The sequence below is a fragment of the candidate division WOR-3 bacterium genome (assembly GCA_029858255.1).
Lineage (GTDB): Bacteria > Hydrothermota > Tepidihabitantia > SM23-42 > SM23-42 > SM23-42.
This window is the reverse complement of record JAOUFJ010000002.1, coordinates 1-115,343: the sequence shown is the minus strand read 5'-3', so window position 1 is coordinate 115,343 and position 115,343 is coordinate 1. Positions and strand designations below refer to the sequence as shown.

Annotated in this window: 112 protein-coding genes, 2 tRNA genes and 4 pseudogenes (1 of these 118 running past the window's edge); 46 read left to right on the top strand and 72 right to left on the bottom strand. The window is 47.4% G+C overall.

What is annotated here, in order from left to right; all coding sequences use genetic code 11:
* The 4 genes from OEV79_01740 to rtcA form a co-directional block, all read left to right on the top strand.
* Window positions 1–2,539, top strand: the 3' portion of a protein-coding gene (locus OEV79_01740; GenBank protein ID MDH4210155.1) for a PQQ-binding-like beta-propeller repeat protein. The gene continues 353 nt to the left of window position 1, outside the view; 2,539 of the gene's 2,892 nt are visible here — the last part of the coding sequence; the start codon falls outside the window, past its left edge; its stop codon occupies window positions 2,537–2,539.
* 171 nt (window positions 2,540–2,710) lie between these two features.
* The gene (locus OEV79_01735) at window positions 2,711–4,246 is read left to right on the top strand and encodes an ATP-dependent DNA ligase (GenBank protein MDH4210154.1); all 1,536 of its coding nucleotides are present in this window, start codon (window positions 2,711–2,713) and stop codon (window positions 4,244–4,246) included.
* Window positions 4,247–4,292: 46 nt separating this feature from the next.
* A complete protein-coding gene (locus OEV79_01730; protein ID MDH4210153.1) occupies window positions 4,293–4,823 on the top strand; it encodes a DUF2284 domain-containing protein in 531 nt (176 codons plus the stop codon).
* Window positions 4,824–4,829: 6 nt separating this feature from the next.
* Entirely contained in the window at window positions 4,830–5,849 is a 1,020-nt protein-coding gene (gene rtcA / locus OEV79_01725; GenBank protein MDH4210152.1) for an RNA 3'-terminal phosphate cyclase, read from the top strand.
* Window positions 5,850–5,928: 79 nt separating this feature from the next.
* Here rtcA and OEV79_01720 read toward each other — a convergent pair whose 3' ends face one another.
* A complete protein-coding gene (locus tag OEV79_01720) occupies window positions 5,929–7,146 on the bottom strand; it encodes a hypothetical protein (GenBank protein ID MDH4210151.1) in 1,218 nt (405 codons plus the stop codon).
* 203 nt (window positions 7,147–7,349) lie between these two features.
* Between OEV79_01720 and OEV79_01715 the strand changes: the two genes are divergently transcribed.
* Entirely contained in the window at window positions 7,350–8,162 is an 813-nt protein-coding gene (locus tag OEV79_01715; protein MDH4210150.1) for a class I SAM-dependent methyltransferase, read from the top strand.
* A gap of 1 nt (window position 8,163) precedes the next feature.
* A complete protein-coding gene (locus OEV79_01710; GenBank protein MDH4210149.1) occupies window positions 8,164–8,718 on the top strand; it encodes a methylated-DNA--[protein]-cysteine S-methyltransferase in 555 nt (184 codons plus the stop codon).
* A gap of 33 nt (window positions 8,719–8,751) precedes the next feature.
* Here OEV79_01710 and OEV79_01705 read toward each other — a convergent pair whose 3' ends face one another.
* The 4 genes from OEV79_01705 to OEV79_01690 all read right to left on the bottom strand — a co-directional run bounded on the left by OEV79_01705 (window position 8,752) and on the right by OEV79_01690 (window position 11,266).
* Complete coding sequence (locus OEV79_01705) at window positions 8,752–9,264, bottom strand: DUF6125 family protein (protein MDH4210148.1); 513 nt, start codon at window positions 9,262–9,264, stop codon at window positions 8,752–8,754.
* Complete coding sequence (locus OEV79_01700) at window positions 9,248–10,123, bottom strand: radical SAM protein (GenBank protein MDH4210147.1); 876 nt, start codon at window positions 10,121–10,123, stop codon at window positions 9,248–9,250. Before OEV79_01700 ends, OEV79_01705 begins: the two co-directional genes overlap by 17 nt.
* Window positions 10,124–10,215: 92 nt before the next feature.
* Window positions 10,216–11,076: an aspartate 1-decarboxylase gene (locus tag OEV79_01695; GenBank protein ID MDH4210146.1), complete on the bottom strand. Its 861-nt coding sequence runs from the start codon at window positions 11,074–11,076 to the stop codon at window positions 10,216–10,218.
* Window positions 11,063–11,266 (bottom strand): DUF1858 domain-containing protein, encoded by a 204-nt coding sequence (locus tag OEV79_01690; GenBank protein MDH4210145.1) that lies wholly within the window; start codon window positions 11,264–11,266, stop codon window positions 11,063–11,065. The genes OEV79_01695 and OEV79_01690 overlap by 14 nt, the downstream gene beginning before the upstream one ends.
* 137 nt (window positions 11,267–11,403) lie before the next feature.
* Between OEV79_01690 and OEV79_01685 the strand changes: the two genes are divergently transcribed.
* Window positions 11,404–11,820, top strand: a complete 417-nt coding sequence (locus OEV79_01685) for a formylmethanofuran dehydrogenase subunit E family protein (GenBank protein MDH4210144.1) — start codon at window positions 11,404–11,406, stop codon at window positions 11,818–11,820.
* A 43-nt stretch (window positions 11,821–11,863) separates the two neighbouring features.
* Entirely contained in the window at window positions 11,864–12,865 is a 1,002-nt protein-coding gene (locus OEV79_01680; GenBank protein ID MDH4210143.1) for a D-glycerate dehydrogenase, read from the top strand.
* A 40-nt stretch (window positions 12,866–12,905) separates the two neighbouring features.
* On the opposite strand, the gene OEV79_01675 is transcribed toward OEV79_01680, so the two are convergent.
* The 44 genes and pseudogenes from OEV79_01675 to OEV79_01460 all read right to left on the bottom strand — a co-directional run bounded on the left by OEV79_01675 (window position 12,906) and on the right by OEV79_01460 (window position 46,081).
* Window positions 12,906–13,547: a metallophosphoesterase family protein gene (locus OEV79_01675; GenBank protein MDH4210142.1), complete on the bottom strand. Its 642-nt coding sequence runs from the start codon at window positions 13,545–13,547 to the stop codon at window positions 12,906–12,908.
* A 22-nt stretch (window positions 13,548–13,569) separates the two neighbouring features.
* Window positions 13,570–13,995, bottom strand: coding sequence for an iron-sulfur cluster assembly scaffold protein (locus tag OEV79_01670; GenBank protein MDH4210141.1), 426 nt, complete (start codon window positions 13,993–13,995; stop codon window positions 13,570–13,572).
* Window positions 13,996–14,014: 19 nt separating this feature from the next.
* Window positions 14,015–15,226, bottom strand: a complete 1,212-nt coding sequence (locus tag OEV79_01665) for a glycosyltransferase (protein ID MDH4210140.1) — start codon at window positions 15,224–15,226, stop codon at window positions 14,015–14,017.
* 221 nt (window positions 15,227–15,447) lie between these two features.
* Window positions 15,448–17,628: a bifunctional alpha,alpha-trehalose-phosphate synthase (UDP-forming)/trehalose-phosphatase gene (locus OEV79_01660; protein ID MDH4210139.1), complete on the bottom strand. Its 2,181-nt coding sequence runs from the start codon at window positions 17,626–17,628 to the stop codon at window positions 15,448–15,450.
* Between the two features lie 157 nt (window positions 17,629–17,785).
* Window positions 17,786–18,595 carry an Mrp/NBP35 family ATP-binding protein gene (locus OEV79_01655; GenBank protein ID MDH4210138.1) on the bottom strand — a complete coding sequence of 270 codons (810 nt, stop codon included), beginning with the start codon at window positions 18,593–18,595 and terminating at the stop codon, window positions 17,786–17,788.
* A 30-nt stretch (window positions 18,596–18,625) separates the two neighbouring features.
* Window positions 18,626–19,288 carry a thioredoxin family protein gene (locus OEV79_01650; GenBank protein MDH4210137.1) on the bottom strand — a complete coding sequence of 221 codons (663 nt, stop codon included), beginning with the start codon at window positions 19,286–19,288 and terminating at the stop codon, window positions 18,626–18,628.
* A 42-nt stretch (window positions 19,289–19,330) separates the two neighbouring features.
* Window positions 19,331–21,439 carry a thioredoxin domain-containing protein gene (locus OEV79_01645; protein ID MDH4210136.1) on the bottom strand — a complete coding sequence of 703 codons (2,109 nt, stop codon included), beginning with the start codon at window positions 21,437–21,439 and terminating at the stop codon, window positions 19,331–19,333.
* On the bottom strand, window positions 21,417–21,998 hold the full coding sequence (locus OEV79_01640; GenBank protein MDH4210135.1) for a nitroreductase family protein: 582 nt from the start codon (window positions 21,996–21,998) through the stop codon (window positions 21,417–21,419). The genes OEV79_01645 and OEV79_01640 overlap by 23 nt, the downstream gene beginning before the upstream one ends.
* 11 nt (window positions 21,999–22,009) lie before the next feature.
* Complete coding sequence (locus tag OEV79_01635) at window positions 22,010–22,495, bottom strand: ferritin family protein (protein ID MDH4210134.1); 486 nt, start codon at window positions 22,493–22,495, stop codon at window positions 22,010–22,012.
* Between the two features lie 12 nt (window positions 22,496–22,507).
* Window positions 22,508–22,960: a peroxiredoxin gene (locus OEV79_01630; protein MDH4210133.1), complete on the bottom strand. Its 453-nt coding sequence runs from the start codon at window positions 22,958–22,960 to the stop codon at window positions 22,508–22,510.
* A gap of 69 nt (window positions 22,961–23,029) precedes the next feature.
* Window positions 23,030–23,437, bottom strand: a complete 408-nt coding sequence (locus OEV79_01625) for a VOC family protein (GenBank protein ID MDH4210132.1) — start codon at window positions 23,435–23,437, stop codon at window positions 23,030–23,032.
* A 29-nt stretch (window positions 23,438–23,466) separates the two neighbouring features.
* A complete protein-coding gene (locus OEV79_01620; protein MDH4210131.1) occupies window positions 23,467–23,862 on the bottom strand; it encodes a class II SORL domain-containing protein in 396 nt (131 codons plus the stop codon).
* Window positions 23,863–23,913: 51 nt separating this feature from the next.
* Window positions 23,914–24,036 (bottom strand): desulfoferrodoxin FeS4 iron-binding domain-containing protein, encoded by a 123-nt coding sequence (locus tag OEV79_01615; GenBank protein ID MDH4210130.1) that lies wholly within the window; start codon window positions 24,034–24,036, stop codon window positions 23,914–23,916.
* A gap of 60 nt (window positions 24,037–24,096) precedes the next feature.
* The gene (locus OEV79_01610) at window positions 24,097–24,615 is read right to left on the bottom strand and encodes a ferredoxin:glutaredoxin reductase (GenBank protein ID MDH4210129.1); all 519 of its coding nucleotides are present in this window, start codon (window positions 24,613–24,615) and stop codon (window positions 24,097–24,099) included.
* A complete protein-coding gene (locus OEV79_01605; protein ID MDH4210128.1) occupies window positions 24,605–24,892 on the bottom strand; it encodes a glutaredoxin family protein in 288 nt (95 codons plus the stop codon). Before OEV79_01605 ends, OEV79_01610 begins: the two co-directional genes overlap by 11 nt.
* A gap of 21 nt (window positions 24,893–24,913) precedes the next feature.
* Window positions 24,914–25,072 carry a YHS domain-containing protein gene (locus tag OEV79_01600; GenBank protein ID MDH4210127.1) on the bottom strand — a complete coding sequence of 53 codons (159 nt, stop codon included), beginning with the start codon at window positions 25,070–25,072 and terminating at the stop codon, window positions 24,914–24,916.
* A gap of 83 nt (window positions 25,073–25,155) precedes the next feature.
* Window positions 25,156–27,603, bottom strand: coding sequence for a heavy metal translocating P-type ATPase (locus OEV79_01595; GenBank protein ID MDH4210126.1), 2,448 nt, complete (start codon window positions 27,601–27,603; stop codon window positions 25,156–25,158).
* A gap of 433 nt (window positions 27,604–28,036) precedes the next feature.
* Window positions 28,037–28,414: pseudogene (locus OEV79_01590) on the bottom strand (iron-sulfur cluster assembly scaffold protein).
* Window position 28,415: 1 nt separating this feature from the next.
* Window positions 28,416–29,579 (bottom strand): cysteine desulfurase, encoded by a 1,164-nt coding sequence (locus OEV79_01585; GenBank protein MDH4210125.1) that lies wholly within the window; start codon window positions 29,577–29,579, stop codon window positions 28,416–28,418.
* Between the two features lie 16 nt (window positions 29,580–29,595).
* Window positions 29,596–29,958, bottom strand: coding sequence for a DsrE family protein (locus OEV79_01580; GenBank protein MDH4210124.1), 363 nt, complete (start codon window positions 29,956–29,958; stop codon window positions 29,596–29,598).
* Window positions 29,959–29,966: 8 nt separating this feature from the next.
* The gene (locus OEV79_01575) at window positions 29,967–30,209 is read right to left on the bottom strand and encodes a sulfurtransferase TusA family protein (GenBank protein MDH4210123.1); all 243 of its coding nucleotides are present in this window, start codon (window positions 30,207–30,209) and stop codon (window positions 29,967–29,969) included.
* A gap of 27 nt (window positions 30,210–30,236) precedes the next feature.
* The gene (locus tag OEV79_01570; protein ID MDH4210122.1) at window positions 30,237–30,743 is read right to left on the bottom strand and encodes a ferritin family protein; all 507 of its coding nucleotides are present in this window, start codon (window positions 30,741–30,743) and stop codon (window positions 30,237–30,239) included.
* Window positions 30,744–30,901: 158 nt separating this feature from the next.
* On the bottom strand, window positions 30,902–31,834 hold the full coding sequence (locus tag OEV79_01565; GenBank protein MDH4210121.1) for an AEC family transporter: 933 nt from the start codon (window positions 31,832–31,834) through the stop codon (window positions 30,902–30,904).
* Between the two features lie 55 nt (window positions 31,835–31,889).
* Window positions 31,890–32,417, bottom strand: coding sequence for a ferritin family protein (locus OEV79_01560; protein ID MDH4210120.1), 528 nt, complete (start codon window positions 32,415–32,417; stop codon window positions 31,890–31,892).
* A gap of 178 nt (window positions 32,418–32,595) precedes the next feature.
* Entirely contained in the window at window positions 32,596–33,015 is a 420-nt protein-coding gene (locus tag OEV79_01555; protein MDH4210119.1) for a ferritin-like domain-containing protein, read from the bottom strand.
* 85 nt (window positions 33,016–33,100) lie between these two features.
* Complete coding sequence (locus tag OEV79_01550; GenBank protein ID MDH4210118.1) at window positions 33,101–33,595, bottom strand: ferritin family protein; 495 nt, start codon at window positions 33,593–33,595, stop codon at window positions 33,101–33,103.
* 103 nt (window positions 33,596–33,698) lie between these two features.
* A complete protein-coding gene (locus OEV79_01545; GenBank protein ID MDH4210117.1) occupies window positions 33,699–34,271 on the bottom strand; it encodes a 2-oxoacid:acceptor oxidoreductase family protein in 573 nt (190 codons plus the stop codon).
* Window positions 34,268–35,071, bottom strand: coding sequence for a thiamine pyrophosphate-dependent enzyme (locus tag OEV79_01540; protein ID MDH4210116.1), 804 nt, complete (start codon window positions 35,069–35,071; stop codon window positions 34,268–34,270). Before OEV79_01540 ends, OEV79_01545 begins: the two co-directional genes overlap by 4 nt.
* Complete coding sequence (locus OEV79_01535) at window positions 35,068–36,186, bottom strand: 2-oxoacid:acceptor oxidoreductase subunit alpha (GenBank protein MDH4210115.1); 1,119 nt, start codon at window positions 36,184–36,186, stop codon at window positions 35,068–35,070. Before OEV79_01535 ends, OEV79_01540 begins: the two co-directional genes overlap by 4 nt.
* Window positions 36,179–36,418 (bottom strand): ferredoxin family protein, encoded by a 240-nt coding sequence (locus tag OEV79_01530; GenBank protein ID MDH4210114.1) that lies wholly within the window; start codon window positions 36,416–36,418, stop codon window positions 36,179–36,181. Before OEV79_01530 ends, OEV79_01535 begins: the two co-directional genes overlap by 8 nt.
* On the bottom strand, window positions 36,418–37,602 hold the full coding sequence (locus OEV79_01525) for an FprA family A-type flavoprotein (protein ID MDH4210113.1): 1,185 nt from the start codon (window positions 37,600–37,602) through the stop codon (window positions 36,418–36,420). The genes OEV79_01530 and OEV79_01525 overlap by 1 nt, the downstream gene beginning before the upstream one ends.
* Window positions 37,602–37,763, bottom strand: a complete 162-nt coding sequence (locus OEV79_01520; protein MDH4210112.1) for a rubredoxin — start codon at window positions 37,761–37,763, stop codon at window positions 37,602–37,604. Before OEV79_01520 ends, OEV79_01525 begins: the two co-directional genes overlap by 1 nt.
* 108 nt (window positions 37,764–37,871) lie before the next feature.
* Window positions 37,872–38,300 (bottom strand): annotated as a pseudogene (locus OEV79_01515) (flavin reductase family protein).
* Between the two features lie 62 nt (window positions 38,301–38,362).
* Window positions 38,363–38,587 (bottom strand): NifU family protein, encoded by a 225-nt coding sequence (locus OEV79_01510; GenBank protein MDH4210111.1) that lies wholly within the window; start codon window positions 38,585–38,587, stop codon window positions 38,363–38,365.
* A gap of 33 nt (window positions 38,588–38,620) precedes the next feature.
* Window positions 38,621–39,067 carry a transcriptional repressor gene (locus OEV79_01505; GenBank protein ID MDH4210110.1) on the bottom strand — a complete coding sequence of 149 codons (447 nt, stop codon included), beginning with the start codon at window positions 39,065–39,067 and terminating at the stop codon, window positions 38,621–38,623.
* A 59-nt stretch (window positions 39,068–39,126) separates the two neighbouring features.
* A complete protein-coding gene (locus tag OEV79_01500; protein MDH4210109.1) occupies window positions 39,127–40,851 on the bottom strand; it encodes a ferrous iron transporter B in 1,725 nt (574 codons plus the stop codon).
* Window positions 40,852–41,082 (bottom strand): ferrous iron transport protein A, encoded by a 231-nt coding sequence (locus OEV79_01495; protein ID MDH4210108.1) that lies wholly within the window; start codon window positions 41,080–41,082, stop codon window positions 40,852–40,854.
* A gap of 1 nt (window position 41,083) precedes the next feature.
* Window positions 41,084–41,536 carry a transcriptional repressor gene (locus OEV79_01490; GenBank protein ID MDH4210107.1) on the bottom strand — a complete coding sequence of 151 codons (453 nt, stop codon included), beginning with the start codon at window positions 41,534–41,536 and terminating at the stop codon, window positions 41,084–41,086.
* A 119-nt stretch (window positions 41,537–41,655) separates the two neighbouring features.
* The gene (locus OEV79_01485; protein ID MDH4210106.1) at window positions 41,656–42,117 is read right to left on the bottom strand and encodes a hypothetical protein; all 462 of its coding nucleotides are present in this window, start codon (window positions 42,115–42,117) and stop codon (window positions 41,656–41,658) included.
* 12 nt (window positions 42,118–42,129) lie between these two features.
* A complete protein-coding gene (locus OEV79_01480) occupies window positions 42,130–43,242 on the bottom strand; it encodes an FAD-binding oxidoreductase (protein MDH4210105.1) in 1,113 nt (370 codons plus the stop codon).
* 27 nt (window positions 43,243–43,269) lie between these two features.
* The gene (locus tag OEV79_01475; protein MDH4210104.1) at window positions 43,270–43,875 is read right to left on the bottom strand and encodes an NADH:ubiquinone reductase (Na(+)-transporting) subunit E; all 606 of its coding nucleotides are present in this window, start codon (window positions 43,873–43,875) and stop codon (window positions 43,270–43,272) included.
* Complete coding sequence (locus OEV79_01470) at window positions 43,872–44,510, bottom strand: NADH:ubiquinone reductase (Na(+)-transporting) subunit D (protein MDH4210103.1); 639 nt, start codon at window positions 44,508–44,510, stop codon at window positions 43,872–43,874. The genes OEV79_01475 and OEV79_01470 overlap by 4 nt, the downstream gene beginning before the upstream one ends.
* Complete coding sequence (locus OEV79_01465) at window positions 44,507–45,127, bottom strand: FMN-binding protein (protein ID MDH4210102.1); 621 nt, start codon at window positions 45,125–45,127, stop codon at window positions 44,507–44,509. The genes OEV79_01470 and OEV79_01465 overlap by 4 nt, the downstream gene beginning before the upstream one ends.
* The gene (locus OEV79_01460) at window positions 45,128–46,081 is read right to left on the bottom strand and encodes an RnfABCDGE type electron transport complex subunit D (GenBank protein MDH4210101.1); all 954 of its coding nucleotides are present in this window, start codon (window positions 46,079–46,081) and stop codon (window positions 45,128–45,130) included.
* Window positions 46,082–46,253: 172 nt separating this feature from the next.
* Between OEV79_01460 and glmS the strand changes: the two genes are divergently transcribed.
* The 5 genes from glmS to OEV79_01435 all read left to right on the top strand — a co-directional run bounded on the left by glmS (window position 46,254) and on the right by OEV79_01435 (window position 51,200).
* Complete coding sequence (gene glmS, locus OEV79_01455; protein MDH4210100.1) at window positions 46,254–48,080, top strand: glutamine--fructose-6-phosphate transaminase (isomerizing); 1,827 nt, start codon at window positions 46,254–46,256, stop codon at window positions 48,078–48,080.
* A 6-nt stretch (window positions 48,081–48,086) separates the two neighbouring features.
* A complete protein-coding gene (locus OEV79_01450; GenBank protein MDH4210099.1) occupies window positions 48,087–48,722 on the top strand; it encodes an endonuclease V in 636 nt (211 codons plus the stop codon).
* A 73-nt stretch (window positions 48,723–48,795) separates the two neighbouring features.
* Complete coding sequence (locus OEV79_01445; protein MDH4210098.1) at window positions 48,796–49,806, top strand: DUF4921 family protein; 1,011 nt, start codon at window positions 48,796–48,798, stop codon at window positions 49,804–49,806.
* On the top strand, window positions 49,803–50,495 hold the full coding sequence (locus OEV79_01440) for an HAD-IA family hydrolase (protein MDH4210097.1): 693 nt from the start codon (window positions 49,803–49,805) through the stop codon (window positions 50,493–50,495). Before OEV79_01445 ends, OEV79_01440 begins: the two co-directional genes overlap by 4 nt.
* 129 nt (window positions 50,496–50,624) lie before the next feature.
* Window positions 50,625–51,200: a DUF3108 domain-containing protein gene (locus OEV79_01435; protein MDH4210096.1), complete on the top strand. Its 576-nt coding sequence runs from the start codon at window positions 50,625–50,627 to the stop codon at window positions 51,198–51,200.
* Window positions 51,201–51,321: 121 nt separating this feature from the next.
* Here OEV79_01435 and OEV79_01430 read toward each other — a convergent pair whose 3' ends face one another.
* The 6 genes from OEV79_01430 to OEV79_01405 all read right to left on the bottom strand — a co-directional run bounded on the left by OEV79_01430 (window position 51,322) and on the right by OEV79_01405 (window position 55,540).
* Window positions 51,322–51,666 (bottom strand): C4-type zinc ribbon domain-containing protein, encoded by a 345-nt coding sequence (locus OEV79_01430; protein ID MDH4210095.1) that lies wholly within the window; start codon window positions 51,664–51,666, stop codon window positions 51,322–51,324.
* A gap of 2 nt (window positions 51,667–51,668) precedes the next feature.
* Window positions 51,669–52,136: a PTS sugar transporter subunit IIA gene (locus tag OEV79_01425; protein ID MDH4210094.1), complete on the bottom strand. Its 468-nt coding sequence runs from the start codon at window positions 52,134–52,136 to the stop codon at window positions 51,669–51,671.
* 99 nt (window positions 52,137–52,235) lie between these two features.
* On the bottom strand, window positions 52,236–53,807 hold the full coding sequence (argS, locus tag OEV79_01420; protein MDH4210093.1) for an arginine--tRNA ligase: 1,572 nt from the start codon (window positions 53,805–53,807) through the stop codon (window positions 52,236–52,238).
* Entirely contained in the window at window positions 53,800–54,138 is a 339-nt protein-coding gene (gene rsfS / locus OEV79_01415; protein ID MDH4210092.1) for a ribosome silencing factor, read from the bottom strand. Before rsfS ends, argS begins: the two co-directional genes overlap by 8 nt.
* A 10-nt stretch (window positions 54,139–54,148) precedes the next feature.
* Window positions 54,149–54,571 (bottom strand): LytR C-terminal domain-containing protein, encoded by a 423-nt coding sequence (locus OEV79_01410; protein ID MDH4210091.1) that lies wholly within the window; start codon window positions 54,569–54,571, stop codon window positions 54,149–54,151.
* A 15-nt stretch (window positions 54,572–54,586) separates the two neighbouring features.
* Complete coding sequence (locus OEV79_01405; GenBank protein MDH4210090.1) at window positions 54,587–55,540, bottom strand: NTP transferase domain-containing protein; 954 nt, start codon at window positions 55,538–55,540, stop codon at window positions 54,587–54,589.
* Window positions 55,541–55,848: 308 nt separating this feature from the next.
* Between OEV79_01405 and OEV79_01400 the strand changes: the two genes are divergently transcribed.
* The 6 genes and pseudogenes from OEV79_01400 (at window position 55,849) to OEV79_01375 (ending at window position 61,169) form a co-directional block, all read left to right on the top strand.
* A complete protein-coding gene (locus OEV79_01400; protein ID MDH4210089.1) occupies window positions 55,849–56,919 on the top strand; it encodes a hypothetical protein in 1,071 nt (356 codons plus the stop codon).
* A gap of 13 nt (window positions 56,920–56,932) precedes the next feature.
* Window positions 56,933–57,868, top strand: a complete 936-nt coding sequence (locus OEV79_01395; GenBank protein MDH4210088.1) for a hypothetical protein — start codon at window positions 56,933–56,935, stop codon at window positions 57,866–57,868.
* Window positions 57,869–57,922: 54 nt separating this feature from the next.
* The gene (locus tag OEV79_01390) at window positions 57,923–59,197 is read left to right on the top strand and encodes a sigma-54 dependent transcriptional regulator (GenBank protein ID MDH4210087.1); all 1,275 of its coding nucleotides are present in this window, start codon (window positions 57,923–57,925) and stop codon (window positions 59,195–59,197) included.
* A 374-nt stretch (window positions 59,198–59,571) separates the two neighbouring features.
* A pseudogene (locus OEV79_01385) lies at window positions 59,572–59,682 on the top strand (prepilin-type N-terminal cleavage/methylation domain-containing protein).
* Between the two features lie 493 nt (window positions 59,683–60,175).
* A pseudogene (locus tag OEV79_01380) lies at window positions 60,176–60,259 on the top strand (prepilin-type N-terminal cleavage/methylation domain-containing protein).
* Between the two features lie 469 nt (window positions 60,260–60,728).
* Window positions 60,729–61,169, top strand: coding sequence for a hypothetical protein (locus tag OEV79_01375; GenBank protein ID MDH4210086.1), 441 nt, complete (start codon window positions 60,729–60,731; stop codon window positions 61,167–61,169).
* Between the two features lie 28 nt (window positions 61,170–61,197).
* Here the strand turns inward: OEV79_01375 and OEV79_01370 are convergent, their stop codons facing one another.
* The 3 genes from OEV79_01370 to OEV79_01360 are packed head-to-tail and all read right to left on the bottom strand — an operon-like array spanning window position 61,198 to window position 63,641.
* Entirely contained in the window at window positions 61,198–62,025 is an 828-nt protein-coding gene (locus OEV79_01370) for a hypothetical protein (protein ID MDH4210085.1), read from the bottom strand.
* Window positions 62,026–62,062: 37 nt separating this feature from the next.
* Entirely contained in the window at window positions 62,063–62,830 is a 768-nt protein-coding gene (locus OEV79_01365) for an ABC transporter permease (GenBank protein MDH4210084.1), read from the bottom strand.
* A gap of 43 nt (window positions 62,831–62,873) precedes the next feature.
* Window positions 62,874–63,641: an ABC transporter ATP-binding protein gene (locus tag OEV79_01360; GenBank protein ID MDH4210083.1), complete on the bottom strand. Its 768-nt coding sequence runs from the start codon at window positions 63,639–63,641 to the stop codon at window positions 62,874–62,876.
* 101 nt (window positions 63,642–63,742) lie between these two features.
* Here OEV79_01360 and OEV79_01355 point away from each other — a divergent pair, with 101 nt between their 5' ends.
* From OEV79_01355 to OEV79_01325, 7 genes are all read left to right on the top strand, one after another.
* Complete coding sequence (locus OEV79_01355) at window positions 63,743–65,698, top strand: peptidyl-prolyl cis-trans isomerase (protein MDH4210082.1); 1,956 nt, start codon at window positions 63,743–63,745, stop codon at window positions 65,696–65,698.
* A gap of 8 nt (window positions 65,699–65,706) precedes the next feature.
* A complete protein-coding gene (galT, locus tag OEV79_01350) occupies window positions 65,707–66,708 on the top strand; it encodes a galactose-1-phosphate uridylyltransferase (GenBank protein MDH4210081.1) in 1,002 nt (333 codons plus the stop codon).
* A gap of 50 nt (window positions 66,709–66,758) precedes the next feature.
* Entirely contained in the window at window positions 66,759–68,135 is a 1,377-nt protein-coding gene (glgA, locus tag OEV79_01345; GenBank protein ID MDH4210080.1) for a glycogen synthase GlgA, read from the top strand.
* 51 nt (window positions 68,136–68,186) lie between these two features.
* Window positions 68,187–68,360, top strand: a complete 174-nt coding sequence (locus OEV79_01340) for a rubredoxin (protein ID MDH4210079.1) — start codon at window positions 68,187–68,189, stop codon at window positions 68,358–68,360.
* Between the two features lie 91 nt (window positions 68,361–68,451).
* Window positions 68,452–68,802: a hypothetical protein gene (locus OEV79_01335; GenBank protein ID MDH4210078.1), complete on the top strand. Its 351-nt coding sequence runs from the start codon at window positions 68,452–68,454 to the stop codon at window positions 68,800–68,802.
* 167 nt (window positions 68,803–68,969) lie between these two features.
* The gene (locus OEV79_01330; GenBank protein MDH4210077.1) at window positions 68,970–69,521 is read left to right on the top strand and encodes a hypothetical protein; all 552 of its coding nucleotides are present in this window, start codon (window positions 68,970–68,972) and stop codon (window positions 69,519–69,521) included.
* A gap of 30 nt (window positions 69,522–69,551) precedes the next feature.
* On the top strand, window positions 69,552–70,004 hold the full coding sequence (locus tag OEV79_01325; protein MDH4210076.1) for a hypothetical protein: 453 nt from the start codon (window positions 69,552–69,554) through the stop codon (window positions 70,002–70,004).
* Window positions 70,005–70,023: 19 nt separating this feature from the next.
* Here OEV79_01325 and OEV79_01320 read toward each other — a convergent pair whose 3' ends face one another.
* The 9 genes from OEV79_01320 to lolA form a co-directional block, all read right to left on the bottom strand.
* Window positions 70,024–70,968, bottom strand: a complete 945-nt coding sequence (locus tag OEV79_01320; protein ID MDH4210075.1) for an OmpH family outer membrane protein — start codon at window positions 70,966–70,968, stop codon at window positions 70,024–70,026.
* A 130-nt stretch (window positions 70,969–71,098) separates the two neighbouring features.
* Complete coding sequence (gene bamA, locus OEV79_01315) at window positions 71,099–73,294, bottom strand: outer membrane protein assembly factor BamA (protein MDH4210074.1); 2,196 nt, start codon at window positions 73,292–73,294, stop codon at window positions 71,099–71,101.
* Window positions 73,294–75,693 carry an ATP-dependent Clp protease ATP-binding subunit gene (locus OEV79_01310; GenBank protein ID MDH4210073.1) on the bottom strand — a complete coding sequence of 800 codons (2,400 nt, stop codon included), beginning with the start codon at window positions 75,691–75,693 and terminating at the stop codon, window positions 73,294–73,296. The genes bamA and OEV79_01310 overlap by 1 nt, the downstream gene beginning before the upstream one ends.
* Before the next feature lie 129 nt (window positions 75,694–75,822).
* Complete coding sequence (locus OEV79_01305; GenBank protein MDH4210072.1) at window positions 75,823–77,073, bottom strand: tryptophanase; 1,251 nt, start codon at window positions 77,071–77,073, stop codon at window positions 75,823–75,825.
* The gene (locus OEV79_01300) at window positions 77,074–78,696 is read right to left on the bottom strand and encodes a tetratricopeptide repeat protein (protein ID MDH4210071.1); all 1,623 of its coding nucleotides are present in this window, start codon (window positions 78,694–78,696) and stop codon (window positions 77,074–77,076) included.
* The gene (locus OEV79_01295) at window positions 78,666–79,460 is read right to left on the bottom strand and encodes a hypothetical protein (protein ID MDH4210070.1); all 795 of its coding nucleotides are present in this window, start codon (window positions 79,458–79,460) and stop codon (window positions 78,666–78,668) included. The genes OEV79_01300 and OEV79_01295 overlap by 31 nt, the downstream gene beginning before the upstream one ends.
* 1 nt (window position 79,461) lies before the next feature.
* On the bottom strand, window positions 79,462–80,727 hold the full coding sequence (rimO, locus tag OEV79_01290; protein ID MDH4210069.1) for a 30S ribosomal protein S12 methylthiotransferase RimO: 1,266 nt from the start codon (window positions 80,725–80,727) through the stop codon (window positions 79,462–79,464).
* 10 nt (window positions 80,728–80,737) lie between these two features.
* Window positions 80,738–81,139, bottom strand: coding sequence for a PaaI family thioesterase (locus OEV79_01285; protein MDH4210068.1), 402 nt, complete (start codon window positions 81,137–81,139; stop codon window positions 80,738–80,740).
* The gene (gene lolA / locus OEV79_01280; protein ID MDH4210067.1) at window positions 81,129–81,743 is read right to left on the bottom strand and encodes an outer membrane lipoprotein chaperone LolA; all 615 of its coding nucleotides are present in this window, start codon (window positions 81,741–81,743) and stop codon (window positions 81,129–81,131) included. The genes OEV79_01285 and lolA overlap by 11 nt, the downstream gene beginning before the upstream one ends.
* Before the next feature lie 209 nt (window positions 81,744–81,952).
* Between lolA and OEV79_01275 the strand changes: the two genes are divergently transcribed.
* Window positions 81,953–83,509 carry a hypothetical protein gene (locus tag OEV79_01275; GenBank protein ID MDH4210066.1) on the top strand — a complete coding sequence of 519 codons (1,557 nt, stop codon included), beginning with the start codon at window positions 81,953–81,955 and terminating at the stop codon, window positions 83,507–83,509.
* A 260-nt stretch (window positions 83,510–83,769) separates the two neighbouring features.
* Here the strand turns inward: OEV79_01275 and OEV79_01270 are convergent, their stop codons facing one another.
* Both OEV79_01270 and OEV79_01265 read right to left on the bottom strand, forming a co-directional pair.
* The gene (locus OEV79_01270; GenBank protein MDH4210065.1) at window positions 83,770–84,441 is read right to left on the bottom strand and encodes a hypothetical protein; all 672 of its coding nucleotides are present in this window, start codon (window positions 84,439–84,441) and stop codon (window positions 83,770–83,772) included.
* A gap of 48 nt (window positions 84,442–84,489) precedes the next feature.
* The gene (locus tag OEV79_01265; GenBank protein MDH4210064.1) at window positions 84,490–85,809 is read right to left on the bottom strand and encodes an NCS2 family permease; all 1,320 of its coding nucleotides are present in this window, start codon (window positions 85,807–85,809) and stop codon (window positions 84,490–84,492) included.
* A 201-nt stretch (window positions 85,810–86,010) separates the two neighbouring features.
* Between OEV79_01265 and OEV79_01260 the strand changes: the two genes are divergently transcribed.
* The 17 genes from OEV79_01260 (at window position 86,011) to OEV79_01180 (ending at window position 109,597) form a co-directional block, all read left to right on the top strand.
* Window positions 86,011–86,082: transfer RNA gene (locus tag OEV79_01260), tRNA-Gly, on the top strand.
* A gap of 156 nt (window positions 86,083–86,238) precedes the next feature.
* Window positions 86,239–86,676, top strand: coding sequence for a D-aminoacyl-tRNA deacylase (dtd, locus tag OEV79_01255; protein ID MDH4210063.1), 438 nt, complete (start codon window positions 86,239–86,241; stop codon window positions 86,674–86,676).
* Window positions 86,676–87,551, top strand: coding sequence for a YicC family protein (locus OEV79_01250; protein ID MDH4210062.1), 876 nt, complete (start codon window positions 86,676–86,678; stop codon window positions 87,549–87,551). Before dtd ends, OEV79_01250 begins: the two co-directional genes overlap by 1 nt.
* Window positions 87,544–88,128: a guanylate kinase gene (gene gmk, locus OEV79_01245; protein MDH4210061.1), complete on the top strand. Its 585-nt coding sequence runs from the start codon at window positions 87,544–87,546 to the stop codon at window positions 88,126–88,128. Before OEV79_01250 ends, gmk begins: the two co-directional genes overlap by 8 nt.
* Before the next feature lie 38 nt (window positions 88,129–88,166).
* Window positions 88,167–88,239: transfer RNA gene (locus tag OEV79_01240), tRNA-Ala, on the top strand.
* Between the two features lie 11 nt (window positions 88,240–88,250).
* Complete coding sequence (locus OEV79_01235) at window positions 88,251–88,793, top strand: arginine decarboxylase, pyruvoyl-dependent (protein ID MDH4210060.1); 543 nt, start codon at window positions 88,251–88,253, stop codon at window positions 88,791–88,793.
* Window positions 88,793–89,881, top strand: coding sequence for a hypothetical protein (locus OEV79_01230; protein MDH4210059.1), 1,089 nt, complete (start codon window positions 88,793–88,795; stop codon window positions 89,879–89,881). Before OEV79_01235 ends, OEV79_01230 begins: the two co-directional genes overlap by 1 nt.
* A gap of 120 nt (window positions 89,882–90,001) precedes the next feature.
* On the top strand, window positions 90,002–91,396 hold the full coding sequence (locus OEV79_01225) for a 5'-nucleotidase C-terminal domain-containing protein (protein MDH4210058.1): 1,395 nt from the start codon (window positions 90,002–90,004) through the stop codon (window positions 91,394–91,396).
* A 41-nt stretch (window positions 91,397–91,437) separates the two neighbouring features.
* Complete coding sequence (locus OEV79_01220) at window positions 91,438–92,682, top strand: endonuclease/exonuclease/phosphatase family protein (protein ID MDH4210057.1); 1,245 nt, start codon at window positions 91,438–91,440, stop codon at window positions 92,680–92,682.
* Window positions 92,679–93,506: a hypothetical protein gene (locus OEV79_01215; protein ID MDH4210056.1), complete on the top strand. Its 828-nt coding sequence runs from the start codon at window positions 92,679–92,681 to the stop codon at window positions 93,504–93,506. The genes OEV79_01220 and OEV79_01215 overlap by 4 nt, the downstream gene beginning before the upstream one ends.
* 69 nt (window positions 93,507–93,575) lie before the next feature.
* Complete coding sequence (locus OEV79_01210) at window positions 93,576–94,436, top strand: DMT family transporter (GenBank protein ID MDH4210055.1); 861 nt, start codon at window positions 93,576–93,578, stop codon at window positions 94,434–94,436.
* Between the two features lie 28 nt (window positions 94,437–94,464).
* Window positions 94,465–95,979 carry a DASS family sodium-coupled anion symporter gene (locus OEV79_01205; GenBank protein MDH4210054.1) on the top strand — a complete coding sequence of 505 codons (1,515 nt, stop codon included), beginning with the start codon at window positions 94,465–94,467 and terminating at the stop codon, window positions 95,977–95,979.
* Window positions 95,980–96,258: 279 nt separating this feature from the next.
* Window positions 96,259–100,164, top strand: a complete 3,906-nt coding sequence (locus OEV79_01200) for an FG-GAP-like repeat-containing protein (protein MDH4210053.1) — start codon at window positions 96,259–96,261, stop codon at window positions 100,162–100,164.
* A gap of 284 nt (window positions 100,165–100,448) precedes the next feature.
* Window positions 100,449–106,175 (top strand): MG2 domain-containing protein, encoded by a 5,727-nt coding sequence (locus OEV79_01195; protein ID MDH4210052.1) that lies wholly within the window; start codon window positions 100,449–100,451, stop codon window positions 106,173–106,175.
* 5 nt (window positions 106,176–106,180) lie between these two features.
* Window positions 106,181–108,415, top strand: coding sequence for a penicillin-binding protein 1C (gene pbpC, locus OEV79_01190; GenBank protein MDH4210051.1), 2,235 nt, complete (start codon window positions 106,181–106,183; stop codon window positions 108,413–108,415).
* 98 nt (window positions 108,416–108,513) lie between these two features.
* Complete coding sequence (locus OEV79_01185) at window positions 108,514–109,038, top strand: 2'-5' RNA ligase family protein (protein MDH4210050.1); 525 nt, start codon at window positions 108,514–108,516, stop codon at window positions 109,036–109,038.
* A gap of 10 nt (window positions 109,039–109,048) precedes the next feature.
* A complete protein-coding gene (locus OEV79_01180) occupies window positions 109,049–109,597 on the top strand; it encodes a macro domain-containing protein (protein ID MDH4210049.1) in 549 nt (182 codons plus the stop codon).
* 64 nt (window positions 109,598–109,661) lie between these two features.
* Here OEV79_01180 and OEV79_01175 read toward each other — a convergent pair whose 3' ends face one another.
* The 3 genes from OEV79_01175 to OEV79_01165 are packed head-to-tail and all read right to left on the bottom strand — an operon-like array spanning window position 109,662 to window position 113,340.
* On the bottom strand, window positions 109,662–110,912 hold the full coding sequence (locus OEV79_01175) for a PAS domain S-box protein (GenBank protein ID MDH4210048.1): 1,251 nt from the start codon (window positions 110,910–110,912) through the stop codon (window positions 109,662–109,664).
* Window positions 110,913–111,614, bottom strand: a complete 702-nt coding sequence (locus tag OEV79_01170) for a TrkA family potassium uptake protein (GenBank protein MDH4210047.1) — start codon at window positions 111,612–111,614, stop codon at window positions 110,913–110,915. It abuts the gene before it with no gap.
* Between the two features lie 10 nt (window positions 111,615–111,624).
* Window positions 111,625–113,340 (bottom strand): TrkH family potassium uptake protein, encoded by a 1,716-nt coding sequence (locus tag OEV79_01165; protein ID MDH4210046.1) that lies wholly within the window; start codon window positions 113,338–113,340, stop codon window positions 111,625–111,627.
* 104 nt (window positions 113,341–113,444) lie between these two features.
* On the opposite strand from OEV79_01165, the gene corA reads away from it, so the two are divergent.
* Together corA and OEV79_01155 are read left to right on the top strand one after the other, a co-directional pair.
* Entirely contained in the window at window positions 113,445–114,509 is a 1,065-nt protein-coding gene (gene corA, locus OEV79_01160; GenBank protein MDH4210045.1) for a magnesium/cobalt transporter CorA, read from the top strand.
* 221 nt (window positions 114,510–114,730) lie between these two features.
* A complete protein-coding gene (locus tag OEV79_01155) occupies window positions 114,731–115,102 on the top strand; it encodes an endonuclease domain-containing protein (GenBank protein ID MDH4210044.1) in 372 nt (123 codons plus the stop codon).
* Window positions 115,103–115,343 lie beyond the last annotated feature (241 nt).

Here is a 115,343-nt window from a genome sequence, read left to right as displayed (position 1 = left end):
TGGCCTCGCAAATGACGGGATTGATCTATGGCACTGCGTATACTACAACCCGAACGGACGCGCGTACAAGATACAGAAAACAAACGGCGCGGTCCTGGACAGCATGAACATATACGAACTGCCGCAGCCATGGGGTGCAACATGGGACGGTCAATATCTCTGGGTATGTAATGATGGTAATTATGGTGGCTCGCACAGCATATACAAGATTGATGTAGTATTGAAGCAGATCGTCGATTCTCTGGCTTCGCCCGGCAACCGTCCGTGGGGTCTCGCCTGGGATGGCATGTACCTTTGGGTCGTTGCCGAAGGCAGTTCACCGACCGGTCACGTAGCATACCAGATAGACCTTCAAGGTGGTGGTACGCCGGACATAGAGGTGATACCAGCCAGTTACAACTACGGCAATGTTCCCTTTGATACATCGTTCTCATTCTGGCTGAACATAGCAAATGTCGGTGATGATACACTAACGATAGATACCATCTACACATTGAACCCATTGTTCTATACTACACCGCTGTCTTTCCCTATCGACATACCAGAGGGCGCGGCTACGAATATTTCCGTGTCATTTGGTCCAGACACTTTTTCATACTATTCTTCCACCCTGTTGATCGTTAGCAATGATCCGGTCAATGAAACAACCTATGTTCCGCTGTCAGGACACGGCGTCTATCCTGATCCGTACCTGTCACCCCAGTCATCGAGTTACAATTTCGGAAGCGTTCGCATTGACTGCGTAAAAGACTGGGAATTGAGCATCGCCAACCTGGGATATCCGTCGCTGGTTATTGACAGCGTGACCTTTGATACTGAGTTGTTTTTTCCAGGCACCATGACATTTCCGGTTTCCCTTTCATGTTTTGACACAACGTCCTTTCAGATAATCACGCGACCCTCTGGTTTAGGTCCATACAGTGGATATGCATTCGTGCACTCCAATGCTCCTTCGAGCCCTTATCCGATTGAACTGAGTGCCAGCGGGGACAGTCTTGAGCTGCCCGGTGGCACTCTGCTCTGGGTGTACGATTTCCCCGATAATGTAGTATGCGTTGCCGGCATTGCCGACATCAACGTTGACGGCGTGAACGATGTCGCTTGTGAGGCCTACGATGCCGGTGCGCCGATCGACAAACACCTGAACACATACTGGGGTAATAGTTCGGGCCACGGCGTATTGCAGTGGAACTTCAGCGGTGTTTATACAAGCGGCGGATGGGGTGATGATTGTCTGGCAATGGGCGACGACTACAATGGCGATGGCATGCCGGATATCCTGCTGGGTACTGCGTGGGGTGATAGAACCGTGTATGTCGTTGATGCGGTTACCGGTGATATCATCTGGTATTATGACAGCCACTCCTATGACGGTGAGGGCGGCTGGGTATATTCGGTAAAACCAATGCCTGATATCAATGGCGATGATATCGGCGAAGTGCTTGCCGGTATCGGCGGTAACTCGTTAGCATCTGGAGGACCCCGCAGCATGTATTGTTTCTCCGGTGCAAATGGTCAGATCATCTGGCAGCTGCGCATCGCAGATGCCGTCGGGTCGGTCAACTGGATACCTGATGTCAACAACGATAATGTCCCTGATGCGGTTTGCGGTGCCTGGGGTAATGGCTATGACGAAAAGGTCTACTGCGTGAGCGGTGCTTCGAGCGGCATGGTGTACGCACCGCTTTGGTCATACGACTGCGGCGGCGATATCCAATCTGTGATTGCGATTCCTGACCAGAACGGTGACAATAAGCAAGATGTGATCGCCGGTACGTGGAGTGATTCAGTATTCTGCCTGAGTGGGGCGAACGGCTCACGAATATGGGCTACATATGTCTATGGTTGGGTCACGAAGGTAGCGGAGATCCCTGATCTGATCGCGTCTGACATACCCGGGATCGGCGTGGCGCACGTTGGTACCTCATTCCAGGTGCTTAATGGTTCGAACGGAGCAGTACACTGGTCATATCCCATTGGCAGCAATGTGTGGAGTGTAGATGCCATTGAAGACCTCGATGATGACGGCAAGTGTGATGTCATAACCGGAAATCAGAATCCCGGTATTGTCTACTGTTTCAGTGGTCTCGATGGGAGCATTATCTGGTCATACAACGAAGGCAGGTTGATCTATTCGATACGTGCGGTCGATGACATAAGTTTTGACGGGTATGAGGATGTGCTGGTCGGAACGCAAGGTTTGAACAACGACGGACATTTCCTGGCGCTGTGTGGTGGTGTGCCTGGTGTCGGCATTGCCGGCCGTATAGACCGTGAGCCACTGGGCGTGATGGTATTCCCCCGGATCAGCCGCACATCCTTCAATATCGTCTTTGGAAGGGCGGCGATCGAGGATATAAGCATATACGATGTCGCCGGAAGGCTGGTCAAGCACTATCAGGATATCGGTGATGACACTGAGCGTATCGTCTGGCACGCACGAGACGAAAATGGACGTAGCGTTGCACAGGGTATTTACTTTGTTAGGTTGACCGGCAAAGATTTCGACCGTACTGAAAAACTTGTCGTTGTTAGATGATGCTCTATGACCCGGGCACAGAAATAGACGAGAATAGGAGAGAAATTGTAGTCAGACTGCGAACAAAATGCCCCAAGGTGGCCGAGCCCTGCCGGTTCGGCGATATCACGGATGCCTGTTGCTGTCTACATAATCCATGTCGGAATCTTACCGGTAAAATGGGATATTTAAATGTTGTTTAAAGCGATAGTTGAATATTCAGAAAGAGTGAGACAGACTTCCTCAAGGAACAGCAAAATCAGTATCATTGAAGAATTCCTCAGCAAATTGTCTGTTGATGAGGCGCTGATCGGCGTAAACTACATTGCTGGCAGAATAAGGCAGGGCAAGCTCAATATAGCATGGAAAGGTATAACTGAGCTTTCCAACACGGTTTTTCGGCGTTCACGTTCACCCAGTCTCGTTCAGGTCGACAGGTACTTGGAACTGGTTTGCTCAGCAAGGGGGCGAAAAAAGATTGAAGCCTTGACGCCGCTTTTCACAAAACTGGGCAAGGATGAGAGAAAATACCTCGTATTGCTCATGGTTGGAGAGGTACAGCAGGGTGCAGGTGAAGGTGTGGTAAAACATGCCATAGCCCGCTTCTTTGGACTATCCGATGAAGAGATTGAGAGGGCATATCTTCAAAAACCCGACATCGCAGAACTGTTCTTTCTGCTGCGGAGTCAAGGGAAGGAGGCGATAGATAGTCTGGGTATAAGCATTTTCAGTCCGGTTAAGCCAATGCTTGCCCAGATGGCAAATTCCCTTGATGATGTCTTCGATGAAAATGAAGAATTTGCACTGGAGCACAAGCTGGATGGAATTAGAATACAGACACACCGTGATGGAGATAAGGTCAAGATATTCTCCCGGCATCTCAAGGACATCACAGATCACTTTCCAGAGTTAGTCCAGAATGCGCGACAATTACCGGTCACCAAGTTTATCCTTGATGGTGAGGCGATCGGCATCGATAAGAAGGGGAGACCGGTTCGATTCCAGGTTCTTGCGCGCCGTACCACGAGGAAAAAGAATATCATTGAGATGCAACGTGAGGTGCCGGTCTTGCCGCAGTATTTCGATGCACTCTATGTAGGTGATGAGGATTTGACAGGGAAGACTTACGCGGAGCGCGTAGAAATCCTCAATGATGTAGTTCGTAGAAAGCGTAATCTCGCGGCTCGGCTGATACCTGTCAGTAAGAACAAAGCCAGAACTTTCTATGACCAGTCATTAGAACTGGGTAATGAGGGAGTAGTTGTCAAATTACTCGGTTCTGAGTATCGCCCTGGTAAACGTGGAAAATTCTGGTTCAAACTCAAGGGTACACATACGGTTGATTGTGTGATATTGGCGGCCGAGTGGGGCCACGGACGAAGACACGGTTTTCTGTCAAACCTGCATCTCGGCGTCCTCGATGAAACAAAAACAAAATATTTGATGGTCGGTAAAACTTTTAAGGGGCTGACCGATAAAATGCTACAATGGATGACTGTTAACCTTCCCAGATACAAAGTGCACGAAGACGAATGGACCGTGTACGTCAGACCGGTTGTAGTCGTCGAGATAGTATTCAATGAAGTGCAGAAGAGCCCTAAATATGAATCGGGTGTTGCCCTCAGATTCGCCCGTGTGAAGAAGCTTCGGGAAGACAAGACCGCTCAAGAGATAAACACGATAATCGATCTTGAAAGCATTTCAGCAGTTTCATCGAAGGGCCCGTAACATATTGTACTGCATGCATTTGCATTAAAGGTATAGGAGGATCATTATGGCAGAATTTCAAAGATACCTGGAAAAAGCGATATCCGCGGGTATGACAAAAGCAAAGATGATCAGTACAAGAAAAATTACAGTGGCGAATTGGGTTAGAATCAAGTGCCAGTATGGATGCGGTGGTTACAGCAAGCGGCTGACCTGTCCACCATATTCACCATCGCCTGAATACACGCGTGAAATGATAAGTGAATACTCTACAGCATTATTGATGCAGATGGAAGACATTTCCCCTGATAGGGAAACGAAGCTGAGCCGGAAGTTGAAAAGCATCGTTGCTGAACTCGAACGTGAATTTTTCCTCCATGGGTACTACAAAGCATTTGGCATGACCTCGGGACCCTGCCGGCTCTGTCGAACATGTGATACCAGGAAGCCATGCAAATATCCTTATGAGGCGAGACCGGCCATGGAAGCATGCGGTATTGATGTGTATCAGACCGTAAGGAATAACGGTCTGAAGCTCGAAGTTGTGCAAAGAGAAGATTCGTGCTGCACTTATAATGGATTGATCCTGGTTGAATGAACTGTCATGATCGAGATCGACGGTAGCTACCTCGAAGGAGGTGGCCAGATCCTGAGAACTGCGGTTGCGGTATCGGCGATAACCAGTAAACCTGTACATATCTTCAATATCAGAAAAGGCAGGGATAAGCCTGGTTTGAGACCCCAACACCTTCACGGTATCGCTGCTGCCGGTCAGATATGTGACGCCAGGATCAATGGGCTGAGTATGAACTCAACCGACATCGTTTTTGTTCCGGGAAAAATCAAGGGAGGAGAATATGTCATCGATACCAAAACCGCGGGGTCGGTCACCTTGATACTGCAGACATTAGTTCCCCTCGGGACCTATGCCGACTGTCCACTTGAACTCACACTAAGAGGCGGAACAGCGGTGCCGTTTAGCCCGACGATCACATATTTCTTACATGTATTCTGTTCAATACTACGGAATCACAGTGTCTCAATAGAAGTTGAAGTTAGACGCCACGGGTTCTACCCGAAGGGCGGCGGCGAAGTATTTGTGAGGATAATTCCATCGGATATTGGGGTTTTTAAATTGAGAGATCGGGGTTCGGTGAAACAAGTCAGTGCTTGGATAACCGCTTCTAATCATCTGAAGACGGCGAAGGTTGCGGAAAGAATTCAGAATGGATTTTCCGGGGTGTTCAGAGATCCCGACATCACGTTTTCGTATATCGATGCATCCTCTCCCGGTTGTTTCATAACCGCGTGCGCACGTTATGATAATGGTCTACTTGGTGCAGATGCAATCGGCAGAAGGGGGAAACCTGCTGAGGAAGTGGGCATGGACGCCGCCAATGTATTGAAAGCAGCTGTTGCAGCAGAAGCGTGCGTTGACCAGTGGATGGTCGACCAAATGGTACCGTTCGTGGCTCTGGCGACACACCGGTCAGGCATGCCATGCGAAATAAGCATTCCGTCATTGACGAATCATGCGCAAACGAACATCTGGGTTGTCGAAAAATTCCTGGGTGTTATCTTCAGTGTGGAAAATGATATATTGAAATGTACGAAAAGTTCATGAAGAGTAATTAACGGATAACGACGAATCTTTTGTGGTAATTAACGTCCCTACAATTAACTCGCATCAGATAGACGCCGGTCTATAAATAATTCGTTCCGATCGTGAAGACATTATCGCAATAGCATTTCAAATATTGTGGTTTCCCTGTTATTCTTCCTTGAACGTCGTAGATTGTAATATTCAGAATATCTCGATTACATGCAGGTATAGTAACTCTGATTTCCTTTGAACAAGGATTAGGGGAGATATCGATAGCTTTCGCTTTTGCTTCCGCTATGAATTCAACTGTTTCGTTGATCCCAGGATAGTTGAATCTTTCAAAATATACATCATGATCATCGGGGAACAAGATAGCATGTGCCCAGACCAGAAAGATGTCGTCCGATTCAGCAAAAAAATGAGGTTGTGTGTTGTTCGTTGCATCGTATGTAACCTGCTCTTCTATGTCCCAGTTGACCGCATCATATGATAGGCGGCGGTAGAGATTGTAGGCAGGCGGCATATGCGTGGCGTAGTAGATCATATAAGCACCGTCTGCCGTTTCATTTGGAAAAGGATCGTGGGAATTGCCGCTAAAGGTCAATCTGAGTTCGGATGTCCAGTTTATCCGATCAAGAGAGGTACGTACGAACACTTCATATCCGGTCGCGGTATTACGGTGGTAGGCATAGAGGTACGTGCTATTTGAGTGTTTCATAACACGGGGGCGGTAACCACCGGGACCGACCAGAGTCCGGATCGTATCCCAGGTTTCACCGTAGGGTTTGTGCGCGATATAGGCGCCGCCCGGGCCTCGATAGCTCATTGTCAGGGAGCTGTCAGGTTCGATAATAACGGTCGGATCATAATGCATGTCGTATGGTTCCCAGCCAAGGTCGACTTGTCCGTCGCGGTTCCATGCGATGCCGTCTAATGAGTGGGCGGTGTAAATGCCATAGGTTATGTTCTCATTTGACGCGTACCATAACCGGAATGTGTCGCCGGGGAGTTGCAGAAAGCTAAGGGTCGCCTGATCTTGTGGACTTTCGATTATCGGGGTCGGTGTTTCCCAGGAAATGCCATTATCACTTGAGAATGTTACATAAAGGTCGCCTGACTGCCAGTCCGGGTTCCGGCAGAAGACCACCATCAACCTGCTGTCGATTGTTCTTATTATCCATGATTCATAATCGTTTGCAGGACCGCCCGATACAACAACAGGGTCACCCGGGGAAGAAATTACCCACAAAACCGTAATGAGAGGAATGTAATGTGCGGTCGTACGTATGATTGAAACGCAGTCCCGATTCTTCACCATGACGATATTATATGGAAATCATTGGTTTAGGGCAACAGAAAATTTTGCGCATGGCTTTATTCATAAGTGACGTGTGTTGACACACGACATTTTTGGACTATAACAATACTCATAATGTTCCTAAAGAAAGAGAATCATGATGATCGATATATCCACAATTGTACATATGCACATATATCGTTGCGTTAATAATGGGGGTATTCATGGGTGAGGCACTCTTTGACAGGATCGCCAGATTATATGATCATGAACAGAAGGAGTTCACGAATGACATACCATTCTATGTAGAATACGCGAAGGAGTGCAGGGGAGAGGTGTTAGAGCTTGGCTGCGGCACGGGAAGGGTTTTGATCCCGATCGCAAGAGAAGGCATTAAAGTGACCGGGCTTGATGTTTCTCAAAAGATGTTGAGCATAGCAAGCAAGAAGATCCAATGTGATGAGACGGCAAAAATCCATGCAACATTAACCCAGGGTGATATGAAATCTTTCAATTTAAACAAGAAATTCTCTCTAATCTATATCGCATTCCGTTCTTTTCAGTGTCTGCTGACCAAGAACGATCAGATTTCCTGTTTGAAATGTGTCCGCGACCATCTGTCAGACAGCGGATTGTTCATTCTGGATCTGTTTGCACCGCGACATGATTTTCTGGCGCAGGCAAAAAGAAGTGTTGATCTTGGAAGATTTTATGATGAGGAGAAACAATTATATGTGACACGTCGGGCAGAGGATACGTACGATCTGGCAAAACAAACCCTCCATGAAGATCGATACTATGAATGGACAGATAAGCTTGGCAAATCTCATCGTCAGGTATGGACTTTTGAGTTAGGATATCTCTTCAGATACGAAGCCGAACTTCTTCTCGAAAAATGCGGTTTTTCTGTTGAGAAAGTCCTCGGTGGTTTCGATGGTTCACCGTATGATTACATCTCTGGCGAGCAGATATTCATTTTAAAAAAGACAAAGAAAAATAGCAGCGATCAGGATCGGTCGTGTATCGCAGAGAATTAGAATGATAAGAACATATAGTTTCCACTTTTCAGTACTCACCACCAGTTTCGGTAAAGTGGTAGTTGTGTGGCGCTCTGTCGATAACAAGATAGTGAGGATATATTTGCCCGGACAATATCATATGTTCAGGTCTTCGGTGTTTCGTCGCTCTGGAGTCGAGCACTCGCCACACAGTGCGGCTGCGAAGCCGTGCAGTGATATTGCATCGTTTTTATGCGGCCGAGAAATCAAGTTCAATTTGGATCCCGTTGATTGGTCGATGACATCCGGTTTTCAGCGGCGCGTTTTGCTGCTGGAAAACAAGATCCCACGCGGGATGGTGAGTACATATGGCAGAATAGCGAGGAAACTTGGTCTACCACGCGCGGCAAGAGCCGTAGGCAATGCACTTGCCAGAAATCCCTTTCCCCTCATCATCCCTTGCCACCGGGCTGTGAGGTTTGACGGATCACTGGGAGGCTACGCCGGCGGCGTCAGAATGAAAAAGATGCTCCTGGAATTGGAGGGGGTCGAGTTTGACCGGCACGGTCGTGTAATCACCAAAAAATTCTGGTGAGCCGACTGCGCAGCCACTGATGGTATCGAAATTCTATTTAATTCTGAATTCCCAGCAGCAATAATATTCGTCGGGATGCGGGTCAGGAGGACAGCTCAAACACCGTGTTTCGATCCGGGGATCTATAGTCTTGGCGAAAAAAGTATATTCAAGAATACCTACTGACTTACACGGAAAATCCGGCAGGTTCTTTCTCTTGCGCGCATCCTGGACGCGGCAGCTCTCCATTCTGAATATGCAGTGTTTGTCTGACGATTCGACAACAATTTGTTTGTTGAGGTAGGCGTACAATCTGAACTTAAGGGACTGGATGAGGGCTGGGATTCCGCCGCCCGGCTGCATATTGAGTCTTTTCATTATGCGCTGGGCTTCGATCCGGGTGAACTTTTCCCATGCCTTGCCGTCGAGTTCGATCGCAGCATCCATGCCGAATTTCTGTTCCACTGTCTGAAACCACAAACCGTCATGGGCGAGCCAGTTCTTAGCTGCGTCGGTCAATAACTCAAAGAGTTCATCCTTGTTCATGTCTTTAGGTTCGATCATCATTCCCCCTTAGCGTGTAAAATTCTTTTCCGTTATGCCTTGAAATATTGATTCTTCCCTTCCGTGAGAGCAAATGAAGGTATTTCAGTATCTCATTTTTGTGAAGGCTCGTTGCTCTAACCAGATCCGCCACAGTGACCGGTCTACGGGAGATTATCGCTGTAATCATTTCCAGCGCATTGCCATCTCGTCCGTCTTTTGTCTTTGCAGCGAAATCAACGATGATCTCGCACTTCTCACCCAGAATTTTTTTCAGTTCCTGCATCGTTTCCATTGGGACTGGCTGCGCGTGTGCTTCGCTCGGTGGACGCACAACTGTATTCAGGTGTATCTTATCAGGGTTAATTCTATCGATCACGTCCTTTAGTTTCCTGATCTGCTCCGGACTGTCATTCATGCCGTGAACGAGCATCACTTCGAGCCATATTTGTCCTTTGTACATTTTCCTGAAGCTGATGTATCCTTCAATAACCCGTGCGAGATCAATTGTCGCGTGGCTACGGTGTATTTTTCGAAAGACAGCCTCATCTGCCGTAGATAATGTGGGTATCACCAGGTCCGCGTTCTTCAGATCGCTTCTTACCTCAGAGATGTGTAGTAGTGAACCGTTGGTGAGCACGGCTATCGGAGTTTTCGTCAGCTTCTTTAGCTCATTGATCATATAGCCGATATCTTTGTGGAGCGTCGGCTCACCAGACCCTGAGAAGGTCAAGAAATCGCTCTGCATATTTCTTTTCAAGACCTCTTTGATTTCACGAAGGACCTCTTGCGTAGGCGTATATTCTTTGCGTAACACGGTTGTGTTTGTCGTTTTGCCGAGCTGACAATATACACAATCAAAGCTACAATGCTTGTGTGGCATGATATCGATGCCGAGAGAGAAACCCAATCTTCTCGAGGGTACGGGACCGTATGTGTATCCGGATGTCTTTTGTTTCTGGGATTGTTGATGCACTATCGGCGTTTTATTCTGTTCTTGGAATCGAGCGTAACCACTTTTGCTTTGAATACTCTTGCGCTGTCGTAGGTCATGCTAGCGTATGATAATATACAGAGTCTTTGTCCAACCTCACCTTTTTTCGATGCTGGTCCGTACAGCACGATCCTTCCAGAGCCAGCCTTCTCTTCGATGGTATAGGTTTCCAGCCTTTTTCCGTTGTCATAATTAAGTACGTGAACTTTTTCACCTGGCAGGATGTTTACTTCCTTCATGACGGCACTGTCAATCCCCATGCTTCCCTTGTAGAATAGCTTTGTGTGGGTTATGGTTGCTTCAGTAATTTTGGATTTGAGTACATTGACATTCATCCCGTTCGACCGGTTCCTGTGCAGACCGTCGCGGATGATCGCCCGGTGACTGTCAAATGGTATTCTGGGTATCTTGCTCAAGGGGAAGAATTTGGCGTCCACAGTATCAGTACGCGCCCTGGGTTTGCCGGTCTGATACTTAACATCGTATGCGATCAGCAGTACATTTCCATACATCTTTGTTGGCTCTGTGTACACACCGATGAGGTGAGATAGAGTGCCATTGATCCCGGTTTCTTCTTTAAGTTCTCTGATCACGGTCTGCTGCGGTAACTCATCTGCTTCGACAAAACCAGAAGGAAGAGCCCACTTACCCTTACCTGGTTGCACGCCGCGCTTTATCAAGAGTACTTCTTTACCTTCACGGAGAACAAATGCCACGGCACTTGGTAGGGGATTTGCATAGTATATCCAACCGCAGGTTAAGCACACTGGGCGGTCCAGACCGTCAATTTTCTTTGCTAATAGAATACTTCCACACAATGGACAAAATTTATGATTTTTCATCAATTTCTGCCTTAACCTCATTTAATTTATCAATGCTGATACTATGGTTGCTGCCTAATTCCGCTATCGTGCCCCAGAACGGTTCACCGCAGACCAGACAGGGGAGACCGAAATCGATGAATATCCTCGACAGAGCAGGATATTTCATCAGTATTTGTTCGACATGGGTATCGGCATTGATTTTCTCCATGACGCCATTATTATATACAGAAAGAGTTGGAAATCAATGGTGGTCGTATGTGATTTCACACAACGTTATCTCAAAATCGATTGTGTTGATTGACACTGTGTGCTGTGTGGCTATAATGGATGTGCATGGGGTGTTCTATGAGATTCAAGAAGCTGAGGAACCTTAGTTATCAGGATACTGTGCGTTTTCATGGTCATGATGGGCCATTTTTGGCATTGGGATATCGATTGGGCAGGTACTTGGTCAAAACAATGAAGCCCCGCGGCATCATGGATCTGACGATTACCGTGAAGACAAAGGTTATGAAACCGTATACATGCCTGCTTGACGGTCTGCAGTGTTCTACTTTTGCCACTATGGGAAAAGGTAACCTGTTTGTGGCGAGTCATGCAGGTGATGATATTTTAGTGGAGATCAAGAAAGGTAAACTGGCACGTCAGTATAGAATGACCAGAAAAGCATGGGATATCTGTATTCACGCTGAGGATCTACCGAGAGCAGCTCGTCAGATACGGCGAATGCCTATCGCTGAGCTATGGTCAAAGGACATCTAACGTCGCCGGTGTTAGGGTGGTCGCTGGATGAGTGAGGAGCGTTATGCACCATAAGCCCAAGGTATTGCTGACGCGCAGACTACCCGCAAGCGGAATGAATCTACTAAGTCAACACTTCGATCTGAATGTCAATCCACTCGACGAACCCATGCCTCATAGCCGTATTGCCGAAAGCATATCGGATAAGGAAGGATTGGCATGTTTGTTGACCGATGATATTGATTTGGAGATAATCCAGAAAGCGTCCAATCTCAAGATCATCGCCAACTATGCTGTAGGTTACAACAATATAGACCTTGCAGCGGTCAACAAGAGGAAAATACCGGTCACAAACACGCCTGACGTGCTCACAGAAGCGACGGCTGATCTGACAATAGGGCTGCTCATCTCGGTCGCCCGCCGCATCGTTGAAGGCGATAATTACGTCAGGGCAGGAAGATTCAGGGGCTGGGCGCCTGAACTCCTTCTCGGTTCAGATGTTTATGGAAAGACATTGGGTATTGTCGGGATGGGGAGAATAGGCCAGGCTGTCGCGAGGCGCGCGCACGGTTTCGGAATGGCGGTTCTGTACTATGACAAGAAACGGCTCCCAGAAGATGTAGAGAAACGAATCGACATACAGTATCGTGAAGCAATACAACTCCTGAGTGAGTCTGATTTTGTTTCGATCCATGCACCGTTGAGCGATGATACTCGCCATTTTATCTCGGGTGCAGAATTGAATGCAATGAAGAGGACGGCGTATCTGATCAATGTTGCGCGCGGAGCCATTGTCGATGAAGAGGCATTGGTTGAAGCGCTCAGGAATGGGGACATCGCCGGTTGTGCCCTCGATGTTTATGAGAATGAACCGGTCGTAACGCCGGAACTCCTGCAGATGCCCAACGCTGTCTTGGTGCCACACATAGGGTCGGCTTCACTCGAAGCGAGGACAAAGATGGCCCTTATGGTCGTTGAGAATCTTGTTGCCGTATTGATCGATAATAAACGCCCACCCAACGTCGTCAATCCCGAGATCTACACTAATAGTCTTTTTCGGAAGTAACAGAAGTTGCTGTATTGTCTGGTAATCGAATTCTGCCCTTTCAGTAGAGCTGGTAGCGGATCGTATTGTCTATGTCTATCACCACGTAGTGCTTGGGGAACGGACCGGGGTTGATGATAAGCGTTCTTCCTATGTGGTCAAAACCGCGTGCTTCATGTATATGACCGCAGAGCACGATATCAGGCTGCGAAGTTTCTATGTATTCTCTAACTGCTTTACTTCCAACATGAATGCCCAAGAGCATTTTGTCGACTTTACTCTTAAACGGAGGCGAGTGGCTGATCAACATGCGAAACCGGATGCCTGGTGATTCTGATATACCGGTTAGGATCTCTTTCATTTCCTCGTCACTATACTCCTGCGGCGTGTGGAATGGTGTCTTGTTGCTGCCGCCTATTCCCATGAATTGCACGTCGCCTATCGTCATGGATGTCCCGTGTAGGTTCATGTGTCTGGCCGAGAGAAGTTCGACAGCGCTGGACTGGTCGCAGTTTCCGTGTACCGCAATAATTTTGCCGTTGATCGACGCAATCGTCTCGATTACCGATTCTGCTTCTTTGCAGCCACCAAAGTTCGTAGTATCACCTGCGATTGCTATGAGGTCGGCACTTCGCATTTGTTCGATTACTTCTTTGCCGTATGCCGTTCGTCCGTGGATGTCAGTCAGTCCGATGATCTTCATTCTGGCATTCTTCGTGAATCTACTACTTCTCCATCCTGTAGAACCTCTTCCAGGGTGTCTTGCGTGTCTGAACACAGTCATCGATCGCCCTTCTAAGAGTATTCGCCGCAAGCAAAGCGCAGTGCGTATTTCCCTCTGGCAGGCCGCCGCAGTAGTCCAGGATCATATTCTGGTCGATCTGCCGGGCAATGGTCAGTGGTTTGCCGGTTGCCATTTCGGCGACCATGCTTCCACAAGCGACCGTTGCGCCACAACCATCTGTGTCAAAAGTGCATTTCGCGATAAGGTTGTTTTTGACATTCAATGATATCTCCATTGTGTCGCCGCACGTTCCGGTTATTTTCGCGTAACCATCACTATGGCGCATGATTCCCCAGTGGCGGGGGTTGCGCATGTGATCGGCTACTACGGGAGAATAGCCTTGTGCTGAAAATTCCTGGTCCTTCATGATGGAATGTAATTAGCGTCTAACCTATTAAATCACCGAGCAGATCGAGGTAATCAGCGAGTAGCCGTGTGATGAGGAATTTTTCTTTTGCCACTTCGCCTGCTTTTTTGCCCAGAGATCTCGCCAGTGAAGGTTCTTGCAGAACTTCTACGATTCTCGCGGCAAAGCCTTCTTTATCGTCGGCTTCAAGAAGGAATCCGTCATCACCGTCTTTGATCTGCAGCATTATGCCGCCGACCCGGGAGGCGATCACAGGTTTTTCTTTCAACATCGCTTCGGTCACGGTCAGTCCGAAGCCTTCGCGTAAAGATTTCTGCACTATGACGTCAGATTTTCTCTGCAATGCATTCACCAGAATATTGTTCTCGCTTGTTATCATGATTATATCCCGGTCTTTGACAAAGTTATTCGCTTTGCGTTTTGTGCGTTCGTAGTATTGTTGCGATTCCGGGTCGTCGAGTGCGCTACTGCCGCAAAGAACGAGCCGGCAGTCTACTTTTTCCTTTACCATTCTGAAGACATCGATCAATCCTTCCTGATCTTTGAACTTGTCAAATCTGGATATTTGAGTGATTATCGGTTTGTCTGTAGGAATATTGAACTTTTTCAGATACTTTGCAATGACTTTCTCGGGAATCGGCATGTTCTTTGGTGACAGCGGGTCTATGGCAGGGTGTATGACGCGCTGTTCGACCGGCGTATCCTTCAACCTGTAGGTATCACTTGAGATTATGATGACATCGTACTTCAGAATGAAATTTTTCAGAAATCCCCATAATTCCTGATTCGGGTTCGAGAGATCGATATGAATCCTCCATACCCAGGGCTGTTTCCGCGGGTAGAACTGAATCAAGGGTAAGGGCTGCGGGTCATGTATGATCACGCAATTCTGGGAGATATGTGAATAGGTCGAGAAGTCCTCATTCGCTTGTACATATAGTTTCTTTTTGATCTCACTGAGATTGATCGAATTTCCCTGGAGAGCATTGTGGAATTTCTTCGTTATATCGAAGAAATCTGGTGTTCCGCGAAGCATTCTCCAACCAGCAGCGATTCCTATGTCATTCATTAATGGAACGAGTCCGCTCAGAATCTCGGCAACACCGCCGCCGTAGTAGGTCGAATTCACATGGACCACGGTTTTGCCATAGATTTTTCTCGCTTTGTGATATAACTTGCCTATTGCTTCGTCACCGACAATAGTGCGGTAATCATTTAGGCTTCTTTTCATAGTCCCTTTCTAATATAGCATCTCATTATGCTATGTCCTCATTCTAGGAGTCAATACCGCATATTATACACACTGGATTGTCTTTTTCAAGTCATATAGAATGGTTTTTTAAGGGCGAGTATGAAAATATTCACTCAAGCTGTTGGTGTGGCAGCATTTGTGAAAAAAAAGTGGCATTTTTGTTTCAACGACAATGATGCAGACGGATGCTTCCCCGGAATTTAACACTTGGCTAATTCTTTCAAGAGATCGCGCGCATCCTTTTGTGAAGGTATTGTGTATCTTGCCTTTGTGTAACCGATACCGACTTTAATGGAGTATGCTGATTCAGGCACCGCCTCAAAGGTGTCTTCATCGGTCCAGTCATCACCGATTGCCAAAATGAAATCATAATGTTGCTTGCCCAGCCATCTCTGTGCGGCAATGCCTTTGTTGACGCCGCTGTTCTTTACTTCGATGACTTTGCTCCCCTCAAGTATACTCAGATTGATTGGAGTGACGATATCGATCAATCTTTCTTTTAGATCGCTCGCCCTGCGTTCCCCCAATCTTTCGTCTGTTTTTCGGTGATGCCAGACAAGGGAGAATTCCTTTTCTTCGATGCGGGCACCAGGCGTGCGGTCGACATATAGTTCCAGTATTGGCCTTATCTGTTCTTTCCAGTCGTTTTTCAAGTGTTTTATCATTCGCCATTTGTTTGATCTTTCCTTGAACCACGCGCCATGTTCAGCGATCATCCCGAGATTCAAATTGCCGAACCAGTTATCGAGCGTCTGGCGATCTCTTCCGCTTACGATGACTACCGTGTTCTTCGGGTTAGCCGCAAGTTTTCTGATGATGTTGGTGATTTCTCTGTCGGGGGCTGCTCTGGAGGGCTCTGATACGAATGGAACAAGAGTCCCATCGTAGTCGAGCAGTAGCAATCTATTCCGTCTCGACCGGCAGTCCTTGATCATTTTTCTTGAAATTTCAAGGTCCAGGTTTTTTGATATCATTTCGGATTGTTTCTGTTTTGTTCGTAAGAGCACATCGATGAAATCATGCGCCCAGCGTTCAACATTGTAGCGTTTGAGACGTTTTTGCATGACATCATTTCTTCGTACCTGTTCTTTCTCAGGCATCTGGAGTGCCGTTCTAATTGCTGCGCCGATCTCTTCCTTGTTGTTTGGATTGACGATTATCGCTTCGCCCAGAACTTTTGAGGCTCCTGCCATCTCGCTCAGAATCAGAACGCCTTTTTTGTCTTTTTTTGTCGCCAGATATTCTTTCGCGATGAGATTCATGCCATCTCGTATAGGCGTTACCAGAGCGACATCACCGACACTGTATAACGGTACCAGATTCTTGAATGGCAGAAAGCGATACAGATACCATATCGGCAGCCAGCCAATGGTTCCGTATTTTCCATTTATCCTGCTGATGAGTTCGTCTACTTCACGTTTTAGTAGTGCATATTGCTCAACGCCCGTACGGGACGGTACGGCGACGAGGATCAGAGAGACCTTTTCTCGGTATTTCGGGTTCGTATCGAGGAAATGGTCAAAAGCCTCGAGCCTTTGTGCTATTCCTTTTGTATAATCTAACCGGTCGATGGAAATGATGATTTTCCTATCGCCGACGCGCCTTCTTATTTTCTTTATTTCACGCTGGACAGTGGCATCATCCTCAGCCTGATTAAATGCATCAAAGTCTATCCCCATGGGAAATGCATCGACCTTCACGATACGGTTATCAATGTTTATCTGGGCTTTACTATGTTCGTATCCCAACAGCCGTCTTGTGGTCTGAATGAAATGGTGAGCGTAATCATACGTGTGGAACCCTATAAGGTCGGAACCTAATATGCCCCGTACGATCTCCTTGCGAGGCGGGAGAATGCGGAAAACTTCCGAAGATGGAAAAGGTATGTGCAGAAAGAATCCAATTGTTGCATGGGGCATTTTCTTCCTTATGAGTTGTGGTAATAACATCAGGTGATAGTCGTGGACCCAGATGATATCGTCAGGTCCTGCAATTTTTAATATCTCACTACAGAACATTTGATTTACTTTCAGATAAGAATTCCAGTTCTTCCTGTTGTAAATAGAGTATTGCGTGAAATAATGGAACAGCGGCCAGATTGTTCGGTTGCAGAAACCGTAGTAATAGTTCTCCATATCGTTCTGCTTTATGAAAACAGGATGGCAATTGTCTTTCCTCAGCCTGCGAGTTATCTGCTTTTTCTCTCGTTCAACGCGCTCAAGAGCAATGCCGGGCCATCCTATCCAGATGTTCTCGTATGATCGTGAGAGCGAGCTCAATCCGGTCGCAAGCCCACCAACGCTAGGGTTGAATCTCAGCTGACGTTCTCTTTTCGTAACAGTAACAGGGAGCCGATTCGATATTACAAGGATTTTTTTCATAGTGGTTTTGAGTGTATACACTCGCTTTTCCTATTATAAATGATATTTCTCTTTTGTCAAGAAATCAGGCATTTAACTCCACCGAAGAATTTACTGCGCAATAACATATATCTTATCTTTTAAAGTGTCTACGAGCGTTGTGTGGCAAAAAAGGGGACTATTTAGCTGCCGTAATAATTTTGTCTATGATCCTACCAAATGCCTCTGCTGCCGCCGAATCGGGTCTGTAAGTGATAAATGGTTTTCCCTCATCAGCAAGTGATACAATGCCCGGGTCCATCGGTATTTTACCCAGAAACGGCACACCAAGGTCTCGGGCTGTTCTTTCTCCTCCTCCGCTTCCGAATATGTCAATTCTCTTACCGCAGTGCGGACAATCCAATCCGCTCATGTTTTCAATAATGCCGAATGTCCGGAGTTTGAGCACACGCGCGAAATTTACAGCTTTCCGCGAATCCATCAATGATACTTCCTGCGGTGTTGTTACAATGATTGCACCGGTCGCGGGGATGAGCTGCGCCACTGATAGTGGTTCATCGCCGGTTCCGGGCGGTGAGTCAATTATCAGCCAATCGAGTTCGCCCCATACCACATCACCGAGAAACTGCTGTATCAGTTTCATTTTGAGGGGTCCGCGCCATATGACGGGATTATCGAAGTTATGCAGGAAGAATGATATAGACACCAGAGACAGGTTACTGGTAATTTTCAGCGGAACTATTCTATTTTCTTCGGAAGGTTGAAGTTTCTTTCCCTCTGCGCCAAGCATTTTTGCGAGATTAGGACCGTGGATATCGATGTCTATCAGTCCAACCCTGAGTTTTCTCTCGCTAAGTGCCAGACCAAGGTTCGCCGCTACGGTGCTTTTACCGACACCGCCCTTTCCCGAGAAAACCAGCAATCGATTCTTGATTTTCTGAAGGTTCTCTGCGATTCTTATTTCGCTGTCTACTTTGTCTGACTGCATGTCATCTCTCTCCGTTTCTGCAGCACGTTGTTATTTCTGAGATTCCAGTGCCTTTGCGAGAAATCTTTCTTCCGGCAAAGCACCCTCGAATTGTATAGTTTCGTTTACCACTGTTTTAGGTACCGCGAAAACGTTATACCGTTGGGCGAGTTGTGGAAATTCTTGCGTATTTATTACATCTGCTTTCACCATTTCGCTCTCGTATGCAAGCTCGTGTGCAAGGCTTGCAGCAGAAGCACAATACGGACACGTTAGAGTAACGAAGACCTGCAGATGCACCGGCTTGGTTATTGCCTTGAGCTTGCTTCGTGTAGCATCGGATAGTTCGGTGATCGCCGTGGAAACCATTTTTATCGCACTGAGCAATGTTGGGAATTCATACCCCGCCGGCATGCCGTAGATCCTGATACCCGAGTCTTTTTCACCCTTCACAACCGTTGCCGGTATTTTGTCAATGCCATACTCCTCCACCTTGTTCTTATCATTCACGAAGTCAAAGACTTCGACACTTATCTTTTCGGATAATCCTGCGACTTCATCCATCAAAAGACGGTTATCCTTGCAGTTTTCGCATTCAAGCCCGGGAGCATACGATAGAGAATCCTGCGTAAAGACAACGAGTTTTACCGGATTCACCAAATCCTTGAACATATTTTTAACTTGATCTTTAATGTTCTCGTCAAGTAAAGACATATAACCTCCTCACAATTTTAGACAGCTCGCATAGTATATGGTTTATCCGCTGGCATCTTCGGTACGAGGTTCAATGATCCGCGCTAATTCCTTTATGTCGGTCGCGGGTTTATCACATTTGTAGCCCTGGCATACATAGGCAGTTGTTCTGCCATCCACCGGTCTCAACCCCTTTGTAAACCCCTTCATATATGACGTTTCGGCTTCCTCGCCGGCAGGTAGCATCAGGGTAGTGGAATCGACCCTCCTTGAATTATGAATGACGCGAAGCATCTCCATTGTAGCATCGCTTTCTTTGTCGCCGTAGATCACTATGTTCGGTGCGGGGGAGAGCAGCTGTTTGAAAGCAGCCAGCATGTATATGTGGCTTAGTGGCTGATTCTGGATCTGGTTTCCGAAAGAATCGAATATCGTTGATGCTTTATCCTCCAAGTCATGTTGCCCGGTGATTCTGCCCAGTCGTATTAGATTGAATGCCATGATAGAATTACCGGAAGGGATCGCACCATCGTAGGCTTTCTTACTACGGACAGGAAGTTCGTTATCCGCAGGCGTTGAGAAGAATGCGCCATGTTCCTCATCCCCAAATATTGCGCAGGACTTTTCGCTGAGTTCCAGGGCTGTTTTCAGATAGCGCGGTTCAAATGTTGACTGGTATAATTCGGTCAGTCCCCAGATCAAGAAGGCGTAGTCATCGAGGAACCCCGTGACGGCAACTTCTCCATCGATGTACCGGTGAAACAAGTGACCATCAGATGAGCGCATGTTGGCGAGAATGAAATCGGCTGCCCTCATTGCCGCGTGCTTGAATTTCGCATCACCAAAGAGGCGTGCCGCTTTTGAGAGGGCTGCGATCATAAGACCGTTCCAATCACACAGTACTTTTGTATCCATCTGAGGGCGTATTCTTTCTGTTCTGTAGGCGAACATCTTTTCGCGTGCAGCATGCAAGCGCTCATTGAATGCCTTGATCGAGATACCGAATTCCCTGGCCAGGGTTTCATCGGTGTGACTCCTGTAAAGCAGATTATGCCCGTTACGGGCGCGTGATACCTCATCTTCGTAGTTGCCGTCATTTTCTATGTTGAATGTTCTTACGATGAGATCATACTCTGGGGGATCAAGAATCTTACGGATCTCGGGTTCGGTCCATATGTAGTATTTTCCTTCCTGACCTTCGCTATCTGCATCTTCAGCGCTGTAGAACACGCCTTCCTGGGATTGCATGTCGCGCAGTACATACGTAATAATTTCATGAACGGTATCGCGATATAAAACATTTCTTGTGATCTGGAAAGCCTCATTGTAGACAATGATCAGAAGCGCCTGGTCATAAAGCATCTTCTCGAAATGAGGCAAGCGCCAGTGCGAATCTGTCGAATAACGGTGAAAACCGAATCCGATCTGGTCGTAGATGCCTCCCATTCTCATTGATTTGAGTGTGTGCTCAACCATCTTGAGGGATTCGGCATCGGCAGTTTCTATGAAGTAGCGCAGCAGGAACAACACATTTTGCGGTGTGGGGAATTTCGGTGCATTTCCAAACCCACCCGCCGATGGGTCGTATGTGCTGCGAAGTTTATGGTATGTCTCCTTGATTATTCCAGGATTCATTTCCCTGCCGGTACTATTCACCGTCAACTGTCTTAAGTGCTCGGATATTACCTCGGTCGATTTGACAATATCGCTCCGTTGATTTCGCCATGCTGTACCGATCCCTGGTATGAGTTGCATTAATCCTGTACGGCCGTACTTGCTCTCCTTTGGTATGTATGTAGTGGCAAAAAAGGGTTTTCTTTCCGGGGTCATGATTACTGTTAACGGCCAGCCACCGGTGCCGGTCATGACTTGACAGACCGTCATGTAGTAGTCATCGATATCGGGTCTTTCTTCACGATCCACTTTTATAGAGACGAAAGTCTCGTTCATCAAACGTGCGACGTCATCATCTTCGAACGACTCTCGCTCCATGACATGACACCAATGACATGTTGAATAACCGATGGATAGAAAAACGGGTTTGTTTTCTGCACGCGCTTTGTCGAAGGCTTCTTTACCCCAGGGGTACCAATCCACGGGGTTGTTGGCATGTTGTTGAAGGTACGGACTTTTTTCGCTGAGCAGGCGGCTACGTGATATTTTCTTGCGCACTCTGTTCCTTGTAGCGATTCAGATGGATGAATTTTTCCACAGGCATTCTTTCGGGTCGCTCTCTTTCGGCAGTTATTTGTTTATCAGAAAGCAAAGGACTGATCGATTTAGAGTGCTTGCCGACGATAACGAGCGTGATTACTTCCATGCTTTCCGGGATGTTGAGTATTTCCCTTGTTTTCTTTGGGCTGAACCCGGCAATCGGATGGGCAACGAGTCCTAATTCGGTCGCGCGCAGTATTATAGCAGCTGTAGCCATTCCCGTATCGAAGAGGTAGTACTTCCGGTCCCTGATCACACAATCGAGTTCTGGTTTACTGAAGACCGCAATGATCATTGAAGCCGCCCGTGCCCATTCATTACCGCTTGAGAGTGCCTCGTGTACTTGTTTAAGTACCGTCCTGTCGTAAACAAATACATACCGCCAGGGTTGATTATTGAAGCATGAGCAGAAAAGCCGCGCGCTCTGGGCTAAATCCTCAATCAACTGACTGGTTATTTCGGTATGCTCCAGCGAGCGGTAAGCCCTTCTTTCTTTTATTGCGTCTTTGACATTCACATTAACACCGTTCAGTCACCCCAGATTATTTTTCCTTTATTGGACATGCTATAGAACTGGTCTTCGAGTATCAACTGATGTTTTCGTTCCTCCTCAGCCATATTAGTGAAAATGCTTTTTGATTCGTTGTCTTCGGAGATCTTGGCTATCTCGAGGTATTTTGCTTGAGCTTTCTTCTCGGCTTCGATACCAATGGTCAATACCTTGATTACTTCGTCTTTGTTCGGCTCGAACTGGCCTTCGACTTCGGACTTCACGGAAATATCTTTGGATGGAACGATTTCCGTGAGTGTCACACCGGTATTGCGGGATTCGATTATTTTCTTTATGCGATCATAATGACCTTGCTCGAATTCAGCCAGTTCCTTGAAGAGATTCTTACCTGCATTGCTCTGCGCTTTCTCGGCCGCATCCATGTAGAATTTCTTTGCTTCTGCTTCTGCATTCATTGCATCGGTTAAAAGACTGTCTAGCTTTGCTTTTGTTTCGTTACTCATATTTTCTCCTTTCTATTTGCTCAGGAAACTATTTATCTCTTCGATATCGGGCAGCTGGGATATCTCGTAGACCTTAACAAAAACGACATTCTGGTCCTCGTCAATGATGATGTTTGCCCGCTCAGAAAATCCTTCTTTTTCACGAAAGATGCCGTAGGTCTTTGCCACGGCACCATGGGGCCAGAAGTCTGACAAAAGCCGGGTTTTTTCAATGCCCAGTTTTCTTGTCCAGGCGTGCTTCGATGGGACCGTGTCAACGCTGAGGCCAAGTGCAATCGTGCCGAGTTTTTCAAACGTATGGAAGTTCGCTTCCAGCGATTTCATCTGCTCGGCGCATATTTTTGTCCAGGCAAGCGGATGAAATGAGAGAAGTACCTTCTTGCCCTTCAATGATGATAGTTTTACCTCATTCTTATTGTGATCCTTCAAAACAAAATCAGGTGCTGCTTCGCCGACCTTAACCATTAGTATCCTCCTTTCCTGTGATGACAGTGGCAAACAATAGCCGATTCTGGTGAGTCTTCCGACTCGGTCTTATTCACGACATTCCCGGAGTTCGATTCTATTACCATCAGGGTCAGCCAGGAAATAGACAATGCGTCCGTTTCTTTTTATTTCAATTATGGGAACATTCCCTTTTCGCAGCGTCTCGAGCAGGATATCTCGCTCAGTCACGCAGTATCCCCAATGGTTGATGCCGACCCGATGTGCCATCTGTTCCTGCAACCGGAGTGATAGAGGTTCAAAAATCTCTATCATGAAGCCATCTTTGTGCAGTTTAACGAACCGGCAATCCGCTGCGATCCCAAAGATATCGGCAACAATCGATTCAGAGAGAATAGTTTCACTGCCGAGTTCGAAACCAAGTGCCTGGATGTAGAACTCCTGCATCTTCTGGGCATTAGCAGTGAATAATCCGATATGGTCGCAGATTGGCTTCACGTTCCTTGTAGCAGATGCATTGTTTCGGTCTAATCAACCTTCAATTCGCGCGAATCTGTCCAGAGTCCGTGGATATTGCAGTTAGAGATGGCGAAAATACTGCCTGATTTATCGGTCTTGAAGGTGACGATAGCCGCAGGGTGGGTGTAGACCGTGCTGGTATTGGGTCCTTCAGTCGACGCACCGTGCGCGCCGAACTCGAAACGCCCAAGATTATACGGGAACTTACTTCCTTCTGGATGGAAGTAAACGTCGATCCAGGCAATGTGATGTTCGGTTGTATTGGGATGCGCAATTTCCTTTCCAACGGTTACTTTCACTACCACATCCTTTCCCTTACTCGCCTTTTCAGGCACCTCAATAACGGGAACATGTTTTTCTTTCTTCCAGTCTGCAGACTGGAATATGTTAGAAATATCGTTCATTGTATACCCCTTTCTTTGATATTATATGGATTATTCAATAGCCATCAACTTTTACATCAACCTCATTGGTTCGCCGCAGCAGACCAGCTCGCCGCCACCAGCTTCTTTTACCTCGACGACGTTACCGCAGATCTCGCATTTGTAAACCTCGCCGATTTTCTGCACATTAGACATTGTTCTCTCCTTTTATTTTCTACGCATCATGGTATTTACGGTTCAAAACGTCTTATCCTGTTAAGCGTTCTCTATGAATTTCTCAAACCGGTCTTTCTTCGCTTTGCATATGGGACAGACTTCAGGAGGATTGTCTCGGGCGCACAGGTAACCGCAGACCCGGCAGCGCCAGACGGGGAGAGGAAGTTTCGACACGGATGTCGACCCAACCGAGGCTGGTTTCTGACGTTGATCCACGGGCGGCCGACGTTCCGGTATCTTGGTCAACTGTTTTTCCCCGTCCACGATCGATTCTGAGACATACAATCCGCAGTAGCATGCGTCATATTCTACGACATCCGGATCTCTGTAGTCGCACGGGCAGATGATGTCGATGTCTTCCTGTTTTATACCTGAAGCCAGCCGGCAGGGACATGAAGGATAGCCGTATCTTTCTTCATTGATGAGGAGTCCTTCTACGAGATCTTTCGTGAATTCAGTGTCTGGGTTGAGATGGTATCCGCCTTGTTCAGCCTCGTCGTACAATTTTTTATACAGCCTATCGATCTTGTCCTGATCAGGCTTTCGATTATTCCCCATTACCGAGCACCTCTTTTATTTTTTCTGGATCATAACCAATGATGCTCTGCTTATCATCAATTACGATCGTCGGATATGAACCGCTTGGGTTCCACCTGAGAACCACGCTGTTGATCTCGCCCTTGTCTTCTGCACTGGCTAGGTCGACATCAACGAAATGATAATCAATACCAAGTTCGTTGAGCAGTCGTTTTGTCTTTTTGCACCATACGCAGGTACTCAGCGCATAGAGAATAATCTTACCTTTCTTTCTGCCTTCGATATGCTTAATGTCCATTAACGTTCCTTGAAGATGTGGCTAATTTGTGCATTCGTCTTCGGCATATTGCGCTGGATTTTCGTCGAACTTCTTCTTGCATCCTGGTGCACAGAAGTAATAGGTCTTGCCTTTGTATTCACTCTTATATTGTGCGGTATCTTCGTTGACATTCATCTTGCATATTGGATCAATCGCCATTTTTTACCTCCTTTTATCAGCCAAGGGCTGATTGGTATTATCTTGCACATAGAATCTTAAGACATTTACACATGGAATTCTTTTCATTTTGCAGCAGCATTGCTGGAGCCTTTCATCTTCACTCTCTTTGCCGTGGGTAAATATCTTTTCAACAGCAGTGAAAGGGTGACAACCGTTACCGAGCTCATGGCCATCGCGAATCCGGCGAGCTCCGGTCTGAAGGCTATTTTGAACAAAGGGTAGAGCACCCCGGCAGCGACTGGAATTAGGGCGGTATTGTACGCAAATGCCCAGAAAAGATTCTGTTTTATGCGAGACATAACTTTTCTGCCAAGTTGTATTGCCGCTGCAGCGTCTATGATCTCTCCCTGCATAAGAATTATGTCGCCGCTTTCTATGGCGATATCGGTTCCAGTGCCGATTGCAATACCTACATCGGCTTGGGCCAATGCCGGGGCGTCGTTTATGCCATCGCCTACAAAGGAGACCAGTTTGCCTTCTGTCTGTATGCGCTTAACCTCAGCCGCTTTTTCTGCAGGTAGTACTCCCGCCAGTACTCTATCGATGCCTATTTTGTGTGCTATCGCATTGGCAGCCCGTTCGTTATCTCCGGTGACCATTATTAACTCAAGACCCAGTTTGCGCAGTTGGTCAATTGCGGCAGATGTTTCTTCCTTGATCGTGTCAGCAACTCCCACAAGGCCCAATAAAAATGAATCCTGGGCGACATAAATGAGGCTCTTGCCATTTTCTTCAAGCGAAGTTATCGTGTCATCGATCTTGTTGTCGTATCTTACCCCATTTTCATCCATGAAGACCCGATTTCCGGCGAGTGTTACCTTGCCATCGAGGATTCCTTTGACCCCCTTGCCTTCGATCGTGTCAAAGTCTTTGACACTTTCTATCTGGGTGTTTTTGCTGGTCGCGTATCTAACAACTGCTTCTGCAAGTGGATGCCCCGAATTCTTCTCAAGACTCGCCGTAATGCCCAGAAGTCTTTCCTCTGTAGTTTCCAGGGCGATCAGGTCGGTGACTTCTGGCCGACCTTTGGTCAAAGTTCCCGTTTTGTCAAAGATCATTGTGGTGATCTTTTCTGATAACTCCAGTGCCTCTCCATTTCTTATCAAAATACCCAGTTCTGCACCGCGGCCTATGCCAACGGTTACGGCAGTTGGTGTAGCCAGGCCCAACGCGCATGGACAGGCGATCACCAGTACCGATATCAATCTGGTCAGTGCGAAAAGCAGCGTATATCCAGCAAAGAAATACCACACTATGAAAGAAAGCAAGGCGATCGCCAATACAGAGGGTATGAAATAGCTCACCACTCGATCGGCGATTCTCTGGACCGGCGGTTTCGCACCCTGTGCAGTCTCGACCAGGTTTATTATTTGGGCAAGAACCGTGTCCTTGCCGACGCGAGTTGCTTTTATCCTGAGAACGCCATTCTTGTTTATCGTACCCCCGACGACATTGGAGTGCTCTTTCTTCAATGCTGGTATAGGCTCACCAGTTATCATGGATTCGTCAACATAGCTGGATCCTTGCGTGACAATGCCGTCGACCGGGATTCGTTCACCGGGTTTCACGATGACTTCGTTGTCGATTACCACATCCTCGATCGGTATTGTTGTTTCTATACCCATTTTGATGACAGTTGCTTTCTTTGGCTGCAATCCAACCAATTTCTTGATCGCTTCAGAAGTCTTGCCTTTGGCACGCGCTTCAAGATATCTGCCAAAGGTCAAAAAAGAAGAGAGCATCAGAGCCGTCTCGTAGAACAGGAAGTCCCTCGATAGAATCAATTCGAATGTGCCGAGCAGGCTCGAAATGTATGCCACTCCTATCCCCATAGAGTACATAACATCCATATTCAGATTGCGATTACGCAAAGCGCGGTATGCCGCTTTGAAGATGGGTAGGCTGACATAGATGAATGGTGGTGTTGATACTACGAGCATCAAATACGCCATGGGGAAGGGGGTCCTTATGTGTAGATACATGATGATCATCAGCGGTATGCTTACGGCAAAACCGATGATGAACCTGTTGCGTTTTCCTCTTAGATCCTTTTTCCGGGCCATCTGCTCCAGCTCAGCAGTGTCTTCACCCTCCAGTCCCAGGTATTGATATCCGGCGTCTTCGATCGCCTTTCTCAAATCCGGGATGCTGGTCATGGTTGGATTGAACGAAACGTATGCTTTCTCCGCACCCAGATTCACGTTGACACTTGCGGTTCCATTCGTTTTTCTGAGTGCATTTTCGATTGTGGCTACGCAGGTTGCGCATGTCATGCCACCGATCTTCAGGACCGCATTCTCGGTTTGGATACCATAGCCGGCTTCAGTTATTGCTCGTTCGAGCTCAGGGGCTGTGACCTTTTTATCATCATAATCGACAAGCGCAGTCTCCGTAAGGAGGTTCACTTGCACGTTTTCGACGCCAGTCCGTTTTAGGAGAGCGGTCTTAATCGTCTCGGCGCAGGTTGCGCAGGTCATTCCTGATATCTTAAAGCGGGTCGATTTCCTCATCTTTTTCGCTCACTGCATAGAAGCGGCCCTTCGCATTTCAATCGAGAGTAATGACGCTGTCGACGAATAGCTCATATTCCTCATCTTCGTTAAGATCATGGATGATGACTTTTTCGACCGTGTTCAGACCGCTTATCTCCAATATTTCGGATTCGTACAGAATTCTGACCGGCGATGCCTTCAATCTATCTGCAGCTCCACCGGTTGAAAGCTGCTTGCTTTTCGTTACGAAGATGACGCGCGGTGTTTGGTTGGTCAGTTCGAGAGCGATTTCCATCGAGCGCTCCCCTTTGTCCAGGACCATGGTTCGTTTGTTGGCGAAATCTGAATAATTGGCAACTTCGGTAAAAACTCCTTTGTCGATGAAATGCTTCAGCCCGGTTATTTCTTTTGACCTCGTAGAATCAGCACGATGTTCTGCAATTGGCTGTTCTTGTTTCTTCTGATATTTCGTGAGGGCGTCCTTCAGCGCATCTGCGGCGAGATTGGAACAATGCATTTTGATGGGTGGAAGGCCGTCGAGCTCATTGGCGACATCCTGTCTGGTTATCCTGGTCGCCTCGTCGATCGTCTTACCCTTGGCCAGTTCAGTTATCATGCTTGCTGTAGCGATGGCTGAGCCGCAGCCAAATGTTTTGAATTTAATGTCTTCGATCCGGTCGTCTTTTACCTTGACGTAAAATTCCATCAAATCCCCGCACACTGGATTTCCGACCCGTCCGACGGTGACATCATCCCCCTCAAGCGTGCCCACATTACGGGGATTCTTGAAATGTTCGAGTACCTTGTCGCTGTATTGCGTGGATTTCAATCTATACCTCCTCTTTATAAAGCGGTGACAATTTTCGAAGACGCTTTACGATTTCTGGGAGAACATCCAACACCGTGTCAACATCGCTCTCCTCGTTGAATCTGCCGAAAGTAATTTCCAGAGACCCATGTGCCTCTTCATGCAGTAATCCGAGGGCGATCAGAGTATGTGATGGCTCGAGCGTCTTTGAACTACAGGCAGAACCGGTGGATACCGCGATGTTCTTATCCTTGAAAGAAAGAAGTAGTGATTCACCTTCGATACCATCGAACCTGAAATGCGCATTGTTCGGCAGTCTGTTGATTGGATGGCCGTTCAGGTAGCATCTCGGTATTGATGTAAGCACTTCTTTGATCATTCTATCCCGAAATCGCTGGAAGCGTTCGGTTTCTTCCGGCATCTCCTTCTGGATTATTTCGACAGCTCTCTTCATTCCGGCAATCGCGGGTATATTCTCGGTGCCTGAGCGCAGACCCCGTTCTTGCCCGCCTCCAATAGTAAGCGGATTGATGCGTATGCCGTTCCGCAAGTACATCACGCCCAGACCCCTCGGACCGTAAACATCATTTGACGATAGCGTCATGAGATCTATTTTGTCCCTTGCTACGTCTATAGGTATCAATCCTTCGGCAGCGACCGCGTCGGTATGGAGGGCAATCTTTTTTTCACGGCAGAACGTGCCAATCGTTGCAATGTCCTGTACGGTGCCGATCTCATTGTTGGCATACCCGACCGATATGAGGATCGTTTTGTCGGTAATACGTTCGGCGAGTTTATCAATCTTTACTATACCGAATTGATCCACCGGAATTTTCGAAATCACGAAACCATTTTTCTCAAGGTACTTGGCAATGTTATGTATTGATATGTGTTCGATCTCCGCGATCACTATATGGTTGCCTTTGTTCTTATTCCTTAAAGCGTAGCCGATAATTGCGAGATTGTTGGATTCTGTCGCTCCAGACGTGAAGATTATTTCATCTTTCTGTGCGCCGACAAAAGCGCTTATCGTTTCACGTGATGATTCGAGTATTTCAGTGGCGACATCACCCACCTGGTGTAGGGAAGAGGGATTTCCGAATTTATAATATAAATAAGGAAGCATGGCGTCGATGACGCGTCGGTCAACCGGTTTCGCTGATTGGTAATCAAGATAGACATCCATTTCTGCTGTGCTCCTTCTAAAACCACATTGTTGCTGAGGCATCGAGCGCAAGGTCATTCAGGGTTCCAGCACCAACTATTTTGACTCCTTTGATCAATCCAATTTTTTCCCAGCCGAGCATCTGTCTTGATGCCTCACAAACATAGATCTCGATCCCCATACTCATGGTTTTTTCGATCATTTCCAGCAGACTGGGGAATTTACCGATCTTGATGGCCGATGCACTTTCAGGTTTCAGTACTCTTAACGCCTGTCCTAAGTAGTAAACTTTGGCTTCAATATCCATCGCTTTTGCTGTCTGTGCCAGGATCAGTGGAGAATATTGCCTTTCTGGATCATCGCTTGTTTGGACATACAAAATGGAATTATTCTTGTTCATTCTACCTCCTACTTGGTCTTTCTGATCAGAAAACGAAGCGAGTCGCTTTTCTTTTCGAAGAGCACTATCTCATGACCGGTGCGTTTGGCAAATCTCTTTATGTCTTCTTCGGCTGCAGGGTCATCTGCCAGGACCTCAAGCACTTCACCTACTTTTATCGCATCGATCCCTTCACGCGTTTGGAGCAACGGTTGCGGGCAATACAATCCAATGCAATCAAGAGTTTTTGCTGTGTCGATCTCGGTGTTCATTTTTCACATCCGGTATATGTTCCTACGTCAATACAGAGGCGAGAAGCGCTGCTCGCTCCAGTAATCTTCCTTTATAAGGTCAAGCTGTCTGGTTATTGCATTGAGGTGTACCTCTTCCCATTTCTGGAGCTGGTCGTACATTTCTTTTGCGGTGGGGTCATTACTCTGTTCTTTCATCTTCCGGTAGAAATCAATGGAGTTTGCTTCAAGCTGGGCACCGATACTCAATGCAGTTACTTCAAAATGCTTTCCCTGAACCCTGTCCTTCAGGTCATCCGTGAATATCGGACTTTCTCCTTCAAAAATAGAGATATTGCCGAGATCTACGCTCGTCCACTTACTCTCATCGACCAGTGATTTATATTGCTGCTGGATCGCGTTGAAGTGTTTCAGTTCGTCATCTGCAAGCATTTGAAATGCCTTCTTACCTTTTTCGTCCTCAGTCTTCTCCGCGGCCATTTTATAGAACTCAATGCCATTCAATTCTGTTTGAAGGGCAGTCAACAGCCCTTGGATCGCTTTGGATTGTTCCATATGCTACTCCTTTCTTCTTCATCTACATATTAGACAACCCAGATAAATGAAGATTTACTTTGCGAAACATCCCCCGAGCAGTCTCGTGGATGCATATCGTGTGACCATCACCACCAGAGGCGATTTTCGTATCTTATTAAACGTATTGGCCTCAGCCATCATGGATGGCCTAGAACGAGTAGCCAGAGATTCAGGTAGATTCCTGCTGCTATCGATGTAATGAGGATCAGGGAAGCGAATGTTTCCTTATTGAAATCATAGCGCTCGCTTAAGACTATCATTGAGAGTGCAAGAGGCATCGCATGCATCAGCACGATCACTGATCGGTGCGGTTCTGAGAGATCGAAGAAGCCAACGGTGAGGAATGCTATGGCCGGCAGGAAAATAACCTTAAGTAAACTGAGCTTGAGCGCTTGCGCCAGGTTCGCGTATTTTCTTCCATATAAAAACGCTCCGAGCAGGAATATGGCAATAGTTGCTGTCGTGCTGCCGAGCATGTGCAGGGGAGTAAGGACAAGAGATGGTATCTTGATACGAAGTAAAGCCATTGCGAGGCCGAGGACGATCGCAATTATGAGCGGATTCTTCGATAGTTTCTTCGTCACCGTGAGAAACCCTTGCCATATAGTTGTTCTCTCCAGTCGGTAGTATTCCAGCAGAGTGATCGAGATTGTAACGCTGACTATCGCGATCGACACAAGAGAGAGTGTTGCCAGTTTCTCGGCTTCCCGGGTTGGAAAGGCAAACATCACGAAAGGTATGCCGAAGAATCCCCAGCTTCCGAATATCGTGCTTAGCGTTAGCACATAAGTAGTATTTCTTGAGAACGAAAATACCCTTGATATGATGAAGTAGAAGACGAATACGATCAGCACCGGAGTGACGCCGGCCGCCATGAATCTCAGAGTCTTTGCATCGAACTGTGTTTCGGCGATATTGACGAGTAGTAGTGCAGGAAGAGCGAAGTAGTAAACGTACGCACTCAGTACACGGGTGTCACCGGCCTTGAGGATCCCGATCTTGCGCGAGGCGGCACCGACTCCTATGAGCATCAGGATCGGGACCATGGTCCGGAGGGCTGTGCTCAACATTTCCAATCACCTGATGTCTACGGGGAACACCTGCATTTGAGCGTGGTGTGGAGTATCAGTATTTCGAGTCCATTCGGAATTCCGCTACGTCGAACCAGTAACCAGAATTCGAGAGGTAATCATACTGGGCTTGCAGCAGATCATAATGGAGTCTCTCTTCGTCAGCTATCTTATTGAATATTTCACGGGCCTTTTCGTCTGTCGTCTTCTGCGCGGCGTGACAGAAGAAATCGATGGCGTTTCTTTCAAGGTCCATGGCGATGCTGATCGCTTCGAGTTCACTTGCACGACTCTCTTTGCCTGTGCTCTCAACCTTCTTCGCCAGTGCGTCGATCATCGGTGCATCCTTCTTGGATTTCAAATCACCGAGATGTTTCTTCCAGTCTTCGCCGACCATCTTTGTGAATATATCACTGAACACTTTGAGGTGCTGAGCTTCATCACTCGCGAGTTTCAGGAACATTTTCTTACCGAGTTCATTGTGTGTCTTATCCGCTACTTGTTCAAAGAAACTCTGGCCGTTCAATTCCAATTTTATGGACTCTTTTATTACTTCAATTATTTCACCGGTTATTTCTGTCATTTAAAACCTCTTTTCAGCTTTCTATGATTGCATACCATCAGCCGCACACGAGAGGGAAGGCCGAACCTCCCCCTCGTGACTACACCTGAAGATCTATGCCGGTCCTCCTGTAGTGTCTGCGAAATACTGATTTTGTTCTTCCAGACAGCATCCACTTGACCGACATCGTGGGTAGTTTCTATATTTCTTCGAGCAAACCAGAGAATGTATCGTGATGCTCTTCCTCGTCTGCAAGTATCTTTTCGAACATCCTCTTGGTCACATCATCACCTTCGTCCTTGGCCATCTTTATTAAGTCCTTGTACATCTTTATTGCACCTTCTTCGTCTTTCTTGTCGTGCTCGATCATCTCTTTCAGACTTCCTCCGACAAAGATGGGTTCGGGTTGAGTAGTTGGGGTACCACCGAGGTAGGTCAGACGTTCTGCTATTTCCTCGGCGTGTTTCATTTCGGTGATACCGATACTTTTCAATTCATCCTTTACGGCAAAGCCCTTTAGACCCTTCCACATGACATGCTGCCACATGTATTGTATCGTGACCTGAAGTTCTCGTGCAATTGCTTTGTTCAACATATCAAGCATTTCTTTCGAAGCCATGTCTACCTCCTATTATTGTTATTTTGCTTATATTGACACTGATAGCTTGATAACCTTGTGCTCCTGAGGGTATTTACTTTCACCCTCACTCCTTGCTGACGCACGAAGCCGCGATATCGTCGCTGCATTTAGTCAGCTTCATGAAATGTTTTCTCTCTTCTTCAATAATCTTGTCGATTTCACTTCGCCTGTTCTTCGGCACCAGGTTCTTTACTTCCTGATAGTAGAGTATTGAGTCGAGCTCGCGGTCGATAGCGAATTTCAGGGCTGAAGGAGCATCATTGATCTTTTTCATCTCTTCTTCCATGCGTTGGGGTGTGAATATTATATTATCTGCGTAGGCCCTCAGGTATGAAAAATATTCGCCGGGGTAACTCTCAAAAGGTTCGTATTCTTCGATCTTTGAGACCATACCTTGATATGTTTTCTTGTGTTTAACTTCATCGTCTGCGAGCGCGGAAAATAATGATCTTATCTCTGTATTTTCTATTCTGCTTGCCATCTCGCGGTAGAATTTCTCTCCGCCTTCTTCGATTCTTATTGCGAATTGAAATACTTCACTTGGTTCAAATACACTCATCAAATACCTCCTTTATTATCTCCTTCTGCCGTTGCTATTATCATCCAAAATGGGCTGTTTGTCAACTGACACCTGGTCTGCAAAATCAGTGATGCGCCGCGATTCATCCTTGCCCTTTCTTCCTGGTCATTTCAATCCCCAGCGCATAACCCCTCTGCATTGCATCCATATTGAGCGCTTCGCTGCCTTTTGGCACTGCTTCAATTATTGCTTTTTCCAGCGCTTCCCACGAAATGATCTTGGTCAGACCGCACCACGCACCAAGCATAATGATGTTTGCCACTACCGGCTTGCCCAGTTCCCGGGCAATCGAATGCGCTGGTATTTCATAATATTCACTCTTGGGCCGGCTCTTTACGAGATCGCGGTCGAGTATTACTATGGTTTTTGGCCCGGTGTCGTTCAATTGTTGTTGGAATGCCTGTTCCGAGAGCACGATGAAATAGTCGGGAATTTTCACATACGGATAGGTGATCTGCTTGTCAGATATCCTGACGTCGGACTTCGAGACAGTGCCGCGTACCTCGGGGCCATAGGACTGCGTCTGAATTGCGAATTTTCTGTCCTTCTGAGTCGCGTGTCTGTCCTCATATAGCACCGCGGCATTAGCCAGGATAATGCCGGAAAGCACTGCACCCTGACCGCCAGAGCCAGCAACTCGTATGCTGACAATCATTTTACCACTCCTAATGCTTTCATATACGATTCGCGATTACGCTCGACGAACTCACCGATCGTGATCTTGCCCATGAGATTGAGATCAAGATGGTCTTCACTCAGGGCACTGGCTTTAGTTCTCTGTACGGAATTGCTCTTGAGCCAGTCGAATACTTTACGCGCACTATTGAGTTCGTTACGACGCCCGAACTGGGTGGGACATTGTGATGCAATCTCAACAAATGACAGACCGTCCTTCAGAAGAGCCTTCTTTATTGATTTCGTCATTTGTTTCACATTGAATGTGGTCCACCTTGCTACATAATTGGCTCCTGCCGCCACCGCGACCTCAGAGAGATCGAACGGGTATTCCCGGTTGCCGTAGGGTGTCGTCGAAGTGACAAAGTCGCGCGGTGTCGTTGTTGATGCCTGTCCGCCGGTCATTCCATAGATGTAGTTATTAATGCATATCACGGTCAATTCGATATTCCTGCGGCAGGCGTTTATGAAGTGGTTCCCTCCGATCGCACCGAGATCGCCGTCGCCAGTGAAGACTACCACCTTCAACTCGGGATTGGCGACTTTTATGCCACCGGCAAAGGCAAGCGGGCGGCCATGGGTTGTATGCAAGGAATCTGCCCTGATATATCCCGGGATCCGACCCGAGCATCCAATCCCCGCGACAAATACGGTTTTGTTCTGATCGATCCCTGATTCGTCAAAGGCATGGAAAAAGACGTTCATCACCGTCCCGACACCACACCCAGGACAGAACATGTGCGGCCAGCGGTCTTGTCTATAGAAATCGAAGAAATTCATGCCAGCTGCTCCAGTATTTCCTCAGGTGTATGAACGTCACCGCCCAATTTGGTGGACAGATCCACTCTTTCGCACGCCGATTGCCGGGCAATCCTATCTACCTCCCAATACAGTTGTCCCATATTCATTTCCAAGACCAATATCTGCTTCGCGTAACGGGCACTTTCCTTCAGTTTCTCCTCGGGAAATGGCCAGATCGTTATCGGGCGGAAAAGGCCGACGTCCGGTCTTTCACCGATGACCTCATACACTGAATTGCTGGGCGAACCGTATGCAACGACCAGTTTTTCAGCCCGGGGATTGATGATCTCTGCCCTGCAGATATCAGCCCGATGCAATCTAATCTTGTTCACGAGCCGCTTTACCAGTGCTTCATGCACTCTTGGGTCAGTTGTCTTTGGATAGCCAGATATATCGTGGGTCAAGCCGGTAATGTGGACTCTATGCCCCTGGCCGAATTTCGGGAAATTCGGGACAAGGCTTTCGTCATACGCAAATGCGTTGTAGCTCACCGGTTTTGTATGATATTTGCGTTCGATTATCTTTACACTTTTTGGGACGACGAAGGTACCGCGCATGTGACCGATGTCGGCGTCCGATAGCACGATCGCCGGCACCCGGTACTTTTCTGAAAGGTTGAACGCCTCGATGGTCAAGTCGAACATCTCCTGCACAGAGTTGGGTGCAAGGGCGATTATTTCATAATCGCCGTGTGAACCCCATCTCGCCTGCATGATATCACCCTGCGCTGCGCGAGTGGGTTGTCCTGTGCTCGGCCCGCCCCTCTGGACGTCGATGATGACGATCGGTGTCTCGGTCATGCAGGCATAACCCAGGTTCTCTTGCATCAGGGAGAACCCAGGGCCGCTTGTTGCCGTCATTACTTTTGTTCCAGTCCACGAAGCACCGATTATCGCCGCGATGGCGGCAATTTCGTCCTCCAACTGCAGGAATACGCCACCTGCTTCCCTGAGGCGTTTGGACATGCGCTCGGCAATCTCCGTTGCCGGCGTAATGGGGTAACCGGCGAAGAACTTACATCCGGCGTGGATCGCTCCCTCGACGCTCGCTTCGTCGCCTTGCATGAAGTGTGTGCCGGGCTCTAATTTAATCATATCCCCACGTTATGGCTTGGTCCGGACAGACATAGATACACAACTCGCATTTCTTCTTCTCGGCCGGGCCACGGTCACTATCTACGCATTTTTCAGGATCCTCTAAACGCGGAACGATGTAGCCGCGTGAGGATGCCGTTTCGCCTTCTGAATAGACTCGCACCGGGCATATTGCGATACAGATATTGCATCCTTTGCAATATTTCTCATCGATCTTCGGCTGCACTGGCATCAGGTAATTCCAATACTCTTGTGTCGCTCAAAGATTGCGCTTGCTAATTTGTCTAACGAGCCGAAATCACTGGTTGTCGGGTAGCCCTTGACGATTACAGGTTCGAGCAACTCCACTTTGAGATTACCGAGCATACCGGTTATCTGCTCCAGCATCTTACCACCCCAGCCAAATGATCCAATAACCGATGCATATCTGGCCTTGGGTCGCAGAGCATTTGTCAGATACGCTGCGTACGCGGCTGCAGGATGCGGACCGGCCAGCACGGTTGGGGTCGCAATGACGATCGTGGCTGCGTCAACGAGAGCGACCGCCAGTTCACCGATGTCAGTCTTCGTTAGATTGAAAGGTTTAACCGTTATCCGTTTCTTTATCAGAGCATCGATGAGATGCTCGACCATTTTTTTCGTACTTCCGTGCATTGACACGTATGGTAGTATCACTTCGTTCTTTACTTTATCCGATGTCCAGTCCCGGTATGCGTCGATTATTAAATCGGTATCCTTATGTACTGGCCCGTGGCTCGGAGCGATGATTTCTATTGAGTACTCTTCGAGTTTCTTGAGGTGTTTCTGGATTACATTTCTGAACGGCATCATGATCTCGGCATAGTAGCGCTTTGCGGATTCATATACCCGTGGAAGGTCGGTTGGATAGAGTTCGCTGGAAGCAAGATGGGCTCCGAAGAGATCGCACGGAAACAGAATTTTCTCTTCTTGCAGGTAAGTCAGCATCGTTTCGGGCCAGTGCACCCATGGTGCGATGATGAATTCCAGGGTTCTGTCACCGAGTGAAATTTTGTCTTTGTCGTTGACCGTGATGAATTTCTCTTCGGGGAGGAGGAGGAGCTCCATGAGCATTGTTTTACATTTCTGATTAGTGATGACCTTTGCTTCTGGAAATGTTTCCATGACTTCTGGTATGCCGCCTGAGTGGTCCTGCTCGGCATGATTCGCTATTATGTAGTGGAGTTTTCCGACGCCGAGGTCCTTCAAATTCGCGATGAGCTCGTTTTGTTTTTCAGGATCAACAGAATCGATGAGCGCGTTCTTTTCACTGCCTTTGATCACGTATGAATTGTAGGTCGTGCCATCGGGGAGAGGGATCAGTTCGTCGAATAGCCTGCGGTCCCAATGATTCGAGCCGACATAGAATATGCCACTTTTAATCTCACGTGCCGCCATCAATTCATCCTTTCGAACTGATCCTTTCCTACCCCGCAGACAGGACATACCCAGTCCTCGGGGATCTCTTCAAATCTAGTTCCTGGCTTTATTCCGGAATCGGGATCGCCTTTCTCCGGATCGTAGATATAACCGCAAACCGTGCATTTGTATTTGTCCATCCTTGTTACCTCCGCTTTGTGAGTTTCACTCTTGCTGCCGACATAGGTCGGTGCTGTTTTCGGCGATTTGCCACCTTTTACATTGTGATAGTAATCATAGGTCAGGCCTTCGCCGTCGGTCAGGTTCTCCGCGTCGATCAACTTACCAACAAAAAGGACATGGGTTCCCAGATCCATGTTATCGATCACTTCACATTCAAGATAGCCTGTCGCGTGTTCAGTAACGATAGGATTTCCGCGTTCGCTCGTGATGTGGGCGGTCTCTTTGAACTTATCGAAATCACGTCCGCAACGGAATCCAAACCGACCGATGAACTGCATGGGTGTATCTTTTTCAAGAATCGACACGCTAAAGTGTCTGCTGGTCTCGATATACTCGTGAGTGAGGTTCTTTTTGTTTATGCATACAGCTATCGTAGGGGGATCGGATGTTGTTTGGAATACCGCATTTGCTATCTGCCCGTTGAATTTGTTACCGACACCTGAGCTGACCACATACAGCCCGTACCCCAACCTATGTAGTGTATCAAGGTTCATTGAAATTCTATGCACCTTCTTCGATAATTCCTGTTCACGTTAATCGGCAAATGAGTGAACAGCTAAAATACCTGTTCGACTGATTTGACTTCCGGTATCCTGTCTTTCAGGGTTTTTTCAATTGCCATTTTAAGTGTTAGGGTACTCATCGGGCAGGTACCACAAGCACCAGTTAGCCTTACCTTGACAACACCTTGTTCAGTAACATCGACCAACTCAACGTTGCCGCCGTCGGCCTCTAAGCTGGGTCGAATCTCACCCAGCACTTTCTCGACTTTCTCTTTCATGTTTTTTCCTCCTTACTCAATTTAGACATGTTGTTAAATCTTTTGTTTACGTCCCTTTCTCAAACACTTCTTGCACAAACCTTTGAAATAACCGTGTATCTCTTCAATTTTGTGCCCGTCAACAACCTTTCGTTCGGCTATTGGGCAAGCGATATCAATATCGGTGATGGAACCGCAATTTCTGCAGAGAAAATGGTGATGCGGCGTGGTAATGAAACCGTACCGGATCTCGGTGCCGGTTATTGTTATGGCAGAGACGATACCCGCCTTAAGAAAAGAATTGAGTGTATTGTATACAGTCGTCATAGAGAGCATCGGCATCTTGTCCGTAAGGGCGGTATAGATCTTTTCGGCGGTCAGGTGACTTTTTTTGCTTTTGTTGAGATGGTCTATTATCATCAGTCGCTGGTATGTTGGTTTTAATCCTCTGTCCGTCAGGAGTTTTCTCATTTCTTTGCTGTTTGGAATAATTCCAATCATGTAATAGTTATAATCAGAAAATGCGCCTTGTCAAGCCTGAGTTTATGCTGGTTCGGCAGTTACAGGATCAGATTGAGCAGGCTGCCTACCAGGAAGGCCGATGTTATCATTATTGATGCTGCTTTGATCATGTCGATGACACCGAGTTCCCTGACAAACACGGCAAACGTGGCGATGCATGGAAAACTCATGGTGAGGACCACACAGGCGACAATAAGCTGCTTCACGTTGAGTCCGAGCGGGGCCAGCATGCCAACTGCCAGATCCTTCCTGAAGAAGCCGATCAGTAGAGCACCGACGGCTTCGAAGGGCAGGCCGAACGCGCGTGCGGTGAATGGCCCTATGATATTGCCAAGGAATGAAATGATCCCGAAGGCGTAGAGTAAGTTCACGAAGAAAACACCCACCAGAACAAAAGGAACTGCTTCATGCAAGAACCAGTATATCCTCATCCATACTTTCTTCATAAGAGTTGGAAGATGGGGGAGACGATATGCAGGAATTTCTGTGAATATCTCCGGACTTTCTCCCTTGACCAGCAGCTTGAAGAGATTGCCTGTGATAAGCCAAACCGCAAAAAGTGTCACGAGAACGGGCAGCAGGCCTCGTAAACCGTGCTTGCCGAGTAGTCCAAAAACCATTGCGGTCTGCGCCATGCAGGGTATTGAAATAGACATCAGGGTGGCGGCGATGAACCTCTCGCGCTTTGTTTCCAGAATGCGAGTAGCCATGACACCAGGTACGTTGCAGCCGCATGCCAGGAGCATCGGTACGATTGCCATGCCGTGCAAGCCGATCACGTGCAAGACATTGTCTAGAAGGACCGCCAGCCTCGGCAAATAACCTGAATCCTCGAGTACACTGAGTACGAGATAGAAGGCGAAGATATAAGGGAGGACTGCGCCAAAGGGGACGTAGAGACCTGTCGTCAGGATCCCGAAAGACTGGCCGAAGTCAATGCTGCCATCGATGAGCTGGCCGATGATGATCTTATGGATGAGACTCCCTGATACGAGCATATCTGAGAGTCGCATCATGAGCGGTCGCCATATATTGTTGAAAATAGGATCTGTGAGCAGTGATATCAGTCCCTCGCCGATCAACCGGATGATGAAGAACAATGCTGCGATGACGAGAATGGCGATAGGAATACCGGTCCAGGGGTGGATTGTAAGGTCGCCGAGGCGTTCACCTATGGTATGGTGTTTGTGCTTTATGGTTTGGACCTTGTCGACTATTCTGCCGACTTCATGCCATCTTTCATCGTCCACGTAGTTGTATTCTCCGCGTTTTGCCTGGCCGAGACGGGAGACGAGTTCTTTGATGCCCTCGCCGGTGACGGCTACGGTCGGAATAACCGGGATACCGAGCACCTTCTCCAGATTTTCGGCGTCTATGGAGATACCGATATGCTTTGCTTCATCCCAGAGGTTTAAGGCGATCAAAACCGGGATCTCTTTTTTCATGAGTTGGAGGGTGAGGTTAAGGTTTCTCTCAAGGTTGGTTGCGTCCACAACATTGATCACGATGCTGTCCTTGGCAGCGATCGCTCTATCAAGAATGGCGACGGCCACTTTTTCGGCCGGAGAATTCGGTTCAAGACTGTATGTGCCTGGTGCATCGACAACTTCGATCTTATTCACGCCCGAACCGATGCAGCCCTGGCAGAATTCCACGGTGGTTCCGGGATAATTTGAAGCGATGACTCTGACACCGGTCAGCCTCGAGAATATCACGCTCTTGCCGACATTTGGATTACCCATTAGCAGAACTCTCTTTATCATCTAAACCTCAACGAAGATCCGACTTGCCATGCCAAAACCGATGGCGACCTGAGTAGCGCCGACGGTTATAATTACTGGCCCGCGCATGATCTGTCCGCTTATCTTGGTGATTTTAACGCCGGGACGGATACCCATCGCGTTGAACCGTGCACATAACCCACGGCCGCCCTGGATCTCGATTACCTTGCCTTTTGTGCCAGATTCCATGCTGGTCAGGGGAATGGGTGGCATCCTATCGTCTCCTTCGTTTCTTCTTACATTCCCGGCAGATGCCATACAATTCTAACCGGTGAGCGGATACGTCGAATCCGTATTTCTGTGCCACATCGTGCTGCAGTTTCTCAATCTTGCTATTCTCGAATTCGATGATCTTCCCGCACTCCTGGCAGATCAAGTGGTCGTGATGTTCTGATTTGTCGATGGGTTCATACCTCGATACGGAATTACCGAACATCGATTCACCGGCGAGCCCCCATCGCGTGAGCAACTTAATCGCCCGGTAAACTGTTGAATAGCTTATTCCGCTCTTCTGTTTCTTGATCTCGTTGTATAGCTCTTCGACCGTAAAATGCCGGCCTGCGTTGACGAAATAATCGACAACAAAGGTACGCTTATCGGAACTTTTCAGCCCGTACTTTGTCCTGTGCCTTATAAAAGTCTGTAAGGTTTCTGCCCGTTTGTTCATACACCCTCCTCATAAATGAAATTGCAATTCATTTTCATTATTCATTATAATCATTGAGAACGACTTGTCAAGCGTTAGTTTTTGTGAATGCGTAACCTTCTGTATCTGGAGTTTTGTTGTTACGGGGTTGTGAAGATCATCTTTATCAGCGCTGTCGGTTCGATCCTGAAAGGCGAACCCTTGCCTTCGAAGAATCCATGCTCTTTTATGAGATGGATGTTCAGCTCAGACCAGCGCAGGCTGGTTCCGGTTTCAGAATTATTAACCGTCGTTATCCTCTTCAGGCATCGCACGTGATGGGGCCACGGACATGGCACCACGCCCCGGTTGTCATCTACCATCACCCGCAGGTTCTGGCCGATCACCACCCACACACCAAGGCCCTCCGCACCTGTGTTGGTGATTTGCTGCATGCGGGTGGATATTTCCTCCATCGTTTTACCCGTCCTTGCCACTTGAGCCGCATCTTCATCGATGATCTCCCAGAGGTTTCTCCTGTCCGTTCCCATGAAACCGCTGGAAGAGAATTTGGAGGACTTCAACATATTTTCGAGTTTTTTCTCTTGGGGTGATTTCTTCATAGCCGCCTCCTATTACGAGAACTTGTCAAAATAGATCTTTTCCTCAGGAATGCCGCAGTCGGTCAACATCTTGACAGACGATTCGATCATACCGGGACTGCCGCACAAGTAGCCCTCATATTGATTTGCATCTTGTTGTTTCTTTAGATACTCCGATGCCACGGTCGTTACCCTACCCGTCTCGCCCTGCCATTTTGCATCGGGTTCTGGTTGTGACACGACAGGAATGAATTTGAAAGCCCCTATCCTGGATTCGAATGCCTTCATTTCATCCGCCAGAAAAAGGTCTTTCGTGCTTCGTACTCCGAAAAAGAAGACTGACTTTCGGGTGTTCTCAGTATTTTGCATGTGATGCAGGATACACTTGATCGGTGCAATTCCCGAGCCACCGGCTATGAAAATTATCGGTGCATTAGTATCACGCAAATAGAAGTGGCCGTACGGTCCGTTTATTCTAACCGGCTCGCCCTTTTTGAGATAGTCGAATAGATATGTAGTACATATCCCATCCGGGACATGACGCACGATCAATTCGATAGACTTCTTATCTGAAGGGTCAGATGAGATGGAATACGCACGGTAGACTTCTTCGGAACTTTTTTCATACTCGGGGGAGAGGAGTTGAACGTATTGGCCGGGGATATATTTCATTTGTTCCCCGTCGGGAAAAGTCAGTCTGAATTGCTTGATGTCATAGGTATAATCGATGATTTCATCACAAGTGCACAGATACTCCTTGATGGTCAGGAGTTCCTGTGGTATTTCGATTTTCAGATCGCTTCTCATCTTGACCTGACATGATAACCTGATGCCTTCTTTGCGTTCTTTATCATCCATGTATGGTTCTTCGGTCGGCAGCAGAGGTCCCGCTCCCTCAATGACCTTCACCTTGCAATAACCACAGGTACCCCTTCCTCCGCACGCCGAAGGTATGAATATCTTCTGCAGGCTAAGGTTCTCCAGCAAAGTACCTCCACCCCTGATCGTGAACCGCTTCTCACCTTTGTTTATGTCTACTTGCACATCGCCATAGTTGGTTATCACCCGTTCCGCAAAGACCAGGACGCCGGCTAGCAGCCCACCTACCGCACTGACTATTGCTATGGGGATAACAAAAACACCCAAGTGACTATATCCTCCGTGATTCAACTATCATCTTCCGGAGAGTACACCGGTGAAGCCGATGAAAGCCAGAGCCATGATACCGGCGATGACCAGGGTAATCCCCGGTCCCTGCAGGCCTTTTGGTATACGTGCATTGTTAAGCTTCTCCCGTATCCCTGCCATGGCGACAATTGCCAGCATCCATCCTCCGCCACTTCCGAAGCCAAACGCGATCGCCTCGGCCAGGCTGTATTCCCGGATGACCATGAAGAGAGAGGCTCCGAGGATCGCACAATTGACAGTGATCAGCGGTAGAAATATACCGAGGTTCTGGTACAGCACTGGCGAGTAGCGCTCGATAGCCATCTCAATGAATTGAACGAATGCTGCGATTATTACTATGAAGAGGATGAAACGAAAATACTCGATAGCATACGGCTCGAGTATGTATCGATACGCAAGCCAATCAAGAGCTATCGTGAACGTCATGACAAAGACCACTGCAAGTCCTAAACCCACGGCCGTTTTGACCTGCCGTGAAACGGAAAGGAACGAGCACATACCGAGGAACCTGGCGAGGAGAATATTATCGGTGAAGACTGCCGTGAAGAGGACGATCGCCAGATGTATCATGCTATTGCTGGAGCCGGTCATTTCTTTGCCTCTGTGCTTTTCTGGTCTTTTTCTTTTTGAATCGTTCTCGCTATCCAGACGATCACTGCCAATGTGAAGAATGCGCCCGGTGGCATCACCATTATTATCCAGCGGTCCCACATTGAAGATGAGAGAAAGGGCATCGGTATACCAAGGAGTGAACCCATCCCGAGGAGTTCGCGAACCACGGCGACACAGATCAATATCAGTGAATAGCCGACACCTGAGGACAAACCGTCGATGAATGAAAGCACAGGTGGATTCGCATTGGCGAAGGCTTCGGCTCTTCCCATTATGATACAGTTAGTTATGATGAGGCCGACATAAGGACCCAGGTTCCTGCTCATGTCCGGCCAGTAAGCCTTGAGTGCTTGATCGAACAGAATTACGTAGAAGGCGATGATCAAGACTTCGACCATCATTCTGATGATACGTGGCGTGTATTTGCGCATTACCGATACGGTGAAACCCGAAAGGGCAGTTGTGAAAATTACGGCCGCTCCCATAACCATTGTGTTCAGTACGAGATTCGTTACAGCGAGGGCACTGCATATGCCGAGGATCTGCCGGAAGACCGGATTCTCTCCCCAGATTGCTGTCAGCACGACGTCTCTTGTTCGTTTGGCCGCAATCATTTTTGCTCCGCCATTCGTGCGCGCCACTGGCTGATATTTTCATTCATGAATTTCGCCAGTCTATTGCTTGTCTGGGTTGCGCCGGTTATTGCATGTACAGAACTCTCATCGAGCGGTTCGGTTGGACCACGAATCTGGAGCGGCGTGCCTGTTTGTGATATTCTTTTGCCCACGAATTGCTCGCGGAATGAGGTTTTTGTGATCTCTCCGCCGAGTCCCGGCGTTTCGTTCTGCTCATAGAATGCGATACCGCTTATGGTCATCGCGTCGGGCTCGAAGCCGATCACCCCTTTGATCGGCGCCCAGAAGCCGGGGCCTTCCAGAGGCAGGGCGTAGCCTTTGATTGAATCTCCTTTTACATACCTGAACGCCCCTGCACTAGTTTCATCGGCCTCGCGGATACTGGATAGATAGATCTGATGTATTTGCCATGGCGCCGTTGTACCCGCGATTTCGACCGGCAAGGACTGTATCACCGCTCGCTCAAAGGCGATCGCTTCGTTTTCCTTGACCCTTTTACGTGTGATCGTACCAAATATGATCAAAACGGTGCTCAATATCAGGGTAAGCATGAACATGTAGATCACTGGAAACCACGCTTTGTCCTTCAGATTCATTTAGCGCTGTCCGGTCAGTTCCTTGCTCTTTATGCTGTGAGTTCGATTCTTGAAGGCATAATCCAGAATCGGTGCGAACATATTTGCGATGAGCAGGGAGAACATGAATCCGCCATTGAAGACCGAGAAATTTCTGATAATGGCTGTAGTGCCCGCGATAACCACGGAATATACTATGCGCGCTCTCTTCGTTTTTGGTGCGCTAATTGGATCGGTTGCCATAAAGAAAGCGCCAAAGAGAAAACCGCCACCGAGCAGTGCCGGTAAAATACCCGGAGACGCTTTCACATTCAGTAGTAAGAGTATGCCGTTTGCCAGAACGTATGTGATGATCACCGTAAGGATGATCCATCGATTCGCCGTTTTCGTAATGAAAACATAGAGGCCACCGACGCTTATTGCTATGGCACTGGTCACGCCCATGGTACCTGACAATCTACCCAGCAGCAGAGCGGTCAGGGCTGGTGATACTGCTTCTCCTGTTTTGACCAGGGCCATCGGGGTCGCGGCCGTGATGGCATTAGGGTTAAGCGCCGTACTCCAGGTGCCCAGCGCGCCCCAGATGCCCTGTGCAGCCGGTGCCCACGTCGCGGTGAGTGCGACGGGAAAGCATATGTATAAGAACGCACGGCCAACCATCGCCGGATTGAAGACGTTGAAGCCAAAACCACCGAACACCATCTTTCCGAACATTATTGCGAACACCATACCGAAGATCAGTATATGCCATGGTATCGTTGGCGGCATGATGAGCGCGTATATGATAGCAGAAACGAATACGGCTTCTGTGACGGGTTCGTTGTGCCGGCGTGTGAAAACGTATTCCGTGGCGAAACCAATAAAACATGATGTGAGTACAATAAAAAGGGACCGCCAGCCAAAGAAATATATCGATGCCATTATGCAGGGTACCATGGCAAGCATCATTCGCCGCATGACCGGCTGTTTTCTCAAGATGCGAGTACTATTCTCCTTCATATATGGCCGAGTTTTTTATATTCGTGTAATTTACCCCGTTGAATATGGACAAGGATAACCAGTGTTCATAGAAAGTCAAGGTCCTTTACATTCACGTTATTTTCCAGCCTTCTATTGACAAAACACCAGCCGTATATACAATTGCACGATGTGTGGGATCATTGGCTATGTCGGAAGTCGTGATGTCCCGAGCGTATTGCTGGGAGGTTTGTGGCGACTCGAATACCGGGGATATGACTCGAGTGGCATTGCGGTGATAAGTAATGGCGAGTTAATAGTCAGAAAGGTACCAGGCAAACTTAGTGAACTCGAAGAGTTGATCAAGCGCAAGCCGGTCCACGGTACAATCGGTGTCGGGCATACAAGGTGGGCGACACATGGATTGCCACAGGAAAACAATACCCATCCGTTACTGGATTGCAATGAGGAGATGGCTCTTGTGGTCAATGGCATCATCGAAAATTATGTTGCGTTAAAAGATGAACTTGAGGAGAAGGGGCATATTTTTCGGTCATTGACCGATTCTGAGGTAATCGTCCATCTCATTGAAGAAAATCTGAAAAGAGGTTTGGTGGAAGCTGTCAGGCTCACTGTTCGGAGATTGAGCGGTAATTTCGCCTTTGCAGTCATCAGCGTTGGCGAGCAAAACAGACTGGTGTGTGCGCGGCATGACGCACCGTTGATTTGTTGCTACAACACAAAAGAGGCCGCAGTAGCTTCTGATATATCAGGAGTAGTGAGTATTTTTGACGAGGTAATCTATATTCCCAACGATAGCATAGTTGTGTTGGGTAGAGGCAAGTGTAACATAACGAATTTTCAAGGGAAGGAAATAAGAATTCTTCCTCATAAGGTGTCTATTGAGGTGGGGGATATCGACAAGGGGCACTTCCCTCATTTCATGTTTAAGGAAATATTCGAACAGCCAAAAGTATTGTACAACATCGTGACAGAAAGGATTGTGGACAGCCGGATATATCCTGGCAAGGATCTGGGTCTATCAGAAGATGAATTGAAAAAGATATCCAGAATTGTCATCCAGGCATGCGGCACGTCCTGGCACGCCGGTCTTGTCGGCAAATATCTGATCGAAAAATTCGCACGGATCCATACCGAAGTAGATATATCCAGCGAATTTCGGTACCGCGATGCAGTGCTGGATAGCGATACTCTCGTGATGGCAATCAGTCAATCCGGAGAGACAGCTGATACAATTGCCGGTCTGCGCGAAGCAAAGGTAAAATTTCTCAAGGTATTATCTCTGGTCAATGTTGTGCAATCGAGTATTCATCGCGAGTCGGACGGGATCATCGAAATTATGGCTGGTCCGGAGATCGGTGTTGCATCAACCAAAGCTTATACAGCGGAGATAGTGAATCTGTATTTTCTAGCTCTTTATCTGGGCCTGTTGAGAGGATTCGTCAGCAAAACAGACTTGGCCGGACACTTCGCGGCATTGAAGAAGGTACCGGCACAGGTTGAGCAGATCCTCCAACTCGACAGTCAAATAAAGGAGATCGCTGAGATCTTCTGCAATTCACGTGATTTCTTGTTTCTCGGTCGTGGTTTAAACTACGCGACTGCGCTTGAGGGTGCGCTCAAGCTAAAAGAGATCAGCTACATAAATGCGACAGGGTATGCTGCAGGTGAGATGAAGCACGGCCCGATCGCTTTGATAGACAGCAAGATGCCCATTGTTTGCATCAACCCGCGTTCGAGCGTCTATGATAAGATGTTGAATAACATCCAGGAAGCCATTACGCGCAAGGGCATTCCGATATGTATCGTGACCAGAGGTGATCGACGTACCCGAGGAGTCAGTAAGCATACGATACTGATCCCGGAATGTCTCGAGTATGTCTCGCCCATACTTTCCGTAGTACCACTACAGTTGCTTGCCTACCATATTGCAACACTGAAAGGACTTGATGTCGACCGGCCAAGGAATCTCGCAAAGAGCGTGACGGTTGAGTAAGTCCCGTTGAGAATTGCCCTACTGACGCAGAAACAGATTCAGCTCGCCGGTCGGGTAAGAATAACCCCATTGAAGAAAAATATTGCATCAGTCGCGGGCGCGGATGTTGCCTGCAGACGGGGGTATCTCTATTGTTCGATATGTGTCCTTTCTTTCCCAGAACTCAACCTGCAAGAAGAAAGACATGCGAGCATGCGTGAGAAGATGCCCTACGTGCCCGGTTTTCTTTCCTACCGCGAACTTCCAGTCATAGTCATGGCATACCATAGGTTGAAGATCAAGCCGCAACTGATCATGGTCGATGGTCAGGGGATCGCTCATCCAAGGGGACTCGGCTTGGCATCACATGCTGGTGTTGTGTTAGGTTTGCCGACGATTGGCTGCGCGAAGTCGCATCTATTTGGTAGTTACAGTATGCCTGGCAGAGTACGCGGTTCGTACGAGTACTTGGAAAAAGATGGTAGGAATATCGGACTGGTCATCAGGACGCGCAGCAATGTAAAACCGTTGTTCGTGTCGCCGGGTCATCTTGTGAATCTACGCGATTGTCGTCGGATGGTGCTGGCGACGACAGAGTACAGAATACCTGAGCCGCTCAGATTCGCCCACCGAAGAGCTGGACACTGGGCAAAATCTGGTTAGTATTAATATGTGACTGGATTGAAGTATAGCATATGCGATATTCTGCAGCAGGTTACTGAAAAGGAGGGAGTAGATGTCTGAGGTCAGAAGAGATATCGTCACTGATACGTGGGTCATAATCGACACGGAAAATGATCGAATCCCCGAGTTGCCGCCGAGAGATTCAGTGGTGTCTGGCGATTGTCCGTTTTGTGAAGGTAATGAAACCCGCACTCCGAACGAGATATATGCGGTACGCGCAAAAGGCGCTCCAAATAGCCCTGGATGGCAGCTGCGTGTCATTCCTAACATCAATCCTATACTCCGCGTCGAAGGTGAACTCGAGAAGCACGGCGTTGGGGTATATGACATGGTGACTGGTATAGGAGCCAACGAGGTCATTGTGGAGACACCCAAGCACGTGACGAATTTCTTTGAGCTTGGCGAAGAGCAGATATCGCTTGTCATGAATACTTACCGACAAAGGATAGATGATTTACACAAAGACAAACGAATGCGGTATATCCTTGTTTTCAAGAACCACGGTTCGCTCGCGGGAGCTTCGACAATGGTTCATACTCATTCCGATTTGATCGCCTTGCCGGCAACCCCGGTCCGGGTCAAACAGAAGTTAAGCGGAGCGCAGGAGTACTACAGCTACAAAGAACGGTGTTTGTTCTGTGACATAATCCAGCAGGAAATCGAAATGGGTGATCGTCTTATATCCCAGAGCGAGTACTTTGTCGTAATCGCTCCATACGCTTCGAGGTTTCCGTTCGAGATTCTGATCATACCGAAACGTCATGCATTCACGTACAAACTTATCGACGAGAACGAAATCATGGATCTGTCCCGGGTGCTGAAAAAAGTGTGCAAGACGATGTACGATGCTTTGAATGATCCTCCGTTCAATCTCATTCTATGTGATAGCCCGAACCTTTTGCCCAGGACAAACTACTGGACAACGATCAAGTCTGACTATCACTGGCACATTGAGATCACACCGAGGATGTATCGTACTACTGGCTTTGAACTTGGAACAGGATTCTACATAAACCATATTGCACCAGAGAAAGCCGCAGGAATGTTCAGGGAGAGACTTTGATAAAGGCGATAATATTCGATCTCGATAACACGCTTGTTGACTTCATGGTGATGAAGGACAGGGCAATTGAAGGTGCTGCGCTCGCAATGATCGATGCTGGATTGAAGATGTCCAAAAAAGACGCGGTAGCGAAAATTTATGAAATTTATGAAGAAGAAGGCATCGAAGACCAGAGGGTATTCGATAAATTCCTCACCCGTGAGCTCGGTATGATTGATTACCGGATCCACGCTGCCGGGATAATTGGTTATCGTCGGGCACGTGAGGCTGCTCTTGTGCTCTATCCACACGTTCAATTAGTGCTGATGGAACTGATGAAACGGGGGATCAAACTTGCAGTCTTGAGTGATGCACCGCGCCTGCAAGCGTGGTTGAGGTTGTGTCAATTGAACCTCCATAATATCTTCGACATCGTCATCACTTTCGAAGACACCAACAAAAGGAAACCCGCACCTGAACCTTTCAGACTGGCTCTGCAAAAGTTACAGGTTGAACCTGAACAGGCGATCATGGTTGGTGATTGGGCGGAGCGTGATATCTACGGAGCCAAATTACTGAGAATGAGGACAGTCTTTGCACGCTATGGTGATAGGTTCGGGACGGAGAACTCGGGCGCCGACTACGAGGTCGAGGATATCATTCATCTCCTTGATATCGTCGATCAAGTATCGCGCGAGAGTACAAAGTAGAACGTAGAATATGACCATAGATGGCTATATTGTAGTAAGGTCAGTAATGGTTTTGAGCATAGAAGGAGTTGATTTTCATTGGTTGTAGCGCTCATTGTTTTCCTCCAAATCCTTCCAGGACATGAATCGATGATATACGAAACAAATGATAACGGAAAGATCGGCAGCATCAATGTAGTTTCAAATCTTGATAGCACTGGCTATAATATCGTATACACTTCAGACAGGGTTATCGAAATCCGGTTAGACACACATGATCTCAGTACTCTATACGCCAAAAAGACCGTCAAAGGCAAGACGGAGTTACTCATTACAAAAAACGGCGGTTTCGATGTTCACTTCAAGGGGCGTCGATTCCGGTATCAAGACAGCAGACCTGTATATGACCGCCACACACTGGATTTTGCCCTGCGCGGTTTCGTTTATGAGCCCGGGGTTCAACACCGTTTTCGGCTGCACATACCAGAATTTATGATTGTCAATGCTGACCTTGACGTTGAGGGTGACACGATCGTCCAAACGCCGGTAGGAACTTTTGAGTGTTGGGTAATCAAAATGAAGCCGCGGATATTTTTTATGAACCGTAAGTTCTATTTTTTTATTGAGCAGGATTATCCTCACCGGTTCGTGAAGTACACTGATTCTTCGGGCGCTAACTCAATAGTGCTCAGAGACTACGGAAATACGCCTGCGTCGAACAACTGAGTAAAGATAACCTTATAGACAAAGGAAAAAATATCTGTTACTACACGTATTATGAAACTACGACAATGACAATTGAATCTGGACCCGAGGAGTTACCCCTGCGACAAAAAAGATCGCCTCTTCATTCTTTCTTTCGCCAGTACAATATTCTACCGCAATTCGGGCACGTGACGATCTCCTGAGTACGCGCTGACAACTGGGTTGGCAGTTTTTGAAAGCATCCCAGACAAAATTCACTTTCCACAGGTGCGATTGCCTGGTGATATCTTTTCTTTAGAATTTCGTAGGCTTGCGCGATCTCTTTGGGCAGTTTCTTGAGTAAATCATTTCGCTTCTGGATCAATACAAGACTTGCCTCCTCCTCGAGCTGAAAACCTATTTTCTTGTAACTAGGTTCCTCCATGTCAGCAATCAAATTGTCCAGATCGAATAGCAGTTTCAAATGCATTTCAATGATGTCTGGCATTTCTATTTCCTTTTTGTGAGATTCTTTTCGACGTCATTGATCAAAGTTATGAATTCCTCCGGTGTTTCTGCTTTTTGGATCAGGTTCTTCTTAGTTATCTCCTTTGCGATCTGTACGATCTTCCCGAGCGTTATCAGGTACTGATTGCCGGGATCCTGGGGGGGAGCGATGATCAAGAATACCAGAGAAACCGGTTTTTTATCGATGGAATTGAAATTGATGGGCTTATTTGTTCGACCGATCGCGATTTCAAGTTTTTCTACAGCCAGTGAACGACAATGAGGTATGGCGATACCTTTGCCAATGCCGGTTGAACCCAATTCTTCTCTTTTCAAGAGTGTAGAAACAATAAGCTCTGCATCATTTCCTTTTTTGATTGTGTATACAAGATCCTTTATGACGTCATCTTTTTTTCCAGGTTTTAGAGATAGGTTGACCCTATCCTTTGACAGCAAACTTGCAAGGTTCATGAAACCTCCTTTGTATTGATGTAGGCTCGAAAGGGCAGTAAGCGGTCGCCTCCATGGCCATTTCTAAGCCTTCTCTCGTCTTTTTAAGCCCTCTGGTCATCACATCTCCTCGGGGCATGATACTCCGAGTAGTTCTAGTCCCTCTTTTATTGTCAGCGCTGTTTTATTGATGAGATAAAGTCTCGCCTGGGTGAGTGTTGTGTTATCGGTCACAACACGGTGTTTCTGGTAAAACGAATGAAAATCACGGGCGAGTTCGATCAGATAGTAGGCAATCATGTATGGTTCCAGGTTGCGAACGGCATCACTGAGGACCTCTGTGTATTTCAATATATCTTTGATGAGTTCAAATTCCTCGTTCTCCTTCAACAGAGATGCCTCCACTCTGTCCGGCAGCTCGATGCCCTTCTGCGCTGCGAACCTGACGATGCTTCGGATTCTCGCATGCGCATACTGCACGTAGTAAACTGGATTTTCATCCGATTGCTTCATGGCAAGGTCGATATCGAAATCGAGGTGTTGCGAGGACGATCGCATCAGGAAGAAAAAGCGGACCACATCTCTGGTTATCTTCTGGAGCAGGTCGCTGAGCGAGGCAAAAGTCCCTGCACGCTTTGACATGGTCACCGATTTACCATGCTCCTTTATTTTTACCTCCTGGACGATCAAAATTCGAAGCATTCCAGGATTGAATCCGAGTGCCTGTATGCCGCCTAATATTCCCTTTATTCGTCCATGATGATCAGGCCCCCAGATATTGATGAGTTGATCATAATTACGCTCCAGCTTGTTGAGGTGATAGGCGATATCGGGCAGCAAGTAGGTGTTACGTCGATCAGATGTGACGATTACCCTATCCTTGTCATCTCCAAAGGCCGTTGTTCTGAAGAATAGCGCCTCGTCCTCCGTGTAAGTCAGGTTTTTTTCATTGAGAACCTTTAAGGCTTTATCAATATAATCCGACTTGTACAAATCAGACTCGAGTGTCCAGACGTCGAATTCCACTCCGAAATCACGCATTACCTTTTGGTGATCCTTAACAAAGTAATCAATACAATACTTCTTGATATCTTCGTAGCTTTCAAGACCCCGGGCAATGACTTCCTCTGCAACTTTTCGTAGGTATTCACCATGGTAGCCATTATCCGGTATGTGGGCGTCGCCGCCCGAGAGTTCAATCCGGCGCTGAATGACGCTTTCGGCAAGAAGATCGGTCTGTTTCCCCACATCATTGACATAATACTCGGCATATGCGCGGAAACCCGTTTTTCTCAGCATTCTCACAAGAGAATCACCTACGGCTGCTGCCCGCGCGCTCACAACGTTTATGGGTCCGGTCGGATTCGCGCTTACATACTCAACCAAAACCTTTTTGCCTTCACCGATATTGAGCTCCATGTCCTTTGATATTTGTTCATGCAGGTATTTTTCGTCGAGAGTGAAGTTGATAAATGCGGGATGATGGACGGTAATTTCTTTTATGATAGGGTTTTGTATTTTGCTGGCGATGCTGTTGGCAACATCCATTGGGTTTGCTCCTTCACGCGAGGCGATCTTGAACGCGAGATTTGTATAATAGTCGCCATCTTTGCCTCTTGGAACATAGTCGATGATGATTTCCTCACCGGGGAATTCTTCTTTGAGTATTTTTCTGAGGTCTTCCCTAATCACTTTTGTATTCCACGACCGGTGCATCACCCCACAATCGCTCCAACCCGTAGAACTCTCGTGCGTCCTTTGAAAAAACGTGGACTATGACGTCTATGAAATCGAGGAGTACCCACGAGGCTGCTTCCAGTCCTTCTGCATGCTGGGGTGATTCGGATTTCATGATGTGTTCGGCGATCGTCTTGACGTGCACATCGGAAAGCCCAGTTGAAATGACGAAGTAATCAGTGATAGGGGAGAGGTCGCGCAAATCGAAAACAACGATGTCCTCACCCTTTTTCTGATCGATCATATTGGCAAGTTTCTTGACTAGTGACGCACTTTCACTTTTCACTCGATTTCTCCTAAAATTTCTCAGAGACGTCGGCAAAATACTCTGAATAATCACGACCGAGAATCAGGCTTACATCCAGATGTAGCGCAGGGTCGATATCTTTACCGATATATTTGCATTTTATCCGTTTGGCAAAATATTTCGCGTTGCTGTAATCATCCACGCTGCGTTCGATCACAACTGTCTGCTCGAAATCAGACTGTGTGGCATTACCGATCTTGACTACATTGAACCCCTTTCTTCTGAGTACGTTGGCAACCTTGATTGCTAACCGGTTCTCACCGCACCCGTTAAGAACTTCGACGCGCATACTACTGTTCTTCTTGCGTATCGCCTCAGGGTTTTCGCGGGTATACATGAATATTATCGATATCAGAAATGCGGCGAGCGTGATCACGAGTATGTAGAGCAGAGCCTTGCCGGATGAACTCATATCTACGTGTTCATGCTATACATTTGTAGAGCAGACCACCTTGCCGTCTTTTATCCAGACAAAGGGTCCGATGGTATCACCATCGCTGATCGTTGTGTTGCCTTCGATCAAGCTGTATGGCCTTATTTGAACCCCGTCACCGATCTTGACGGACAGGTCGATGTTCGTTGTCACTGGGTCTTCGATGCAAACACCGCGTCTCATCAAAAGGTCGAACCATCTACTCTTCACCAGTGCGCGGACCCGCGCGAGTTGTTCCTGTGTGTTTATGCCAGTTATTTCCTCTTCGCGATCTATCATATAGCCGGATACTGATTTCCCCGTTTTTACCATACTATGAATCGCATCGGTCAGGTAGTACTCTCCTTGCTTGTTATCGGTCGTGACTTCATTGAGGGCGGACATGATCGGCTTCGTCTTGCCGTAGTAGACACCGGCATTTATTTCATTGATCCTTTGCTGTTCAGGGTTGGCGTCGGTCTGTTCGATGATTTCCTTAACATGACCATCCTGATCGCGGATTATCCTGCCATATCCGAAGGGATCTTTTATTTGACAGGTAAGAACCGTCACACACGCATTTTGATTATTGTGGTATTCTATCAGATCGAGGATTGTTCTCTTTTGGAGCAAGGGTACATCACCGCACAGTATGAGTACATTGTCATGCTCCGTCTTCTCGAGCCCTTTGGCCGCGGCGTCACCTGTGCCGAGCGGCTCTTCTTGGATAGCATAGCAGACACTGCCGCCAAGCGATTCGAAGAAATCACCGGAGCAGTCACTGACAACCAGGATAGTCTGCGCGCTGCCGATGCCGCGTGCCAGCTCTAAAACGAATGAAATTATGGGTCTGCCCAATATCCGGTGTAGTATTTTTGGAGTTTTCGATTTCATGCGCTTGCCGACACCTGCAGCTAGGATGATTGTGCTCAATTTCTCTTGTAATATGGGCATTTTTGCGGTCGCCACAACTAAATATAATCAAATATGTTAGTCTGTCAAGTGCATCCTTAAAAATAGCCTTACGAATACATGCCCTATGACGACTCGCGGACTCACTGCGGTTCATGGAGCCCAATGCTCGTGTCTGAGCATGAGTAGCCCCGGTCGGAGCAGCATCTTCACATTCGGTGAATGGTCAGAGAAGAAATGAACTTTCATGTGCACATCCATTCTGCACGACCCTCACGAGAAGATCGCGATGTGAGTCCTGCTACGACGAGCAAGATATCTATTTCTAACTTGACTTATTGAAAAATATGATTATGATTAGCTTAATGAAACAGTGCATTCTGATTATATCGCTGATTTTCCTGGCGTGCAATGAGCTGCCAGTTGGAGAAGACGAACTACGTCAACGAGGGGAATTCACCCCTCAATTTCTTGAACTCAATCTGTTCTCAACGTTCACCGAATACAAGAATATTAATACCGGCAGCGCGGTTAACCTGGTGTTTGGCAAGAACGCGGAATACGAATCCCGTGCCATGCTCGTTTTTGACTTCCCGGATTCTACTTATCTGGGGCTCGATGAGATAAGAATGATTCTCAACATAAGGAATTCATTCAATAATGATACGGTTCCTTTCAGCCTGCACTTGATGGACGTTGAATTCAGTGAGTACGAAGCTGACTGGACGAGGAGAAATTTGGATGTACCCTGGACGACGCCGGGCGGTGATTTCAACAGCGATTCGATCCGGTACGGAATCGCACAGGGCGATTCTGTTATTCTCTACTTCAATTATATTGAGTTGGAGCAGATACAGGCGGCCAAGGGAATAATGATCGTACCGCGTGATACTGGTTTCTGCTATATCTCCTCACGTGAAGGGGAGAACCCGGCCAGGATAATACTCGAGAAGAATGACGTTATGATACCGGCATTCGTCGAAGTTGATTGTCATATCATAAACGGACCAGAACCGACTTTGTTTGATGACTGGATCGGTTCGGGATGGGTATATCGTGATTTTGTGAAGTTCAATTACGATACGCTGCTCGATAGCACGATGGCCGTCTATGCTGAACTTTCATTCAGGTGCGCTGAATATTTCAGCCACCGCGATACGATCGAGATCGGAGTACGCCAATTGCTTGAACCCTTTTCAACATTCGATACGCCGACCGGTCCTCTCATTGCTCTGAAGAGGATTGGAGTCGGTGATACGATGGTGACGATAGATATCGCAAAACACGCTGAACACCTGATCGAGCATCCTGACTCTAACTACGGTTTCTTTATCGGTATCACACCAGAGAGCTATGACATTTCACGGGTTAAGATAGTACGGGGTTCGCATCGTCTGAACATCGGGTATATCGAGCCGCCCGATCCCCGATATTAGTCAACAGAGCGTAATGAGTATCATCATCGCTTTTCTGATTAACGCCTCGATTTTCTCAATAGGTGGTATCGGAGAAGACCTCGGTATCTTTAACGATCCATTCATGCAAGGAAGCCATCTGGCCCGGCTCGGTTTTACCGTAAGTCCCGAATACATGCTATTGAATGAATCGGGAGATCTCCGCGGGGTATTCTGGACGAATCCAATAAAATTGTCCCTTGCCGTGCCGTTGACACACGGGTTCGGCGTAATGGTCGGCAACCGCGAGCGTTTCAATCAATGCTTTGACGTTTACCTCGAGGATAGTTCTCTACAAATACATGCCCTTGGAGAAGGGGGTGTAGAGGAAGTGTACGCTGGATTGAGCAAACGATTGGGAGCCTTCGAACTTGCGACAACCGGATCCTTTCTCTTCGGTAACGCCTGGGAAATATGGACCCACAGCATCGGCTCGTACAGTCTCGTCGATACATTCTCCTACAGGTACCGGGGAAGGATATTTTCTTTTGGGCTAAAGCATGACTTGTTCTCTGTCGCTTATGAGTCCTTTGGCCGGGTGCGAATGGTATACCTGCCTGAGGAGACGACGATGATTGATCTTCCCGAGCGACTTTCGGTCGGGATATATCCAAAAATTGCAGGATGGCCGCTTGGCATCATCTATGAACACTCTTTCTGGAGTGATACTACGTTTGACTCGCCGAACCGGTTGAAGATATTTATGAATCGTGGTAATATTGGTCTGATGTATTACTTCAATCCCTGGTACTTTAATGATGTTACTGAACACGGAGTGGCGCTTGAGTTCGGCGTACCCCTGCGTAATATAGGAAGCGTGAGTATATTGATGGATTTCGCAATGAGAAGTAGAGATGGATTAAGGGAGTTGTTGATAAAACCGCAATTGACTTTTGTGCTGAATGAATTGTTCGCACTCAGAAGAAAATAGGATTGACTCTTCCGTCATTGCTTGTAAACTGCTACACACGGACGTGGATAATCCATGAAAAATAAGATTCTCCTGCTTGATGATGAGGCCAGTCTTATCAAATGGCTGGGATACGCTCTCGAGCAGAAGGGCTATCAGGTATTCGCGACGACTGATCCAAAAGATGCAATGGCCGAGGTAAAGAACCAGCATTACGATTTGATCATCAGCGACATAAAGATGCCGGAGATCGACGGGTTTGAATTCCTGAGAAAGGTGCGGGGTATACATCCTGACGTGCCATTCATATTCATCACGGCATATGGTTCAATGGATTCGGCAATCAACGCCTTGCGTGACCGGGCAAGTGATTACATATTAAAACCCTTTTCCATAGACGAGCTGGCAGTTCGAATCAGGGCAAATCTGAGCGGGTATCTGAAAGGGCCGACAAAGATAATCGGGACGAGCAAACAGATGCGTAGCACCCTGGCAATGCTCGATAAGATCGCGGCAACCGATACCACGGTCTTGTTGCTCGGTGAATCGGGTACGGGCAAAGAGTTGTTCGCCCGCGAAATACACAACCGTTCAAAGCGCGCGAAGTCCAATTTCGTTACTGTTTCATGCGCGGCAATGCCTGATACCTTGCTCGAGAGTGAGCTTTTTGGCTATAAACGTGGCGCATTCACAGGTGCTACGACCGACAAGGAAGGACTTTTCAGGACGGCAGACAAGGGAACTTTCTTTCTCGATGAGATCGGTGATGCTTCGCCGACAATTCAAGTCAAGATACTCAGGCTGCTGGAGGAACGGGAAATTGTTCCGCTGGGTGCGACAAAACCAATCAAGGTCGATGTTAGGCTCATAGCTGCTACTAACAAAAATCTCAGCGAGGAATTGAGAAAGGGCAGTTTCAGAGAAGATTTATACTATCGTTTGAATGTAATCCCGCTCGTGCTGCCGCCCTTAAGAGAACGCCACGACGACATACCGTTACTCGCCCGACACTTTCTTAAGGAGATATGTACGCGTGAAAACATCGGTGAACGTGTGTTACGGGTAGATTCACTAAAAATACTGAACAACTACAATTGGCCTGGCAACGTGAGAGAATTGCGCCACGTGATTGAAAGAGCCGCAATTTTGAGCGATTCTCACTACTTAGAACCCCAGCATCTCGGCCTGCCGCGGCCTAGAGGGAAGAGCCTGAATCAAATCCAGTCCGAGGAGATCACACGGGTAGTGAAGGAATGTAACGGCAATATGAGCGAGGCAGCAAGGATACTGGGGGTGTCCCGTGCGACCCTGTACCGTAGATTCAAGAATACCAAAAAGAGGAAGAAATAACGCCTCAGTGCAGATCGATGGATTTCAGAGGTATATTATTTCCGAGACTTAAGTGTTTAACAATGAGACACATTGCTATTGTTGAGACAGTACAGTAATTTTTTTGCCCCGCGATTTCATGGGTTTCTTTCATATAGACGTGGCACAGATATTGCTATATAATAAGGTAAATTGGTCTTTAAAAATCTATCAGTTTCTCCAATAAGATGGGTGTGGCTTTCTGGTGATGGAATGAGGCGTAAGCCTTAATACTCGTGCTGTCTGTGTCCTAAAGCCTCTTGGTTAAGTAAACCGGGTTTTGTTATCGACCTTTCAATATTCGGGGGCACATTATTCCACTCTACTAGTACCATTCTTTGCTGAGGAGGCAAAAAATGAAGAATAAAGGATTTACCCTGATCGAGCTCATGGTGGTTGTCGTTATCATTGGTATCTTGGCGGCGATCGCAATACCGAACTTCATCAGCATGCAGAAGCGTGCCAAGGAAGCATCGGTAAAGAACAACATGCATACTCTGCAGCTTGCTGCTGAGGACTTCTCGACGCTGACTGAAGGAATCTATGCAGCTGATTGTGCAGAAGGGGTTGGAACTATCACCGGTGTCGTTGCAGATCTTCGTAGCATAGCTGGAGCAGCTACTTGGAACTGGCCACCGGCGCCGGCCAATGTTTTGTTGCCGACAAGCTTCAAGAATCCGGTTGCGACTGCTAACCGTGAGGGTGACATAGGACCGGCAGCGTATGCTGCGGCAGCTGATGCAGGTGTGGTGTTCTATGAGTCATTTGACGCGAGTGCCACAACGCCCGCACCGGCAGGGACGGCAGTCCGATATATCATCACTGGTAATGGTGTTGATGCGGTCATGGCTCTTACGCTACAATCTGGTCAATAATCGCGTGAAAAATCGCATGAACAATGGGTATTGGGGGGCAAGCGAATTGCCCCCCAATATTTTTTATCGAAGACGGAGAGGGTGCATGCATAGAGGCTTTACTTTGATCGAACTCATGGTCGTCGTCGTTGTCATCGCGATTCTGGCGGCGATCGCAATCCCAAATTATGTCGGTTTGAGAAACCGGGCTTATGAAGCAAGCGTGAAGGCGAACATGCATTCGGCGCACGCGGCCGTCGAAGAATTCAATACCCTGGCTGGCGGGGTCTACCCTGGTGATTTAGATACAAAGGTGAGTGAGGCAAATCCGTCTATTCTTCCTGGAGTTGTCGGTAACATGTCCCTTGCAGGAGGGGTACGTTTGCCGCCATTTCCTCCAGATGCATTGCTAAAACCGCATCCAGGTTTCAAGAATCCTTTTAACATAACTTTCACGGTAATCGAGAATCTTTTGGTTGCTGCTCCACCTGTTCCACCCGGGCCCCCTGGCGGACCACAAGGTTGTGTCTACTATTCAGCATACCAGGCTGACAACACTACGCCAAGCAGCAATGGCTCAGCAGCCTTTTCATATATTCTAACTGCCTTTGGTGCGAAAGCCCCGCTTTTGTTGGTTCTTCCATAACCCGAAAGGAACCATGAAATTACAGAGAAGAAACTATATCGTGCACAAGAAATTTCAATTCAGGATGCTGGGTTTGATGCTTTTTCTTGTCTTTGTCATAACACTGCTTATTACGCTGATAAACCACTATTTCTTCCTTTCTTCGATCGTTGATTTCATAGAAAATTATGGACGGGCACCAACCGGCAGTGAACTGATAGTCGCATCCACGAGACCACTGCTCATAATCCTGCCCGTCGCTTTTCTCTTTCTTGCGGTTGTGTGCATATTCGTATCGCATCGGATTGCCGGTCCGCTATACCGTCTGAAGATGTTCATGGAAAAGGTACAGAACGGTGACTATACAGTGACCCTGAGATTTCGCAAAGGTGATGCAATTCATGACGTTGCTGACAGCTTCAATCAGATGGTAGAAGGTATCAGGGAGAATTTCGGTCAGAAAAGCAAGACCTAGCCAGAAGTCTTAGAATAGCTCCGGTTTTTCAATTATCCCGATCCCATGTGGAACGGGCTTTTCCGTCTCTTATATAGTAGCTCTCACCATGTGGTTCTTCGGGTATTGCCTCGACGAGCCCTGACGTTACCAGGTCAGTTATCACGGCAGGCGGATAGCCTATTGCATCAGCATATTCCCCGATTTTACGATTAAGGAAATCAATGTCTATCTGCATCTTAATCTTCTTTATGTAGATCGCCGCGATCTCCTTTTCCTCGGGATTCTCGGTATTATTATAGAGGTCCATCCAGAGTGCCAGCGAAGTCTTTAGGTCACCGAGCTTGAGGTAAGTAATGAACGCATACCACCGTTTTGCCATATCAGGCGCGTCGGGTTTTGTAGAAGCAACGCGGAAATAGGTCTGAGCCACCCGGTATTCCTTCAGAAAAATATAGTTGATGAACCCATAAGTAAAAGGGATCCTCCATTCATCAGGGTTTGAGTACATGCCCTTTTTTAGTAGCGCTTCTGCCTGGTCTGGTCTCTGTGCATCATGGGTGAGCATGAGCGCGCCGAGCGTGTACGAATAGAGGAATCTCGGATCGAGTGTTGTCAATATATCGAGTATATGGTACATCAGTTCAAACCTCGCGTCTGTCATTCGGTGCTCACCGTAGTACTGAATGAATCGCAGCCATACGATGTCGGCGAGCGGAGCATGATATCCGACCGACAGCGTACGTAAAGCATAGCCTGAAGGGAAATACATCAATTCGCCGATCAACTCATGAGGGGTTTTTCTCATGTCTATTCGGTAAGCAAGACTGAGGAGCACGACCAGAATCAGGCATGCGATGGCGATCTTCTTGGTCATTCTATTTCCCTGTGCATCGGGAAGGAGTCAAAGTTGACTACTTGAATTCACGGCGTTCAAAGATCAATGTCGTGACATAGAGAAGAAATACTGTATAGATCACGCCGTAGCATACGGAAAAGATAACCTGATCCGCCGGCAGGGGTATGTTATAGGCAAGGTCGGTGCGAAAATTGAAGTTGCTGAGGTTGGGCAGAAGGTAGTAGAACCCATAAGCGACGTGTTTGAGGGCTTCAACCTTGGTACTTTCCGCGAACAACTTCAAGTCGGGCATGGCATGTCCTGTAACGAAAAATATCACACCCATTATCGAAGTCAGTGTACTCGAAGAAAACGACGAGAATAGCAGAAGGATACCGAGTATCACCGAAACCTCGATGAGTTCAAACGGAAAAACAATGAGCAATGAAGGCTCAAATACACCTTCTTGGACGAAAATGATCAATTGATGTATCAATAGCATGGCAAGTACGAGCAGGGCAATGAGCGCGCCCAGACCCAGGAACTTGCCCAGCACAACTTCACCCCTGCGTACCGGTTTTGCCAGCACAGTGTAGATCGTGCGTTTTTCTATATCTCGGTGGATGAGCGCAGAGCCGATGATTATTGTAGTCAGTACGCCAAAGAGTGAAGTCACGGCGAGACCGAAATCACGCATTATCTTAGGCGCTTCGCCAAGGGCGAAAGGTTCTAGAAAAACCGAAACTACGATAAGCAATAGAGCAAAAATGCCCAGCAAGGACAGAATTCTCTGCCGTAGGCCTTCCTTGAAAGTGTTTTCGAATATCGCTATTACTCTATGCATTTTCTTTCAGCTGCGGATGAACATTGACTTATGCTTAAATTCATCATCGAGTCGTTCCTCTTTTCTCAGCCGTCGCCTTTACCTGATCGACAAACCAGTCCTCAAGAGTGATCTTGTCAGCCTGGAGGCCCTTCTTGAGTAGTGTCGACATATCACCGATCTCTTTTATCCTACCCTGTATGACTATGCCAATGCGGTCGCAGACCGCTTCAGCGTCGGGTAGAATATGAGACGAGAAAAAGATGGTTGTACCCTTGCTCTTTTCCTCCAGTATCAAATCCTTTATCTCCTTGCGTCCAATCGGATCAAGCCCGGTTAGCGGTTCGTCAAGAATGAGCAGATCAGGTGATCCGATCATTGCCTGGGCTATGCCGATCCGTTGCAGCATGCCTCTTGAATAAGACCTCAGCTGGACGTGCATCGCGTCTTTCAATCCTACACGCTCAAGGAGCGTAAATGTCCTTTCTTTATACTTCTCGAGATTGCTCAGAACCGCGTGGATCTTGAGGAATTCATAGCCGGTCAGATGTTCGTAAAAGTACGGAGATTCGGGCAGGAAGCCGATGCGCTGTTTTGCTGATAGTGAATGGGGTGTCATACCGAATATGCTAACGCAGCCAGAGTCTGGTCTGATCAGTCCGGTGATGATCTTTATGGTCGTTGTTTTGCCTGCGCCGTTGGGTCCAAGAAAACCGAATACTTCACCTTCACGAATTTGCAGTGAAATGCCCTCAAGCACCTGTTTCTTTTTCTGCCAGAAATGGTTCTTGAAACTGCGTTTGATATCCTTGAGTTCTATGACGGCTTGCATTGCATTAAATATACACATAATCCGCGATTTGTAAAGTGAATTTTAGCCGCTTGACAGTGGTTGATATTTATGTAAAATAGACACTCAAGAAAGGAGGCCAGATGCTCATGCTATTCATACTTTTCTTCGCGCTACCGCAGGAATATGTTAACCTGGTAATGAATGAGGATTATGAAGCAGCACTGCAATATTGCGAGGAAAGGATACAGAAAAACAAAGATCCCTATCAGTGGAAGCTCGAGATGGGTGATATTTACTACAGCAAATTATTGGATTTTCAAAAAGCTGCAGAAATATATCAAGACGTCGTTGATAACTACAAGCACAAGGACGGTTGGGCCTATTACCGTTTGGCGCAGGTTCTCGAGATACTGGAAGATTATCTGAACTCAGCGAGGATGTATGAAATTGTAGCGACGCGTTTCCGCAAAGCCCCACTCGATTCTTTTTCATTGAATGGCGTTGAACGTTGTTTCAAGAAGAATTATCAGGATTACGTCGCGGTCATAGATGGATACAATATAACACGTCTGGAATTGGATGAGAAAACTGGACGCGGCGGTCAGTTTGCGCGTCCCGATGAGAAGGTAGTACTCGAGCAGATGATAACGGAGCGCCTGATATTCGCCAGCGCGGTTGAGAACAAGATAACGGACACAGAATTCTTCAAGAATAGTTTTAATAATCGAAACAGAACCATCCTCCTGGACGAGGTGCGTGCCTATGAAGTGATCAGCAAGGCAAATCCGACCGATAAACAGATGAAAAAATACTATGAAGAGAATAAAGACAAGTACGTCGTCAGCGAACAAGTCATGGGGCGGGAGATTGTCGTCGAATCGGATAGTCTTGCGCAGGTCCTTCTTGATTCTCTTATCAAGGATAATGCAAGCTTCGACACGCTTGCCAAGCTGTATTCAACCGAAACGAGTGCCCGTAACGGTGGCAACATGGGTATCGTTTACCCCGGCCGGAAACACGCGAGTATTGATTCCGTAATCTTCAATACCGAAGTCAATACACTGACAAAAATCGTTCCCTTCGACGAGAAGTTTGGTATATACTACATTACATCTCACAAACCTGAGCATTACCGTGACTTTGAAGAAGTCAAAAAGCAGATCGAAGCGCAGGTCAGGACGCAAAATATCGAAAGGGAAGAGGAAGCTTTCACCAAGAGATTGAAGAAAAAGGCAAAAATAGCCACATTTAACGATTCGATCATCGCGGTCCTGAAGGACACGACCGAACAAAGCAGAGGAGTCACAATAGCTGAAATAAACGGCAGAAGGATAACCTGGGATGACGCCACGCAGAGGAATGAAAACATGTCGCCTCGATTTGCCAGGTTAGACCTTTCCCGTCCGGATAAGGTTGAAGAATTGCTCGGTATCATCTTTGATGAGGATCTGAGAATGGAATTGGCCTGGCGTAACAAGTATTTTCTGCACGATGGGTACTTTACACAACTCAAAGACGCTATGAAGACCGCAATGGATCAGGGCTTATATCAGAAGGTCGTGCTCGATGCAATCGTTATCGATTCTGCCGAGGTAGAAAGAAATTACAGTGAAAACATCGAAGAGTTCAAGATGCCCGAATCTGCTCGCGTCCACGAGATAATACTGGATTCAAAAGAAGTTGCCGAAAAAGTGCATGAAGAGGTCATTGCTAACCCAGAATCCTTTGATTCGCTTGCCGCTGAGTATTCAACCGCAGTATCGAGCGTGCGCGGCGGTGAGACCGGACTCATACGCCGGGGCATGATGGGTGAGGATTACGACAAAATTCTCTTCTCCTTGAAGATAGGTGAGATCAGCAAAGTGTTCAGCGTCAAGGCAGATACATGGACTATCATAAAGATGGTCGAGCACATTTCTGAACACTACCGAAGCCTTGACGACGTGAGAAATATCATCGAATCGCGTATGAAGCGCCAGCAACAGGGTGAACTCGCCGCTGGTTTTCTCGATAAGATAAGAGAAGAGGCCGATATCCAAATCCTGTTGCCCGAACCAGAGGAAGCCCCGGAGCCACAGACAGAAAGCGAAGAGTAAAGAGGTTAATGCCAGAACTACGGAAAGATCCTGTCTTAGGTCGCTGGGTAATAATTTCCACCGAGCGCGCGAAGCGCCCAAAAGATTTCAAATTTTCCCCCGAATCTAAGAAAATAACACCGAAGGAATGTCCTTTTTGTCCTGGTAATGAGTCAGCGACACCGCCTGAAATATACGCCATCCGTACGGATAACTCGGCCCCTAATGCACCTGGCTGGAAACTGCGTGTTATACCCAACAAATTCCCTGCACTGAGGATCGAAGGAGAGATCGACAGACGGGGCGAGGGGATTTACGACCGTATGAATGGCATCGGAGCTCATGAGGTCATCATCGAAACACCTGTACATGAGCAGGATCTGGCTGACATGGATTTGAATGGATTCGGCGATGTCGTGTATGCCTATCAGCAGCGAATACTTGACCTTAAAAGAGACGAGCGTCTCCGCTATGTGATGGTATTCAAGAACTTTGGCGCTGCAGCAGGTGCCTCGCTCGAGCATAGTCACTCGCAGTTGATCGCGACTCCAGTTGTCCCCAAGAGAGTCATGGAAGAGATGGACGGCGCAAAAAGGTATTATGAATACCGCGAGCGCTGTATCTTCTGTGACATCGTGGTTCAGGAAACAAAGGCGAGAAAGCGTTTGATCAGTGAAAACAACTCGTTCATTCTCGTATGTCCCTTTGCCCCGCGATTTCCCTTTGAATGCTGGATACTTCCGCGAAACCATCGCTCCAATTTCGAAGATGCCACAACTGGAGAATTGAAGGACTTGGCCGCTATTCTAAAGGATTGCCTAATGCGCCTGAAGAAAGCGCTCAATACGCCACCTTATAACTATATCATCCATACTGTGCCAATAACCATGGGTGGTATTGATTTCTATCATTACCACCTGGAGATCATTCCGGTTCTCACGCATATTGCGGGTTTCGAATGGGGGACAGGTTTCTATATTAACCCAACCGGTCCAGAGGATTCAGCGGCGTATCTCAAGAACATCATTTGACCGGGGACCGCTGTTGGAGGTATCTCTGAGCGTTCAAAACAAAATATAAAATGAAGGTCGTTTTCATAGCATCTGAGGCGGTACCTTTTGCCAAGACCGGCGGTCTGGCCGACGTCGCGGGCGCATTACCACGTTCACTCGTCAATTCAGGCATCGACACTCAGATCATCCTGCCACGCTACAAAGGCATCGGAGGAAAGAAGGAATGGTCGGCGCATTTGAAAATGGCCGTTGACCACCGTGTGGATTATTACCGGCAGGATAACTATATATTTATTGACAACAGAGATTTCTACGCACGAGATGGGCTGTACGGTGACTCCAGCGGTGATTTTCCCGACAATTGCGAACGATTCACTTTCTTCTGCAGAGCAGCTCTAAAGGTGCTGGAAAGGGAATCCTATGACATAGTTCATTGCCATGACTGGCAATCGGGTTTGGTGCCGCTATATATGAAATCTAAGCGGTTGAAAGCCCGTAGCGTTTTCACCATCCACAATCTCGGCTATCAGGGGAAATTTTCCAAGGATAAGTTCCCGATACTGGGAATCGAGAAAAAATACTTCTCGCCGGGAGGCTTGGAATTCTACGGTGATGTGAATTTCCTCAAAGCGGGTATTGTATATGCTGATGCTGTCACGACTGTCTCACCAAATTATGCCAGAGAAATACAAACCCCCGAACTGGGTTTTGGTTTGGACGGGGTACTGAGGACACGTGCCAACGATCTCCACGGGATCCTTAACGGAATTGACTACGAACAATGGAATCCCAGTTCGGATAAACTTCTGTATGAGCAATACGTTGATTTCGACGGTAAACAGCGCAACAAATCGCGGCTTTGCTCCGATCATGGCCTAGACACAAACAGACCACTCATCGGCGTTGTATCACGGATCGCTGGCCAGAAGGGATTTGACATCCTGCTCTGTGCCCTGGATGAGATAATCAAGATGGGCTACAATATGATCATTCTCGGTTTTGGTGAGGAATCATATCATCACAAACTACTTAAACTCCAGGACGTCTATCATGGTCGCTTGTGTGTGAACATCAAGTTTGATAATAAACTGGCGCATCGAATATATGCTGGGAGTGACTTTTTCCTCATGCCGTCCAAATACGAACCGTGTGGATTGGGCCAGCTGATCAGTTTGAGATACGGTACCGTGCCCATCGTTCGCAGTACCGGTGGGCTTGCTGATACTGTACATGAATTCGACAGTGAGAACTTGTCTGGAAATGGATTTCTTTTCACCGAATATAGTGGCAGAGCGCTTGCCAGTGCTGCGGAGACTGCCCGTGATGTTTTCAGACAAGCCGAGAAGTACAGGAGCCTGTCCGAGAGTTGCATGAAATATGACTTCTCCTGGGAAGAGTCGGCAAAGAAATATGCTCAGTTGTATGCCGGATTGCTGAGCTCTTGACAGCTTGGACTTATTCTGTAGAATTTGCAGGTTCAAAAAGGGAGGTTTATGATAGTCAAATGGCAATGCACGGTATGTGGATACATCTATGATCCTGAATTTGGTGATCCTGACAACGGCGTTCAAGCCGGTACATCATTTGAGGATCTGCCGGATGAGTGGGTGTGTCCTGAATGCGGTGCCGAGAAGGACCAGTTTGAGCCCTATACCGAGGAAGAAGAGTAGCTAAGAGCCAACCCGCGTCTGTACAACGATTAAGGTTAGTCAACTGCCGTTGGTTTTCTAAACCGCTGTCATAATTCAAGCGTCCAATAAAGTGAGTGACCAAGACGATGAGATTCTGGTTCGAATATCTAAGAGAGGCGAAGAACAGGTGTTCGACCCGATCGTTGAGAAGTACCCGATCCCGGTATATAGGACATGTTATAAATATACAAGGAATGAAGCAGATGCGCGCGACATCAATCAGGAGGTTCTTATCAAGGTCTATAGAAACCTCATTAAATTCAATGAACGGGCTAGGTTGTTCACATGGATCTACAGGATCACGGTTAACACGTGCATTTCGTTTAAAAGAGGCGAGCGGTTTGCATTGCCTCTGTCGAGAGCATCAGGTACCTGCAGACGCGCTGCGAGAGCGAACACAAATGAAGGTAGCCATAGATAGAGCGCTCGAAAGGTTGCCTGAAAGACAGCGGATGACTTTCATTCTTCGCCACTACGAGGGATACACTTTCGGAGGAATAGGGAGATCATGGAAATTAGCAAGGGTGCTGCAAAGGCTAATCATCACCACGCAGTGCGGAAATTACGGGCATACTTAAAGGACTGGCTATGAGAGATTGTGGTCGGACGCGCGAACAGATGGTCGAGCTCCTCGAAGAACAGCTGGGTTCGAGAGAGCGTGAAGAGTTGTTTAATCATCTTTCGCGTTGTGTGGAATGCACGCGGGAATATGAAAAAATCAAACGGCAATATGGTTTGATGAATTCAGATAACGTTACGCTGCATCCTGCTGAAGTATTTGAGGGAATGAAAACGAACGTCCGTCACACGGTATGGCTGTCGCGGCCAAGATCCAGGCTGCCACGGCTCCTGCCGGAAATCCTGATACCTGTTCTTGCCGCCGCCGCGCTACTGCTGATAATCTTATGGCCCCGTAACGGCACTGTTGAATTCAATATACCTGTTGCCGAACTCATTGAAGATGAAGATATTGCTGGCCTTGTCGTCGCCGGTACCGTGGACAGACAGATGGTGAAAGAACTCACTCTAATAGAGGATCATCTGTTGCCTGATTATGAAGAAGCAATCGATGAATTGACCCGCGAAGAGGAGGAAGCACTTATTATCGCGTTACATAGAAAGTATCGGTCCGGCACATAGCATGTGTACCGGCATATTATAGGAGGCAGTATGAAGGCGTTCATCGTTTTTTCCCTGATTCTCGTGGCATTTTCGCACGGTCAGGAAAGCGATTCCAGAGATCCCCGGGAAATAATCGAAAAAGTTAGGATTTATCGTCTGACAAAGGAACTCGATTTAAGCACTGAACAGGCGATCGAATTTTTTCCCAAGTTGAATGAATTGCACAAGATCGACAACGAATTTCGCGAGCAGCGGCGGGAAATACTTCTTCACCTCAAGGAGCTGCTCGGAACCGGCGCTTCTGATAATGAAATAACGGAATCACTGGGTGCTTACGAGAAGATTCTCAGGGACAGAGTAGAGCGCCAGATCGATAAAATGAGGGAGATCCGGACTATGCTTACACCCAGCCAGCAGGCGAAGTATCTGATATTCCAGGATGAATTCGAACGCGAGATCAGGGAGATGATAAAAGAGGTCAAGAGACTACAGCCCAGATGATGGTTCTTGAATCGTTAAATCACTGTTGAATCTTATCGAGCAGCGCCCTCAGATCATTGTTGAGCGCCTCGTAGAGTTTCACCAATTCGGTCACGCTGCTTGTTCTCCGGGATATCTCCGTCTTTTCTTTTACGTTCTTTATCATGACCGTATATTCGATCTTGGCACTTACCTTTGACACCCTTCCCGTAATAATATAGTCACACAGCATCGATGTTCCGAGCTCATAAGCCTGATTATCGTCTATAATGTTCACTCCCAATCCTCGTTTCACTATCTCCATGTTGATCGTGGTTTTATCGACAATTGTATACCGGCCGCTGAAAATCCTGATCGTACGGTACAATTCATCCTGGCATACTTGACTGAGCCCCGCATTTATCGCCTCAGGATTCTCTTCACGGAACGGAAAAATGACGATGACCTTCTTCATCTCACCGGTTGGCAGCGTTGTCGGTCCGTATTCAAGGTTTAACTCGTTGATGACCATATCGGTGATGTCTAGTTCACTCAGTGCATAATAGACACCCTCAGAGAGCTCGAGGATGATTTCAAATCCCTCCTGCTCGGCGATTTTTGTGATCGCGTTGTTGATCTTTTCAAGTAGTGGAGCCATCACCTCATCATTCTTTTGTTCGACCTTTCCACGTGTACCGAATATGTTCTGAAGGAACTGATTGTAAGATTCTGTCAATGCTTCGATTTCATCAATTTTTCTCAGTCTCGCCTCTTCGGACAGGAGGAGCTCCTGCGTCGCTAATTCAGATTTCAGCTCATCGATCTTTCTTTTCAATATCGAGGCCGAATCCCGGAACGTAAAAACATATTGATTGAACTCAGCCGTTGCTGCTGCTGTCGCCTGGTACTCATTCATAACGCGTTCAGCATTAACGAGACCAATCTTGACCTCCCTTGCGACCGTGATACTCAGCAAGAAAAGTATCGGGAAAAGCAATTTCTTCATCTGTCCTCCAGATTGAATAATCTTTCCATACCATCCACAGAAAGGACACCACGCCTTACTTTTTTGCCATGCTCTCCTGGATGATAGTGCATTGCCGCGCGTCGAGTGTATATGATACCGTATTTCAATACTAGAACATGCCAAACGGGTTTATCTGGAAATGCGGTTCAAAACCCGGATTTTCCCGGTCGAAACCGTAGCCGAGATCAAAACCCATGACTCCGATCATCGGAACTTCAACTCTGATACCCGCACCCGCACCACGGTAAAGGTTATGAAGATTCATGTCACGGTAAGAAGTAAAAGTGTTTCCGGCATCGAAGAAGAGAACGAATGCCATCCCTTGGGACAATTTGAGCTTCAATTCCAGGTTGTTTACTAAGACAGCACTACCGCCGACAACCCTTCCATCCTCGATGGGTGACAGCGAGCGGTCGGGATAGCCACGCACTCCATCGGTGCCAATTCCACCTGCGTAGAAGCGTTTGTAGATCGGAACTTCATCAGAGCTAGTTACAACGCCAGCACTGATACGTGTCATTAGTGATATTTTCCAGATGAGCGGGAAGTAAGCTCTGGCATCAATCGTATATCGATTGTAATCTATATTTGCATATAGAATCTTCTTGGCGAATTCGGCACCGAGCGAAATATACGAACCGCTGGATGCATTGAATATGTAATCGCGCGAGTCCCTGCTGATCGAGAAAGAATTAGCGATCGTCCACTTGGGTATGGTATCATCATACAGACTGTATCCTGTCGAAGGTGGAGTGTAGGACCTGGCGATATCAAGTATCTGCGTTCTCTCAGTTCTGAAACCGTAACTGAATCTGGTATAATCGAGGTAAAATGGTAGTGATACGCGGGTGGCAAACCCAATGTCTCTTTTTGTGTAGTATTCGTACAACCTATTCACGTAGTATACGTCCATGCCCGCAGAGGTTCTTGTGTCGAACAACCACGGTTCGGTAAAACCTACCTGGATATTTGTCAATCTTCCGCCCAGTTCGAATTTTGTGTATAGGCGCTGCCCGCGACCGAAGAGATTCGGATGGGAGAATTCGACGTAGCCTGTTGCCTTATCCTGCGGAGAGTAGGCAATTCCGGCGCCTACGGTAGCCAGGCCTTCTTTTTCCTTCACATCGTATATTATGTCGATGTTACCTTCACTGTCGGGGTTACCTGGCATTATCTGTATGTCTTCGAAGAATCCGAGATTGAATATTTCGCGCTGACTTCTGATGACATCCGACCTTCGATATCGCTGGCCGGGCATTGTGATGATCTCCCTCCGGATGACTTTTTCACGGGTCCGATTATTACCAGTAATGGTGACCAGTTTGACGTTTGCCGGTGAGGATTCGGTGATCCCGTAATCGATGTCTATTATACTGTCGCGAACGTTCTCAAGCGGTACTATGGAGCAATAGATGTACCCCTCATCTGCAAAGAGGGTGTACATATTCTGAATGCTCTCTTCAGCAAAGCCGAGGTTATATACGTCACCGCTATGAAGCTTCATTGCACGTTCCAGCACGGTCTCCGAGAATAATGTGTTTCCTTCAAAGGTTATTTCACCCACATAGTATTTCTGATTTTCTTCAACGCCAATAGTAATGATGAATCTATTGTTCTTCACTTCGACGATGGGTTCGTGCACTACCACGTCGAGGAATCCGTTTTCTTTGTAGAGTGCCGCTATTTTGTCGATATCCTCGTCTAGTTTTTCCTTGATGAGCCTGCCCGATTTCAAAAACCCGGCTTCTCTTGTCGACATCTTACCTTTGATTTTCTTGTCCATGATCGCCGTGTTACCTTCGATTATTATCTTTCCGATCCGCGGTTCAATGCCTTCACTTATGGCGAAGAACAATTTCGCTTTGTTCAGGGAATCGACGGACAGACTTTCGCTGACCTGTGTTTCATGGAAATTTTTTTCCTTGTAGAGCTCGAGAATCTTGCTGTGGGCATCAAAGATTGTCTTGTCATTGAGTATCTGACCGGCGCGGAGCTCTATCTTTTTGATCAAATCACCGTCCTTTATTTTCTTATTGCCAGTGAATTGAGGAACACCCTTCAAATAAGGTGCTTCATCAACGATGATTCTCACGAATATTCCATCACCCACGATGGACGTGTCCACCGCGATGAAATTGAAGAGCCGCAGTTTTGAGAGGTTTTCAATAGCTTCGCGTATTTGTACATCTTCGAACGTACTGCCGACCTCGATGCCACTCGACTCGATTATCAATTGATGATCCGACCACTTGGCCTCGACATCGATGTCGGCTACTGTGTAACTCAAGAGGAAGAAGAAAAACATCATTTCTGCGTGAACTCGATCTTTTCTCCCGACCTCACGAGTTTAATACGTTTACCCTCTTTGATGTTTCCTTTGAGGATCTCTTCTGAAAGCGGGTCTTCGATTAATTTTCTAATGATTCTTTTCAGCGGACGGGCGCCGAATTCAGCGTCGAATCCCGTTTCAACGAGCAGTTCCTTGCTTGTTTCATCCAGTTCCAATCTCATATTCTTCTCACGGAGTCTCTCTTCCACTTCCTGTATGAGAATTTCAATGATTTGCTTCATATCGTCCTTACTCAGTTTCTTAAAGACAATTATTTCGTCGATACGGTTGAGGAACTCCGGCGAGAAAAGCTTCCTGACCTCTTCCATGAGCCGAATCTTCATTTTCTCGTATGAAACCGCATCATCGACTTTCATGAAGCCGATGCCATCGCTCCTCTTGATCTCAGCAGTGCCGATATTTGAGGTCATGATAACAACCGTGTTTTTGAAATCAACGCGCCGGCCATACGAATCCGTCAATTGGCCATCCTCCAGTATCTGGAGCAGAATGTTGAAGACATCCGGATGTGCCTTTTCGATTTCGTCAAAAAGGACTACCGAATACGGCTTTCTTCTCACTTTCTCTGTCAGCTGGCCGCCTTCTTCGTAACCAACGTATCCTGGGGGTGCGCCAATTAGACGCGAAACATTGAATTTTTCCATGAATTCGGACATATCGAGACTTATCAACGAATTGATATCACCAAAAAGGAATTCGGCTAACCTTCTGGCAAGTTCAGTCTTGCCCACGCCGGTTGGCCCCAGAAAGATGAATGAGCCGATAGGTCTTCTGGGATCCTTGACCCCTGCTCGACTGCGTCTGACAGCCTTTGCTATTGCCGAAATTGCCTCGTTCTGGCTGACGATCTTCTTTTTCAGCTCTTCTTCCATTTTGAGTAGTCTCTTGGATTCCCCTTCTTCGATCCTTGAGACTGGAATACCTGTCCAGCGCGAGACTATGAAGGCAACATCCTCCTCGTTCACGGTAGGCCGAATAGTGGCGGTGGTCTTGTTTTGCTGCTGTAATGCATCGGTCAGTTTTCTCTGTTCATCACGCAGATGGGCAGCTTGTTCAAATTTCTGCTCGGCTACCAGTTTCTCCTTCCTGACCTTTATCTCATTAATTTTCATTTCCAGCGCGGCGGTTTCGTCATTCTTCACTATCTTCGATAGTTTCACCTTGGCACCTGACTCATCGATGACGTCGATTGCTTTATCGGGCAGGAATCTATCAGTGATGTACCGATTGGATAGACGAGCAGCGGCATCCAACGCTTCATCCGTATATGTTATCTGGTGATGGTCCTCATACTTCTTTCGCAATCCCTGTAGAATATTGATCGTTTCCTGAACCGTTGGCGGGTTTACCATTATGGGTTGAAAACGGCGCTCCAGGGCCCCATTTTTCTCGATGTAGCGGCGGTAATCCTCCAGGGTAGTTGCGCCAACACACTGGATTTCTCCCCTTGCCAATGCTGGTTTCAGTATGCTCGATGCATCGATGGCGCCCTCGGCAGCTCCGGCTCCGACGATGGTGTGCAGTTCATCTATGAAGAGTATGACATCCTTGTTACGCGTCACCTCGTTGATGACTGCCTTCAGCCGCTCTTCGAACTGCCCCCGGTATTTCGTGCCGGCAACGACCGACGCCATATCCAATGCGACCACCCTTTTATTCTTCAAGGAATCCGGGACATTGCTCGCGATGATATCCTGGGCAAGACCTTCGGCGATTGCGGTTTTACCGACACCGGCCTCACCGACGAGGACGGGATTATTCTTCTTGCGTCGGGATAATACCTGGATGACCCTCTCGATCTCATTCTCGCGACCGATGATCGGATCCAGTTTCTCTTCACGCGCAAGCTGGGTCAGGTCTCGGGAGAAAAGGTCGAGTGCTGAACCCCTCTGCTTGCCGCGTGCTTTGCTGGTCATGACGCCTTCAGGTCTCAAGAGCTGGATGATCTCGTTCTTGACAGTCTCGTAGTCGACCCCAACAGATTCAAGCACCTGCGCGCCAAGACTCTCTGGCGTTCTGATAATACCAAGCAGTAGGTGTTCGGTGCCGACATAGGAATGGCCGAAATTCTTTGCTTCTTCCATCGCGTAGTTAAGGCATACTCTCGATTCGTTACTGAAAGGAACATCTATCTTGCCACCGGGCCCGGTACGGATGGAACTCTCGATATTCTTTCGCAACTCGTTGAGTTCGATGCCTAAATTTATTAAAACCATGGCACCAACACCTTCGCCTTCTTTTATCATGGCCAGCAAGAGGTGCTCGGTGCCAATAAAGTTGTTTTTGAATTTCAATGCTTCGTCATGAGCAAGGTGTAATATTTTCCTCACCCGCTCGGTGAATCTCTCCTGCAATGCATCCTCCTTATTAAGCCCATTTTATTCAAAATTGAGTATTTGTCAACTATTAAGACAATTCTCAAGATTAGTCTGTTTACTACTCTATGTGATGTCTTCGTATCACAGTATATACGCCAAGCTGATTTATACAGTGACGTAACGTGCGAAGAAATTGAAGAATTCACTGGGTCTGTGTACGAGCTTCAACCTCGGGACACCTGATGAATATGCTGTGGCTATACATTCACCAACGTATCTGAGGTGCTCGCGCGTATAGACCCGGCGTGGAACAGCAACCCGCACACAATCATCGAAGACTCCCACACGGATTCCGGAATCGATATAGATCTGGGCGGCAAGCGCAAATGCAAAATGGGTCTGGTTTTTCTTTTTCATAATAACAACGGCATGACCACCCACCGGTTCGAAAATATCCACGCGATTTTCTTTAAGCAGCCGGCCAAGAAATTTGATGTTTTCGATATGTACCCTTAGAAAGTGTTCATCTGTAGAATCTACCAGACCCCCGGTCATCGCGGCAAGATCACGCGCAGCCAAACCGCCCGACGTGGGGAATGCTTCCTGACGGATGATCTCGTATTTGAGGCGATCATAGAGTCTTCCGTCCCTCAGTCCAATGAAACCGCCGATATTCACAAGCCCGTCCTTTTTGCTGCTGAGGTAGGCGATGTCTGCATATCCGAACATCTTTCGGCAGATTGCATTGATGCTTCCGTATGCCTCTCCGTGTTGCTTGATCAGGAAGGCATTATCGGCATACCTGCTGGCATCCAACACCACAGCGATACCGTGGTGCCGTGCTATCTTCTTTGCAGCGGCAATGTTTTCCATTGATACGGGTTGTCCTCCGAGTATATTGCTCGTGACCGTCAGGATAACGATTTTCACCTTCTTGCGTTGCCCCATCGATTTCTGCATTTCAGTTAGATCGATATTGCCGCGGAAGGGTCTCTCTCTGGACGGCAGGTCAATTGCATGACACTTGAGCGATTCTATATTACTGCGTGTCGTTTCGAAATGTGTATTGGCGAGGACTGTATCGCCTCTATTCAGCAGCAAGCCGAATAATATTCTCTCGGCGCTCCGTCCCTGGTGTACCGGTTGGATGTAAGGGAATCCAGTGAGAGATTTTGCTGCATCTAAGAACTGCTCGAAAGATGTCTGTCCGGCGAAATCCTCTCTTGCTTCGATCATTCTTGCCCACTGCTCAGCGGTCATCGCTCCTGTTCCCGAATCCGATATCAGGTCGATGGTGACGTATTTTGCGGGTATCAGAAAAGGATTAAACCCGGCTTTCTCAAGAACCTTTTTCCTTGTTTTCCGGGTTGTTCTGGGGAGTGGCTCAACGACCTTTATGCGGTAAGGCTCCCACATTTATTTCACCGAATCGATCTTGCTCTGCAACGCTTTGCTCTCCGGTTCTATTTCTAACGCTCGTCTGTAGGCATCGAGCGCCGCGCTGCGGCGCTTCAGTTCCAGGTTTACGTCTCCCAGGTGTTCTAAGATCACAGCATCTTCTACTATTTCACTGGCGCGTTCCAGCTCGCGCAGTGCTTCTTCGAACCTTCCCATTTTGTAGAACACCCAGCCCCGTGAGTCCATGTAATAACCGTTATTGACGTCTATTTCCAGCGCCCTGTCTATTAGTCGAAGCGCGTATTCGAGGCTGTCACTGCGTTCGGCATAGGTGTATCCTACATAATTCAGCGCTACGGCATTCAGGGTGTCTATTTCGAGTATCCTCTGGAAAGTATTGAATGTTTCTGTTTCCCTGCCGAACGATGATGTGATACTCGCCAAGGATTGCAGGGCGGCAATGTTTTCCGGATTTTTCTCCACCGCCTTACTGTAATAATAGTAAGCTTCCGTAGCTTTCTCTTGGGTTTCCATGACAGCTCCGAGTAAATAGTAGATTTGTGCAAGATCGCCACCGCGATATGCTGCCTCGGTGAAGGCATATTCGGCAAGATCGTAATCCTCCTTTTCAATGGCGACGAACCCCAGATAAACCCAGAGTTCAATGAAATCAGGATTGACCTTTAACGCGGATTCGATCTCCTTACGGGATCTGTCATATTCTCCTTGTTCCATATATATACGTGCCAGATAGAATGCCGAATAGGTATCCGAAGGGTCATATCTGAGAACAATAGAGAATTCATTGAGTGCCCTGATGAACATCTCCACCTTGTAATATGCGAAACCCAGGCTCCGCCTTACGTGAGTATTGCTTGGTTCAAGGGTCAGTATCTCATTGGCGCTTGTTATTACTCTATCATATCTATCCACTTCAGTGTACAGATCGATGAGCCGCTGCGCCACATTTGAAATGAAAGTATCGGCATTTACGTTCTCATAATAAAATATCGCCGAATCAGTGATGCCGAGCATATCGAACCCCGTTCCAATACCAATGGTCGTATTGAAATCCGTCGTATCGAGCAGATAAGCCTTCCGGTAATAGTCCACTGCCAGAAGATGATCATTCATGCGGCCAGCGAGATTGGCGAGTCTGAGAAATATCTCGGCCGTCTTTATTTCATCAGGCATCCGCTCAAGGGCTGACATGGCTTCCGAGAGTTTTCTGTTAGCTTCGAACAATGCGGAAACCGCCAGATACAACTCTTGATTGCCCGGCGCGAATTCCAGGGCATGAATGTAGTATTCGATAGCCTTGTCCAGTTTCCGTTCACCGACATATCCCAGGGCTATCAGCTGGTGCAGACGTAAGTTTTCTGGGTCCATCTCCAATGCTCTATCCAGGTACGAAATACCTTCATCAAAACGCTGTATCTGGTAAAGGGCACTGGCGAGTGAAATGTTGATCTCGACTGACGTGGGTTCAAGTTCATGTGCCTTCTCATAATATTGTATTGCTTCCTCAACACGGCCTTCGAGCTCCAATTGATTTGCGATGCTGAACATTTCGTATGCACCGTCGCTATTATACAAAAATAGCGTGAGCGCTAGAATTCTGTATAAATGGACAGCAGCCATAGTTTGTCAGGTTTTTTTATGGGATCGTCAACGTAGGCAAAATAATCGAGGGAGAGTCCAAAGCGTTTTGCTGATCTCTTGTAATACGTTTTTAGTCCGAGGACATGTCGGTGGTAAAGCGATGTGTCTCCTACTATGATCGAAAGGTCCGGTGTAAAATCCAGCCCGAAATTGTTATTTGAGTAGAGATTGTACATTGCCATCAGAATGATATCATAATTGTAGTCAGCGCCGGCATTGATATCCCATCCATGGAAATCCCAATGGGGATAATAGCCGATATCTACTGACCACAGCAATTTTTTCACGGTCATGAGGCGTGTCGTGTAATGAAAATCACCGGAAGCAAAACGCAACCTGAACCGGTTGAATACCGGGGTCCCTTCCACTGCATAGTCGATATCATGAATGCAATCATGCACGAAATAGCCTGTTATGACAAAGTTTTGAAGAAAATAGTCCAATCCACCCACGATATAGTAGTGGCCGTACCTGGGGTCTATTGAAACACCTCCGGTTTGCTCGGCCATATCAAGATCGTCACGGTAATAAACGTACGTCGAGAAGGAACCGTGTCGGAGTGTATTCACATATATTTCAAATGAAGAGTCAAAATTGAACCTGGTCGTATCGCTATTCAGATATTTTCCAAAAAAGCCACGACCGTGGAAATCAAGCGGAACCTCCAGAGAACGACAAAGATTGTAGGGGAGAAGCATATAGAGAAAGAGCATAGAAGTGTTGATTATCTTTGTTATAATCATGCTATAAATGTGTCTCGGCTAACTCACCCTTCAGGTCGCTGCCCACAGTACCCGTAATCCCGATGTCATAGAACCTACCCAATATCAAGTTCTGCCGTTCGATGAATATCTGGCTGTCAACATCTGGTGCGCAGAATTCTGCATGACCAACGTAAGAGTGGCCCTCACGCGTATGTAGTAAGACCTTGCACCGATGCCCGAGCCTTTTGTGATTTCTTTTTTCAATTTGGCGTTGCTGCACGGCGAGTGCCTTTCCATAACGTTCTCGTATACTTTCTGCCGGTACTTGCTCCAGCGTGGCTGCTTCTGTTCCTGCTTCGCGATGATAGGGGAATACACCCAGCCAGTCGAAATAACCTTTGCTGATGAATTCCATCAGTTCGGCAAATTCGGTATCGGTTTCACCGGGGAAGCCAACAATGATCGTTGTTCTGACAGAAATGCCGCGGATCCCCCTCAGGGTCTTAATCACGCTTTCTATGCGTTCACGTGTCGTACCACGCTTCATTGTTTTCAATATGCGGGGACACACATGCTGGATGGGAAGATCGACATACTTGCAGATTTTATCATTCTGCTCGATTTCCTTCATGATGTCATCATCTATCGTTTTAGGGTGTGCGTACATTATTCTGATCCATTCGATCCCATCGATCTGAGAGAGCCGCTGGAGCAGAGATTTCAGCATGGGTCGTCCATATGTGTCAGTGCCGTATCTTGTCGTGTCCTGCCCGATAAGTATCAGTTCCTTTACTCCTAACCTGACAAGCTCACGGCCTTCAGAAAGGAGTTCTTCCATGCCAAAACTCCGGTACGGTCCCTTGATCGAAGGGATCGTACAGTAAGTGCAATTATTGGAACAGCCTTCAGATATCTTCACGTAGGCATACCCGGCTGTGGTCGGCAACCGGGCGTGCATGTCGGTCGCTTCAGGAGCGAGTGTTTTGATGAGCTTGGGTATCTCCTTGATTTCGTACCAGCCAGATACTTCAGGGAACTTGCGTCTTAGCCGGCTACCATATCGGTTGACCGCGCAGCCAATTACGAAGAGTCTTCTTCCGTTATTCATGTTGCGGAGCGCATTTTCTATTTCCTGTTCGGTTTCCTCCATGGCCGGTCTTATGAATGCACACGTGTTAAGTATCATGACGTCACATTCATCTGGAAACGCCGTAACTGAAGCGCCCGAGGCACCCAAAATACCGATGATGTTCTCTGAATCAACAAGGTTCTTGGGACAGCCGAGCGAGACGCAATGTATCTTCATACAGGTGTCGCTATTGCTTTACCACGAGCAATTTCACGTGCGCAAACGCGACCTGTATATCGTTTCTGTCCATGATCTCACTGTCTGCCTCCACGAGCCGGTGCTTCACCAGATGGACTCGTGACCTCGCTGTATACTCCTGATCGACTCGCATTGCTTCTTTGATTCTCATATTGAGCTCTGCGGTTACTGTTCTGTATCCTTTTTTGAACGCAGCCCATACCGCCATCTCATCGAGTATCGTTGCAACAACACCGCCGTGCACGATTCCACTGTAACCCTGTGACCACAGTGGTGGATCTATCGCTGCCCAGACGCCACCGTCTTTTTCAATGATCTTGAGCTGCAAACCATTCTCATTTTTCTTGCCGCAAGCAAAGCACGAATCATCCATGAGAAGATCAATACTCATCAACCTGTACTCCCTCGGGCGGGTCGAATTGAAATATTTTCCGGTCGATCTTCTTGTTGATCTCGACCTTTGTGAATTCGAATTTGCTCTCAATACCCGATTCATCCGTGACAGTAATTCCGATTATCTCAAAAGTCTCTTTCTTTATCTTCACCCTCAGTCTGCGGTAAATATCAGTTTCATCCTTTGGTTCGAGGACGATCTCGTAGTTGTCTCCGTCTTCACCTGCGAGGGACGAGACGAAATCTTCTTCGTAGTTCTCAAACAATGCATCCGGGCTGATTTGAAAGGGCATTTGATTGAGTTCCTGGCGTATCGCTCTCTTCTCGTCGGGCATGTAGATCCAGAGGGAAACGCTGTCACCCACATATATCTGTTTTGGCTCTTCGATCTCCATTCTGAAAAAATTCGGTCTCATATAATAGGTTCTGCCTTCATAACGCTGGCATGTGCCGGCGTCTTCATCACAATACCCTTGTTCGAATTCAGTGTAAAAGGTGTTCATGTTGCGGTACTTCTCAACTGTCTTTCCAATAATTTCATTTGCTTCGAGCGCTAGTAATTGTGTAACGATCAAAGCCGGCAGTAAAATGAATCGTCTCATTAGTTCTCCTTTTTCACAAATCTTATATAATATCGGCTTTATGTCAACACTGCCGCCCAAAACTACGTGACACTGCGTCCGTAAAGATACAATTTGAATTATCTGTTATGATCATAGAACTGACGACATGCTTGACAAGGCATTGTCTTTTGTAGAGAATATCCCGATAGTTAATAGCTACGCAACTCTGACATAAAAAGGGAGGCTGTATGAAAGAGAGAATTCTTGTTTTATTAGCAGTGGTCTTGTCTTTGGCGTATTCCCAGAACATGTTACAGAACCCGGGTTTTGAAACCTGGTCTGGTGGCATGCCTGAGTACTGGATAAAGAGCGATTCGGTCGCGCTCTTTCAGGAAGACGTCACTGTGTATGCCGGGAACTTCAGTGCCAAAGATAGCTTTTTCTCGACGACGGCAGGCAATGCCGAGCTGTATCAGGGAATGCATGCGCAGCCAAACACGCTATATCGTATTTCCTTCTGGGTCCATGATAATGACCCGGCCGGCCGCGCACGCGGCGGTGTACAATGGTTTTCTGGCGGCGTATACGTATCGAGTGAGTGGCCTAATTTCTACACGGTAGATTCTCCTTCGTGGCAGTTATGGACCTCTGACCTTGCGGTGTCGCCCTCAAATGCTGACTCGGTCCGGTTTGTCATTCGGGGCTATGACGTCGGCACACCCTGGACCGGTGCAATATTCTACGTTGATGATGCATATTTCGGACCTCCAGCAACACAACCTCCTACGATCATTCGCTCCTGGCACACCCCGACTAATCCGGCACCGGGAGTCACAGTTGATATTTACGGTTATGTGCTTGACAATGGCACGGTCGAGCATGACACTCTCTTCTACGGAGTGAATAGCCTTGTATCACCTTCGATGACAACGCATATCTCGGTGAGTAATGATACTTTTCATTATCAAATCGCCGGCCAGAGCAGTGGAGATACTGTATTTTACTATCTAAAATATGTCGATGATGACGGTCTTTCAGCGGTCTCAGATACCCACGCATACTATGTTGGTGCAGTCGGGTTGTATGTGAATGAATTTTACTATGATACGCCCGGAGCCGATTCTGGATGTTTCATCGAGATATATGGTGCAGGGAACACCAGTCTCGATGGGATCACGCTGGTTGGTGTCAATGGGAACGGCGGTGTTGATTATGCAACGATTGACCTCAATGGTTACACAATTCCTGGCGACGGGTTCTTCGTTGTTGGTGAATTCTCGTCAGTCCCCAATGTCGATCTGGTCGACTCGGTAGCCGATCTTCAGAACGGACCCGACAACGTGGAGTTGCGCTATCACGGGATAACGATTGATGCGGTCGGATATGGGGTGCTCAATGGATGGGTATTCACTGGCGAATGGATGCCCGCTGCTGATGTAGAAGCAGGGTACAGCCTGGGTAGATACCCGGATGGTGAAGATACCGACAACAACGGAGTAGATTTTAATAGTTATGATGCTCCGACCCCGGGAACACCAAATCCTCCGGTTGGCATAAACGAGAACAGAGGAAGGGTAGTTGAATTACCGTTGCCAAACGTCGCCAGCCCGGTGCGATCTGGCATTGCCTACAGAATGCTCATAAATAGTGCCGATTACTATCCACTCACGATCTACAATGCAATGGGACAAAAATTTACCGAAATCAAAGAACCGGACCACGAGTTGCAGCTACCGACCGGCGTGTATTTTATCAGGTTTGTCAATATTGAACAGGGTGGGACAAAGATAGTGGTCGTTAAATAAGACCCTTGATATCGTAGTCTGCGTTTTTTCTTGCAGGCTCCGAGCGATCAGAGTCGGCAACCCAGGTAGTCGCTCAAGGCATCAATGGACATGCGAACGAGGATAAGCCAACCGATAAGTTCTTATATATTTACTTCAATAATTCAGAATAATTGATTATATTTCAGAGATTATAGGTATATACTGAAGTAATGTGTGCACCAGATAATCCATTAGTATTAATGGTGAGGTGACCGTATGTGTTGATGTGGCTGATCGGCTCAGTTCGCTATGAAAGTCTCATATTTCTGTGCAGAAATGAGCAATCCGCCACTGAATTTACTGTTCTCGTATGAGTAACTGCCAGTGATCTTACCGTAACCGAAAGACAACTCCATGCCGGCGTTCCAGTTAAATTCTTTGTCTGTGTAGAAAAATGCGCCCAGTCCACTGATCGGTGAAACGAGAGCTCCATAGTAGAAAGCCAATGTATCATCGATGCCTTCATAGGTGACTCCGAAACTGAGCGTGATGTACCGTAGATAAGGCATGATCTCTATGCCTCCGGAGACGTACCTTTTGTGGTCAAGTTCAGTTCTGTAGCTGAGCGAGAGCTGTTGATTCGGACGGCACTCGACACCGAGGACGTGCTCCGACGTATCACCGAATTCATATGCGTAGCCAATAGTGAATGCACCTGGCAGTCTGTAGCCAATGGCTACCTCATAAATCTGAAAAGTGTCCTCCTTTATGTAGCCGAAACCAATATTACCGGCGCTCGCTCCGGTCGTTATTAGTTCGGATTCCGGGTCATAGGTGACGAATGCCTCGGCGCCCGTGCTGATACCGAGTCCTGCAGGATTAGAAAAAGCGCTCAATGAACGGATAGGCAGAAAAAAATTTGCGCTGTAGAACGGACTTGTTGAGAATACAATCATTGTCAGTATTATCATTTTACCCCCAATAATTTTTCAGGCAATAAACACGTCATGCCCGCGGACTCACATCAAAAAGATGTATCTCAAGATGAACAGTACTGTAAATACGATCAGGACAGGATGCACATCTTTGATATTACCCGTAACCAGTTTCAAGACCGTATAAAAGATGAAGCCAACGGCAATGCCCTCGGTTATGGAATAGGCATAAGGCATGATGACGATCGTCAGGAACGCCGGGATCGCCTCCGTGAAGTCTTTCCAGTCTATTTTTGTGACACCGGACATCATGAGGGTACCGACGATGATTAAGGCGGGAGCTGTAACCGGGTAGAGCACGCTGCCATCCGTCATGTAACCTCCACCGATCATCTTCACGAGCGGATAGAACAGTAAAGCAATAAGAAAAAGGACTCCGGTGGTGACATTAGCGAGACCTGTACGGGCACCGCTTGCTACGCCAGTTGAGCTCTCGATATAGCTGGTGACAGTAGAAGTGCCCATGATCGTACCGATAACCGTACCGATGGCATCCGATAGTAGAGCTTGTCTTGCCCTCGGCAATTTACCTTCTTTAACGAAACCGGCCTGTTCACTTACTCCAATCAACGTTCCTACCGTATCGAACAGATCGAGGAAGAAAAGGATGAAGATCGTCGGAAGTAAAGACAGTGTGAATGCAGCGGCAACATTCAATTTGAGAAACGTTGGTGAAATTGCCGGCGGGGTACTGAGGACACCGTAGTATCTCACAATACCGAGTGGTACCCCGACAACGGCGGTAGTGATGATACCGATTATTATTGCGCCTTTCACTTTGAGTGTGTAGAGGATTGTTATTACGAACAGTCCGAGAACTGCCAACAAGACAGGAGGGCTATGTAAATCACCGAGGCCGATGATCGTCCCCGGAGTGTAGGTTACTATTCCCGCCCATTGAAATCCTATCAGGGCGATGAAGAGACCTATGCCAACCGCGATGGCCTGCTTCAGACAATTTGGTATCGAATTCACGAGCGATTCACGGAAGCCAAAAAAGGATAGGATTATGAATATGGTTCCTGAGATAAAATTCGCACCGAGTGCGGTCTGCCATGGTATGCCCATCGTTAGACAAACCGTATATACAATGAAGAAATTATGTCCCATGGCCGGGGCAAGCGCGATAGGGTAGTTCGCAAGGAAGGCCATAAAGAATATTGCTACGGCGCTCGAAACACACGTCGCGACCATGACCGCCCCGAAATCCATGCCGGCTGCCGACAATACCGCTGGCTGTACAAATACAATGTAAGCCATGGTCATGAACGTCGTCAAACCGCCGATCATCTCCTGACTTACCGACGTGTTATTCTCTTTTAGTTTGAATAGCCTTTCCAGCATTGTTCCTCCCTCATCAGGTTCAACAATTCAGCTAATCTTCGCGTTTACCTGCACGGTTGTTTTATGAATTAAGAATCTGGATGTTGAAATCACTTCATTTTATTTTATCTTAATTTCCCGATATTGTCAATGATACAGCGCGAGAAAAAACGACCGCACGATCATGTTGACTTCCAACAATACTGCGCTATAATAGGTCGTGCGGGGGTAGCTCAATGGTAGAGTCACGGCCTTCCAAGCCGTTGGTTGCGGGTTCGAATCCCGTCCCCCGCTGGTGAACGCTCAATGATTCTATTTTTTTGGGTTGTAGTATTATGCGAACAAAGGGGACTATGGTGATTAGTTTGGCGTTTATGTTCGTTAGTGCTTTGATTTTTTTCTATTCTGGACAAATGAGCGTAACCCGATCGTGTTTATCCAAATCTTGACATGATTGCGGTCATTCAGAGAGTCAGGGAAGCCGAGGTGTGCGTCGATAAGAAGATAGTATCGAACATCGGTGCGGGAATACTGGTTCTGCTCGGTGTAAAAAGGGGAGATGATGAAGGCAAGGCGAAGCGGCTCGCTGAACGGTGCATGAACTTACGGATTTTCGAGGATAAACATGGGAAATTCAACGACTCTCTAAGAGATGTAGGTGGTGAAGCACTCGTGGTCTCCCAATTCACTCTTCTTGCCGATACATCGCGCGGAAGGCGGCCATCTTTCACTGAAGCCGAGGAACCTGAGCTGGCCAAAGAGCTCTATCAAAGTTTTGTCAATATGCTTGCCGTTTCCGGCATTACTACTAAATCCGGCTCATTCGGTGAGAGAATGTCCGTTGCGCTCGTGAATGAGGGACCCGTGACAATAATCTTGGAGGAATAGTGGCATATAGCATGACCGGCATTGGACGGGCGAGCGGTGATCTGAAAGATCCCCCGTTGAAATTTGATGTAGAAATAAGGTCATACAATCATCGGTTTCTCGATCTATCGATCAAGCTTCCTAATTGCCTGTTTCCTTGTGAAACTGACATCCGCCGCGATGTGCAATCTCAGCTAACGCGTGGACATATCGTGGTGGTGATCCAGCAAGACAGAGAGATCGTGCCAACAAAGATTGAAGTCGACAAAAATCTTCTCGAGGCATACTTGAAATTAGCCGAGGAGTTACGCACTAATTATCAGATAGGCGGAGATATCGATATTAACACACTGATGTCCATTCCAGGATTGATAAAGTTCAGCCAGCTTCAGATAGAATCCCAAGGCATCTACAAGAGTTTTAAACCGATCCTGGAGCAAGCCATCAAAGATCTGATGCAGATGAAGAAGAAAGAAGGGAAGAATATCGTCCGTGAGATAAGTAAATCGGTCAAATTGATCGAAGAATGCGTGCATGAAATCGAACGTATCATACCCGAACGTAACAAGTACTACAAAGACCATTTGCTCTCACTCGTTCAGGGGTCGGTAAAAGAACTCAATGAAGAACGTCTTTATCAGGAATTACTTTACACGGCAGAGCGTACCGACGTCACCGAGGAATGCAAAAGACTGTTCAGCCATTTGATGCTATTCAAGGATTCGTTGAAGACAGAGGATCATCCTGGGCGTAAACTCAATTTCTTGCTACAGGAAATGCAGCGTGAGGCGAATACCCTGAGTGTCAAAGCGAATTACCTGCAGATCAGTAAAACCGCGGTCCAGGTTAAGGAAGAAGTTGAAAAGATCAGAGAACAGGTGCAAAACCTTGAATAGAGGAAGAATTATTGTCCTCTCCGGGCCTTCTGGCGTTGGAAAGACTACAATCTGCGACAAAATTCTGGGCGAGCGCTCTGACGTACGCTATTCTGTTTCAGCGACTTCAAGGTCCAAACGAACGGTCGAGAAGAACGGCAGAGAGTACATTTTTCTGAGCGTGGATGAGTTCAAACAGTGGATCGAGCAGGACCGTTTCGTCGAATACGCTGAAGTGTATGGTAACTTCTACGGTACTTCCAGAAAATCCCTGGAGGATGGACTTAGCGCCGGGTATAATATATTGATGGATGTGGATGTGCAGGGCGCGAGAAGACTCATGAATCTCTATCCCGACGGGATCTTCTTTTACATCATACCTCCTGACATTGCCGAGCTTGAACGACGATTGAAAAAGAGAGATACCGATAAAGATGAAGTCATAAAGAAAAGGATCGCTAAGGCAATACAGGAACTAGAGTACAGGAAAGACTACAAATACGTGATTGAGAACAATGACCTGCGAACAACGACATCCAAAATATTGGGGATAATCGAAGATGAACTGGGTGGTGAAAGTCAGATAAATGAATGTTGACAGGAATACAAATATTGCTATAATCACGAACAAAATGAGGGGCAGTAGCTCAGTTGGGAGAGCGTCTCGTTCGCAGCGAGAAGGTCGCCAGTTCGACTCTGGTCTGCTCCATATTGGAGAATATGATACCAAAAAGAATATTCTTGACCAAGGGTGTTGGTAAGCACAGAGAGAGGCTGACAAGTTTCGAAGCGGCACTGCGGGATGCAGGAATAGCGCCGTTCAATATCGTCAGGGTTTCAAGCATTTTACCGCCGGGAGCGAAGATCCTGCCGAGGAGTAAGGGCATTCAGCATCTATCGCCCGGAGAGATCATCTATGCCGTAGTAGCTGAATCCAGTGCCAACGAACCCCACCGATTGCTTGCGGCATCAATAGGTGTTGCCATTCCGAGCGACCGTTCTCAATACGGATATCTTTCCGAGTACCATTCTTTCGGCGAGACTGAAGTGCGGGCGGGCGACAAAGCCGAGGACCTCGCAGCCCAGATGCTGGCGACGACTCAGGGTGTACCTTTTGACCCCGATATCAGTTACGACGAACGAAAGGAATTGTGGAAGATATCTACAAAGATCGTAAAGACAATGAATATCACCCAGACCGCGATAGGCGATAAATACGGCCTCTGGACGACTGTGCTCGCTGCCGCCGTGATGGTGCCATAATGCTACAACTGATCATCTATATTGCAGGGTTAACCTTACCCGGTGTATCCCACCAGGGCGATCGCATATTCTACTATGATGCCCGTACCTTATCACTCGGGGGAGTATCCATTGTCTTAGAAAGTACGGCCAATCCCGCGTCGATGGTGCTGTTTGACAAAAGGGCAGTACAGCTTTCCGGTTTGCTCATGGTGCAGAACGAAAACCGCGGGTTGCGCGTGTATGATTCATTCGGCAATAATATTGGTATTGCGACCGTGGCGAACAACACGGGTACGTATCTCAACCCTGGAGCATGTTCTTTCGTGTTCCCTTTGAGCATGATACGCGCGGGATTGCAGTATGCTCCGGTATGGGATTACAACTATTCTTATCGTGAGGAACATCGCGACGATTTCTACCAGATCGTCCGCATTGATGAACTCACTCACCGGGGTTATGTGCAGGCTGTTTCACCCATGGTCGCATTCAATTACAGGTTCGTCAGCGTCGGCGTCCAAAATGCATTTCTCTTTGGAAATCGGGTCATGGAGAAAACTGTCATCATACCGCAAGTCGCCGACACGGTCAGCAGTGAAGAGACGACTCTTGACGGCAACAGGATAAAACTCGGGATTTCCATCGCACCGACCATCAATTTTCGAATGGCATACACATACCAGCACCGGTATGAACTTGCTGATATTGGCTATGAATATCCAGAGATACATTCATTTGGCATCATGTATCAACCTCCGGGCAGGATCCCGACGAGGTTTCTCGCACAGGTCGAGGCTGAAATGTGGGAGGGCATAGAAGATAATAATATATTCATATACAAAATCGGTGTTGAACATATGATCCTTCGCAGGTATAACCTGCGGTACGGCTTTTGTGTTTTCCCTGACTATAGGCAAAGCGTTATCTGGACAACGAACCTTACACTGGGTTTCGGATTCTACGCGGGTTCCTATTCTTTCGACATAGGATACTGCTATGGAAAGCGTGACTATCTTGCCGCGGATTATTTAACGCTGGATCTCAGCGAAAATTATAAATTGGACGAAACCACTCATCATTTTGTAGTTTCAACTGGAATGCAGTTCTGAGAAAAGTTGTATAGCATTCTCCTATTTTTTCTACTATCACAAGCCCAATCTTATGATCACATTTATATTCTACATACCAATGATATTGAAGGCGCGCTATCGCCCAGCACCGCCTGGTGGATGAATCCGTATTTCCCACCGCCCATCGGCAATGCTGGGGCAGCGGCGACGTTCATTGAAGAGAAGCGGGCTGAAGCCGCCAGCCTCGGATATGGCTTCCTGTTATTCGATGCCGGCGACATGTTCGTCGGGTCGCCCATCGGTGAATTTTCAAAAGGTCAGGCCGTTGCCGAGTATTTCAATTACTGCGGGTATGATGTTGTAGCACCAGGCAATCATGACTATGACCAGGGTGTTGAAGTATTCAGGGAATTCGTGGAAAAGGTCAACGCTACATTTCTTGGCAGCAATATCGTCGACAAAGAAGCCCGTAGTGTAGTTAACTACTTGGAGCCCTGCGTTATTGTGGAACAAGTCGGGGTACGCATCGGTATCTTCAGTTTGCTTACCGAGTATATGTCCGGAATGACAACGCCAGAGAGATTCGCAAATCATGATGTCCTGCCCGAGGTCGAAACTGCCGTGCATTACGTGGATTCTTTACAGGAAAATAAGGTAGATATGATTTTTGCCGTAACTGGCATAGGGCTGCGACACGACAAACGGTTGGCAAGTACAGTCAAGGGAATCGATGTCATCATTGGCTCACACAGCGCAACTGCGCTTGAAGTACCGTACGAGGATTCGATCAACCACACGATCATATGCCAGGCATATGGTCATCTGAGTAGTATCGGATTTCTGGATCTCTGGGTTGATAAACAGACAAAACGTATCGCCGGGTATAGGGGAGAACTCGTTGATCTCCTCAGCGAACAGATCGATGAAGATACCGTAATGCTCGGGATAGTCGAGAGATGGGAGAAAATTACGCAGAAGGGATTTGATGAGGTTATCGGTTATTCAGAAGAAGAACTCGCGAGGGCTGGTTTTGAGGAGACTGCGATCGGCAATCTGATTACCGATGCAATGCGTGAGTATTTTGATGCTGAACTGGCGATACACAATTCGGGTGGCATCAGGGCTAATATGCCGAAAGGTGATATTACATACCGTGACTGTTACAACATCGATGCGCTCTCTAATACTGCAGTCGTCATGGAAATGACCGGCCGCAATATCATTGAGGCACTGGAGATCGGTGTCAACGGCCATCACGCGATATTCCAGGTATCAGGTTTAAGATTTAGATATGACTCGAAAAAACCTTTAGGTTCGCGGATACTGGAGGTATCCTTACGTGACGGGATTCCGATAGACCCGGATAAGAAATATTCTCTTGTTACCAACTCCTTTCTTGCTGCAGGCGGGGGCGAGTATGTCATCTTCAAATCCGGAGATAATATTCAGGATTCTTTTCACTACCTGAGAAGCATCATCGCCGATTATGTAAAAAAACACACTCCAATCAAAGGGCGTATCGAAGGCAGAATAATCGATGTCGCCCGCAAGTGACGATCTGCTCAAATTATTTCAACAGGTGAAAGGACTATAAAATGCCCATGCGTTCATTTTATGTGCGATATCTCAACCCTTTGTTACTCGTATGCATATTAGCGGCGCCGTTCAATCTGGTATTCGGCGCGCCAATCCGTGTGGCGACCTATAACGTACTGAATTTCCCCGATGCGCTCGGGTTCCAGCGTCTCGACGATTTGAGGACCGCCATGAGTTACGTTGCTCCGGATGTAGTTGTAGTACAGGAAATGATCAGCAGTGAAGGCGCGTCTCTTTTCCTGGATTCGGTCATGCATTACGTAAATAACACGTACACGAATGCCCCTTTCAATAATGGCCCGGATACCGACAATGCGTTATTCTACAGGGCCGACCGTATTGACTACCTGGGTGCCGTGTACCACACGACGCCTAACCGCGACATCGCTGAATACAGGTTGGTCATCTCTGGAACACAGACTGATCTGTATCTCTTTTCGGTTCACTTCAAAGCATCGCAGGGGTTGACCAACGAACAAATACGGTTGCAGGAAGCGACGATTCTGCGGGAGCGTCTTGACGTCTTACCTGCAGGCTCTAATTTCATCGTCGCCGGTGATTTTAACATATACTATAGCGACGAGCCCGCTTTTCAGAAACTGACCGATAGTTTGACAAGTATCAGCGGCAGGTTGATCGATCCCCTCCGATTGACCGGCAACTGGCATGAGAACATTTATTATGCCGCGGCGCACACGCAATCCACAAGGGTTGACCAACTCCCGGACGGGGGTGCTACTGGCGGCATGGATGACCGTTTTGATATGATATTATGTTCTGCCAGCATCATCGATACTGCAGGATTGTACCTTATGGAAGATTCCTATACCATCTGCGGCAATGATGGAGAGCATTTCAATCTGGCGATCAACTACGGATACAATAGTGTCGTTCCAGCAGAAGTTGCCGATGCGCTGTACTTGGCATCCGACCATTTACCGCTTGCGGTTGACTTGAGTGATGAAACCGGGTCAACCATATCCGAGCAGGAGGTTAAGGTTTGGCCAAATCCCCTGCAGAGCTTTGCAGATGTGATACTGCCCTGGCATGATGATTTTCTGAGAGCAAGGATCACGATGATAAACATTCTCGGACAGCGGGTATACGAAGACGAAACATATGATGCCGTCGGGATAAGACTGCCGAGAGGCGATCTGCCGGTGGGTATATATTTTCTTCATGTCATAATCGAAACAAGTTATAATAAATATCACTACAGGACGAGCCTGGCGATAATTAAATGATAGCACTTTTATTTCTGATCTCAATCGAGTCAAGTCTGTTCCTCAGGCTATCTCCAGGCGTGGTATCACAGGGGCTGGGTGGTTCATCTGTTCTGATCGACGAAGGATTGCCGGTTTTTCATAATCCCGCATGCTCGGGGGCGATGAGTTTCAATTTTACATTGTCCCGCTGGCTCTATGGAACTAACTACCTGACGTGCGGCGGCGTGTACCGTAATACCATGTTCGGTATTACGTATATGAATTACGGCCGAATCCAGGGATACGACGAAGCCGGAAACCCTACTACGGTGTTTACTCCCTATGATTTCTGCGCAGGAATAGGCTACAGATTCGGTCTGATTGGCCTGGTGGTAAAGGGTTTTGTTGAGCAAATAGATAATCACAGTATGTATGGTCTCTGTGCGACGATAGGCACGCGCCTGCAATATAAGGCCTTGAGCATAGGTGCGAAAGTTGATAATCTTGGTAAAGAATTCGCTGAAAATACTTCAATACCGCTATTTACCGCATTGGGCATAAAGTATAGTTTAACCTCAGGAATTGACTTCCTTGCCGAAATAAAGGTTCCCCTTATCGAATTTAACACGGGCATCGTCTACACTTACAGGGATCTAAAGCTGCTTCTTGGTTGCAGGTATTTACAGCCCGAAAACCTGACAGGTGAATCGAACACAAGTATCTCTTTCGATGACGTCAGCCTGACAGGAGGCATATCGGTTTCCGTGGAAAGCTATGATATCGGGTATTCTATTGCCTACGGGAATTTGTCTATTGCCCACCAATTCTCTGTTACTTTTATTCCCCATGCTGTCATTCAGTGATCCCTTAATGCAGATAGTCTGGCATCCAGGGAGACATCAATCGCACTGAGCACAAAAAGAAAGGGTGTTATCGTCGTCCTCGGGGCGAGCGTAATGTGGGCCATAGAACCTGTTATGGTCAAGCTTTCGTACCAAACCACTGATGTGCTGAGTACATTTGCGACCAGGTCTATTTTCTGTTTGATCACAATAGCCGCATACATGCTCGTGACCGGTACGAGATTCCGCGTAGAGATGAAATATCTGCCAAAACTTGTCTACTTATCGATAGCAGCAACACTCTTTGCCGATTTGATGTATGTCTACGCCTTGAGTAAGGTGCAGGTAATCAATGCCGTATTGATAGGACACATGCAGCCGATATTCATTGTATTGATCGGCTTTGTCTTTCTGAAGGACGACCGCATCACGAAATTCGATTATCTCGGAATTCTATTCATGATTGTGGCGGGACTCCTCGTCACCAGCCGGACTTTAAACAATCTGGTCGCAGTTCGTATCGGAACTGTCGGCGACCTGTATGTATTATTGGCCACCATTTCATGGGCGACGACGGCCATCGTGGCCCGCAGATATCTGAAAGGATTGAATGCAGCGATCATTGCCTTTTATCGTTTTTTTTTCGCCGGCGTTGTCTTTGTCATCTACCTGATGTTTCTGAGAGGTATTACCATAAATAACATCTACCAAATCTTACTCGGTGTTATCATCGGCGTGGGTACTGTATTATACTACGAAGGCATCAAGCTTATAAAAGCGGCGCAGGTCTCTGCGCTTGAGCTCTCCACACCTTTATTTGCTACTGTATTGGGCTTTTTAGTGTTGAAAGAAACGATCACGACGATGCAATTCATTGGCATTTTGGCTTTGTTAGGCGGGATATATTTTCTTTCCCGCAAGGAAAGGCTGGCAGATTCTCCCTTGAAATAACCACAGTATTCTATAGAATGTGTGCATAATGCGTCACAAGATAGGTTTATTTCTCGGACCTTTGTTGTTCATTCTGATCCTGGCAATCAAACCATTTCCAGGTCTCAGTACGCAGGCTACGTGCACCGCCGGTGTTGCACTGCTCATGGCAACATGGTGGATCACCGAAGCCATTCCGATCCCGGCAACTGCGTTGCTACCATTAATCCTTTTTCCGGTTTTCCAGATCATGAATGCACGTGATGTAGCAATGAGGTATGCGGACCAGAATATTTTCCTCTTCATGGGCGGATTTTTCATTGCCATGTCAATGCAGCGTTGGGAATTGCATAAACGTATTGCGCTTTATATTGTGCGCCTCCTGGGAACCTCACCCCGAAGAATAGTACTCGGGTTCATGTGCGCCACAGCATTTCTCTCCATGTGGATATCCAATACTGCGACGGCGATGATGATGTTCCCGATCGGTCTCGCGGTGATACTCCACGTGGTAAGCGCCGTGGGGAAAGATAACAAAGGCGTGAACACGACACCCGGTAATTTCAAATTCGGTCTATCATTGATGCTTGGCATTGCCTATTCTGCGAGTATTGGAGGTATCGCGACGCTCGTCGGTACACCGCCGAACATTGTGTTTGCTGGAGTAGTAAGGTCGATGTTCCCTTCGGCAATAGAGGTCGGCTTTCTTGACTGGCTGAAGATCGGCCTGCCCCTTGTAGTGGTATTCCTACCAGTAACTTGGTTTTACCTGACATACATTGCGGCACCACCGGGAATAACCAAGATCCCCGGAGGTAAGGAGATCATCAGAGCTGATTTGGCTGCCCTTGGAAAAATGAACAAAGGAGAAAAACTGACGCTTATTGTTTTCTCACTTGTAGCACTTGCCTGGATATTCCGCCGTGATATAGATATTGGTATTTTTGCGATCCCGGGCTGGTCAGATCTCATGGGTATTAGCGAATACGTACATGACTCAACGGTTGCGATTTTCGGCGCGCTGTTGCTCTTTTTATTGCCAGTCAACTTCAAGAAAGGAATATTTGTTCTTAATTGGGAATGGGCGCTGCGCATACCATGGGGTATCATACTCCTGTTCGGAGGTGGTTTTGCTCTGGCCGCCGGATTCCAGGTTTCCGGGTTAGCACAGTGGATAGGAGAGAGGCTTTCCTTTCTGTGTGGTGTACCCACGATTATCATGATTCTTTGTATCTGTCTACTGTTGACTTTTCTCACGGAATTAACTTCCAACACTGCAACGACAACGATGATGATGCCGGTGCTCGGTTCACTGGCGGCCGCGGCCTGTATTCACCCGTTCATGCTCATGATACCCGCCGCGATGTCCGCGTCCTGCGCCTTCATGCTGCCGGTCGCGACACCACCAAACGCGATCGTCTTCGGCAGCGGCTATTTAAGAATACCCGATATGGCGAGGGTCGGATTTTTCCTCAATATAATCGGTGCGATAATCATCACCCTTATCGTATATTTCCTTGTCATCCCGGTTTTCAAGATCAACACTCTGCCTTTGCCATTCTGAGTTCCCTCCCCATGATCACCTCCTGTCGTATTGAACTTCCTCCCCCTTGATGGGGGAGGATTAAGGCGGGGTGAACCCCTCCCGTCAAGGGAGGGTAAATAGATATAACAACGCTCCGATTGACTTCTAATGCTTGCCCTGTATGTTGCGGGCATCATATGGTTTGACTTACTGCAAATTCAGAGTACAATTTGTCGTAAGAGCGCAGAAATTGGATATTTATGACAACTTGAGTAAATCGAGAAGTGCATTTGCGATATAATAAAAAGGAAGGTGGAGATGTGTAGAATTTTTATTCCGTTCATTGTGATTATGCTTCTTCCTGGACAAATCCGGGGAGGAATAATCAAAGTGCCTGGTGACTATCCCACCATACAGGCAGGGATAGACGCGGCAGTTGCCAACGATATTGTTCTAGTAGCACCGGGTACATATTATGAAGAGATCACACTGAAAGCCGGTGTTACTATTATGGGCGCAGGAGAAGGCAGATCAATCATTGATGGTGGAGGAAACGCTGGCGATGTGGTTTTTGCATCAGGTAATAACATCACGAATACTACCAAATTCCTTGGGTTCACCGTAACCGGTGCACATTCTGGCGGTTCAATGCCCGGTGGAGCCGGAATCTTCTGCAATAGTGGTGCTTCACCCGACCTCAGCAGTAATCGAGTCGAAGGAAATGATTTCGGTATCGTCACCTGGAACGGGGCTAACGCATACATACACAACAATATCGTGGTCGACAATACTTACACGGGTGTCAGTCTGAGTACTGATGCCTCAGTCGTCAATAACACAATAGCAAATAACAATAACGGCATATATGACAGCGGCGGGTATCAACCAATTGTCATGAACAACATCGTGACGGGGAATACTACGTACGGAATCGGCGTTGTGAATACCAGCGTCCCGACGGATATCACGTACAACGATGTATGGAATAACGGGCAGAATTACCACTATTGCTCCCCAGGGCAAGGATGCATCTCTGCAAACCCCCTTTATGTTGACGAGCCTTTGGGCGATTATCATCTTCAACCAGCATCTCCTTGCATCGACTCGGGCAATCCTCTACTTCAATACGATGACCCTGATGGTACGAGGAATGACATGGGTGCTTACGGTGGTCCCGAGGCGACGACAGATTTTCCATTAGTTATCCTGACGATACCCATGCAGAACGAATTGAATGTTGTCGATACGGTCGATGTCTCCGCAATGTTCAATATCGATATGGACTATGCTACGTTCAGCGAAAGTACTGTTGTACTGAACGGTCACCTGACCGGATTGCACTCAGCAAGTCTTTCGTACGATAGCACTGCGCGGATGATTAACGTCCATCCTGAGCAGAATTTTAAATGCGGGGAAATCGTTACGGTATTACTCGGCGACGGCATTCAATCGACGACAGGCGATTCACTGCAAGGATTTGTCTGGCAGTTCACGTGTCTGGTCGATAGCGGTTCTGGTATGTTTTCCTTGAGCGCGAATTACCCCGCCGGCACTGCCCCTCATTCAATCGTATCATGTGACTTTGATGCAGACGGCAACTCTGATTTGGCAACAGCTAACTACGATGGCAGCAATTTGTCAGTACTACTCGGTAACGGTGACGGTACGTTTGGCGCACAAAACGCCTACGGTGTCGGCTTAAACCCTACAGCAGTGGAGGCTTTTGATGCAGACGGAGACGGTAATGTTGACCTGGTCAGTGCAAATGCAAATAGCAATAATGTATCGGTGCTCCTGGGTAACGGTAATGGCACTTTTCAGACGGCTACATATTATTCAACCGGCAGCCAACCATATTCACTTTGTTACGGTGATTTCAATGCCGATGGTCACGTTGACATTGCAACGGCAAATGCCGTTTCTAATAACGTCTCAGTTTTGATGGGTATCGGGGACGGCAGTTTCGCCAGTCCTGTCAATTTCCCAGTGGGCACAACCCCGAAATCACTCATCAGCGTCGATTTTAATAATGATGGTTTACTGGATTTATCCGCAGCGAATGCTGGTACCAATAATATATCGATATTGCTTGGCGAAGGTGATGGCAATTTTGGCACTGCAAGCAATTATGCTGCAGGTTCTACGCCGCTCTCGTTATGCGCCGCCGACCTCAGTGAAGATGGCCATCTGGATCTCGCAATGGCTAATGCCGGTTCCGACAATATCTCGATACGATTGGGAAATGGAGATGGAACGTTTGGCCCGATCAGTTACTATGCTGTGGGACTTGACCCTGGTGCAATAATCGCCTTCGATGTAGACGGTGATGGACACAGTGATTTGTGTACGGCAAATGGTGCATCGAATGACGTTGCTGTGCTGCTGGGTAATGGAGACGGTACATTTACACCAGCCAATTATTACCCTGCCAATGGCGCCCCGTACGCGCTTGCCGCTTCTGATTTTGACGGGGATCGGGATATGGACCTGGCGACACCCAATTTTGCGGTCAACACCGTGTCGATATTACTCAACGAGAGTGCCCTTCTCATTACGACCACCGAACCAGAACAAAATAAACTCGATGTATCGAAGTCTACTGACGTTGCGGCTACGTTTAATATCGAGGTCGGCGCCGCAACTATTAATGATACAACTTATATTGTGTACGGCGCACAGTCAGGTCCTCATCAAGGTACGATCAATTATTCGAGTGTCACATCGACCGCCACTTTCGACCCAAGTATTGATTTCATTGATGGTGAGGTGATCAATGCGTGTTTGACCCGGGAAATTCAAGCCCTCATAGGTGTTTACCTGAAGGGTTTTGTGTGGAATTTTACCACAGAAGTCACTACGCCTTCGGATGGTTCTTTTGGCTCCCCGCTGAATTTTCCGGTTGGCAGCCAACCCCGCGGCATGTTTGCAGGCGATTTTGACGCGGACGGTGACGTTGATATTGCAACGACCTCAAATCCGAACAGCATTGCGATATTACTCAATGATGGTAGTGGGATGTTCTCAGCACCTTCATACACCGCGGTTCAGAATGATCCTATGGCTCTATTCGGTGCCGATCTGGACGGGGATGGTGACATCGATTTGGTTTCAGCCCATAATGAGCCGGGAACATCGCATCTGCTGGTTCTTAAGAACGATGGCAGCGGCATCTTCACTGTCTTCGCCACGTACGCTCCCGCCATTCTCGGCCAACATGTTGCCGGTGGTGATTTTGATGCGGATGGCGATGTCGATGTAGTTATGACCGATGGCTGGGGTTCGAGCGATAACGTGCGGGTCATGCTTAACAGCGGAAGTGGAAGTCTCTCAGGACCATATACCTATTCTGCAGGAACGTGGGCACGAGGGGTAGTCGTGAGCGACGTCGACAACGATGGAGATCTCGACCTCGCGATTACCAATTCAGGTAATGATAACGTCTCCGTACTGCATAATGACGGCAATGGTAATTTTTCCGATCTCGCAAACTTTTCGGTGGGCGAGAGCCCAACGTCCGTGTTCGCCAATGATTTCAATGCTGACGGTTTTGTTGATATCGCGACTGCTAACTACGGCGGTAGTAACATCACTGTGATACTCAATGACGGTGATGGAACGTTTTCCGGCCCGGTTGCCTATCAAACCGGCAGTCAAACACGATATATCAACGGTGGCGATTTTGACGGCGACGGCGACATAGATTTGGCAACAAGTGTTAACGGCGTCGATACAGTAGCAGTGTTGCTCAATAATGGCAGTGGGACATTCACGGATCTTTCGGCTTATCAGGTCGGGAACAACCCCTGGGGTATTCAACCCGGTGACTATGATGTCGACGGTGATTTGGAAATAGCATGCAGCGATTACTCCTCAAACACCGTGACCGTATTATACAATACGGGAACGGGTATTACCGAAGATAAGAGCACCGAATTCGTTTCGTTCTTCAAGGTATACCCGAATCCTTTCTGCGATATTGTGAATATCGAATTCCAGATAGACAAACGGAAAGCGCTCGGCGAAGAGGTGCACCTGAAGATTTTTGATATCGCAGGGCGTCTTGTCAGCGAATTCACGGAATCCTCATATTCCGGTCTCATTTCCGGAAAGATTCAGTGGAATGGCACAGATAATCTGAATAGAAAAGTACCGAATGGCGTGTTTTTCTGCCAATTGAACGTTGGCAACACGACATTCACTAAAGGGATCATACTTGTGAGGTAGATACCCAAACGATCACCAATACCATCGATAACACGGCACGATGATATTCCATTCCCGGCAACAAGAAGTATGGACGGTGATGTTATTCATTGAGTGAATTTCGCAAGATTATTTACACTGTCCGTTTAATCAAGGAGACAATTGACTTGATATCCTTTTAATCTATAATCTATCTGTAATTTGACACCATTGCGTCATGGATGACATAGAAAATTCGATAAAAAGAGCCAACACATGATTTTATCCAAGATAACTGGCAAGAATGGTCTTGCCCGGGAGGTCATATGAAGAAACCGATCTTTGCATTATTTGTCGTATGTATTATTCTTTCAACTGTCATCTGCGGACGTCGAGAAGAAGAAATCGATATAGTGACTCAACGTATGCTTCTAACAGGAGACACTATTCCCCTCCAGGTCACGCATATTTCACCATTAGGAAAAACAGAAGGGTCGCTCGAGACATTCAAAATTCTTGTCGGATTCAACCAACCAATGATACCGCTGCAGCAAATCGATAAAGATGAAAAGTCAGGTCCTTTGAAGATCGAGCCACAGCTGCGCGGTAAGTACCGGTGGATGGGCACCCGCACGTTGGCGTTCATCCCCGATGATACACTTATATCGGCCACGAAGTTCACTGTGAGACTCAACAGAGAGAAGATCAAATCACTTACCGGCATGGCCCTTCTACGGGATACCTCATGGTCGTTCGAGAGCATACGGCCAAGGCTGTTGTCATCTGTTCCTTATCACAACGCGCAGTTCATTGAATTGAACGCGAACATCTACCTGAATTTCAATACTGACATGTCACCTGACAGGGTTCGTGACAAGATGAAGATATACTATACCAGGGGCATGCCATCACGGGTCTGGTGCGGCCAGGTGAAATCCGGAACGCCGCACTTCCGTGGTGAATTGTCCTATAAAGTACGTAATCTGAGCGATGATGAAAAGGAAGAATATCCTCTCAAGCAATGGGAGAATTCCGCAACACTCGTACTCGTCCCCAAAGAGAAGTTGCCTGTGGAATCTCAGATCGAAGTTGTTCTGCATCCTGGACTGCTCGCTAAACATGGAAACCTCGGCGCTGAAGATGAAAATATTATTAGATTCAATACGTATAACGAGTTCGCGCTGATCGGATTCAATCGTACTACACCTGGGGAGGGAGCCCTGCAGCTTTGTTTTTCTAATCGGGTGGTCATGAAAGACCTGGTGAAGAATATCTCGGTAGAACCTGCGGTCGAGATCCCTCCAGAATACAGCGACGACGAATGGTCAACTAACGAGATATACCTCTATTTGCCGTTCGTCCAAGGCAAAGACCACGATATACGTATCAGTAAAGATCTGCAGGATATTTATGGGAATCGGCTTGACGACGAGTACCGCTTCAAATTCACGAGAGGTGACTTCACACCGCATGTCGAGATGCCGACTGGAATAAACCTTGTCGAGGCAGAAAGCGACCTGAGATTTCCTATTACAGTTGTCAATGTCGATAGTGTGTATGTTCAATTAGCGAAATTGGGTATCGACCAAGCAGTGCCATTCCTAAATACACCAGAACTTTTCTGGTCAAACAAGAAATTCATTCCACGAACCAGTGATTTCTTCCGGATATCCCGTAACTGGTATATTAACTCGCGGAAGAACTTCCATAATCAGCAGATGCTCGTACCGGTTGAACTGACCGATATCCTGGGTGATGCAAGGAACGGTTTGGTATTCATGCAGCTTGATAATCTGGGGCAGAGCCGTTACAGTACAAGCTATCGTTATTCAAGAGCATTTGTTGAGGTCAGCGATATCGGTGTTACCTGGAAATATTCGCCCGAGAATAATCTCATTTGGGCAACTTCGCTTTATGATACGAGACCCCTGCATCGTGTCAGGGTGCAGATCCGCAATAATGACAACCGTATACTCTGGGAAGGATTTACAGACTCGAACGGATTCTGCGAATCGCCTGGTTGGTATGAACTGGGTCTTGGTTCACCACCTGTATCATATGAGAGCGAAAGCGAATATGAGTCCTATGAATGGTCAGTATACGATGAACCGAAATTCTGGCTGACCCTGTCGTTAGCAAATGACGCTGCAGTATATTCAAACCAGTGGAGTTTCGGTATTGACCCATGGCGATTTAACATCTCATATAATTGGTACGCGCAACCCGAAGAATACGAGGCTTACATCTTCACCGAAAAGGGTTTATACCGTGCAGGTGAATCCGTCCACCTCAAAGGCATTATACGAAAGAAAACAAAAGGTCAGTGGGTCATTCCTGACGTGAACCGGGTCGTCTTCAAAGTACGCGACGCACGTGACGAAGAGATGATCGTCGATACTCTTCAAATAGACAGATACGGTTCGTTTGTTGAGAATATCTCTCTGGAAGATGATGCGCCTACCGGTGTCTATTCAGTGAGTGTGACCTTTCCGGGCAAACCGGTCTCTTTCTTCCGATCGTTCAGGGTTGAAGCCTACCGGCCTGCAGAATTCGAGGTCAATGTAACAGCACAGAAGGATACTTTTATCGCCGGTGAATCCTTCAATGGCATAATACAAGGCAACTATCTCTTTGGCATGCCGATGAAAGATGCTGCAGTCACCTGGAGCATCAGACGAAGTCACTATCGGCTGAGTTTTCCCGCGCATAAGGGGTACGTATTCGGTGAGTACGACGCAGACCGTGAGCGCGAACTGCTGGGTTCCGGAACCGGCAAGCTCAATCAGAAAGGTGAATATGCTGCATCGGCCCGGCTGTCGCAAAAGGATATTTACTCACCATCACTGATCTATCTGGAAGGAACGGTGACGGCCCCAAATATGACCACGGTAAGCAAGGAGCAGAACTGGCTTGCGCTGAATGCTGAATATCTTATCGGATTGAAGACCGACAAATACGTGTACGTTCTGGATGATACCGTTAAGCTTGATGTCATAACGGTGAAACCGTCAGGTGAAAAGGTCGACGGTCGCAACATTATCGTGGAGGTTTTCAGGCGCGAGTGGAAGTCGATAAAGAAAGCGCGTCTAGGCGGTCGATATGAGTGGGTTTCCGAGCAAGTCGACACGAAGATTTCCAGTCACAAGATCAAGAGCAGTGAAAAGACGTTCGTCGCGGTAATACCCGATGCACCGGGCTTTTACTACACCCGTGCCTATGGCAAGGATGACCGGGGCAGGATTTCGAGCACACGCAGGTATTACTACGTGGCAGGTCGTGGACATGCGGGTTGGGAAATGCGGGATGATGATATCATAGAAATGGTTGCCGATAAAGAGCAATACGAGATCGGAGATACTGCACGCATCCTTGTCAAATCACCCTATGATTCCGCACGATGCCTCGTAACCGTCGAGAGGGAACTCGTCATCGATAGATTCACTCAGGTACTGCGAGGTAACGCCGATTATATTGAACTGCCGATAAGATCACATTATCTACCCAATATATATGTTTGCGTGTCTCTGCTTCGGGGTCGCGTCAAGGATCTATCCTGGGATGAAGAGAAGGAACAGGACCTTGGTAAACCTCAATTCAAGATCGGGTACCTGAATCTGATGGTCAACGCCGTTGAGAAGAGATTACAGGTGAGCGTCAGTCCTGATCGAAAGGACTACCGGCCACGCGATACTGTTGCTTTGGATCTTGTAGTAAAAGATAACAATGGCAAAACCGTAGCAGGCAGCGACGTTGCCCTTTTCGTTGTTGACCTTGGTGTTCTCAACCTCATAGATTTCAGGACACCAAACCCGTTCGATCACTTCTACGGCACCAGGTCGCTGTCGGTGAGGACGATCGAATCACGAGTGAATATACTCGGTGAGCGTAACTACGGCGAGAAGGGCGAGGAAAGAGGTGGAGGAGGCGCCTTTGCCGAAGGTGTTGCTTACCGTGAAAAATTCATTGCAACGGCATTCTACAAAGGAAATCTGAGAACGGGCAACGATGGTAAAGCCAGAGTGCGTTTCGAACTACCAGACAATCTGACGAAATTCAGAATAATGGCCGTGGTACAGACTGCAAACTCTCAATTCGGCTCTGCTGAATCGACGCTCGTCGTCAGCCTGCCTTTCATGATCACTCCATCGATTCCAAGATTCTTGCGCGTCGGTGACGAGTTCAGGGCTGGGGTCGTCTTGCACAACCGTACTGACAAGAAAGAGAAAGCCATTGTTGAGTGCCTCGTATCAGGGCTTGAGCAACTTGAGCCGAAACAGCAGGAAATGACCCTAATGCCGAATAGCAGTGCAGAAATACTCTTCAGGTTCAACGCACGCAATGCTGGCGAAGCGACATTCGAATTCAAATCCCGTATGGGTGATAAAAAGGATGCGTTAAAACTCAAAATACCGGTCATCATGCCACCGCTGTTTGAAGCCGTGGCAACCTCTGGTTCGACCATCGATTCATCGCTTGAGGCAATAGTCGTTCCGTCACAGATCGACGAACACCTGGGTGGAATCGAGATATCGTTATCACCCACGTTCCTTGCCGGCATGGACCAGGGTATTGATTTCCTTTGGAATTACCCTTACTACTGCCTTGAGCAAATACTCTCCAAGATACTTCCACTGATCACAGGCGGCGAATTGATCGACCAGTTCAAGCTTGCACCGGTTTCTGGTAAAGAACTGCGTGACACCGTTCAAGCCGTGTTGAATAAGGTCCCCGAATACCAGAAAGGTGATGGCGGATTCGTCTATTTCAAAGAGTCCAACATTCCATGTCCGTACCTGTCGGCATATACATTGTATGTTCTTCACCGTGCAAGGGAAGCAGGCTATCATGTCGATCAGCAGGTTGTCACTAAAGGCGTTGGTTTCTTGCGCGAGGTGTTACGGTGGCAGGATGTCGATTGGACTTATCCCTATGATGAAGATACGCGTCTGACCACGAAGGCCTTTTGTCTGTATTCTCTTGCGCTCTGGGGAACAAATGAACATGCGTATGCTGCGCGTCTCTTTGAACGGCGCAATAAACTGGGTATATTCGGCAAGGTAATGCTTCTCAAAGCAGGCCGCATGCTCGATATGGGTAATAATTTCGAGAACGAACTGCGAGCCATTCTCGTCAACAAGATTAAGTTATCGCATACCAGCGCGCATTTTGAAGAAAGCATGGGACGGGGGTGGACATTCCCCTCACCAGCGAAGGTTACCGCCGCAGTGATACAGGCATTCATGGAACTGGACATATCCTTTCCGTATTCAAGCGAGGTGATGAGCTGGCTCGTGCAGGAGAGAGCAAAGAGCACCAAACCAACCACTCATGAGAACGCGTTCGTTTTTGATGCTTTCCTGACCTATTATAAAAAATATGAACGGGAGGTTCCCGATTTCACCGCGCGTGTACTTCTTGGCGTGGAAGAATTGGTGAAGCAATCCTTCAAGGGCAGAACTAATCTGGCGCCTGAGAAGTTCAATATATCACTCGACCATGTGCCGAAGGATACCATTCTTCCGGTTAGAATAATAAAGGATGGCAGCGGTCGCGTCTATTACACCCTACGAATGAAATACGCTCTGGCAGAAAAGCCGTACCCCTATGACGGGGGCTTCTATGTCTGGAAGGAAATACTATCAGTCGATGACAAACCCGTGCGGCGGTTCAAGAGAGGAGACGTATATAAGGTTGTCGTCCACGTCGTCACTCCGGAAACAAGACTCTTCGCAGTTGTTGAAGATCCCGTGCCTGCAGGTTTCACCCCGATTCAGTCCTTCATGGCAACGGAATCACGTGGCGTAAGGGAACAGTATATGGAAGCCAGATACGAGGAGAGAGGGCATTGGTGGGGTGGATTCGACCATACTGAATTCTATGATGATAGAGTGTTGTTCTTCGCCGAACAACTCTTCGCTGGTGAGCACACGAAGATATATTTTGTGCGTGCGGCATCCGAGGGCAAATTCCTCCGTCCCCAGACCCAGGTGCAGGAAATGTATTCACCTGAAGTGTTCGGCAATTCAACTCAGGGTCACGTGACCATACAGTAAGGGAAATGAAGTATCCATTATCGGTTCTGTTTGCGGCACTGGTTATCTTTATCATAGTACCGCTTCCTTCAAACCAACTTTATCCAACGGATTTCTGCTCAAAGCAGATCTGCGACCGAAACGGCGAACTGCTACGCGAGGTGCTCTCGCACGACTACAAAACAAGCGTCTGGGTATCAATCAACGACATCTCACCTTCTATGATAAAAGCGACGATCCTCAGGGAAGATAAACGGTTTCTCTTCCATCATGGCGTGGATCCTTTTGCACTGATCCGAGCATGTTTTTTGAACATGGCACGTGGAAAGATAGTATCAGGCGGCTCGACCATCACCATGCAGGTGGTAAAGATGTGCCTTAATCTCAAGAGCCGGAGCGTGCTAAGCAAGATATTGGAGATAATTTATGCATTGAAAATGGAGCTACACCTTACAAAGTCACGGATAATGGAGATCTACCTGAACCGGGCCCCGTATGGTAATCAGACTTACGGGGTCGAAGCCGCGTCGCGATTTTATTTCAGAAAGAGCGCCGGCCATCTCTCTTATGGCGAATCCTGTATGCTTGCGGTAATTCCCCGGGCACCAGCGCTCATGAATCCCTATACTAGTCTTGCAGGCGTAGATGTTGCACGCAAAAGACTGCTAAACTATCTACTTGAGCAACACTTCATTGATGCTGAAACTCACGATATTACGTCACGAGAGGAAATCAACCTGGTAGACCGTAGGATCAATTTCGAAGCGCCTCATTTTGTCGATTATGTACTTACCCGTATTTCTACCATGCGTATGAATAATGTCACAAGAATCATGACAACGATCGACCTGGGTCTGCAGACCGACCTTGAGAAAATGCTTAGCACTACGCTTCGTTCACTGCGTGGCTACAGTGCGAATCAAGGAGCAGTTATGGTCGCTAGTGTCAGAACCGGGGAGATCCTGGCCATGGTAGGGTCCAAGGACTATTTTGATGCAAAGGAAGGCCAGGTCAATGGCTGTATTTCTCCAAGACAACCCGGGTCAAGCATAAAACCCTTCCTCTACGCGCTGGCTTTAACATCGGGTATGTCTTTAGTAGATTTCTTACCGGATACGGTCATTGAATTCCGCCTCCATGACGGCACCAATTTCGTACCAAGGAACTACGGGCAGAAATATCATGGTCCAACTCGACTGCGTGAGGCATTAGCATCATCGTTCAATGTACCTGCGGTTTACCTTATCGAAGAACTTGGGATTGAACGGTTCTACACTCTGCTGAAGCAACTCCGTTTTAATGGTCTGGATAGAGGTGCTAAGCATTATGGTTTGTCGCTGAGTCTTGGTGCAGGTGAGGTCACGCTCAGTGAATTAGTCAATGCTTATCGTGCACTTGCGCTGGGAGGTCGTATCGGAGAGCTTCGTTTTGTCTGTAAAGCCTACAGTCGCGGAGATAAGGCGGTCGCGCCCGACACAAACACAGATGAGCGCGTGTTCTCGCCCGAGGTTGCTTATCTGATCAGCGATATTCTCTCCGACAACGCGGGCAGGTTCAAAGCTTTTGGAACGGACAGTCCGTTGAATTTACCGTTTGTCTGTGCGGTAAAGACCGGTACATCCAAGGATTACCGCGATAACTGGTGCATTGGATACACTACCGACTACGTCGTGGGGGTGTGGGTGGGTAATTTCAGCGGCGCGCCCATGCAGGGTGTATCCGGCATAACAGGCGCTGCGCCTTTATTCCGTGACGTCATGATCGAATTACACAGGGATGAATACCCGACAGCATTCAGTCCTCCGACCACACTGGAGAAAAGACACATCTGCTTACGTACTGGAGCCCTCGCGCGTACCACATGTCCCAATCAGATCGAAGAGAGTTTTCTTCCGGGAACTTCTCCAGTCGATAGTTGCCGCGGGATTGAACAAGATAGATCGATGGCTGCAATTCACAGAAGAAACGGAGTAAACGCACACGAGACCGCAAGGACACTGACCATTCTCAATCCGGGAGAAGGTGATGTCTTCAGGATCGATCCTCAGGTATCTATAGCATCACAGAGCATCAGATTCAGGATCAGAACAGTTGACTCCACAGAATCAGTCCGACTGATCTTGGACGGCAAAGCGATCGCGATTGAACAGTCCCCATTTGAGTTCCTGTGGCAACCAACCCGGGGTAAACATATTCTCGAAGCGTTATCCAAAGAAGGAGATAACGAATCAAATGACCGGATCGCTTTTACTGTTTATTGAAATGAATAATATTAAGATTTTGCATGAAGTTATCGCATCTAATCATGTGAAACAACGGATTATATGGTACCCTTAAAGTTAAATGTAATATATTAATTATGAAAGAACCAAGGGACAACGAAACAGGATTGGTGGTAATACCCCCTCCAGAAATAAGAAACGAGATAAACATGTGGCGGCGTGTATTCAAAGCCTACGAGAGTATGATAACACCGCATATCACGATTTTGTACCCTTTCATACCAGAAGAGATTTGGAACAAATCGCGCCGCGATATCGAGAATCAATTGAATGATATCAAGCCCTTTGAAATCAAGCTTCGTGAATTGGGAACCTTTGTCCGCGATGAATCTATACTCTGGTTGAAACCCGAAAATGGTGGCAATCTAATAAAGATCAATACGAGAATGCATGGTCTTTTCGCTAAATACATCGTCCCTTCTGTGCTTGCCTACGTGCCGCACCTTACCATAGGTGCTTTTGACAAAATTGAGGACCTGTTAAAAGCCCGGGCAACGGTACAAAAGCAGCTCAAACCTTTACAGTTTACTGTAGAACGCGTGATATACGCAGTCTTTGAGGATGCAGGCTGGCGTATACATGACACGATTTCATTAACTTGAGGAGATCTTGATGAAGAAGATGGTCAGTGGTGTCACAATTGAATTTACAAAAGGCAATATCGCCGCCCAGAAGGGCATAGATGCAATTGTGAATGCCGCAAATGCCCGGTTACAGAGCGGTGGTGGTGTCGCCGGTGCGATCCACAGCGCGGCAGGACCAGCACTGACCGTCGAGTGTGAGAAGTTCGCACCGATCAAACCGGGCGAGGCTGTTATCACGGGTGCTTATAAGCTTCCTAACAAAAACATCATACACTGTCTCGGGCCCGTGTATGGACACGATGAACCGGCTGCTGTGTTGCTGGCTAATTGCTATAGAAATTCGCTGAATATCGCCGAGCAGAACAAGATGGGCTCGATAGCTTTTCCGGCAATTTCCACCGGAGCATTCGGCTATCCACTCGAAGCGGCAGCTGAGATTGCGGTCAGGACTATTCTGGAATCAATACCTGGACTACGCTATGTAAGGCGAGTAAGATTCGTGCTCTATACTAACGAGCATCGCGAAGTCTTCGAAGAATTCTTGCTGCTTCTTCTCGCAGAAGCGCGAAAAATGTAGATTTCGCACGTTGTAAAATAGAGTTCACCGGTGATTGAGCTGGTTGAAGTTCTTTGAGTTAACCTTACTTGATTATGACCACCCTCATCGTGGCATCATTTGCTTTGCTGCGGAATGAGATAACTGTTATGTTCCTCTTGCGCAGATCTGATTTCTTGATCCTCCCGCTCGTTTCGACCCGTCGCTGACTATCCGCCGATGTCAAAGGCGATTCGAGGATTTTCCACAATGCCGGCAATTCAGATAGATTCTTCCCGATGATTTCCTCATCCATACCGAGAAGATTCGTGGCCGCGCTGTTGGCGTAGACAATTCTCAGGTCGTAGGACAGGACCAAACACGCTTCTTTCATTTCTTCAATGGTACTACGGAATTGCTTCTCAAGCTCGACAATTCTCTCTGTTTTCAGATCATTATATAGTTTTAGATTGAATATCGCATCTTGGAAGGCATTATACAATTCACTGAATTCGCCGCCTTTTTCCATCCCGGCGAGTTTGAGTCCGGCGTCGCCCTTGCTTATTGCTTTTAATGTTCTTGTTATCCGTTGGAAGGGCAGCAACACATATCTGGGGAAATATATTATCAAATATGCCAGGAGCAGCAACGTAATAATAAAAATCGTCAGGGTGTTTCGCTGTGCCTTGAATCCGTAACGAACTCCTTCCTCGCTGTGCTTGGCAAGATCTGTTTGTGCCTGCGCCACAATCTGTCCGGAGAGGCTGAGAACGGCTGTGCTCGTTTCCCTGAGTTCGGTGAGCAGACGTGCCTTTTCTGTCGAGAGTTTTGTCGTTGCAGCGAGCGTCAGTACATTCAGATCGGACAACCAGGCGGGTAAGGAATCTTCCTTCGAGCTGCGACTAACTGTCTTCTTCAATTGTTCTTCGTAGTCGACCAATTGTCTCTGTAACATGGATAAAGCCCGCGGGTCTTCCTGGAATGTTGCTGCAAGGACCGCGATATCGCTCCTGTAATTCTCAAGGAAGAGACTGATCGAATCCAGTTTGCCCGCATGCTCTGGAGCGATCCTTTTTGCATCCTCCACGTTAGAACCGATCTGTGAGATCAGCTTGAAGGCCTGTCCGATGTAGGTCGAATCCAAATAGATTATGAAATTCTTTTCTTCTCTGCGGGCGTCGAGTATCTTAATTGAAATATCCCGCCCCAGATCAACGAGTTTGGCATCCCTCAGTGTGATCTGGTTGATGCGCGAGATCATCGCATTCATGTACAACAGTGAAACGAGCGCAGTCCCGAGTGAAAGAGAAACTGCGACCACGAGAACGAGTCTTATCTTACCCTTGCTCGACAGCAATTATTTTTTCTCCTTCTGAGAGATACTCATCCGCTCAAGATTCTCATCTGCGCCTACTACAACAAGAATATCACCTTTTTTAATTCTGTCATCCGGGCCCGGAACATCGTTCACCTCAACTGTGTGTGTTATTTTTCCGTCTTCATTGACCTTGGGTACTTTCCGCTGTATGGCGATAATATTCAGTCCATAGTTCTTGCGGAAGTCCAATTCCCTGAGGCTCTTACCAATGAAATCGGGTCCGGCTTCGATCTCGACGAGGCTATGACCCGTGGTAAGAACCACATGTTGATAAATCTCGGGCGACAGCAACCTTTTTGCCAGGTCTTCACCCATCTGTTCCTCAATGACAATGACCGTATCCGCGCCGACCGATTTCAATACATGCGCATATAGTTGATTGATTGCACGGGCATAAATCCTGGATATGCCCAATTTTTTCAGGATCGCGGTGATCAGTATGGCTTCTTCTTGATTATCTCCGAGCGCAACGACTGCGGCATCGACGTCCTGGATTTCAGCAGCCTTCATCGCATCTTCGTCTGTCGAGTCGAGTACTATCGCTGCTGATACTTGTTCTTTGATGCTCTCAACACTATCCCGGTTTTTATCGATGGCGATGACATCTGCGCCTTTTTCCGCAAGGGTTACTGCAACCTTTCTACCAAAGGCACCTAACCCGATAACGGCGAATTGCGCCATATTACCTCCTTTAGCCTATCATGACCTTTGCTGCGGGGTATTCGATCTTCTCTCTCCTCAGCACGCGCGTCAGGGCGAAACCCAGGGTAAGAGGACCTAATCTGCCGCCATACATCAATATGATTATAAGCAGTTTACCGATAATTGTCAAATCCGGTGTGATCCCCATAGACAGTCCAACTGTTCCAAAAGCGCTCACTGCTTCGAAGAGCAGCGGCAGAAAAGGTTTGTTCTCGAAAGCGAGCAACAGTAGAAAAACCGACGTAAGGAGCAATAGGGTACCCACGACTATGGCAAGCGCCTTATAGACTACCGTGCTTGGAATAGTCCGTTTGAACACTTCTATATCTGCTTTTCCTTGTAGTATGTTCTTCAGCGACAACAGTAGTATGGCAAAGGTAGTCGTCTTTATCCCACCACCGGTTGAACCGGGCGATGCGCCAATGAACATCAGTATCATCATGATAGTAAGTGATATCGCGGATAGTGATGCGATCGGGATAGTATTGAAACCAGCAGTTCGGGGCGTCACCGACTGAAACAGTGCACCCCAGATCTTGGCAGTAACGGGATAATTCAGAAATGCACCGTCGAACTCGAAGAAGAAAAAGGCTATGAATCCCGCAATCACAAGCAACGCTGATGTCGTCAGGACCAATCTTGAGTGAGTGGACAGAAAACGTCGCGGTTTGTTGATCCTTTGCGTAATCTCGTAAACTACTATGAAGCCAATACCGCCGCAGATTATCAATCCCATGATTATGAAGTTGACCAACGGGTCGCCGATATAACCTTCCAGCGAGTCAGAGAACAGAGAAAAACCCGCGTTGCAGAAGGCAGAAACAGAATGAAATACGCTAATGTATATCGATTGGAGAGGGTCTTTGAAAACGAACACCCACCGTAGAAAGAGAACGACTGCGCCTGCAAACTCTATCACGAAGGTCATCTTGAACACATATATGATCATGCTCAAAACATTTCTGTCCTCATCCATCATATCCTGCAGCATACCCTTCTGACCGAGCGTAAACCGACCGAAGAGCAAGGCAAGAAAGGCCGAATATGACATGATACCCAGTCCGCCAAGCTGGATTAGAACCAGTATCACCATCTGTCCAAAACCGGAGAAATAGGTTGGTGTGTCTTGAACGATGAGACCGGTCACACACGTGGCCGAGGTTGCCGTGAAGAGCGCGTCTATGAAGGTCGCGCCACGTCCATCGGTCGTGGCCGCGGGAAAGGTAAGGAGCAGGGTACCACCGAGGATCGCTCCCAAGAAACTCAACGCAATAACCTGGGTAGTGTTGAAACGAACACCGCGCACCAGGCTCGAGAATTTTCTGGTTCTCGTAAAGGCTTTGACGATAACGGCGATATTGCGTATGACAATGATACCGACACCTGCACGCGGTGTCACTATGTTCAAAACAAATGGCACAAAGACCAGAAGATCAAGCCAGTTCCTCTGCAGATAGTGCTTCTTTGGAAAGGTGTAGTAAAAATTCAGCAATGCATCAAAAAGATAGGCCGCAAACACTACATAGTCCAGTATCGTCGATGCAGCTGCAAGTACTTTCGGCAGCTGCCACCTCAGTCCCGATTGGATAATGATCAGAAAGAGTGCGAAGAAAGTTACACCGTAGACATATTTCTTATACTTGAAAACCCAATCCGGCGTTTTAGTCCCGGTTTTGATAGTTCGTAGCGTTAGCCACCACTTCATTTCCGATAGTATATTTCTGGTTCGTCCATTGTCAATGAACGTGTTTCTGTCAGTAAAACCTTGATTTCATCTACACTGTGCATATAATCTATAAAGGAGTGAGGATGCCCAAATACGGCAGTAGAAAAGCACGCAAAGCTGGGCTACCACCCGGTACGCTTGTCCATGTAGGGGATAAACAGACAGAAAAGGTCAAGATCACAATAATTGACTACGATGAGTCCGCCATTGAATCAAAAGAAATCGCGAAAGTTGAGGAATGCTTTCCTTTCAAAGACAAACCAACTGTAACCTGGATTAATGTCGATGGTATCCATGACGTCGATATCATAGAAAAGATCGGCAATAACTATGGTTTACATCCCCTTTTGCTCGAAGATATCATGCATGCAGAACAAAGACCTAAGATCGAGGATTTCGAAAATTACCTTTTCCTTGTGCTCAAGATGCTCTCATTCGATGAAAAAGAACATGTAATAAGAATTGAACAGGTCAGTCTCGTGCTCGGTCCGAGTTATGTCATTTCTTTTCAGGAAAGGGAGGGTGATGTATTCGATCCGGTGAGGGAACGCATAAGAAATGCAAAAGGACGCATTAGAAAAATGGGTGCCGACTACCTCGCCTATGCCTTATTGGATTCTATCGTGGACAGTTATTTCCTGATCCTTGAGAAGATCGGTGACAAAATCGAAGGGCTGGAGGAAGACCTCATAGCAAATCCCGATGCGAAAACACTACAGACTATTCACTATTTGAAACGAGAGATGATATTCTTACGGCGCTCGGTCTGGCCGCTGCGTGAGGTAATAAGCGGCATGTCACGGAAGGAATCGAGTCTCATAAAGGAATCCACCGAAATATTCCTGCGTGATGTATACGACCATACTATCCAGGTCATCGATACCATAGAGAATTATCGCGACATGGTATCTGGAATGCTCGACATATATTTATCGAGCATCAGTAACAGGATGAACGAAGTGATGAAGGTCTTGACCATATTCGCCGCGATCTTCATTCCTTTGACCTTTGTCGCAGGAATATACGGGATGAATTTCTCGTTTATGCCCGAACTTGGCTGGAAGTGGGGATATTTCGGCGTGCTGGCGATCATGGCCAGCATCGGAATTTCAATGTTGATTTACTTCAAAAGAAAACACTGGCTCTGAACAACCGAGAGGTTGAGAAGATGAGAGGATATGAAGATGAGAAAAGGAACTAGCGAAATTAACGAACCTAACGAAATTAACGAGAGTAACAGGATGAGCGAACCTTACAAACCCAAGGAAGGTATTAAGAAGTAGCCAGACGTCCTCCCATCTCACTATATTTCCTCGCATTCACTAATCTTCCTCCCCCTTGATGGGGGAGGATAAAGGTGGGGGTGAGTATGAAACTGAACGCAAGAAGGAAATCTATTGTCAAGAAATTGCGTAGAAACATGACTCAAGCAGAAGCAAGAGTGTGGAACAGATTACGGAACAAACAGTTGGGTCTAAAATTCCGCAGACAGCAGTCAATAGGCAAATACATTGCTGATTTCGCTTGTTATGAGAAAAAGATTATCATTGAGATCGATGGCGGACAGCATTCCGAAGAAGAGGGCGATAAAGCAAGGGACGATTTCTTCAAAAAACAAGGCTATACTGTTCTACGGTTTTGGAACAATGATGTGCTCAGGAATACCGACGGTGTATTAGAGTCAATAGTCAAAGCGATTCACCCTCCCCATGATCCCCTCCCATCAAAGGGAGGTGAATGAATAGTGAGTAGATCCCCTATCATTTACTAACCTGCCTCCCCTTGATGGGGGAGGATAAAGGTGGGGGTGAGTGAATAGTGAGTAGATCCCCTATCATTTACTAATCTGCCTCTCCCTTGATGGGGGAGGATAAAGGTAGGGGTGAGTGAATAGTGAGTAGATCCCCTATCATTTACTAACCTGCCTCCCCTTGATGGGGGAGGATAAAGGTGGGGGTGAATGAATAGTGAGTTGATCCCCT

Coding starts and splice junctions, on each gene's coding strand:
- pbpC (MDH4210051.1), top strand. CDS start 106,181: ATGAAGTATCCATTATCGGTTCTGTTTGCGGCACTGGTTATCTTTATC.
- OEV79_01410 (MDH4210091.1), bottom strand. CDS start 54,571: ATGAGTTCATCCGGCAAGGCTCTGCTCTACATACTCGTGATCACGCTC.
- OEV79_01165 (MDH4210046.1), bottom strand. CDS start 113,340: ATGAAGTGGTGGCTAACGCTACGAACTATCAAAACCGGGACTAAAACG.
- rtcA (MDH4210152.1), top strand. CDS start 4,830: ATGATCGAGATCGACGGTAGCTACCTCGAAGGAGGTGGCCAGATCCTG.
- OEV79_01635 (MDH4210134.1), bottom strand. CDS start 22,495: ATGAGTAACGAAACAAAAGCAAAGCTAGACAGTCTTTTAACCGATGCA.
- OEV79_01545 (MDH4210117.1), bottom strand. CDS start 34,271: ATGATTGTCAGCATACGAGTTGCTGGCTCTGGCGGTCAGGGTGCAGTG.
- OEV79_01560 (MDH4210120.1), bottom strand. CDS start 32,417: ATGACAGAAATAACCGGTGAAATAATTGAAGTAATAAAAGAGTCCATA.
- OEV79_01230 (MDH4210059.1), top strand. CDS start 88,793: ATGCTACAACTGATCATCTATATTGCAGGGTTAACCTTACCCGGTGTA.
- OEV79_01215 (MDH4210056.1), top strand. CDS start 92,679: ATGATAGCACTTTTATTTCTGATCTCAATCGAGTCAAGTCTGTTCCTC.
- OEV79_01375 (MDH4210086.1), top strand. CDS start 60,729: ATGAAATTACAGAGAAGAAACTATATCGTGCACAAGAAATTTCAATTC.
- OEV79_01595 (MDH4210126.1), bottom strand. CDS start 27,603: ATGAGGAAATCGACCCGCTTTAAGATATCAGGAATGACCTGCGCAACC.
- OEV79_01300 (MDH4210071.1), bottom strand. CDS start 78,696: ATGGCTGCTGTCCATTTATACAGAATTCTAGCGCTCACGCTATTTTTG.
- OEV79_01330 (MDH4210077.1), top strand. CDS start 68,970: ATGAGAGATTGTGGTCGGACGCGCGAACAGATGGTCGAGCTCCTCGAA.
- OEV79_01320 (MDH4210075.1), bottom strand. CDS start 70,968: ATGAAGAAATTGCTTTTCCCGATACTTTTCTTGCTGAGTATCACGGTC.
- OEV79_01720 (MDH4210151.1), bottom strand. CDS start 7,146: ATGGTGAAGAATCGGGACTGCGTTTCAATCATACGTACGACCGCACAT.
- bamA (MDH4210074.1), bottom strand. CDS start 73,294: ATGTTTTTCTTCTTCCTCTTGAGTTACACAGTAGCCGACATCGATGTC.
- OEV79_01365 (MDH4210084.1), bottom strand. CDS start 62,830: ATGCATAGAGTAATAGCGATATTCGAAAACACTTTCAAGGAAGGCCTA.
- OEV79_01225 (MDH4210058.1), top strand. CDS start 90,002: ATGAATCCGTATTTCCCACCGCCCATCGGCAATGCTGGGGCAGCGGCG.
- OEV79_01400 (MDH4210089.1), top strand. CDS start 55,849: ATGAAACAGTGCATTCTGATTATATCGCTGATTTTCCTGGCGTGCAAT.
- OEV79_01490 (MDH4210107.1), bottom strand. CDS start 41,536: ATGAACAAACGGGCAGAAACCTTACAGACTTTTATAAGGCACAGGACA.
- OEV79_01575 (MDH4210123.1), bottom strand. CDS start 30,209: ATGAACACCGAGATCGACACAGCAAAAACTCTTGATTGCATTGGATTG.
- OEV79_01570 (MDH4210122.1), bottom strand. CDS start 30,743: ATGGAACAATCCAAAGCGATCCAAGGGCTGTTGACTGCCCTTCAAACA.
- OEV79_01325 (MDH4210076.1), top strand. CDS start 69,552: ATGAAGGCGTTCATCGTTTTTTCCCTGATTCTCGTGGCATTTTCGCAC.
- OEV79_01565 (MDH4210121.1), bottom strand. CDS start 31,834: ATGTTGAGCACAGCCCTCCGGACCATGGTCCCGATCCTGATGCTCATA.
- glgA (MDH4210080.1), top strand. CDS start 66,759: ATGAAGGTCGTTTTCATAGCATCTGAGGCGGTACCTTTTGCCAAGACC.
- OEV79_01265 (MDH4210064.1), bottom strand. CDS start 85,809: ATGCTGGAAAGGCTATTCAAACTAAAAGAGAATAACACGTCGGTAAGT.
- OEV79_01435 (MDH4210096.1), top strand. CDS start 50,625: ATGATATACGAAACAAATGATAACGGAAAGATCGGCAGCATCAATGTA.
- OEV79_01550 (MDH4210118.1), bottom strand. CDS start 33,595: ATGAGTGTATTTGAACCAAGTGAAGTATTTCAATTCGCAATAAGAATC.
- OEV79_01605 (MDH4210128.1), bottom strand. CDS start 24,892: ATGGACATTAAGCATATCGAAGGCAGAAAGAAAGGTAAGATTATTCTC.
- OEV79_01470 (MDH4210103.1), bottom strand. CDS start 44,510: ATGATTGCGGCCAAACGAACAAGAGACGTCGTGCTGACAGCAATCTGG.
- OEV79_01500 (MDH4210109.1), bottom strand. CDS start 40,851: ATGATAAAGAGAGTTCTGCTAATGGGTAATCCAAATGTCGGCAAGAGC.
- OEV79_01200 (MDH4210053.1), top strand. CDS start 96,259: ATGTGTAGAATTTTTATTCCGTTCATTGTGATTATGCTTCTTCCTGGA.
- OEV79_01170 (MDH4210047.1), bottom strand. CDS start 111,614: ATGGCGCAATTCGCCGTTATCGGGTTAGGTGCCTTTGGTAGAAAGGTT.
- OEV79_01715 (MDH4210150.1), top strand. CDS start 7,350: ATGGGTGAGGCACTCTTTGACAGGATCGCCAGATTATATGATCATGAA.
- glmS (MDH4210100.1), top strand. CDS start 46,254: ATGTGTGGGATCATTGGCTATGTCGGAAGTCGTGATGTCCCGAGCGTA.
- OEV79_01275 (MDH4210066.1), top strand. CDS start 81,953: ATGAAAGAGAGAATTCTTGTTTTATTAGCAGTGGTCTTGTCTTTGGCG.
- OEV79_01690 (MDH4210145.1), bottom strand. CDS start 11,266: ATGGAGAAAATCAATGCCGATACCCATGTCGAACAAATACTGATGAAA.
- OEV79_01535 (MDH4210115.1), bottom strand. CDS start 36,186: ATGATTAAATTAGAGCCCGGCACACACTTCATGCAAGGCGACGAAGCG.
- OEV79_01695 (MDH4210146.1), bottom strand. CDS start 11,076: ATGAAAAATCATAAATTTTGTCCATTGTGTGGAAGTATTCTATTAGCA.
- OEV79_01530 (MDH4210114.1), bottom strand. CDS start 36,418: ATGCCAGTGCAGCCGAAGATCGATGAGAAATATTGCAAAGGATGCAAT.
- OEV79_01730 (MDH4210153.1), top strand. CDS start 4,293: ATGGCAGAATTTCAAAGATACCTGGAAAAAGCGATATCCGCGGGTATG.
- OEV79_01235 (MDH4210060.1), top strand. CDS start 88,251: ATGATACCAAAAAGAATATTCTTGACCAAGGGTGTTGGTAAGCACAGA.
- OEV79_01195 (MDH4210052.1), top strand. CDS start 100,449: ATGAAGAAACCGATCTTTGCATTATTTGTCGTATGTATTATTCTTTCA.
- OEV79_01630 (MDH4210133.1), bottom strand. CDS start 22,960: ATGGTTAAGGTCGGCGAAGCAGCACCTGATTTTGTTTTGAAGGATCAC.
- OEV79_01510 (MDH4210111.1), bottom strand. CDS start 38,587: ATGAAAGAGAAAGTCGAGAAAGTGCTGGGTGAGATTCGACCCAGCTTA.
- OEV79_01525 (MDH4210113.1), bottom strand. CDS start 37,602: ATGGCGGCACGTGAGATTAAAAGTGGCATATTCTATGTCGGCTCGAAT.
- OEV79_01700 (MDH4210147.1), bottom strand. CDS start 10,123: ATGCCACACAAGCATTGTAGCTTTGATTGTGTATATTGTCAGCTCGGC.
- OEV79_01270 (MDH4210065.1), bottom strand. CDS start 84,441: ATGATAATACTGACAATGATTGTATTCTCAACAAGTCCGTTCTACAGC.
- OEV79_01585 (MDH4210125.1), bottom strand. CDS start 29,579: ATGGATGTCTATCTTGATTACCAATCAGCGAAACCGGTTGACCGACGC.
- OEV79_01540 (MDH4210116.1), bottom strand. CDS start 35,071: ATGAATTTCTTCGATTTCTATAGACAAGACCGCTGGCCGCACATGTTC.
- OEV79_01615 (MDH4210130.1), bottom strand. CDS start 24,036: ATGTCTAATGTGCAGAAAATCGGCGAGGTTTACAAATGCGAGATCTGC.
- OEV79_01665 (MDH4210140.1), bottom strand. CDS start 15,226: ATGAAAAGAAGCCTAAATGATTACCGCACTATTGTCGGTGACGAAGCA.
- OEV79_01735 (MDH4210154.1), top strand. CDS start 2,711: ATGTTGTTTAAAGCGATAGTTGAATATTCAGAAAGAGTGAGACAGACT.
- OEV79_01655 (MDH4210138.1), bottom strand. CDS start 18,595: ATGCAGTCAGACAAAGTAGACAGCGAAATAAGAATCGCAGAGAACCTT.
- dtd (MDH4210063.1), top strand. CDS start 86,239: ATGATTGCGGTCATTCAGAGAGTCAGGGAAGCCGAGGTGTGCGTCGAT.
- OEV79_01555 (MDH4210119.1), bottom strand. CDS start 33,015: ATGGCTTCGAAAGAAATGCTTGATATGTTGAACAAAGCAATTGCACGA.
- OEV79_01285 (MDH4210068.1), bottom strand. CDS start 81,139: ATGAGTATTGATCTTCTCATGGATGATTCGTGCTTTGCTTGCGGCAAG.
- OEV79_01390 (MDH4210087.1), top strand. CDS start 57,923: ATGAAAAATAAGATTCTCCTGCTTGATGATGAGGCCAGTCTTATCAAA.
- OEV79_01620 (MDH4210131.1), bottom strand. CDS start 23,862: ATGAACGATATTTCTAACATATTCCAGTCTGCAGACTGGAAGAAAGAA.
- OEV79_01600 (MDH4210127.1), bottom strand. CDS start 25,072: ATGGCGATTGATCCAATATGCAAGATGAATGTCAACGAAGATACCGCA.
- OEV79_01495 (MDH4210108.1), bottom strand. CDS start 41,082: ATGCCACCCATTCCCCTGACCAGCATGGAATCTGGCACAAAAGGCAAG.
- OEV79_01505 (MDH4210110.1), bottom strand. CDS start 39,067: ATGATTGGAATTATTCCAAACAGCAAAGAAATGAGAAAACTCCTGACG.
- OEV79_01520 (MDH4210112.1), bottom strand. CDS start 37,763: ATGGACAAATACAAATGCACGGTTTGCGGTTATATCTACGATCCGGAG.
- OEV79_01465 (MDH4210102.1), bottom strand. CDS start 45,127: ATGAATCTGAAGGACAAAGCGTGGTTTCCAGTGATCTACATGTTCATG.
- OEV79_01475 (MDH4210104.1), bottom strand. CDS start 43,875: ATGACCGGCTCCAGCAATAGCATGATACATCTGGCGATCGTCCTCTTC.
- OEV79_01395 (MDH4210088.1), top strand. CDS start 56,933: ATGAGTATCATCATCGCTTTTCTGATTAACGCCTCGATTTTCTCAATA.
- OEV79_01705 (MDH4210148.1), bottom strand. CDS start 9,264: ATGATGATCGAACCTAAAGACATGAACAAGGATGAACTCTTTGAGTTA.
- OEV79_01355 (MDH4210082.1), top strand. CDS start 63,743: ATGCTCATGCTATTCATACTTTTCTTCGCGCTACCGCAGGAATATGTT.
- OEV79_01185 (MDH4210050.1), top strand. CDS start 108,514: ATGAAAGAACCAAGGGACAACGAAACAGGATTGGTGGTAATACCCCCT.
- OEV79_01675 (MDH4210142.1), bottom strand. CDS start 13,547: ATGAAGATCATCGGACTGACTGACATCCACGGACGAACGGCATACGGC.
- OEV79_01445 (MDH4210098.1), top strand. CDS start 48,796: ATGTCTGAGGTCAGAAGAGATATCGTCACTGATACGTGGGTCATAATC.
- OEV79_01710 (MDH4210149.1), top strand. CDS start 8,164: ATGATAAGAACATATAGTTTCCACTTTTCAGTACTCACCACCAGTTTC.
- OEV79_01295 (MDH4210070.1), bottom strand. CDS start 79,460: ATGATTATAACAAAGATAATCAACACTTCTATGCTCTTTCTCTATATG.
- OEV79_01370 (MDH4210085.1), bottom strand. CDS start 62,025: ATGACCAAGAAGATCGCCATCGCATGCCTGATTCTGGTCGTGCTCCTC.
- OEV79_01155 (MDH4210044.1), top strand. CDS start 114,731: ATGAAACTGAACGCAAGAAGGAAATCTATTGTCAAGAAATTGCGTAGA.
- OEV79_01680 (MDH4210143.1), top strand. CDS start 11,864: ATGCACCATAAGCCCAAGGTATTGCTGACGCGCAGACTACCCGCAAGC.
- OEV79_01650 (MDH4210137.1), bottom strand. CDS start 19,288: ATGTCTTTACTTGACGAGAACATTAAAGATCAAGTTAAAAATATGTTC.
- OEV79_01580 (MDH4210124.1), bottom strand. CDS start 29,958: ATGAACAAGAATAATTCCATTTTGTATGTCCAAACAAGCGATGATCCA.
- OEV79_01360 (MDH4210083.1), bottom strand. CDS start 63,641: ATGCAAGCCGTCATAGAACTCAAGGATATCAAACGCAGTTTCAAGAAC.
- rimO (MDH4210069.1), bottom strand. CDS start 80,727: ATGAAGATACATTGCGTCTCGCTCGGCTGTCCCAAGAACCTTGTTGAT.
- OEV79_01305 (MDH4210072.1), bottom strand. CDS start 77,073: ATGTGGGAGCCTTACCGCATAAAGGTCGTTGAGCCACTCCCCAGAACA.
- corA (MDH4210045.1), top strand. CDS start 113,445: ATGCCCAAATACGGCAGTAGAAAAGCACGCAAAGCTGGGCTACCACCC.
- OEV79_01430 (MDH4210095.1), bottom strand. CDS start 51,666: ATGCCAGACATCATTGAAATGCATTTGAAACTGCTATTCGATCTGGAC.
- OEV79_01685 (MDH4210144.1), top strand. CDS start 11,404: ATGAGATTCAAGAAGCTGAGGAACCTTAGTTATCAGGATACTGTGCGT.
- OEV79_01205 (MDH4210054.1), top strand. CDS start 94,465: ATGCGTCACAAGATAGGTTTATTTCTCGGACCTTTGTTGTTCATTCTG.
- OEV79_01425 (MDH4210094.1), bottom strand. CDS start 52,136: ATGAACCTTGCAAGTTTGCTGTCAAAGGATAGGGTCAACCTATCTCTA.
- OEV79_01220 (MDH4210057.1), top strand. CDS start 91,438: ATGCCCATGCGTTCATTTTATGTGCGATATCTCAACCCTTTGTTACTC.
- OEV79_01660 (MDH4210139.1), bottom strand. CDS start 17,628: ATGAAAAAAATCCTTGTAATATCGAATCGGCTCCCTGTTACTGTTACG.
- OEV79_01610 (MDH4210129.1), bottom strand. CDS start 24,615: ATGGGGAATAATCGAAAGCCTGATCAGGACAAGATCGATAGGCTGTAT.
- lolA (MDH4210067.1), bottom strand. CDS start 81,743: ATGAGACGATTCATTTTACTGCCGGCTTTGATCGTTACACAATTACTA.
- galT (MDH4210081.1), top strand. CDS start 65,707: ATGCCAGAACTACGGAAAGATCCTGTCTTAGGTCGCTGGGTAATAATT.
- OEV79_01670 (MDH4210141.1), bottom strand. CDS start 13,995: ATGAAGGACCAGGAATTTTCAGCACAAGGCTATTCTCCCGTAGTAGCC.
- OEV79_01180 (MDH4210049.1), top strand. CDS start 109,049: ATGAAGAAGATGGTCAGTGGTGTCACAATTGAATTTACAAAAGGCAAT.
- OEV79_01485 (MDH4210106.1), bottom strand. CDS start 42,117: ATGAAGAAATCACCCCAAGAGAAAAAACTCGAAAATATGTTGAAGTCC.